Annotated in this window: 102 protein-coding genes and 1 riboswitch; of the genes, 53 read left to right on the top strand and 49 right to left on the bottom strand. The window is 55.9% G+C overall.

The annotated features are described in order from the left end of the window. Positions 1 to 331 precede the first annotated feature (331 nt). Both murI and btuB read right to left on the bottom strand, forming a co-directional pair. Positions 332 to 1,183, bottom strand: a complete 852-nt coding sequence (murI, locus tag F3J31_RS22345) for a glutamate racemase (RefSeq protein WP_048028420.1) — start codon at positions 1,181 to 1,183, stop codon at positions 332 to 334. Further along, a complete protein-coding gene (btuB, locus tag F3J31_RS22340; protein WP_167215603.1) occupies positions 1,128 to 2,975 on the bottom strand; it encodes a TonB-dependent vitamin B12 receptor BtuB in 1,848 nt (615 codons plus the stop codon). The genes murI and btuB overlap by 56 nt, the downstream gene beginning before the upstream one ends. 65 nt (positions 2,976 to 3,040) lie before the next feature. Then, a riboswitch (cobalamin riboswitch) is annotated at positions 3,041 to 3,217 on the bottom strand. Positions 3,218 to 3,321: 104 nt separating this feature from the next. Here btuB and trmA point away from each other — a divergent pair. Beyond that, on the top strand, positions 3,322 to 4,422 hold the full coding sequence (trmA, locus tag F3J31_RS22335; RefSeq protein ID WP_167215600.1) for a tRNA (uridine(54)-C5)-methyltransferase TrmA: 1,101 nt from the start codon (positions 3,322 to 3,324) through the stop codon (positions 4,420 to 4,422). An 88-nt stretch (positions 4,423 to 4,510) separates the two neighbouring features. Here trmA and F3J31_RS22330 read toward each other — a convergent pair whose 3' ends face one another. Further along, positions 4,511 to 4,870, bottom strand: a complete 360-nt coding sequence (locus F3J31_RS22330; RefSeq protein ID WP_008501783.1) for a YijD family membrane protein — start codon at positions 4,868 to 4,870, stop codon at positions 4,511 to 4,513. A gap of 9 nt (positions 4,871 to 4,879) precedes the next feature. Then, positions 4,880 to 5,518 (bottom strand): HTH-type transcriptional repressor FabR, encoded by a 639-nt coding sequence (gene fabR, locus F3J31_RS22325; RefSeq protein ID WP_008501784.1) that lies wholly within the window; start codon positions 5,516 to 5,518, stop codon positions 4,880 to 4,882. Positions 5,519 to 5,714: 196 nt separating this feature from the next. On the opposite strand from fabR, the gene sthA reads away from it, so the two are divergent. Then, on the top strand, positions 5,715 to 7,115 hold the full coding sequence (gene sthA / locus F3J31_RS22320; RefSeq protein WP_008501785.1) for a Si-specific NAD(P)(+) transhydrogenase: 1,401 nt from the start codon (positions 5,715 to 5,717) through the stop codon (positions 7,113 to 7,115). Here the strand turns inward: sthA and oxyR are convergent. From oxyR to argC, 4 genes are all read right to left on the bottom strand, one after another. Beyond that, positions 7,089 to 8,015 carry a DNA-binding transcriptional regulator OxyR gene (gene oxyR / locus F3J31_RS22315; protein WP_044597477.1) on the bottom strand — a complete coding sequence of 309 codons (927 nt, stop codon included), beginning with the start codon at positions 8,013 to 8,015 and terminating at the stop codon, positions 7,089 to 7,091. The two genes, sthA and oxyR, sit on opposite strands and share 27 nt — an antisense overlap. A gap of 294 nt (positions 8,016 to 8,309) precedes the next feature. Beyond that, positions 8,310 to 9,683 carry an argininosuccinate lyase gene (argH, locus tag F3J31_RS22310; RefSeq protein WP_167215597.1) on the bottom strand — a complete coding sequence of 458 codons (1,374 nt, stop codon included), beginning with the start codon at positions 9,681 to 9,683 and terminating at the stop codon, positions 8,310 to 8,312. Positions 9,684 to 9,760: 77 nt separating this feature from the next. Next, positions 9,761 to 10,537 carry an acetylglutamate kinase gene (gene argB, locus F3J31_RS22305; protein ID WP_086374972.1) on the bottom strand — a complete coding sequence of 259 codons (777 nt, stop codon included), beginning with the start codon at positions 10,535 to 10,537 and terminating at the stop codon, positions 9,761 to 9,763. Positions 10,538 to 10,543: 6 nt separating this feature from the next. Then, positions 10,544 to 11,548 (bottom strand): N-acetyl-gamma-glutamyl-phosphate reductase, encoded by a 1,005-nt coding sequence (gene argC / locus F3J31_RS22300; protein ID WP_048028410.1) that lies wholly within the window; start codon positions 11,546 to 11,548, stop codon positions 10,544 to 10,546. Between the two features lie 88 nt (positions 11,549 to 11,636). Between argC and argE the strand changes: the two genes are divergently transcribed. The 5 genes from argE (at position 11,637) to F3J31_RS22275 (ending at position 18,513) form a co-directional block, all read left to right on the top strand. Then, positions 11,637 to 12,788: an acetylornithine deacetylase gene (gene argE / locus F3J31_RS22295; RefSeq protein WP_167215594.1), complete on the top strand. Its 1,152-nt coding sequence runs from the start codon at positions 11,637 to 11,639 to the stop codon at positions 12,786 to 12,788. A 307-nt stretch (positions 12,789 to 13,095) separates the two neighbouring features. Further along, positions 13,096 to 15,747: a phosphoenolpyruvate carboxylase gene (gene ppc, locus F3J31_RS22290; protein ID WP_008501791.1), complete on the top strand. Its 2,652-nt coding sequence runs from the start codon at positions 13,096 to 13,098 to the stop codon at positions 15,745 to 15,747. Positions 15,748 to 15,841: 94 nt separating this feature from the next. Then, a complete protein-coding gene (locus F3J31_RS22285; protein WP_167215591.1) occupies positions 15,842 to 16,606 on the top strand; it encodes an AraC family transcriptional regulator in 765 nt (254 codons plus the stop codon). Positions 16,607 to 16,734: 128 nt separating this feature from the next. After that, positions 16,735 to 17,397: a fructose-6-phosphate aldolase gene (gene fsa / locus F3J31_RS22280; RefSeq protein WP_167215588.1), complete on the top strand. Its 663-nt coding sequence runs from the start codon at positions 16,735 to 16,737 to the stop codon at positions 17,395 to 17,397. A gap of 12 nt (positions 17,398 to 17,409) precedes the next feature. Next, positions 17,410 to 18,513, top strand: a complete 1,104-nt coding sequence (locus F3J31_RS22275; RefSeq protein ID WP_045909123.1) for a glycerol dehydrogenase — start codon at positions 17,410 to 17,412, stop codon at positions 18,511 to 18,513. 91 nt (positions 18,514 to 18,604) lie between these two features. Here F3J31_RS22275 and katG read toward each other — a convergent pair whose 3' ends face one another. The 4 genes from katG to metB form a co-directional block, all read right to left on the bottom strand. Continuing rightward, the gene (gene katG / locus F3J31_RS22270) at positions 18,605 to 20,785 is read right to left on the bottom strand and encodes a catalase/peroxidase HPI (protein WP_167215585.1); all 2,181 of its coding nucleotides are present in this window, start codon (positions 20,783 to 20,785) and stop codon (positions 18,605 to 18,607) included. A gap of 209 nt (positions 20,786 to 20,994) precedes the next feature. Further along, on the bottom strand, positions 20,995 to 21,885 hold the full coding sequence (gene metF, locus F3J31_RS22265) for a methylenetetrahydrofolate reductase (RefSeq protein ID WP_024909186.1): 891 nt from the start codon (positions 21,883 to 21,885) through the stop codon (positions 20,995 to 20,997). 226 nt (positions 21,886 to 22,111) lie between these two features. Continuing rightward, positions 22,112 to 24,544, bottom strand: coding sequence for a bifunctional aspartate kinase/homoserine dehydrogenase II (locus F3J31_RS22260; RefSeq protein WP_047073650.1), 2,433 nt, complete (start codon positions 24,542 to 24,544; stop codon positions 22,112 to 22,114). A gap of 2 nt (positions 24,545 to 24,546) precedes the next feature. Then, positions 24,547 to 25,707, bottom strand: a complete 1,161-nt coding sequence (gene metB, locus F3J31_RS22255) for a cystathionine gamma-synthase (RefSeq protein WP_045909121.1) — start codon at positions 25,705 to 25,707, stop codon at positions 24,547 to 24,549. 276 nt (positions 25,708 to 25,983) lie between these two features. Between metB and metJ the strand changes: the two genes are divergently transcribed. Further along, positions 25,984 to 26,301 carry a met regulon transcriptional regulator MetJ gene (metJ, locus tag F3J31_RS22250; protein ID WP_003862042.1) on the top strand — a complete coding sequence of 106 codons (318 nt, stop codon included), beginning with the start codon at positions 25,984 to 25,986 and terminating at the stop codon, positions 26,299 to 26,301. 41 nt (positions 26,302 to 26,342) lie between these two features. Here the strand turns inward: metJ and F3J31_RS22245 are convergent, their stop codons facing one another. Together F3J31_RS22245 and rpmE are read right to left on the bottom strand one after the other, a co-directional pair. Then, entirely contained in the window at positions 26,343 to 27,023 is a 681-nt protein-coding gene (locus F3J31_RS22245) for an oligogalacturonate-specific porin KdgM family protein (protein ID WP_028015662.1), read from the bottom strand. 312 nt (positions 27,024 to 27,335) lie between these two features. Continuing rightward, positions 27,336 to 27,548: a 50S ribosomal protein L31 gene (gene rpmE, locus F3J31_RS22240; RefSeq protein WP_003862040.1), complete on the bottom strand. Its 213-nt coding sequence runs from the start codon at positions 27,546 to 27,548 to the stop codon at positions 27,336 to 27,338. Positions 27,549 to 27,748: 200 nt separating this feature from the next. Here rpmE and priA point away from each other — a divergent pair, with 200 nt between their 5' ends. From priA to rraA, 7 genes are all read left to right on the top strand, one after another. Beyond that, positions 27,749 to 29,944, top strand: coding sequence for a primosomal protein N' (priA, locus tag F3J31_RS22235; RefSeq protein ID WP_167215582.1), 2,196 nt, complete (start codon positions 27,749 to 27,751; stop codon positions 29,942 to 29,944). 119 nt (positions 29,945 to 30,063) lie between these two features. Then, entirely contained in the window at positions 30,064 to 31,089 is a 1,026-nt protein-coding gene (cytR, locus tag F3J31_RS22230; protein WP_021242811.1) for a DNA-binding transcriptional regulator CytR, read from the top strand. A gap of 93 nt (positions 31,090 to 31,182) precedes the next feature. After that, a complete protein-coding gene (gene ftsN / locus F3J31_RS22225; protein ID WP_167215579.1) occupies positions 31,183 to 32,172 on the top strand; it encodes a cell division protein FtsN in 990 nt (329 codons plus the stop codon). A 94-nt stretch (positions 32,173 to 32,266) separates the two neighbouring features. After that, on the top strand, positions 32,267 to 32,797 hold the full coding sequence (hslV, locus tag F3J31_RS22220) for an ATP-dependent protease subunit HslV (protein WP_008501802.1): 531 nt from the start codon (positions 32,267 to 32,269) through the stop codon (positions 32,795 to 32,797). A gap of 9 nt (positions 32,798 to 32,806) precedes the next feature. Then, entirely contained in the window at positions 32,807 to 34,141 is a 1,335-nt protein-coding gene (gene hslU, locus F3J31_RS22215; RefSeq protein WP_023309685.1) for an HslU--HslV peptidase ATPase subunit, read from the top strand. 68 nt (positions 34,142 to 34,209) lie between these two features. Continuing rightward, a complete protein-coding gene (menA, locus tag F3J31_RS22210) occupies positions 34,210 to 35,130 on the top strand; it encodes a 1,4-dihydroxy-2-naphthoate polyprenyltransferase (RefSeq protein ID WP_008501804.1) in 921 nt (306 codons plus the stop codon). Positions 35,131 to 35,222: 92 nt separating this feature from the next. Continuing rightward, a complete protein-coding gene (gene rraA, locus F3J31_RS22205) occupies positions 35,223 to 35,708 on the top strand; it encodes a ribonuclease E activity regulator RraA (protein ID WP_023309687.1) in 486 nt (161 codons plus the stop codon). Between the two features lie 247 nt (positions 35,709 to 35,955). Here rraA and zapB read toward each other — a convergent pair whose 3' ends face one another. Next, a complete protein-coding gene (gene zapB / locus F3J31_RS22200) occupies positions 35,956 to 36,195 on the bottom strand; it encodes a septal ring assembly protein ZapB (protein ID WP_008501806.1) in 240 nt (79 codons plus the stop codon). A 410-nt stretch (positions 36,196 to 36,605) separates the two neighbouring features. Here zapB and F3J31_RS22195 point away from each other — a divergent pair, with 410 nt between their 5' ends. The 4 genes from F3J31_RS22195 to fpr all read left to right on the top strand — a co-directional run bounded on the left by F3J31_RS22195 (position 36,606) and on the right by fpr (position 40,937). Next, positions 36,606 to 37,451: an MIP/aquaporin family protein gene (locus tag F3J31_RS22195; RefSeq protein WP_014885705.1), complete on the top strand. Its 846-nt coding sequence runs from the start codon at positions 36,606 to 36,608 to the stop codon at positions 37,449 to 37,451. Between the two features lie 21 nt (positions 37,452 to 37,472). Beyond that, on the top strand, positions 37,473 to 38,981 hold the full coding sequence (gene glpK, locus F3J31_RS22190) for a glycerol kinase GlpK (RefSeq protein WP_014885706.1): 1,509 nt from the start codon (positions 37,473 to 37,475) through the stop codon (positions 38,979 to 38,981). Positions 38,982 to 39,083: 102 nt separating this feature from the next. Next, the gene (gene glpX / locus F3J31_RS22185) at positions 39,084 to 40,094 is read left to right on the top strand and encodes a class II fructose-bisphosphatase (protein WP_167215576.1); all 1,011 of its coding nucleotides are present in this window, start codon (positions 39,084 to 39,086) and stop codon (positions 40,092 to 40,094) included. Between the two features lie 96 nt (positions 40,095 to 40,190). Beyond that, positions 40,191 to 40,937, top strand: a complete 747-nt coding sequence (fpr, locus tag F3J31_RS22180; RefSeq protein WP_167215573.1) for a ferredoxin--NADP(+) reductase — start codon at positions 40,191 to 40,193, stop codon at positions 40,935 to 40,937. Here fpr and F3J31_RS22175 read toward each other — a convergent pair whose 3' ends face one another. Further along, the gene (locus tag F3J31_RS22175) at positions 40,938 to 41,357 is read right to left on the bottom strand and encodes a DUF805 domain-containing protein (RefSeq protein WP_023293600.1); all 420 of its coding nucleotides are present in this window, start codon (positions 41,355 to 41,357) and stop codon (positions 40,938 to 40,940) included. Between the two features lie 112 nt (positions 41,358 to 41,469). Between F3J31_RS22175 and F3J31_RS22170 the strand changes: the two genes are divergently transcribed. Then, positions 41,470 to 42,066: a DUF1454 family protein gene (locus tag F3J31_RS22170; RefSeq protein ID WP_045909117.1), complete on the top strand. Its 597-nt coding sequence runs from the start codon at positions 41,470 to 41,472 to the stop codon at positions 42,064 to 42,066. A 111-nt stretch (positions 42,067 to 42,177) separates the two neighbouring features. Then, a complete protein-coding gene (tpiA, locus tag F3J31_RS22165) occupies positions 42,178 to 42,945 on the top strand; it encodes a triose-phosphate isomerase (RefSeq protein ID WP_003862019.1) in 768 nt (255 codons plus the stop codon). Positions 42,946 to 43,027: 82 nt separating this feature from the next. Here the strand turns inward: tpiA and F3J31_RS22160 are convergent, their stop codons facing one another. From F3J31_RS22160 to cpxP, 6 genes are all read right to left on the bottom strand, one after another. Further along, positions 43,028 to 44,332 carry an SLC13 family permease gene (locus tag F3J31_RS22160; RefSeq protein ID WP_167215570.1) on the bottom strand — a complete coding sequence of 435 codons (1,305 nt, stop codon included), beginning with the start codon at positions 44,330 to 44,332 and terminating at the stop codon, positions 43,028 to 43,030. Positions 44,333 to 44,405: 73 nt separating this feature from the next. After that, entirely contained in the window at positions 44,406 to 45,149 is a 744-nt protein-coding gene (locus F3J31_RS22155; RefSeq protein ID WP_048226875.1) for a CDP-diacylglycerol diphosphatase, read from the bottom strand. Between the two features lie 107 nt (positions 45,150 to 45,256). Continuing rightward, positions 45,257 to 46,246, bottom strand: a complete 990-nt coding sequence (locus tag F3J31_RS22150) for a sulfate ABC transporter substrate-binding protein (RefSeq protein WP_024909198.1) — start codon at positions 46,244 to 46,246, stop codon at positions 45,257 to 45,259. 209 nt (positions 46,247 to 46,455) lie between these two features. Beyond that, on the bottom strand, positions 46,456 to 47,418 hold the full coding sequence (gene pfkA / locus F3J31_RS22145; RefSeq protein WP_008501816.1) for a 6-phosphofructokinase: 963 nt from the start codon (positions 47,416 to 47,418) through the stop codon (positions 46,456 to 46,458). A 174-nt stretch (positions 47,419 to 47,592) separates the two neighbouring features. Continuing rightward, positions 47,593 to 48,486 (bottom strand): CDF family cation-efflux transporter FieF, encoded by an 894-nt coding sequence (gene fieF / locus F3J31_RS22140; RefSeq protein WP_045909114.1) that lies wholly within the window; start codon positions 48,484 to 48,486, stop codon positions 47,593 to 47,595. 153 nt (positions 48,487 to 48,639) lie between these two features. After that, positions 48,640 to 49,146, bottom strand: a complete 507-nt coding sequence (cpxP, locus tag F3J31_RS22135) for a cell-envelope stress modulator CpxP (RefSeq protein ID WP_045909112.1) — start codon at positions 49,144 to 49,146, stop codon at positions 48,640 to 48,642. A 150-nt stretch (positions 49,147 to 49,296) separates the two neighbouring features. On the opposite strand from cpxP, the gene cpxR reads away from it, so the two are divergent. Beyond that, complete coding sequence (gene cpxR, locus F3J31_RS22130) at positions 49,297 to 49,995, top strand: envelope stress response regulator transcription factor CpxR (RefSeq protein WP_006179159.1); 699 nt, start codon at positions 49,297 to 49,299, stop codon at positions 49,993 to 49,995. Then, positions 49,992 to 51,365 carry an envelope stress sensor histidine kinase CpxA gene (gene cpxA / locus F3J31_RS22125; protein ID WP_014885717.1) on the top strand — a complete coding sequence of 458 codons (1,374 nt, stop codon included), beginning with the start codon at positions 49,992 to 49,994 and terminating at the stop codon, positions 51,363 to 51,365. The genes cpxR and cpxA overlap by 4 nt, the downstream gene beginning before the upstream one ends. A 53-nt stretch (positions 51,366 to 51,418) precedes the next feature. On the opposite strand, the gene yiiM is transcribed toward cpxA, so the two are convergent. Then, the gene (gene yiiM / locus F3J31_RS22120) at positions 51,419 to 52,093 is read right to left on the bottom strand and encodes a 6-hydroxyaminopurine reductase (protein WP_045909111.1); all 675 of its coding nucleotides are present in this window, start codon (positions 52,091 to 52,093) and stop codon (positions 51,419 to 51,421) included. A gap of 71 nt (positions 52,094 to 52,164) precedes the next feature. After that, positions 52,165 to 52,785, bottom strand: coding sequence for a superoxide dismutase [Mn] (gene sodA, locus F3J31_RS22115; protein ID WP_003861999.1), 621 nt, complete (start codon positions 52,783 to 52,785; stop codon positions 52,165 to 52,167). Between the two features lie 288 nt (positions 52,786 to 53,073). On the opposite strand from sodA, the gene rhaT reads away from it, so the two are divergent. Further along, a complete protein-coding gene (rhaT, locus tag F3J31_RS22110; RefSeq protein WP_167215567.1) occupies positions 53,074 to 54,108 on the top strand; it encodes an L-rhamnose/proton symporter RhaT in 1,035 nt (344 codons plus the stop codon). Here rhaT and rhaR read toward each other — a convergent pair whose 3' ends face one another. Both rhaR and rhaS read right to left on the bottom strand, forming a co-directional pair. After that, the gene (gene rhaR, locus F3J31_RS22105) at positions 54,109 to 54,957 is read right to left on the bottom strand and encodes an HTH-type transcriptional activator RhaR (RefSeq protein WP_045909109.1); all 849 of its coding nucleotides are present in this window, start codon (positions 54,955 to 54,957) and stop codon (positions 54,109 to 54,111) included. A 73-nt stretch (positions 54,958 to 55,030) separates the two neighbouring features. Continuing rightward, the gene (gene rhaS / locus F3J31_RS22100) at positions 55,031 to 55,867 is read right to left on the bottom strand and encodes an HTH-type transcriptional activator RhaS (protein ID WP_048028386.1); all 837 of its coding nucleotides are present in this window, start codon (positions 55,865 to 55,867) and stop codon (positions 55,031 to 55,033) included. Between the two features lie 301 nt (positions 55,868 to 56,168). Between rhaS and rhaB the strand changes: the two genes are divergently transcribed. The 5 genes from rhaB (at position 56,169) to rhaM (ending at position 61,321) form a co-directional block, all read left to right on the top strand. Beyond that, complete coding sequence (gene rhaB / locus F3J31_RS22095; RefSeq protein WP_167215564.1) at positions 56,169 to 57,638, top strand: rhamnulokinase; 1,470 nt, start codon at positions 56,169 to 56,171, stop codon at positions 57,636 to 57,638. After that, positions 57,635 to 58,894 carry an L-rhamnose isomerase gene (gene rhaA / locus F3J31_RS22090; protein ID WP_045909105.1) on the top strand — a complete coding sequence of 420 codons (1,260 nt, stop codon included), beginning with the start codon at positions 57,635 to 57,637 and terminating at the stop codon, positions 58,892 to 58,894. The genes rhaB and rhaA overlap by 4 nt, the downstream gene beginning before the upstream one ends. A gap of 95 nt (positions 58,895 to 58,989) precedes the next feature. After that, on the top strand, positions 58,990 to 59,820 hold the full coding sequence (rhaD, locus tag F3J31_RS22085; RefSeq protein WP_048028382.1) for a rhamnulose-1-phosphate aldolase: 831 nt from the start codon (positions 58,990 to 58,992) through the stop codon (positions 59,818 to 59,820). Positions 59,821 to 59,861: 41 nt separating this feature from the next. Next, positions 59,862 to 61,010, top strand: coding sequence for a lactaldehyde reductase (fucO, locus tag F3J31_RS22080; protein WP_167215561.1), 1,149 nt, complete (start codon positions 59,862 to 59,864; stop codon positions 61,008 to 61,010). Then, the gene (gene rhaM, locus F3J31_RS22075; protein WP_167215558.1) at positions 61,007 to 61,321 is read left to right on the top strand and encodes an L-rhamnose mutarotase; all 315 of its coding nucleotides are present in this window, start codon (positions 61,007 to 61,009) and stop codon (positions 61,319 to 61,321) included. Before fucO ends, rhaM begins: the two co-directional genes overlap by 4 nt. Here the strand turns inward: rhaM and F3J31_RS22070 are convergent. The 4 genes from F3J31_RS22070 to F3J31_RS22055 all read right to left on the bottom strand — a co-directional run bounded on the left by F3J31_RS22070 (position 61,309) and on the right by F3J31_RS22055 (position 66,420). Then, complete coding sequence (locus F3J31_RS22070) at positions 61,309 to 62,586, bottom strand: MFS transporter (RefSeq protein WP_048226833.1); 1,278 nt, start codon at positions 62,584 to 62,586, stop codon at positions 61,309 to 61,311. The two genes, rhaM and F3J31_RS22070, sit on opposite strands and share 13 nt — an antisense overlap. 44 nt (positions 62,587 to 62,630) lie before the next feature. Beyond that, entirely contained in the window at positions 62,631 to 64,754 is a 2,124-nt protein-coding gene (locus F3J31_RS22065) for an alpha-galactosidase (protein ID WP_167215554.1), read from the bottom strand. 104 nt (positions 64,755 to 64,858) lie between these two features. After that, entirely contained in the window at positions 64,859 to 65,854 is a 996-nt protein-coding gene (locus tag F3J31_RS22060) for a LacI family DNA-binding transcriptional regulator (protein ID WP_048226829.1), read from the bottom strand. Between the two features lie 17 nt (positions 65,855 to 65,871). Beyond that, the gene (locus F3J31_RS22055) at positions 65,872 to 66,420 is read right to left on the bottom strand and encodes an XRE family transcriptional regulator (protein ID WP_023309744.1); all 549 of its coding nucleotides are present in this window, start codon (positions 66,418 to 66,420) and stop codon (positions 65,872 to 65,874) included. Between the two features lie 102 nt (positions 66,421 to 66,522). Here F3J31_RS22055 and F3J31_RS22050 point away from each other — a divergent pair, with 102 nt between their 5' ends. After that, positions 66,523 to 67,182, top strand: a complete 660-nt coding sequence (locus tag F3J31_RS22050; RefSeq protein WP_045909098.1) for an AzlC family ABC transporter permease — start codon at positions 66,523 to 66,525, stop codon at positions 67,180 to 67,182. Continuing rightward, positions 67,182 to 67,505, top strand: coding sequence for an AzlD domain-containing protein (locus F3J31_RS22045; protein WP_008501826.1), 324 nt, complete (start codon positions 67,182 to 67,184; stop codon positions 67,503 to 67,505). Before F3J31_RS22050 ends, F3J31_RS22045 begins: the two co-directional genes overlap by 1 nt. A gap of 40 nt (positions 67,506 to 67,545) precedes the next feature. On the opposite strand, the gene F3J31_RS22040 is transcribed toward F3J31_RS22045, so the two are convergent. Continuing rightward, complete coding sequence (locus tag F3J31_RS22040) at positions 67,546 to 67,758, bottom strand: DUF1471 domain-containing protein (RefSeq protein ID WP_021242795.1); 213 nt, start codon at positions 67,756 to 67,758, stop codon at positions 67,546 to 67,548. A 114-nt stretch (positions 67,759 to 67,872) separates the two neighbouring features. After that, positions 67,873 to 68,709: a formate dehydrogenase accessory sulfurtransferase FdhD gene (gene fdhD / locus F3J31_RS22035; protein ID WP_045909097.1), complete on the bottom strand. Its 837-nt coding sequence runs from the start codon at positions 68,707 to 68,709 to the stop codon at positions 67,873 to 67,875. Between the two features lie 372 nt (positions 68,710 to 69,081). Between fdhD and fdnG the strand changes: the two genes are divergently transcribed. From fdnG to fdhE, 4 genes are read left to right on the top strand one after another with little or no spacing between them, the layout of a single operon-like run. Further along, positions 69,082 to 72,132 (top strand): formate dehydrogenase-N subunit alpha, encoded by a 3,051-nt coding sequence (gene fdnG / locus F3J31_RS22030; protein WP_086374971.1) that lies wholly within the window; start codon positions 69,082 to 69,084, stop codon positions 72,130 to 72,132. Positions 72,133 to 72,144: 12 nt separating this feature from the next. Beyond that, positions 72,145 to 73,047, top strand: coding sequence for a formate dehydrogenase subunit beta (fdxH, locus tag F3J31_RS22025; RefSeq protein WP_008501831.1), 903 nt, complete (start codon positions 72,145 to 72,147; stop codon positions 73,045 to 73,047). After that, positions 73,044 to 73,679 (top strand): formate dehydrogenase cytochrome b556 subunit, encoded by a 636-nt coding sequence (fdoI, locus tag F3J31_RS22020; protein ID WP_008501832.1) that lies wholly within the window; start codon positions 73,044 to 73,046, stop codon positions 73,677 to 73,679. The genes fdxH and fdoI overlap by 4 nt, the downstream gene beginning before the upstream one ends. After that, positions 73,676 to 74,605 carry a formate dehydrogenase accessory protein FdhE gene (gene fdhE / locus F3J31_RS22015; protein WP_008501833.1) on the top strand — a complete coding sequence of 310 codons (930 nt, stop codon included), beginning with the start codon at positions 73,676 to 73,678 and terminating at the stop codon, positions 74,603 to 74,605. The genes fdoI and fdhE overlap by 4 nt, the downstream gene beginning before the upstream one ends. A gap of 39 nt (positions 74,606 to 74,644) precedes the next feature. Here the strand turns inward: fdhE and F3J31_RS22010 are convergent, their stop codons facing one another. Together F3J31_RS22010 and F3J31_RS22005 are read right to left on the bottom strand one after the other, a co-directional pair. Beyond that, the gene (locus tag F3J31_RS22010) at positions 74,645 to 75,016 is read right to left on the bottom strand and encodes a type II toxin-antitoxin system VapC family toxin (RefSeq protein WP_080347348.1); all 372 of its coding nucleotides are present in this window, start codon (positions 75,014 to 75,016) and stop codon (positions 74,645 to 74,647) included. Between the two features lie 2 nt (positions 75,017 to 75,018). After that, entirely contained in the window at positions 75,019 to 75,261 is a 243-nt protein-coding gene (locus tag F3J31_RS22005) for a ribbon-helix-helix protein, CopG family (protein WP_048226827.1), read from the bottom strand. A 198-nt stretch (positions 75,262 to 75,459) separates the two neighbouring features. Between F3J31_RS22005 and F3J31_RS22000 the strand changes: the two genes are divergently transcribed. Beyond that, entirely contained in the window at positions 75,460 to 76,380 is a 921-nt protein-coding gene (locus tag F3J31_RS22000) for an alpha/beta hydrolase (protein ID WP_167215551.1), read from the top strand. A gap of 8 nt (positions 76,381 to 76,388) precedes the next feature. On the opposite strand, the gene fabY is transcribed toward F3J31_RS22000, so the two are convergent. The 6 genes from fabY to F3J31_RS21970 form a co-directional block, all read right to left on the bottom strand. Next, a complete protein-coding gene (fabY, locus tag F3J31_RS21995) occupies positions 76,389 to 77,330 on the bottom strand; it encodes a fatty acid biosynthesis protein FabY (RefSeq protein ID WP_023309755.1) in 942 nt (313 codons plus the stop codon). 44 nt (positions 77,331 to 77,374) lie between these two features. Continuing rightward, positions 77,375 to 77,812, bottom strand: a complete 438-nt coding sequence (gene dtd / locus F3J31_RS21990) for a D-aminoacyl-tRNA deacylase (RefSeq protein WP_167215548.1) — start codon at positions 77,810 to 77,812, stop codon at positions 77,375 to 77,377. Further along, entirely contained in the window at positions 77,809 to 78,690 is an 882-nt protein-coding gene (locus F3J31_RS21985; protein WP_045909090.1) for a virulence factor BrkB family protein, read from the bottom strand. The genes dtd and F3J31_RS21985 overlap by 4 nt, the downstream gene beginning before the upstream one ends. Beyond that, positions 78,684 to 79,283, bottom strand: coding sequence for a glucose-1-phosphatase (gene yihX / locus F3J31_RS21980; RefSeq protein ID WP_045909089.1), 600 nt, complete (start codon positions 79,281 to 79,283; stop codon positions 78,684 to 78,686). The genes F3J31_RS21985 and yihX overlap by 7 nt, the downstream gene beginning before the upstream one ends. 88 nt (positions 79,284 to 79,371) lie before the next feature. Further along, positions 79,372 to 79,842 carry a hypothetical protein gene (locus F3J31_RS21975; RefSeq protein WP_045909088.1) on the bottom strand — a complete coding sequence of 157 codons (471 nt, stop codon included), beginning with the start codon at positions 79,840 to 79,842 and terminating at the stop codon, positions 79,372 to 79,374. Next, positions 79,839 to 80,576, bottom strand: coding sequence for a winged helix-turn-helix domain-containing protein (locus F3J31_RS21970; protein ID WP_126535047.1), 738 nt, complete (start codon positions 80,574 to 80,576; stop codon positions 79,839 to 79,841). Before F3J31_RS21970 ends, F3J31_RS21975 begins: the two co-directional genes overlap by 4 nt. 547 nt (positions 80,577 to 81,123) lie before the next feature. On the opposite strand from F3J31_RS21970, the gene F3J31_RS21965 reads away from it, so the two are divergent. Next, the gene (locus tag F3J31_RS21965; RefSeq protein WP_063622908.1) at positions 81,124 to 81,741 is read left to right on the top strand and encodes a hypothetical protein; all 618 of its coding nucleotides are present in this window, start codon (positions 81,124 to 81,126) and stop codon (positions 81,739 to 81,741) included. A gap of 71 nt (positions 81,742 to 81,812) precedes the next feature. Further along, on the top strand, positions 81,813 to 84,689 hold the full coding sequence (locus F3J31_RS21960; RefSeq protein WP_167215544.1) for an autotransporter outer membrane beta-barrel domain-containing protein: 2,877 nt from the start codon (positions 81,813 to 81,815) through the stop codon (positions 84,687 to 84,689). A 40-nt stretch (positions 84,690 to 84,729) separates the two neighbouring features. On the opposite strand, the gene F3J31_RS21955 is transcribed toward F3J31_RS21960, so the two are convergent. Both F3J31_RS21955 and F3J31_RS21950 read right to left on the bottom strand, forming a co-directional pair. Further along, positions 84,730 to 85,524, bottom strand: coding sequence for a DeoR/GlpR family DNA-binding transcription regulator (locus F3J31_RS21955; RefSeq protein WP_069719770.1), 795 nt, complete (start codon positions 85,522 to 85,524; stop codon positions 84,730 to 84,732). A 34-nt stretch (positions 85,525 to 85,558) separates the two neighbouring features. Then, positions 85,559 to 86,455 (bottom strand): sugar kinase, encoded by an 897-nt coding sequence (locus F3J31_RS21950; RefSeq protein ID WP_167215541.1) that lies wholly within the window; start codon positions 86,453 to 86,455, stop codon positions 85,559 to 85,561. 155 nt (positions 86,456 to 86,610) lie between these two features. Here F3J31_RS21950 and yihU point away from each other — a divergent pair, with 155 nt between their 5' ends. From yihU to ompL, 7 genes are all read left to right on the top strand, one after another. Continuing rightward, positions 86,611 to 87,501: a sulfolactaldehyde 3-reductase gene (gene yihU / locus F3J31_RS21945; RefSeq protein WP_069719769.1), complete on the top strand. Its 891-nt coding sequence runs from the start codon at positions 86,611 to 86,613 to the stop codon at positions 87,499 to 87,501. Positions 87,502 to 87,518: 17 nt separating this feature from the next. After that, complete coding sequence (yihT, locus tag F3J31_RS21940) at positions 87,519 to 88,394, top strand: sulfofructosephosphate aldolase (protein ID WP_167215538.1); 876 nt, start codon at positions 87,519 to 87,521, stop codon at positions 88,392 to 88,394. Positions 88,395 to 88,408: 14 nt separating this feature from the next. Further along, a complete protein-coding gene (gene yihS / locus F3J31_RS21935; protein WP_167215535.1) occupies positions 88,409 to 89,650 on the top strand; it encodes a sulfoquinovose isomerase in 1,242 nt (413 codons plus the stop codon). A gap of 16 nt (positions 89,651 to 89,666) precedes the next feature. Continuing rightward, positions 89,667 to 91,691 carry an alpha-glucosidase gene (locus F3J31_RS21930; protein WP_167215532.1) on the top strand — a complete coding sequence of 675 codons (2,025 nt, stop codon included), beginning with the start codon at positions 89,667 to 89,669 and terminating at the stop codon, positions 91,689 to 91,691. A 45-nt stretch (positions 91,692 to 91,736) separates the two neighbouring features. Further along, positions 91,737 to 93,119 carry an MFS transporter gene (locus tag F3J31_RS21925; RefSeq protein ID WP_111967911.1) on the top strand — a complete coding sequence of 461 codons (1,383 nt, stop codon included), beginning with the start codon at positions 91,737 to 91,739 and terminating at the stop codon, positions 93,117 to 93,119. A gap of 42 nt (positions 93,120 to 93,161) precedes the next feature. Further along, positions 93,162 to 94,586, top strand: coding sequence for an MFS transporter (locus F3J31_RS21920; RefSeq protein ID WP_063622900.1), 1,425 nt, complete (start codon positions 93,162 to 93,164; stop codon positions 94,584 to 94,586). Positions 94,587 to 94,660: 74 nt separating this feature from the next. Next, positions 94,661 to 95,347 carry a porin OmpL gene (ompL, locus tag F3J31_RS21915; protein ID WP_003861929.1) on the top strand — a complete coding sequence of 229 codons (687 nt, stop codon included), beginning with the start codon at positions 94,661 to 94,663 and terminating at the stop codon, positions 95,345 to 95,347. A gap of 79 nt (positions 95,348 to 95,426) precedes the next feature. Here ompL and typA read toward each other — a convergent pair whose 3' ends face one another. After that, a complete protein-coding gene (gene typA / locus F3J31_RS21910; protein ID WP_023331638.1) occupies positions 95,427 to 97,250 on the bottom strand; it encodes a ribosome-dependent GTPase TypA in 1,824 nt (607 codons plus the stop codon). A 378-nt stretch (positions 97,251 to 97,628) separates the two neighbouring features. On the opposite strand from typA, the gene glnA reads away from it, so the two are divergent. From glnA to F3J31_RS21890, 4 genes are all read left to right on the top strand, one after another. Further along, entirely contained in the window at positions 97,629 to 99,038 is a 1,410-nt protein-coding gene (glnA, locus tag F3J31_RS21905) for a glutamate--ammonia ligase (protein ID WP_008501856.1), read from the top strand. Positions 99,039 to 99,208: 170 nt separating this feature from the next. After that, on the top strand, positions 99,209 to 100,258 hold the full coding sequence (glnL, locus tag F3J31_RS21900; protein WP_032644301.1) for a nitrogen regulation protein NR(II): 1,050 nt from the start codon (positions 99,209 to 99,211) through the stop codon (positions 100,256 to 100,258). Positions 100,259 to 100,269: 11 nt separating this feature from the next. Next, complete coding sequence (gene glnG / locus F3J31_RS21895) at positions 100,270 to 101,682, top strand: nitrogen regulation protein NR(I) (RefSeq protein ID WP_023309765.1); 1,413 nt, start codon at positions 100,270 to 100,272, stop codon at positions 101,680 to 101,682. Positions 101,683 to 101,792: 110 nt separating this feature from the next. Then, positions 101,793 to 101,903 (top strand): YshB family small membrane protein, encoded by a 111-nt coding sequence (locus F3J31_RS21890; protein WP_032622955.1) that lies wholly within the window; start codon positions 101,793 to 101,795, stop codon positions 101,901 to 101,903. Between the two features lie 99 nt (positions 101,904 to 102,002). On the opposite strand, the gene hemN is transcribed toward F3J31_RS21890, so the two are convergent. Beyond that, positions 102,003 to 103,376, bottom strand: coding sequence for an oxygen-independent coproporphyrinogen III oxidase (gene hemN, locus F3J31_RS21885; protein ID WP_167215529.1), 1,374 nt, complete (start codon positions 103,374 to 103,376; stop codon positions 102,003 to 102,005). A gap of 188 nt (positions 103,377 to 103,564) precedes the next feature. Further along, positions 103,565 to 104,080, bottom strand: a complete 516-nt coding sequence (yihI, locus tag F3J31_RS21880) for a Der GTPase-activating protein YihI (protein WP_008501860.1) — start codon at positions 104,078 to 104,080, stop codon at positions 103,565 to 103,567. Between the two features lie 577 nt (positions 104,081 to 104,657). On the opposite strand from yihI, the gene yihA reads away from it, so the two are divergent. Continuing rightward, positions 104,658 to 105,287, top strand: coding sequence for a ribosome biogenesis GTP-binding protein YihA/YsxC (gene yihA / locus F3J31_RS21875; protein ID WP_048226811.1), 630 nt, complete (start codon positions 104,658 to 104,660; stop codon positions 105,285 to 105,287). Positions 105,288 to 105,599: 312 nt separating this feature from the next. On the opposite strand, the gene polA is transcribed toward yihA, so the two are convergent. Further along, positions 105,600 to 108,392, bottom strand: coding sequence for a DNA polymerase I (gene polA, locus F3J31_RS21870; protein WP_063622897.1), 2,793 nt, complete (start codon positions 108,390 to 108,392; stop codon positions 105,600 to 105,602). A 440-nt stretch (positions 108,393 to 108,832) separates the two neighbouring features. Between polA and F3J31_RS21865 the strand changes: the two genes are divergently transcribed. Further along, a complete protein-coding gene (locus F3J31_RS21865; RefSeq protein ID WP_167215526.1) occupies positions 108,833 to 109,741 on the top strand; it encodes an acyltransferase in 909 nt (302 codons plus the stop codon). Positions 109,742 to 109,764: 23 nt separating this feature from the next. Here the strand turns inward: F3J31_RS21865 and dsbA are convergent, their stop codons facing one another. The 3 genes from dsbA to F3J31_RS21850 all read right to left on the bottom strand — a co-directional run bounded on the left by dsbA (position 109,765) and on the right by F3J31_RS21850 (position 111,747). Further along, positions 109,765 to 110,388 (bottom strand): thiol:disulfide interchange protein DsbA, encoded by a 624-nt coding sequence (gene dsbA / locus F3J31_RS21860; RefSeq protein WP_167215523.1) that lies wholly within the window; start codon positions 110,386 to 110,388, stop codon positions 109,765 to 109,767. A 27-nt stretch (positions 110,389 to 110,415) separates the two neighbouring features. Further along, a complete protein-coding gene (locus F3J31_RS21855) occupies positions 110,416 to 111,402 on the bottom strand; it encodes a serine/threonine protein kinase (RefSeq protein WP_045909080.1) in 987 nt (328 codons plus the stop codon). A gap of 75 nt (positions 111,403 to 111,477) precedes the next feature. Beyond that, positions 111,478 to 111,747: a YihD family protein gene (locus F3J31_RS21850; protein ID WP_167215520.1), complete on the bottom strand. Its 270-nt coding sequence runs from the start codon at positions 111,745 to 111,747 to the stop codon at positions 111,478 to 111,480. Positions 111,748 to 111,815: 68 nt separating this feature from the next. On the opposite strand from F3J31_RS21850, the gene mobA reads away from it, so the two are divergent. After that, positions 111,816 to 112,400, top strand: coding sequence for a molybdenum cofactor guanylyltransferase MobA (mobA, locus tag F3J31_RS21845; protein WP_167215517.1), 585 nt, complete (start codon positions 111,816 to 111,818; stop codon positions 112,398 to 112,400). Continuing rightward, positions 112,397 to 112,900 carry a molybdopterin-guanine dinucleotide biosynthesis protein MobB gene (gene mobB / locus F3J31_RS21840; protein ID WP_167215514.1) on the top strand — a complete coding sequence of 168 codons (504 nt, stop codon included), beginning with the start codon at positions 112,397 to 112,399 and terminating at the stop codon, positions 112,898 to 112,900. Before mobA ends, mobB begins: the two co-directional genes overlap by 4 nt. Positions 112,901 to 113,072 lie beyond the last annotated feature (172 nt).

Raw genomic sequence — 113,072 nt, 5'->3', positions numbered from 1 at the left:
CAGAGACTTGGTATTCATTTTTCGTCCGAGGACGTTAAGAATCCATGTCACTTTGAGTGCCCACACAGATTGTCTGATAAATTGTTAAAGAGCAGTGCAACGCGGCTTTCGCTCACCGTTGCGAGGTCCCGTATATTACGTTTTCCTCATTCAGAGTCAAGTGATTATTTTCGCTTTTCTCTGTTGGCGTTCATCTCTGAACCCCGCTAACCCGGCGGCCTGTAAGCCGTTGTTCCGTGTCAGTGGAGGCGCATTATAGGGAGTTCTCAGACGTTGACAACCCCTCTTTTAAAAAAAACTTTCAACCGTCTCTTTTTTGCTCAAAACCGTGCTATAGCGCCAGTTTTTCGAGCGTTTCAAAGCCATAACGGCGTAAAACGGGTAAAAGTTGTTCAGTTTCTTTTGTTAACGCCATACAAAACGCGATATTCGCATCGGTAGATTTCGCATCCGGGGCTTCATGCTCCAGCAACCATGCCGTACGACGGGCAATAGCCGCTCCGGAATCCACCAGACGCGTCCCCTCCGGCAGTACCTCTAATAGCTCTTCCTGGAGTAGCGGGAAGTGGGTACAGCCCAGCACAACGGTATCCGGGGGTTCGGGCATCCTCAGCCACGGACGAAGAATACGACGCAGCTCGTCGAGTGATACCGACTTGCCATGCAGCTTCGCTTCCGCCATCTCCACCAGCTCAGCCGAACCGAGCATCGCAATCTGGCATTCATTAGCGAAACGGTCGATCAGCTCGCGGGTATAAGGACGCTTTACCGTGCCTCGCGTGGCCAGCAAGCCCACAATGCCGTTCGCTGTCAGACGCGCGGCAGGCTTTATTGCAGGGACGACGCCCACAACCGGGAACTGGAATTTTTCACGCAGGGCGGGAAGAGAAACGGTGCTCGCCGTGTTACACGCGATGACAGCCAGCGCAAGGGGATAGCGCTTTTGTACCGCAGTGACGATTTCCACCACGCGCTCGACAATAAAATCTTCGCTCTTTTCCCCGTACGGGAAAGCGACGTTATCGAAGGCGTAGATGTAATGGAGATCCGGCAGGAGATGCCGAATCTCATCATAGACCGAAAGCCCACCGACGCCGGAATCAAACACCAGCACGGTGGGACGCGGATTAGAAGGTGTAGCTGCCAGACAAGGTGTATTCCCGTCCTGCAGTTTGGTAGCCATAAACTGTCTCGTAATCTTTATCGAACAGGTTGGCTATTTTACCACGAACTGTAAGGTGTGAGGTGACAGGATACGAAACTGCGACATCCCACAGGCTTACACCGCCCATTTTTACTTTCTCAGACGGGTAAGTACCAAAGTCAGTGTCGTAACGCGTACCGAGATAGTGATAAGTCAGGCTCCAGTCGAAATCATAGATCTGCGTGTCGAGCTGATATTTCACCTGCTGCTTAGCACGACGGTCCAGAAGTTCGTTGGTTGCGGCATTGCGGGCATCCACGTAGTCGTAGCCAACGGTGTGCGTCAACGGCCCCGTGTCAAACGATGCTGTTGCTTCCACACCTTTAATGCGCGCTTTACCGACGTTGTAATATTGCTGGAGGTTATTATCGAAGTCGATGAGATTATCAACGTCATTACGGTAGCCGGATACGCGCCAGCTCACGCCTGCCGTCAGGCCTTCAAACGCACCTTCCCACTGTTTGCTCTCTTCTGGATCAAGATGGTCATTGCCATAGAAACCATAGAGTTGACCCAGATTCGGTGCTTTATAGGCCGTACCATAAGAAGCAACGAAACGGTAACCCTCCACGAACTCCCAGGCCGCACTGCTTTGCCAGGTGCCATGACGACCGAACTGAGAGTTGTCATCGCTGCGAACCGCTCCTTCCAGGGTGAAGTCACCAAACTGCTGCAGCCCGGTCAGGTAGACGCCGGTGTTACGCAGGTCGTAGCCGTTGGTCACGTAGTTTGTACCCGGCTCGGTGCTCTGCTTCTGCCAGTCAACGCCCGCGCCAATGTTCCCTTGGCCAACATCAACGGAGTTGAGCCACTGGACATTGTACTGCTTGATTTCATCCAGCGTGGCTGTCGAATCGTAGCGGCCTAAATTCGGGTCGTAGTTATAGTCCTTGCTGTGGCTATAGCTGGTGAGCAGCTGTGAATGGAAGATGTCATCATTGAAGCGCAATCCTGCATCCCAGGTCTGACTATAAAGCTGGCGGGTATCGACCAGTACGTCAGGGGTAAATGAGCTGTAGTAACCGTCGTAGGCAGTACGGTTGCTGTAGCCAAAGCCGCGAACAAAACCGCTCCACTGCTCCGAGAATGCGTGATCCAGTGCGCCGTAGAGCGTTTTATTCATAAAGCCGTCGCGATCGGTCTGGGCAAGGCCACCATTGTTGCCGTCCGCAACCACATCAAACCCTTTGGTATAGGTGTAATCACCCGCAAGCGTGACGCGCGTGCTGTCGCCCAGTGTTTGCTGAGTACTGCCACCATAATTCTGGTAGCCGTGCGAGCCGACGCCAGCATTCAGCGTGGTACCGTCCTTCGCACGAGTAGTAATAATGTTTACGACGCCACCGATCGCGTCTGAGCCGTATACCGCCGAACGCGGTCCACGAACATATTCGATTCGCTGTACCAGGGAGATTGGGAACTGGCTGAGATCGGACGACCCCGTGACGCCCGCCTGGTTAAGGCGGATCCCATCAACAAGGATCAGGACGTGGCTGGAGTTGGTGCCACGGATAAAGAGAGAAGAGAGTTGCCCCATCCCACCACTTTGCGCCGTATCCACGCCGGGCAGGCGACGCATAACATCCAGGAGCGAGGTTGACTGCCAACGGTCAATATCGGCACGCGTAACAACCGTGTTTGCAGCCAGAATAGTTTTTTCAGGTTGTTCAAAACGATTTGCCGTCACCACCAACGAGTCTGCGCTATCCTGCGCCCAGCCCGAAAATGCCGTGACGGACAACGCCGTCAACAGCGATACTTTTTTAATCATTGTTAAAGCATCCACAATATAAGAAGGATGCCGCAGGCCTCATCGATAGCACGCGATGATGAAACCAAATGCGACGTGATCCCGGCAGGTCTTCGGGCTAGGTGGCTATATAAGGATGAAGACTTCCCATTTTCACAGTGTCTACAACGCTCATCCCGCCAGTCTTTACCGCTGCGCGTCAGCTCCAGATTTACACTGGATTCCCTTTTCACTCTCAGGAGACCGGAAACAGAATGCTACAATTAGACACGTATGGATGTCCAGACAGCTATTGGCCATTAAATCTGGACATCCCCTGAACAATCCCTACAATCGCCGCGTAATTCTTTATCACTCAGGACGCATCATGACCCCAGAACACCTCCCGACAGAACAGTACGACGCGCAGCTGGCAGAGAAAGTTGTCCGCCTGCAAAGTATGATGACGCCTTTCAACGCGCCCGTTCCCGAGGTGTTCCGCTCTCCTGTCAGCCACTACCGCATGCGTGCCGAGTTTCGCATCTGGCACGACGGTGACGACCTGTACCACATCATTTTCGATCAGCAGACGAAGTCCCGTATCCGCGTGGACAGCTTCCCGGCGGCGAGTGAGCTTATCAACCAGTTGATGACGCTGATAATGGACGCCGTGCGTAACAACCCGGTACTGCGTAACAAGCTTTTCCAGATTGACTACCTGACCACGCAAAGCAATCAGGCGATTGTCTCCCTGCTGTACCACAAAGCCCTGAACGACGAGTGGCGCGAGCAGGCAGAAGCGCTGCGCGATGCGCTGCGTGCGCAGAACATCAACGTTCACCTGATTGGCCGCGCGACAAAAACCAAAATCATGCTGGATCAGGACTACATCGACGAGCGCCTGCCGGTGGCGGGTAAAGAGATGGTGTATCGTCAGGTCGAGAACAGCTTCACCCAGCCGAACGCTGCAATGAACGTGCAAATGCTGGAGTGGGCGCTAAAGGCGACGGAAGGATCAACGGGCGATCTGCTTGAGCTTTACTGCGGTAACGGCAACTTCTCGCTGGCGCTGGCGCGTAACTTCGATCGCGTCCTGGCAACGGAAATCGCCAAACCGTCGGTTGCCGCCGCGCAGTACAACATTGCCGCCAACCATATCGACAACGTGCAGATCATTCGTATGGCCGCAGAAGAGTTCACGCAGGCGATGAACGGCGTTCGCCAGTTTAACCGTCTGGAAGGCATCGATCTGAAGAGCTACCAGTGTGAGACGATTTTTGTCGACCCGCCGCGCAGTGGCCTGGACAGCGAAACCGAGAAGATGGTGCAGGCGTACCCGCGTATTTTGTACATCTCCTGCAATCCGGAGACGCTGTGCAAGAACCTGGAAACGTTAGGCCAGACGCACAAGGTTGAACGTCTGGCGCTGTTCGATCAGTTCCCGTATACACACCATATGGAGTGCGGTGTACTGCTCACGGCGAAGTAATGTGGCCTTGTAGGGCAGGTAAGCGAAGCGCCACCTGCCAAAAAAGCCGGATGGCGCTTCGCTTATCCGGCCTACAATGACAAAACCTTTACTCCGGTAACTGGCTTTTACGGCTACGCATGCGCGAGCCAATCCAGAACACCAGCGCCACAGACAGTACCGCAGGGAAGAAGTTAGAGCCGATATCCGGATACTCCGCGCGCACCACCGTGCTGTACAGCAATACGCCCAGAATAAAGCAGGCGGCGGCCAGCCCCGGTAACCCCACCGGCATGGTGCGGTTCAGGTAGCGTTGATGCAGGCAGTACACCGTCAGCACCAGCGCAATCAGCGGGAAAATCGAAAACGGCACGATGGAGCTAAAAATAGCGGCGAACGTACCATTAATGGATAAGCCAGCGATCAATGCCAGCAACAGCGTCCCTTTATCCTGACCTGACTGTTTCATTACTCACCTTCACTCTTCGGTTTGATGTGCCAGTTTCTCTTGTTCACGGCGATACCAGTAGTACGCGCCTTTGGAGATCATCCTGAGCTGCAATACCAGTCGCTCTTCAAGCTGCTTGCGTTGTTCAATGCTGACATCCAGCGCTTCGGCACCTGCGCTGAAAACAATCGTCACCATCGCCTCGGCCTGTGCTTCGGTAAACGCACGCGGCATATGATTTTCGAGTTCAAGATAGTCGGCAAGTTCCGCGATGAAGTGCTGAATTTCGCGTGCGACGGCGGCACGAAATGCCGCCGACGTGCCCGAACGCTCACGCAGAAGCAGACGAAACGCGTTGGGGTTATTGCCGATAAATTCCATAAAGGTCGACACGGAGGTACGGATCACGCTGCCCCCTTTGGCGATACGCTGACGCGCCTGGCGCATCAGCTGACGCAGCATCAAACCGCTCTCGTCGACCATGGTCAGGCCCAGTTCATCCACATCACGGAAGTGACGATAGAAGGACGTTGGCGCAATCCCGGCCTCGCGTGCGACTTCGCGCAGGCTCAAACTGGCAAAACTTCGCTCAGCACTCAGTTGACTGAATGCGGCTTCCACCAGCGAACGCCGGGTTTTCTCTTTTTGTTGTGCTCTTACGCCCATCACGATAGTTGAATCCTTCCAAAGGCCTGATGGCACTATACCAGAGAATAAAATTAATCTGTTTGCCTGGCTTTGTGAATGATTGTTTACGTGCGGTTTGTGCTCCACTGCCGGAAAAAAGCACAACGATAATTGGGTTACTCTGGCAATGATGTTATGATTCTGTTGCTTTTATGTATAAGAACAGGTAAGCCTTGCCATGCCACATTCCTACGATTACGACGCAATAGTTATTGGTTCCGGCCCCGGCGGCGAAGGCGCTGCTATGGGTCTGGTGAAACAGGGAGCCAGAGTAGCGGTCATTGAGCGCTACCATAATGTCGGCGGCGGTTGCACCCACTGGGGCACCATCCCTTCGAAAGCCCTCCGCCACGCCGTTAGCCGCATTATCGAATTCAACCAGAACCCTCTTTACAGCGACCACTCCCGACTTCTTCGTTCCTCCTTTGCCGACATCCTGAACCACGCGGATACCGTCATTAACCAGCAGACGCGCATGCGTCAGGGGTTTTATGAGCGTAACCACTGTGAAATTTTGCAGGGCAACGCGCATTTTGTGGATGAACACACCCTGGCACTCGAATGCCACGACGGGTCGGTTGAAACCATCACCGCTGAAAAATTTGTGATTGCCTGCGGTTCACGCCCATACCATCCGGCCGACGTGGACTTCTCGCACCCGCGCGTCTACGACAGCGACTCGATTCTGAGCCTGCACCATGAACCCCGCCACGTCATTATCTATGGCGCAGGGGTCATTGGTTGCGAATATGCGTCGATCTTCCGCGGAATGGACGTCAAAGTTGACCTGATCAACACTCGCGATCGCCTGCTGGCTTTCCTCGATCAGGAGATGTCGGACTCCCTCTCCTACCACTTCTGGAACAGCGGCGTGGTCATTCGTCACAACGAAGAGTACGAGAAGATCGAAGGCTGCGACGACGGGGTGATCATGCACCTCAAGTCCGGCAAGAAGCTGAAAGCGGACTGCCTCCTGTACGCCAACGGCCGTACCGGCAACACCGATTCCCTGCAGCTGGAAAATATCGGGCTTGAAACCGACAGCCGCGGTCAGCTGAAGGTCAACAGCATGTATCAGACCGCCCTGCCGCACGTTTACGCGGTCGGCGACGTCATTGGCTATCCAAGCCTGGCCTCAGCCGCTTACGACCAGGGACGCATTGCGGCTCAGGCGCTGGTGAAAGGCGAAGCGACGGCGCATCTGATTGAAGATATCCCGACGGGCATCTACACCATCCCGGAAATCAGTTCCGTAGGGAAAACCGAGCAGCAGCTGACGTCAATGAAGGTGCCTTACGAGGTGGGTCGTGCGCAGTTTAAACATCTGGCGCGGGCGCAAATCGTGGGGATGAGCGTGGGTACGCTGAAGATTCTGTTCCATCGCGAGACGAAAGAGATCCTCGGGATTCACTGCTTTGGTGAACGCGCCGCGGAAATCATTCATATCGGCCAGGCCATCATGGAGCAGAAAGGTGGTGGTAACACCATTGAGTACTTCGTCAACACCACCTTTAACTACCCGACCATGGCGGAAGCCTATCGGGTCGCGGCACTAAACGGCCTGAACCGCCTGTTTTAACGCGCTGTCAAAATGGCCATCCATCGCACCACGGATGGCCTCTGCCAGCTGCTCATAGCGGCTGCGCAGCGGTGACCCAGGGCGATAGACCAGGCCAATCGTACGACGCGGCTCTGGTTTAATGCACGGCAAGTAGACCACGCCATCACGTTTACGCTCGTGCGGTACCGCCAGCGCAGGCAGCAGCGTAATACCGCTTCCCGCCGCGACCATATTACGCAGCGTTTCCAGGCTGGTTGCGCGGAAATGGGTATCCTCATCCGCACCCGCTTCGAAGCAGAAGCCCATCGCCTGATCGCGCAGGCAGTGGCCATCTTCGAGCATCAGCAGCTTTTCACCCGCCAGATCGGCCATCGGCACGCGATCGCGGTTCGCCCACGGGTGATCTTCATAGATCGCCAGCATCATTGGCTCATCGAACAGCGGCACTTCAATAAAGGCTTCACTCTCTTTTACCAGTGCCAGAATGGCGCAGTCGAGCTTGCCGCTGTCCAGCTGTGCCAGCAACTGATGGGTTTGCGCTTCGTGCAGGTACATTTCGAGTTTCGGGAACGTCTGGTGCAGCATCGGAATGATGTGCGGTAACAGGTAGGGGCCAACGGTTGGGATCAGGCCAATATGCAGCGGGCCGGACATGGCCTCCCCCTGCTGGCTTGCCATTTCCTTGAGCACTTTGACCTCGCGCAGCACGGTGCGCGCCTGATCCACCAGCAGAAGACCTGCCTGTGTGAACAGAACCTTACGACTGGTGCGCTCCAGCAGCATCACGCCCAGCTCGTCTTCCAGCTTGCGGATCTGGCCGCTCAGCGTGGGCTGGCTGACGTGGCAGGAATCTGCCGCGCGGCGAAAGTGACGATGCTCGGCTAACGCTACCAGGTATTCAAGATCACGAATATTCATTATTCATCCTCCGTCGCCACGATAGTTCATGGCGATAGATAGCATAGCAACGAACGATTATCCCTATCAAGCATTCTGTTGAATAATACACCACATAGACGAGGCGGCACGTGTTTGACCCTTGACGTCCCCGCACCGTCAGCGAGTTTCTCTCAAAACTCGAACAACTAAAGCCAACGTGAACTTTTGCGGACCCCGTGGTCCGCTTTTTTTTGCGTAAAAAAGCCCAACTCAGGGTTGGGCTGGGGTTTTGTAGGTCGGGTAAGGCGAAGCCGCCACCCGACGTTTCAGGCATCAAATCAGGCGGTTTTTCGCATCCGCAATCGCCTGCGCCACCTGCTTAGGCGACACGCCGCCTTTCGCCGCACGCTTATCCAGGCAGGACTGCAGCGCCAGTATTGGATACACATCATCCCCGATAACCGCGCTGAATTTCTGCAGATCGGCCAGCGCCAGATCTTCCAGCGGTTTACCCTGACGAATGGCTTCCACCACCGCTTCACCGACAATATGGTGCGCTTCACGGAACGGTACGCCCTTCGCCACCAGGTAATCTGCCAGCTCGGTCGCGTTCGCATAGCCCTGCTGCGCCGCTTCCTGACAGCGCGGACGCTTCACCTGAATGCCATCCAGCACCAGCGCGCCCATATGCAGACAGTCCAGCCAGGTGTCGAGCGCGTCGAACAGCCCTTCTTTGTCTTCCTGCATATCTTTGTTGTACGCCAGCGGCAGCCCTTTCAGGGTCATCATCATGCCGGTCAGCGCGCCTTGCACGCGGCCACATTTCCCGCGGATCAGCTCCAGCGCGTCCGGGTTTTTCTTCTGCGGCATCAGGGATGAACCTGAGGTCACGCGGTCGGACAGCTCAACAAAGCCCGCTTCGCCAGAGTTAAAGAAGATCAAGTCTTCGGCAAAGCGCGACAGGTGCACCATACCGATAGACGCGTTAGAGAGCAGTTCCAACACGTGGTCACGATCGGAGACGCTATCCAGGCTGTTGCGGGTAGCAGAGGCAAAGCCCAGCCAGCCTGCCAGCTGTTCACGGTCGATTTCGTATGCGGTACCCGCCAGCGCGCCGCTGCCCAGCGGGCTGACGTCCAGACGCTTCAGGGTATCCTGCAGACGGCTTTCGTCACGCGCCAGCATCTCTACATAGGCCAGACACCAGTGCGCAAAGGTCACCGGCTGCGCGCGCTGCAGGTGGGTATAGCCCGGCATCACCGCGTCCTGATTATTCTGTGCGGTCTCCACCAGCGCGGTCTGCAGCTGACGGTTAGCCGCCAGCAGTTCGCCAACGGTATCCTTACACCACAGCTTCAGATCGGTGGCGACCTGGTCGTTACGGCTCCGGCCGGTATGCAGCTTTTTACCCAGCTGGCCGACCTTGTCGATCAGTTTACCTTCCACCCAGCTGTGAATATCTTCGGCATCGCTCTGCAGAATTTGCTGCGGATCCAGACGCACTTCTTCCAGCAGATTGTTCAGCGCCTCTTCCAGCTGCAGCTGTTCCTCTGGGGTCAGCACGCCCACCGTCACCAGCGCTTTGGACCAGGCCACAGAGCCGACAATATCCTGTTCGGCCAGGCGGTAGTCGAAGCGCAAAGAGTCGTTGAACTGTTTGAACCGCTGATCCGCTGCCTGTGTAAAACGCCCACCCCAAAGTGCCATAACATGCTTCCTTAATATCTTTGAATTTCATTGCCCGGTGGCGCTGCGCTTACCGGGCCTACAAAACATTAAATCGATTACGCTAAAATACGCGTGCCAATCGGCGTGCCATTAAACAGCGCCGGGAGCTGCTCCGCGTGACGCCAGGAGGCGATATCTACCGGGCGACCCAGCGTGCGCGCCGCATCCAGCGCAGCGTTCACTTTGACAATCATGCCGTCGGTGATGATGCCCTGCGCAATCAGCTGCTCGGCTTTCTCTGCCGTCATTTCTGCGATGCGCTGGCCTTTTCCGTCCAGAATGCCGCTCACGTCGGAGAGCAGGATCAGGTCCGCACCCAGCGTTGCCGCCAGTGCGGTTGCCGCCTGGTCAGCGTTAACGTTCATCAGCTCACCCTCTTCGGTCACGCCGATAGAGCTCACCACCGGCAGGAAACCGCCTTCCAGCAGCGTGTTAATCAGCTTAGGCGAACCCGGCTGCGCCAGTCCAACATGACCGAGCGCTTCGTCGAGCTGGGTCACTTTTACGCTGTCGCCATCGCCCAGATAGAGGCCAACGGAGGCAATGTGGTGTTTCTTCGCCCAGGACAGCAGGGTTTTGTTCGCCGTACCCGCCAGCGCACCGGTGATAATGTCAATCTGATCCGCAGGCGTCACGCGCAGGCCGTTTTTCTTGATCACCGGCAGGTTGAGCCCTTTCATCAGCTCATCCACCACGCAGCCGCCGCCGTGCACAATCACCAGTGGACGTTGGTGTGATTCGCGATAGTTCACCAGCGCGGTAAACAGACGCTCCAGCGCTTCTTCGCTGTCCAGCAGTACACCACCGAGTTTGATAATTAATGGGTTCATCATCACACCTTAAATAAGAGCCTGCGTTTCAGGGAAACCGAAACGAATATTTGCACACTGCATTGCCTGTGCGGCAGCGCCTTTCAGTAAGTTATCTTCTGCGGCCACCACGATGAGATGCTCACCCTGAACGGCAAAGCCGATATCGCAGAACGGCAGACCGACCACGTTTTTCAGCGCCGGCACGCCTTTGTCGTACAGACGTACCAGCGGTTTGTCCGCATACGCCTGCGTGAAGACCTCGCTCACCTGCTCTTTGGTCACGCCAGGCTTCAGGCGGCAGGTAATGGTTTCGAGGATCCCACGCGGGAAGCTGCCCAGGTGCGGGGTGAAAATGACGTCCGCGCCCAGATGCGTTGTGATCTCAGGGTGATGACGGTGATTAAACACGCCATACGGCTGAAGGCTCACTTCGCAGAAGCTGTTAGAGATCGCCGCCTTGCGCCCTGCACCGCTCACGCCGCTGGTGGCGTTGATCACCGGCCACTGGTTCAGATCCAGCAGACCCGCGTCGATCAGCGGCTTCAGGGCAAGCTGCGCCGCCGTCGGGTAGCAGCCCGGAACGGCAATCAGATCCGCTTCTTTCAGTTTATCTGCGCTCCACTCCGCCAGGCCGTACACCGCTTTTTCAAGCAGATCAGGGTGCTGATGAGTGAAACCGTAATATTTTTCGTAGAACGCGCCGTCGTTAACGCGGAACGCGCCGGAGAGGTCGAAGACCACGCAGCCAGCCGCCAGGAACTGCGGCGCCAGGTCGTGGCTGACCTCGTGCGCGGTGGCTAAAAACACCACGTCGACGCCGTCAGTAAACTCGCTGATGTCAGACATGGGCTGCAGCGGCAGATCGACCAGGCCCTTAAGCTGCGGATGCAAATCGGAAATTAACTTTCCTGCATCATTGCTTTGCGCTGACACGGTCAAAGCGGTTATGGTCATATGTGGATGGCGATTCACGTAGCTTACAAGCTCTGCGCCCGCATAACCGCTAGCGCCTACAATCAGCGTATTCAACATCGGGTTCCTTTATGCTCAACGTTAATGTATTTTTATTCACATTTATTGCATGAATATTGATACTATCACGACCTAAGGTGTGTCAACAATGAAAATGAACTTACCGCCATTTATCGAGATCTACCGCGCCCTGATTGCCACACCGTCCATCAGCGCAACGGAAGAAGCGCTGGATCAGAGCAATGAGTCTTTAATCAATCTGCTGGCGGGTTGGTTTAGCGATCTTGGGTTTAACGTTGAGGTTCAGCCCGTCCCCGGCACTCGCCACAAATTTAACCTGCTCGCCAGTACCGGAATCGGTGCGGGCGGCCTGCTGCTGGCCGGTCATACCGACACCGTGCCGTTCGACGATGGCCGCTGGACGCGCGATCCGTTCACCCTGACCGAGCACGACAACAAGCTCTACGGTCTGGGCACCGCCGACATGAAAGGCTTCTTCGCCTTTATCCTCGACGCGCTGCGTGACGTGGACGTGACGAAGCTGAAAAAACCGCTCTACATTCTGGCGACCGCTGATGAAGAGACCAGCATGGCGGGCGCGCGCTACTTCTCTGAAAACACGGCGATTCGCCCGGATTGCGCGATCATCGGCGAGCCGACGTCTCTGCAGCCGATTCGCGCGCATAAAGGCCATATCTCTACCGCCGTGCGCGTGCTCGGCCAGTCCGGCCACTCCAGCGATCCGGCGCGCGGCGTGAACGCCATTGAGCTGATGCATGACGCCATCGGCCGCATCATGGCCCTGCGCGACGATCTGAAGGCTCGCTATCACTACGACGCGTTCACCGTGCCGTACCCGACGCTGAACCTCGGCAGCCTGCACGGCGGCGATGCCTCCAATCGCATCTGCGCCTGCTGCGAACTGCACATGGATATTCGCCCGCTGCCGGGCATGACCCTGAGCGATCTCGACGGCCTGCTGAATGAGGCGCTGGCCCCGGTGAGCGAACGCTGGCCGGGTCGCCTGACGGTCTCCGAACTGCATCCGCCCATCCCGGGTTACGAATGCCCGCCGGACCATCAACTGGTCGATGTGGTAGAAAAGCTGCTCGGCCAGAAAACCGACGTGGTGAACTACTGCACCGAAGCGCCGTTTATTCAGACGCTTTGCCCGACGCTGGTTCTTGGCCCAGGCTCCATCAACCAGGCGCACCAGCCGGATGAATATCTGGAAACCCGCTTTATCAAACCCACCCGCGAACTGATTACCCAGGTTGTGCATCACTTCTGCTGGCATTAAAAACTGCCCCTCACCCTAACCCTCTCCCCAAAGGGGAGAGGGTATTTGAACACCCTCTCCCCTTTGGGGAGAGGGCAGGGTGAGGGGAGTAAATCCCGCGATCTTCGTCACATTTCCATAAGCATCTCTTATCTGACGCAATGCGAATTAAATTTCGTAAATTGCCCACATTTATTCGTTTGCTGAACCGTTTTCGCAGCAATTGACGACGGGGGTTTTACGTGGCTTTATAAAGGGAGATGACAAAATAATGTCCAAAAGATTTTCACATGGGCATAAACAAAAATGATGGGGTGACTGGGTTTTTATGAACGAACAATATTCCGCGTTGCGTAGTAATGTCAGTATGCTCGGCAAAGTGCTTGGAGATACCATCAAAGATGCGTTGGGGGAAAACATCCTCGACCGCGTTGAAACCATCCGCAAGCTGTCTAAATCTTCCCGTGCCGGTAACGAGGCCAGTCGTCAGGAGCTGCTCACCACCTTGCAGAACCTCTCTAACGATGAGCTGCTGCCCGTTGCGCGCGCCTTCAGCCAGTTCCTGAACCTGGCCAACACCGCTGAGCAATACCACAGCATTTCGCCAAACGGCGAAGCGGCCAGCAACCCGGAAGTCATTGCCCGCACCCTTCGTAAACTGAAAGACCAGCCCGACCTCAACGAAGCCACCATCAAAAAAGCGGTGGAGTCGCTTTCGCTGGAGCTGGTACTGACCGCTCACCCAACCGAGATCACCCGTCGCACCCTGATCCACAAAATGGTGGAAGTGAACAACTGCCTGAAGCAGCTGGATAACAAAGACATAGCCGACTATGAACGCAACCAGCTGATGCGCCGTCTGCGCCAGCTGATTGCCCAGTCCTGGCACACCGATGAAATTCGTAAGCATCGCCCAAGCCCGGTCGACGAAGCCAAATGGGGCTTTGCGGTGGTGGAAAACAGCCTGTGGGAAGGGGTACCAAACTACCTGCGCGAGCTGAACGAACAGCTGGAAGCGAACCTGGGCTACCGTCTGCCGGTTGATTTCGTGCCGGTTCGCTTCACCTCCTGGATGGGCGGCGACCGCGACGGTAACCCGAACGTTACCGCGGAAATCACCCGCCACGTCCTGCTGCTGAGCCGCTGGAAAGCGACCGACCTGTTCCTGAAAGACATTCAGGTGCTGATCTCCGAGCTATCGATGGTTGAAGCGACGCCGGAACTGCGCGCGCTGGCCGGTGAAGAAGGCGCCAGCGAGCCGTACCGTTTCCTGATGAAAAAGCTGCGTGGTCAGCTGATGGCCACTCAGGCCTGGCTGGAAGCGCGCCTGAAAGGCCAGCGCCTGCCAAAACCAGAAGGCCTGCTCAGCCAGAACGAACAGCTCTGGGAGCCGCTGTACGCCTGTTATAAATCGCTACAGGCCTGCGGGATGGGCATCATCGCCAACGGTGAACTGCTCGACACCCTGCGTCGCGTGAAGTGTTTCGGCGTGCCGCTGGTGCGTATCGACGTGCGTCAGGAAAGTACCCGTCATACCGAAGCGCTGGGCGAGCTGACCCGCTATCTCGGCATCGGTGACTATGAAAGCTGGTCCGAAGCCGACAAGCAGGCGTTCCTGATCCGCGAGCTGAACTCCAAGCGCCCTCTGCTGCCGCGCAACTGGGAGCCAAGCAACGATACCCGCGAAGTGCTCAACACCTGTAAAGCGATCGTGGACGCACCGAAAGGATCGGTCGCCGCCTATGTGATCTCCATGGCGAAAACCCCATCCGACGTGCTGGGCGTTCACCTCCTGCTGAAAGAAGCGGGAATCGACTACGCCCTGCCGGTCGCCCCGCTGTTTGAAACTCTCGACGACCTGAACAACGCCAACGACGTGATGAGCCAGCTGCTGAACATCGACTGGTATCGCGGCTTTATTCAGGGCAAGCAGATGGTCATGATCGGCTATTCCGACTCCGCGAAAGATGCGGGCGTGATGGCGGCATCCTGGGCGCAGTATCAGGCGCAGGATGCACTGATCAAAACCTGCGAAAAAGCCGGTATCGAGCTGACCCTGTTCCACGGACGCGGTGGCTCAATTGGCCGTGGCGGCGCGCCAGCACACGCGGCACTGCTGTCGCAGCCGCCGGGAAGCCTGAAAGGCGGCCTGCGCGTGACCGAGCAGGGTGAGATGATCCGCTTCAAGTACGGCCTGCCGGAAGTGACCATCAGCAGCCTGTCGCTTTATACCAGCGCGATCCTGGAAGCCAACCTGCTGCCACCACCGGAGCCGAAAGCCTCCTGGTGCCACATCATGGACGAGCTGTCGGCTATCTCCTGCGATCTGTACCGCGGCTACGTACGTGAAAACAAAGATTTCGTGCCTTACTTCCGTTCAGCCACGCCTGAACAGGAACTGGGTAAACTGCCGCTGGGCTCACGTCCTGCAAAACGTCGCCCGACCGGCGGCGTAGAGTCTCTGCGTGCAATCCCGTGGATCTTTGCCTGGACGCAGAACCGTCTGATGCTGCCCGCCTGGCTGGGTGCCGGTGCCGCACTGCAAAAAGTGGTGGAAGACGGTAAACAGAGCGAGCTGGAGACCATGTGTCGCGACTGGCCGTTCTTCTCTACCCGTCTGGGAATGCTGGAGATGGTCTTCTCGAAAGCTGACCTCTGGCTGGCGGAATACTACGATCAGCGCCTGGTGAAGCCAGAGCTGTGGGCGCTGGGTAAAGAGCTGCGCGAACTGCTGGAAGGCGACATCAAAGTGGTGCTGGATATCGCCAACGACTCACACCTGATGGCGGACCTGCCGTGGATTGCCGAGTCTATCCAGCTGCGTAACATCTACACCGACCCGCTGAACGTCCTGCAGGCAGAGCTGCTGCACCGTTCGCGTCTGGCGGAAGAAGAAGGGAAAGAGCCAGATCCACGCGTTGAACAGGCGCTGATGGTGACGATTGCGGGCGTTGCGGCAGGTATGCGTAACACCGGCTAATGCTTTACGCCCGGCGGCGCTGCGCTTGCACAGGCCTACGATAAGTAGGCCGGGTAAGCGTTAGCGCCACCTGGCAAATTTCGGTAGTCACCTTATGCATTCCGATATCACCCAGATTTTGACTGACCTGGTGAACCGCACGTTACCGCTGGGTCAGATTCGTTTCTCAGCGCTGGCTGAACAGCATCCCCGAACCTCTCCCTGCCTCGGAATTACCCTTGGCACTCCCTGTGAGGCGTTTTTTTCTTTTTTTGGACAAATCACGCATCCTGCGCCTCACGTCCTGAGCATACATTTCGGTAAGCAGCAGCTTACAATCGAGCTACAGCGTGACAATGTGCTCTTACAACAACTCCAGGTTGCCCGACGTGGCCCGCGAACGGGGGCTTTTCTTCTGCAAACGCTCACCGAATTACAGATGCAGCCTGAGGAACAAGACACAGCAAAGCTGGTAGTTTTAAGCCTGCTCAGCCACTGCCGGGATCTGCTTGGAAGCGAAATTCACACCGACAGCCGCAGCCGGGCGCTGTTCGAAGCCGTTCGGAGCTATATCGAAGAAAATTATGCCTCTTTGTTAACTCGCGAATCCGTGGCACAGGCGTTCTACATCTCACCAAACTACCTTTCCCATCTATTCCAGAAAGTCGGCAGCGTCGGATTCAATGAATATTTAACAAAAACGCGCCTGGAACATGCGCGTCAGCTGCTGAAAGGCTACGATCTCAAAATTAAAGATATCGCCACACGCTGCGGATTTACGGACAGCAACTACTTTTGCCGTCTCTTTCGCAAGCACACCGAACGTTCCCCTTCCGAATATCGACGCCAGTACCACAGCCAGCTGATCGCCAAAAAGTAGCATTGTGATCGCTCTCTCACTTCGCTAAGGACATTACATTTGTCCAGTATTTGGCAAAATTGACCTGTATTCGCCGCGCCTGGGTGCGCCGTATCCTTTATTCAACCTTTCTGACTTAAGGAAAAATAATGGAACTGTACCTGGATACCGCCAACGTGGCGGAAGTAGAACGCCTGGCGCGCATCTTTCCCATCGTGGGCGTCACCACCAACCCGAGCATCATTGCCGCCAGCCGTGAATCCATCTGGGACGTGCTGCCGCGCCTGCAACAAGCCATCGGGCCGGAAGGCACGCTGTTTGCTCAAACCATGAGCCGCGATGCCGAAGGCATGGTGGCAGAAGCCAAACGTCTGAGTAACGCCATTCCGGGCATTGTGGTGAAAATCCCGGTGACGGCTCAGGGGCTTATCGCAATTAAAGCGTTGAAAAAAGAGGGGATAACCACACTGGGCACCGCCGTTTACAGCGCGGCGCAGGGCCTGCTCGCCGCACTCGCAGGGGCGAAATATGTCGCGCCGTATGTAAACCGCGTCGACGCGCAGGGCGGTGACGGCATTCGCATGGTTCAGGAACTGCAGTCCCTGCTGGAACTGCACGCGCCGGAAAGCAAGGTGCTGGTCGCCAGCTTCAAAACGCCGCGTCAGGCGCTGGACTGCCTGTTGGCAGGATGTGAAGCAATCACGCTTCCCTTAGACGTAGCGCAACACATGCTCGGCACACCGGCGGTAGAGTCAGCCATAGAGAAGTTCGAGCAGGACTGGAAAAACGCGTTTGGTAACCTCAACCTCTAAGGGAGAACTGTTATGGACCGTATCATTCAATCGCCGGGGAAATATATCCAGGGCGCTGACGTACTGACCCGTCTCGGCGACTATCTGAAACCGCTGGCCAACCGCTGGCTGGTCGTCGGCGATAAATTTGTGCTGGGTTTTGCCGAAGAAACCCTACGACAAAGTTTTAAAAAAGCTGAACTGCATGCCGAAATCGCGCCGTTTGGCGGCGAGTGTTCACAAAATGAAATCGATCGGCTGAAAAGACTGGCCGATAGCGCCGACTGCCTGGCGGTGCTGGGTATTGGGGGCGGGAAAACGCTGGATACCGCCAAAGCGCTGGCCCACTTTATGAACGTGCCGGTCGCCATTGCGCCGACTATTGCCTCCACCGACGCGCCGTGCAGCGCCCTTTCCGTTATTTACACCGACAGCGGCGAGTTCGATCGCTACCTGATGCTGCCGCACAACCCGAACATGGTCATTGTGGATACGAAAGTGGTAGCAGGTGCGCCTGCACGTCTGCTGGCCGCCGGGATTGGCGACGCGCTGGCGACCTGGTTTGAAGCACGCGCCTGCTCGCGCAGCGGTGCGACCACCATGGCCGGGGGTAAATGCACCCAGGCGGCACTGGCGCTCGCGGAGCTGTGCTACAACACGCTGGTTGAAGAGGGTGAAAAAGCGATGCTGGCGGCGGAGCAGCATGTGGTGACGCCTGCGCTGGAACGCATTATCGAAGCCAACACCTATCTCAGCGGCGTCGGCTTTGAAAGCGGCGGGCTGGCGGCGGCACACGCTATTCATAACGGTATGACGGCAGTGCCGGACGCGCATCACTTCTATCATGGGGAGAAAGTGGCGTTTGGTACCCTGACGCAGCTGGTGCTGGAAAATGCGCCGGTAGAAGAAATTGAAACCGTCGCGGCGCTTTGCCACAGCGTTGGGCTGCCAATCACGCTGGCACAGCTGAACATCAAAGAGGATATTCCGGCCAAAATGCGTCTGATTGCCGAAGCGTCCTGTGCGGAAGGAGAAACCATCCACAACATGCCCGGCGGCGTCACGCCGGATCAGGTCTATGCGGCACTGCTGGTGGCCGACCAGTATGGACAGCGATTCCTGCAGGAGTGGGAGTAATAAAAAAGCCGGGTGGCGCTGCGCTTACCCGGCCTACATGGCACTTTAATTTCCAGGCCGGGTAAGGCGTAGCCGCCACCCGGCACAAAGGTTACTTCACGTCAAACCGATCCAGATCCATGACCTTCGCCCATGCGGCAACGAAGTCGCGAACGAACTTCTCATGCGCATCATCGCTGGCGTAAACCTCTGCCAGCGCACGCAGGACGGCGTTAGAACCGAAGACCAGATCGGCGCGGGTGGCGGTATATTTCACCTCACCGCTGGCGCGATCGCTTCCGGCAAACAGCTCATTGGATTCGTCGGTCGCCTTCCACTGGGTGTTCATATCCAGCAGATTCACGAAGAAATCAGTGCTCAGCACGCCCTCACGGTTGGTGAACACGCCGTTCTTGCTGCCATCAAAGTTGGCACCCAGCACGCGCAGACCACCAATCAGCACCGTCAGCTCCGGCGCGGTCAGCGTCAGCTGTTGGGCTTTATCAATCAGCAGTGACTCCGTGGTGGACACATCCACCTGCGCACGGTAGTTGCGGAAGCCATCGGCAATCGGTTCGAGCAGGTTAAACATCTCGATATCCGTCTGATCCTGACGCGCATCCACACGGCCCGGCGTGAACGGCACGGTGACGTACACGCCCGCCGCTTTTGCGGCCTGCTCAACGCCTACCACGCCCGCCAGCACGATGATATCGGCCAGAGAGGCTTTGTTGGTGGTACGCTGGATAGCTTCGAGCGCCGGTAACGCGCGAACCGCCGCGGCGTTCACATCCCAGTCACGCTGAGGCGCCAGCGCCAGACGCGCGCCGTTGGCACCGCCACGTTTATCGCCGCCGCGGAAGGTCGATGCCGACGCCCAGGCCACAGAAACCAGCTCGCTGACGGACAGACCGGACGCCGCAATTTCCGCCTTCAGGCTTTCAATGTCTTCTTTGGTCGGATTGAATACCGCCTGCGGCAGCGGGTCCTGCCAAATCAGATCTTCTTTCGGCACTTCCGGGCCAAGGTAACGCGATTTTGGCCCCATATCACGGTGGGTCAGTTTGAACCACGCGCGCGCGAAGGCTTCGTTGAAGGCCTGCGGGTCGTTCAGGAAACGGCGGGAAATCTTTTCGAATTCCGGGTCAAAACGCAGCGTCAGGTCGGTGACCAGCATGGTCGGCTTGCGTTTTTTCGACGGGTCGAACGGATCGGGCATGATTTCCGGCGCATCAACGGCTTCAAACTGAATCGCCCCTGCCGGGCTGCGGGTCTGCACCCATTCGTATTTGAACAGGTTCTCGAAGAAGTAGTTGCTCCACTGCGTCGGGGTTTGTGACCAGATGACTTCCAGACCGGAGGTAATAGCATCAGCGCCCACGCCCGTGCCGTGCGTGCTGGCCCAGCCCAAGCCCTGCGCTTCAATTGGTGAGGCTTCCGGGTCAGTACCCACGTGGGTGGCTTCACCCGCGCCGTGAGTCTTGCCGAGGGTGTGACCGCCAGCAATCAGCGCCACGGTCTCTTCATCGTTCATGCCCATGTTGCCGAAGGTCGCGCGAATCGCTGCCGCCGCTGACAGTGGTTCACCGCTGGCGTTTGGCCCTTCCGGGTTCACGTAGATCAGGCCCATTTCGGTGGCGGCCAGAGGACGCTTCGCCAGCGCTTCCGGATCGCGGTGGGTCAGCCAGGCTTTTTCATCACCCCAGTTCACGTCCAGATCCGGTTCCCAGACGTCTTCACGCCCGGCACCGAAACCAAAGGTGCGGAAGCCCGAATTCTCCAGCGCCACGTTACCCGCGAGGATAAACAGGTCAGCCCAGGAGATTTTTTGTCCGTATTTTTTCTTGATGGGCCACAGCAGACGGCGCGCTTTATCCAGGCTCACGTTATCCGGCCAGGAGTTCAGCGGCGCAAAGCGCTGTTGACCGCGTCCAGCCCCGCCGCGCCCGTCAACGGAGCGATAGGTACCCGCGCCGTGCCACGCCATGCGGATAAACAGGCCCGCGTAGCTGCCCCAGTCGGCTGGCCACCACGGCTGAGAGTCGGTTAAGAGTGCTTTAAGGTCGCCTTTAAGGGCAGAGTAATCAAGTTTGCTGAATTCTTTGCGGTAGTCGAAGTCTTCACCCAGCGGGTTCGAACGATTGGAATGTTGGTTAAGAAGATCGATGCGGAGTTGTTTTGGCCACCAGTCGCGGCTGCCTGTACCTGCGCCCGCGCTGTGATCGACGCCGCCCTGATGGAACGGGCATTTGCCGACTGATGCCGCTTTATTGGTCTCGTCTGACGTGCTCATCGCTATGCTCCCTTTTACAGTGTTACCGTTACGATATACGCCCTTGTTGATAAGGTATAGTTGAGATAACCCACAGATTCGATAGTTAAATCCGTTTAATTTCCCATGGAAAATACATGAGTTTTGTACGTCAAAGGCAGCATTGCTGATATGGCAGGAAAATAAAACCCTTATAAATCAAAAAACCCTCCGAAGAGGGCTCTTTTTTGTTACACGCCTGGTCTAACGCCGAGCGTGTGGCATATGGCGTAACTCATCTCAGCACGGTTCAGCGTGTAGAAGTGGAAATCCTTCACCCCTTCACGACTTAAGATCTTCACCATGTCCATCGCGATGTTTGCGCCCACCAGCTTGCGTGTTTCCGGGTCATCGTCCAGCCCCTCGTACATTTTAGACATCCAGAGCGGAATACGCACATTGGTCATATCAGCAAATTTCTTCGCCTGCTTGAAGTTAGAGACCGGCAGAATACCCGGGATAATTTCAACGTCGATGCCCGCGGAAACGCAGCGGTCACGGAAGCGCAGATAGCTTTCGACATCAAAGAAGAACTGGGTAATGGCGCGGTTCGCGCCGGCATCCACCTTACGCTTGAGGTTAAGCAGATCCGCCTGGGCGCTTTTCGCTTCCGGATGAACCTCAGGATAGGCGGCAACGGAGATATCAAAGTCAGCCACGCCCTTCAACAGCCCGACCAGATCGGCGGCATACATGTCCGGCTTACCGCTGCCCGGCGGCAGATCGCCGCGCAGCGCAACAATATGCCGAATGCCGTTATTCCAGTAATCCTGGGCGATGGCACGCAGCTCGTCGCGGGTGGCGTCGATACAGGTGAGATGCGGCGCCGCTTCCAGACCGGTACGATCTTTGATGCCTTTAATGATGCTGTGGGTACGGTCACGCTCGCCGGAGTTCGCACCGTAGGTCACGGAGACAAACTTCGGTTTCAGGCTGCTGAGACGATCGATAGAACTCCACAGGGTTTGCTCCATTTCACTGGTGCGCGGCGGGAAAAATTCAAAAGAGACGTTAATCTGGCCGTTTACTTCGGCCAGGCTCTGGTTCAGTGCTTCCCGCTGGTTGGCGTGAAAAAAGCTCATACCCTACCCCTATCAATCGCGTGTCATTGTCTGTTGTGTTGTGAACTTCTATACGTTTAGACGTCCAGATGTAAAAATGACGGAAAAGCGGAGGGACGTCAATAGAAATAATCAACAATAACGGTGAGGTTTGCTCAGGGAAGATGAGGGAAATTCATGATAGGGGTGAGTGCATCAGACCGCACTCACCCTAACCCTCTCCCACAGGGAGAGGGAAATTGAGTTTTTACAGCAGCTTAGCCAGACGGTTGATGTCGGACTGGATGGCCCCGGCAGTAACGTCGCGCCCGGCGCCCGGGCCGCGGATCACCAGCGGGTTATCGCGGTACCAGCGGCTTTCGATGGCGAAGACGTTATCGCACGGCAGCAGCGCCGCCAGCGGATGTTCAGGGCGCACCGCCTCGACACCGACTCGCGCTTTTCCGTTGGCCTCAAAACGTGCCACGTAGCGCAGCACCAGCCCCATCTCGTTTGCGGCTTCCAGACGCTGCACCATCTGCTCGTTAAGCTCTTCCCCATTTTCAAAGAAATGGTCCACAGAACCTTCTTCACAGCCGGCAGGCACCAGCGACTCGACGCGGACGGAATCCGGTTCGATGTCATAACCCGCTTCACGCGCCAGGATCACCAGCTTGCGCATCACGTCTTTACCGGAGAGGTCAACGCGCGGATCGGGTTCCGTTAAGCCCTGCTGCCACGCCTGATCCACCAGGTCGGTGAACGGTACGGTGCCGTCAAACTGCAGGAACAGCCAGGAGAGCGTACCGGAGAAGATACCGCTCAGCGCCAGAATGCTGTCACCGCTTTCAATCAGGTCGCGCACGGTGTGGTTTACCGGCAGGCCCGCACCCACGGTGGCGTTATACAGCCAGTGACGGCCGGTTTTTTCAAACGCGTCGTGGATCTGGCGGTATTTGTCGGTGCTGCTCGCCCCCGCCAGCTTGTTGGCGCTGATGACGTGGAAACCGTGGCTGGCGAAATCAAGATACTGATCGGCAAGCTGTTCGCTGGCGGTAACGTCCAGCACCACCAGATCGTCATACGGGTGTGCACGCATCCACAGGAACAGCGACTCTTCATCCTGCTCGACGGCTTCATCATTAAAGAAGGCAAGCGCGCGGCTGGCATCCAGCCCTTCGTAGTTCAGCAGGCTGCGGCGGCTGTCCACCACGCCTGCGAGAATGAATTCGAACCCGGTACGCGCCGAAAGCGTGACCTGTTCGCGGGCAAACAGCTCCAGCCAGCGGGAACCGATGTTGCCTTTACCAAACAGCACCAGGCCGATGCGTTTTTCCGCGCGGAACAGGGAGGTATGCAGACCCTGAATCAGGCTTTCGGTTGGCCCTTTGCGCAGAACGGCAACCAGGCTAATACCCTCTTCCGACTGCCAGGTGAACTCCACCGGCTGGCCTTTCAGCTGCTGCCAGAAGCGGTGGCAGTGCAGCGGGTTACGGGTGACGCCCGCGCCCACCATCGCCACCAGCGCCAGCCCCTGACGCAGGCGAAGCTCGCCCGGCAGACCGGCTTCATCCAGAATTTTCAGGGCGCTGTCCGCCACTTCTGCGGTATAGCAGAACTGCAGCAGCTGGCGGTCATTGTGAACACCCACGGCCAGCGGACGCACCTGGGCGCGTTTCAGGATCGTGTCGATCTCTTTATGCGCCAGTTTGAAGTCCTGGCCCGCAGGCACCTGGAACTCAATCAGGCAGATGTCGTCGTGGCTGGTGACAATACGCGCCCCGGTGCCGGACGCCAATACGCGTTCAATACGGGTAGAGCCTTGATCCGGGGTATAGCTGCAGCGCAGCTGGAGGTCGATATCGCTGCCGGAAACCGGCTGCAGCGTGCGCGCGTGCAGCACCGGCGCGGCCAGACGCGCCAGCTCGCTGGCTTCATCCAGGCGCAGCAGCGGCAGCAGGCAGGCATCTTTTACTTTGCGCGGGTCCGCGCTGTAAACACCGGCCACGTCGCTCCAGATGGTGACGCGGGACACGCCCGCCAGCGCACCGATTTGCGTTGCCGAGTAGTCGGAGCCGTTACGGCCCAGCAGCACGGTTTCACCCGCGTTGCTGCGGCTGATAAAGCCGGTAACCACAATGCGTTTGCCCGGATGCTGCACCAGCAGCTGTTGCAGCAGCGGGTAGGACAGGCCTTCATCCACCTGTGGCTGCGCGGCGCGTTCGGCGCGCAGGAAATCACGCGCGTCGAGCCAGGCGGCATCCACGCCAAGGTGTTGCAGAACCGCAGCCATCAGGCGTGCGGACCACACTTCACCGTGCCCCACCACTTCGGCATACACCGCATCGGTAATGCCGCTATCCAGCAGGGCGGCCAGACGCTCAAGGTCATGCGTGAAGGCGCTGATCAGCCCGTCCGCTACGTCCGCAGGCAGCAAGCCAGCAATCAGCTCGCTCTGGTAACGACGTAAGGACTGTTGCACCTGATGCGCAGAAAGGCGATCGGTCTGGCTCAGTTTCAGCCAGCTAATCAACTGGTTGGTGGTGCTGCCCGCCGCCGAGACAACCATCATGTCACCCGGCTGTGAATATTCCGTCATGATCCCTGCGACACGCAGGTAACATTTCACATCAGCAAGACTACTACCACCAAACTTGTGCAGTTGACGACCCTTCGCCCCTGCCTGCGCTATCACACTCATGATTACCCCTTGGCTGCGATCCGGAAGCCATTTTCCAGATCGGCAATTAAATCTTCAGAATCTTCAATACCGGTTGAGATCCGCAGCAGCGTCTCAGAAATACCGGCGGCGGCACGTGCTTCGGGTGCCATTCCTGCGTGCGTCATGGTCGCGGCGTGGGAGATCAAGCTTTCAACCCCACCTAAGGATTCCGCCAGCGTAAACAATGACAGCCCGCTCAGGAAGCGACGCAGCGTTTGCTCGTCACCGTCCAGTTCAAAACTTAACATCGCGCCAAACCCTTTCTGCTGGCGCGCGGCAATCTCGTGCCCCTGATTTTCCGGCAGCGACGGGTGATACAGCTTCTTCACCAGCGGCTGGGTTTTCAGGAAGTCGACAATCGCCTGAGCATTGCGCTGCGCCACGTCCATGCGCGGCGACAGCGTGCGGATACCGCGCAACAGCAGGTAGCTGTCGAAGGCGCCTGCGGTGACGCCAATATTATTGGCCCACCATGCCAGTTCGGTGACAACATCCGGATCTTTGGCAATCACCACGCCTGCTACCACGTCAGAATGGCCGTTCAGATATTTAGTGCATGAATGCAATACCAGATCGGCACCCAGTGCGAGTGGGTTCTGAAGGGCCGGACTGAGGAACGTATTATCCACTACACTTATCGCTCCCGCATCCCTTGCAAGCTGACAAATTTTCGCAATATCGACAACGCGCAACAATGGATTGCTTGGACTTTCTACCAGAACCAGCTTCGGTTTCTCTGCCAGCGCCTGTTTCAACGCCTGTTCGTCGTTTTGATCGACAAACAATACGCGATAGCAGCCGCGTTTCGCCAGGCTATCAAACAGGCGATAGCTGCCGCCGTAGCAATCGTGCGGCGCAACCAGCAGGTCGCCTGGTTTCAGGAACACGGTGGTCACCAGGTGAATGGCGGACATCCCCGTGTTGGTTAACACAGCACCTGCGCCACCTTCCAGTTCGGCCAGCGCACGCTGGGTCACGTCACGCGTAGGGTTGCCACGACGCGAGTAATCATGCGCGCGGGGTTCATTAAATCCGGTGAAGTTGTAAGTACTGGAAAGATGAATGGGCGGGACAACGCAGCCGTACTGCTCGTCATCATTTAATCCGCTACGCACTGCGATAGTGGCCTGTTTACGCGTCATGGTGAGGGCTTCCTGGCGAATGAGGTGAAAAGTCAGGCACCAGAGTAAACACTGAAAGTATGGACGTCAATACATCTGGACATCTAAACTTCTTTGCGTATAGATTGAGCAATGCGCAAATAGCCGTTAAAATTATATGCTTTAGTGCACGCTGCAGCGGCAATATCCGTGCCACGGTATCGTCTCTACGGTAAACTAGGCAAGATTGCGGTTCAAAACGGGTGGTTACCGGTTTTGCACCTTTAAATAAATGACTGAGAGGATTAAAGGTATCTCATGGCTGAATGGAGCGGCGAATATATCAGCCCATACGCTGAGCACGGTAAGAAGAGTGAGCAAGTAAAGAAAATTACGGTTTCCATTCCTCTGAAGGTGTTGAAGATCCTCACCGATGAACGTACGCGTCGTCAGGTGAATAACCTGCGCCACGCAACCAACAGCGAACTGCTGTGCGAAGCGTTTCTGCATGCGTTTACCGGTCAACCGTTGCCGAACGATGACGATCTGCGCAAAGAGCGTAGTGACGAAATCCCGGAAGAGGCGAAAGTAATCATGCGTGAACTGGGTATTGACCCGGAGACGTGGGAATACTAACTGCGGTGTGATCCCGCTGAGGTGACTCAGCGGGATAGTTTTTAGAAGTTGTAGCCTAAACCCACGCGCAGACGCGTCTGGCGATCGTCGCTGGTGGCGGTGTTATAGCCGGAAGAGACATTGCCCACCTCGATAAACGGGATCCACGAGTCGATGTTATACGCCACGCGGAAGTTATATTCGTAATCTTCTTTTTTATTGTTATACAGGTCTTCGTTATCGGCGAATTTATAAATGCCGTTTAACTCGAACATCCAGCTATCAATATTATAACCCAGCCACACTTCCGGACGATAAACCATACGGTCATCTTTACCGTCAGCATTACGGCGAGTGTACTCCGTACGATAACGAAACGCCGTCCACCAGCTGTCATTAATATTATACTGTACGCGCAGATAAGGCTTATAGATGGCCATGTCATCACCCATTTCAACGGCGACGCCCGGCTGCCATATAAAACCTTGCCAGGTAAATTGATAGCTTGCGGTATATTCGTTGCTGTTACTTTCCATATTATTAAGCGCGTCGTTAGACTGCTTGTTATCGGAGCGCGATACCGCCTCAACCGCTACGCCAAAGCCGGTGCCAAAGCGGTGTGACATGTATACACGGTCATAGTTACGCCCATCGTCGTAATACTCGTGTCGGTAATCCACATATCCCGCCTGCGCCGCGCACGATATTAACGGAAGCACAAATAAGACTTGCTTCAATTTCATAACAGTTCCCTCGAAGTAAATGCGCCCTGAAAGCCACCTTGTCGTAATGGCTAATAAGAATGTATGACGGGCGAAGTGTAATTTTACGAAACGAGAGAAACCTTTTAATTTTTGACACACTCATTAAAAGGTGGCAAAGAATTAAAGAAATGAGAGATGCAGTTCACTATCCGTTAAAGAATACATCAGACAAATATTTTAATACAATGATGCGTAATTAATTATTTTAGATAAAAATATCCAGGTGTGATTTATTCAGAAGGGATATAACAGGCACAAAAAAACCGCCCGTAGGCGGTTTTTTCTGGATGCTTATTTAGCGCCCGGGATGCTGAAACGCTTGTTGAAGCGGTCAACACGGCCACCGGTTGCAACATCACGCTGCTTACCAGTGTAGAACGGGTGGCATTTGCCGCACACGTCCAGGTTCAGATCGTGACCCACGGTAGAGCGGATCTGGATAGAGTTACCGCAAGAACAGTTTGCAGTAATCATTTCGTATTTCGGGTGAATATCTTTTTTCATGGGAGAACCTCAGTTAAGGCCGCGTCGCTCTTCCAGCCCTAACGCCAGACACCACGCGATGTTGATTGTAAGTTCTTTGGCGTAAAGTACACCAAAGGCGGCGAATCATACAGAATTTGACCAACGTATGCAAACTGATCCGCACGCCGCTTTTACTAATGTGTATACTAACGCGCCACTTTTCAAGTCAGGAAGATTCGATGCCCGTCGCTCACGTTGCCCTGCCCGTTCCGCTTCCCCGCACCTTTGACTATCTGCTGCCCGACAGTATGAACGCCAAAGCTGGCTGCCGCGTGACCGTGCCGTTTGGCAAACAGCAGCGCGTGGGGATCGTTGTCTCCGTCAGCGATAAAAGCGAACTGCCGCTTAACGAACTGAAATCGGTCGTTGAGGCGCTGGACAGCGAGCCTGTTTACTCCACCAGCACCTGGCGACTGCTGCTGTGGGCGGCAGATTATTATCATCACCCGATTGGCGACGTCCTGTTCCACGCCCTGCCAATGATGCTGCGTCAGGGCAAAAGCGCCAGCCACGCGCCGATGTGGTACTGGTTTGCCACGGAGGAAGGCCAGGCCGTCGACATCAACAGCCTGAAGCGTTCGCAGAAACAGCAGCAGGCGCTGGCGGCGCTGCGTCAGGGGAAAATCTGGCGGCATCAGGTCGACGAGCTTGAGGTCAGCGAAACGGCGCTACAGGCATTGAGAAAGAAAGGGCTGAGCGACCTGGCAAGCGAAGCGCCTGCCCTTTACGACTGGCGGGAAAATTTCTCCGTTTCAGGGGATCGCCTGCGTTTGAATACCGAGCAGGCCACCGCGGTAGGCGCGATTCATAGCGCCTCCGATCATTTCTCTGCCTGGCTGCTGGCGGGGGTCACCGGTTCCGGCAAGACCGAAGTTTACCTGAGCGTGCTGGAAAACGTGCTCGCGCAGGGCAAGCAGGCGCTGGTGATGGTGCCGGAAATTGGACTGACGCCGCAAACCATCGCCCGATTCCGCGAGCGCTTTAACGCGCCGGTTGAGGTTCTGCACTCCGGCCTGAACGACAGCGAGCGCCTCAGCGCCTGGTTGAAAGCGAAAAACGGCGAAGCGGCGATTGTGATTGGCACCCGTTCGTCGCTGTTCACGCCGTTTAAAAATCTTGGCGTAATCGTGATCGACGAAGAGCACGACAGCTCCTATAAACAGCAGGAAGGCTGGCGCTATCACGCCCGCGATCTGGCCGTCTACCGCGCGCACAGCGAGCAAATTCCTATTGTATTGGGATCCGCCACGCCTGCGCTCGAAACGCTGCACAACGTGCGCCAGCGTAAATACCACATGCTGCGCCTGACGCGCCGGGCAGGGAATGCCCGCCCGGCCATTCAGCACGTGCTGGATCTGAAAGGTCAGCAGGTTCAGGCGGGGCTAGCGCCTGCGCTGATTACCCGCATGCGCCAGCATTTGCAGGCGGGTAATCAGGTCATTCTGTTCCTCAACCGTCGCGGGTTTGCCCCCGCCCTGCTGTGCCACGACTGCGGCTGGATTGCCGAGTGCCCGCGCTGTGATCACTACTACACCTTCCATCAGGCCCAGCGGCATTTGCGCTGCCACCACTGCGACAGCCAGCGTCCGGTGCCGCGCCAGTGCCCGTCATGTGGTTCAACGCATATTGTGCCGGTCGGTCTGGGGACGGAACAGCTGGAACAGGCGCTTGGGCCCTTCTTCCCGGACGTGCCGATTTCGCGTATCGACCGGGACACCACCAGCCGCAAAGGCGCGCTGGAACAACAGCTGGCGGAAGTGCATCGCGGCGGCGCGCGCATCCTGATTGGCACCCAGATGCTGGCCAAGGGCCACCACTTCCCGGACGTGACGCTGGTCGCCCTGCTGGACGTGGACGGCGCGCTGTTCTCGGCAGATTTCCGCTCCGCCGAGCGCTTCGCCCAGCTTTACACCCAGGTAGCCGGACGCGCAGGACGCGCCGGTAAACAGGGCGAAGTAGTGCTGCAAACACACCACCCGGAGCACCCGCTGCTGCAAACCCTTCTGCACAAAGGCTATGACGCCTTTGCCGAGCAGGCGCTGGCCGAACGCCAGACCATGCAGTTGCCGCCGTGGACCAGCCACGTCATCATCCGCGCGGAAGATCATAACAACCAGCAGGCGCCACTTTTCCTGCAGCAGTTGAGAAACCTCCTGCAGGCCAGCCCGCTGGTGGATAACCAGCTGTGGATTTTGGGCCCGGTGCCTGCCCTCGCGCCAAAACGCGGCGGCCGTTTCCGCTGGCAGATCTTGCTCCAGCACCCCTCGCGTATTCGTCTTCAGCATATCGTCAGCGGCGCGCTGGTGCTGATTAACACCCTGCCAGAAGCGCGAAAAGTGAAGTGGGTCCTGGACGTCGACCCTATCGAAGGCTGAAGCTGGATCGAAAAATTTAACGCTCCTCACACTTTTTATGAAAATTCTGTAACCGATTCCATTAACTATCTGTAAAAATGGTGATGTCAGAAGTTCGGTGTTCAGGCGAGGAGAAGACGTTGAAGTCCAGGAAAGAGGTTGCGACTGCGACCATGAAAGACGTTGCCCAGAAAGCACAGGTCTCTACGGCAACAGTATCCCGCGCATTAATGAACCCGGATAAAGTCTCCCAGGCGACCCGTAACCGGGTGGAGCAGGCTGCGCTTGAAGTGGGCTATTTTCCGCAGGCGATGGGGCGTAACGTCAAACGCAACGAGTCGCGCACCATCCTGGTGATTGTGCCGGACATCTGTGACCCTTTCTTTAGCGAGATTATCCGCGGTATTGAAGTCACCGCGGCGGAACAGGGGTATCTGGTGCTGATTGGCGACTGCGCCCACCAGAACCAGCAGGAAAAAACCTTCATCGACCTCATTATCACCAAGCAGATCGACGGCATGCTGCTGCTTGGCTCTCGCCTGCCGTTTGATGCCAGCATCGAAGAGCAGCGTAATTTACCGCCGATGGTCATGGCCAACGAGTTTGCTCCAGAGCTGGAACTGCCGACGGTCCATATCGATAACCTTACCGCCGCGTTCAACGCCGTAAACTATCTCCAGGAGCTGGGGCATAAGCGTATTGGCTGCATCGCCGGGCCGGAAGAGATGCCGCTGTGTCATTACCGTTTGCAGGGCTACGTTCAGGCGCTGCGCCGGACCGGCGTCACCGTCGATCCGCACTACATTGCACGCGGTGATTTTACCTTCGCTGCGGGTGGACAGGCGCTGGAGAAACTTCTGGACCTGCCTGAGCCGCCAACCGCCGTATTTTGTCACAGCGACGTGATGGCGCTGGGCGCATTATCGTATGCCAAACGCCGCGGTCTTCGCATACCGAAAGATTTATCCATCATCGGATTCGATAATATTTCGCTTTCGGAATTTTGCGATCCGCCGCTCTCAACGGTCGCTCAGCCGCGCTACCAGATCGGCCGCGAAGCGATGCTGCTTCTGCTGGATCAGCTTCACGGTCAAACAGTTAGCAGCGGATCACGGTTGCTGGACTGCGAACTGATCGTCCGCGGCACGACCCAGGCATTGACTTAAAGTAAACGTCTTTCGGATACCCTTATCTGGTCAAAGCCCCGCCGCTTAAGTAACATGGCGGACTGACGAACGAATAAATACAGCGAAACGATAGTGGCACAACGAGATTATGTACGTCGCGGCCAGCCGGCACCTTCGCGACGCAAAAAGAGTAGCTCAAGAAAAAAGCAACGTAACCTGCCTGCTGTCTCGCCAGCAATGGTCGCTATTGCTGCGGCTGTAGTCGTCGCCTTTATTGGTGGCCTGTACTTTATCACGCACCATAAAAAAGAAGAGTCCGAGGCGCTTCAGGCCAGTAAAGTCGCCGGAAATGGCCTCCCTCCGAAGCCTGAAGAGCGCTGGCGCTATATCAAAGAGCTGGAGAGCCGTCAGCCTGGGGTGCGTGCGCCAACCGAACCTTCTGCGGGTGGTGAAGTGCAGAATGCGAATCAGCTGACGGATGAACAGCGTCAGCTGCTAGCACAAATGCAGGCCGATATGCGCCAGCAGCCTACGCAGCTGAACGAAGTGCCGTGGAATGAGCAGACGCCGGAACAGCGTCAGCAAACGCTGCAGCGTCGCCAGGCACAACAGCAGATTCAGCAGCAACAGCAGTGGGCGCAAACTCAGCCGGTACAGCAGCCTAAGGCACAGCCGCGGGTCACGGAACAGCCGTATCAGCAGCCGACGCGTACGGTGCAGTCTCAGCCTGCCCAGCAGCAGCCTAAAACGCAGCCGCAGAAGCAGGCGGCTCAGCCGTATCAGGATCTGCTCCAGACGCCAGCGCATACCACCGCCCAGCAGCCGAAAACGCAGCAGGCCGCGCCGGTAACGAAAGAGACCGAAGCGCCGAAGCAGACGGCGGAGAAAAAAGACGAACGTCGCTGGATGGTACAGTGCGGTTCGTTCAAAGGTGCGGAGCAGGCGGAAACGGTGCGCGCGCAGCTGGCCTTTGAAGGGTTTGATTCGCGTATTACCACCAATAACGGCTGGAATCGCGTGGTGATTGGTCCGGTCAAAGGCAAAGAAAATGCCGATGGCACCCTTTCTCGTTTGAAAATCGCCGGTCACACAAACTGCATTCGACTCGCCTCCGGGGGTTGAAACCCCCAAATTCCCCCCCATCTATCATTTAATTCAGCCCTGAGCACAGGCTCAGGGCTTCTGTTTCCCGATTCTGTAACCAGGGGGTCTGCTCGTGACAACAATAGTAAGTGTACGCCGTAACGGCCATGTGGTAATCGCCGGTGATGGCCAGGCCACGCTGGGTAATACCGTCATGAAAGGCAACGTGAAGAAAGTGCGTCGTCTCTACAACGACAAAGTGATCGCCGGCTTTGCAGGCGGCACGGCGGATGCTTTCACGCTGTTTGAACTGTTTGAACGTAAACTGGAAATGCACCAGGGTCATCTGGTGAAAGCCGCCGTTGAGCTGGCGAAAGACTGGCGTACCGACCGCATGCTGCGCAAGCTCGAAGCGCTGCTGGCGGTCGCCGATGAGACCGCATCGCTTATCATCACCGGTAACGGTGACGTGATTCAGCCGGAAAATGACCTGATTGCCATCGGCTCTGGCGGCCCTTATGCCCAGGCTGCTGCCCGCGCGCTGTTGGAAAATACCGACATGAACGCGCGTGATATCGCGGTGAAGGCGTTGGATATTGCAGGTGATATCTGCATCTATACCAACCACAACCACACCATCGAAGAATTGACCTCCAAAGCGTAAGGATCTCCCATGTCTGAAATGACCCCACGCGAAATTGTCAGCGAACTGAACAAACACATTATCGGCCAGGATAACGCCAAGCGCTCCGTGGCTATCGCCCTGCGTAACCGCTGGCGTCGTATGCAGCTTGACGAAGAACTGCGCCACGAAGTTACGCCGAAAAACATTCTGATGATCGGCCCGACCGGCGTCGGTAAAACCGAAATCGCCCGTCGTCTGGCGAAGCTGGCTAACGCGCCGTTCATCAAAGTTGAAGCCACCAAGTTCACCGAAGTGGGCTATGTGGGTAAAGAAGTGGACTCCATCATCCGCGATCTGACCGACTCGGCGATCAAAATGGTGCGCGTCCAGGCGATTGAGAAAAACCGCTATCGCGCGGAAGAGATGGCCGAAGAGCGCATTCTCGACGTGCTGATCCCGCCAGCAAAAAACAACTGGGGTCAGGCTGAACAGCAGGCGGAACCGTCTGCTGCACGTCAGGCGTTCCGCAAAAAACTGCGTGAAGGCCAGCTGGATGACAAAGAGATTGAGATCGATCTCGCTGCCGCGCCAATGGGTGTGGAAATCATGGCGCCTCCGGGCATGGAAGAGATGACCAGCCAGCTGCAGTCCATGTTCCAGAACCTGGGCGGTCAGAAGCAAAAAGCGCGTAAGCTGAAAATCAAAGACGCGATGAAGCTGCTGATTGAAGAAGAAGCGGCGAAGCTGGTGAACCCGGAAGAGCTGAAGCAGGACGCTATCGACGCGGTTGAGCAGCACGGTATCGTGTTTATCGACGAAATCGACAAAATTTGTAAGCGCGGCGGCAACAGCTCCGGCCCGGACGTGTCCCGCGAAGGCGTTCAGCGCGACCTGCTGCCGCTGGTTGAAGGCTGCACCGTCTCCACCAAGCACGGCATGGTGAAAACGGACCACATCCTGTTTATCGCATCAGGTGCCTTCCAGGTTGCCAGCCCGTCGGATCTGATCCCGGAACTGCAGGGCCGTCTGCCTATCCGCGTTGAGCTGCAGGCGCTGACCACCGAAGATTTCGAACGTATCCTGACCGAGCCAAACGCCTCTGCCACCGTACAGTACAAAGCGCTGATGGCGACCGAAGGCGTGAACCTCGAGTTCACCGAAGACGGCATCAAACGTATTGCCCAGGCTGCATGGCAGGTGAACGAAACCACCGAAAACATCGGTGCGCGTCGTCTGCATACCGTGCTGGAACGCCTGGTGGAAGATATCTCTTACGACGCGAGCGACCTGAACGGTCAAACCGTTACCATTGACGCAGAATATGTGAGTAAACATCTGGATGCGTTAGTGGCAGATGAAGATCTGAGCCGTTTTATCCTATAATCGCGGTTACTGGATTCTCATCACGTTTAATGGGGGCTAATGCCCCCATTTTTATTGGCTAAATACTTATGACTGACATCAGCCGTACGCAGGCGTGGCTCGAAAGTCTGCGCCCTAAAACACTCCCTCTGGCCTTCGCCGCGATTATCGTCGGCACGGCGCTTGCCTGGTGGCAGGGTTATTTCGATCCGCTGGTCGCCGCGCTGGCATTGATTACCGCCGGCCTGCTGCAAATTCTCTCCAACCTCGCCAACGACTACGGCGACGCGGTGAAAGGCAGCGACAAACCTGACCGTATCGGGCCGCTGCGGGGAATGCAAAAAGGGGTGATTACCCAGGCGCAGATGAAGCGCGCGTTGATTATCACCGTGGTGCTGATCTGTTTATCGGGTCTGGCGCTGGTGACGGTGGCGTCTAAGACTCCCAGCGATTTCATTGGTTTTCTGGTGCTGGGCTTATTGGCCATTATCGCGGCCATCACCTATACCGTCGGCACGCGACCTTACGGTTATATTGGGCTCGGTGATATCTCGGTACTGGTGTTCTTCGGCTGGCTGAGCGTCATGGGAAGCTGGTACTTACAGGCGCATACGGTGATTCCTGCCCTGTTCCTGCCTGCGACCGCCTGCGGCCTGCTGGCGACAGCGGTGCTCAACATCAACAACCTGCGCGACATCGACAGCGATCGCGAGAACGGTAAAAACACCCTGGCGGTCCGTCTGGGGCCAGTGAATGCGCGTCGCTACCATGCCTGCCTGCTGATGGGGGCCCTGGTCTGCCTGGCGTTGTTTAACCTGATTTCCCTGCACAGTCTGTGGGGCTGGCTGTTTGTGCTTGCCGCGCCGCTGCTGATTAAGCAGGCCCGTTTTGTGATGCGTGAACGTAGCCCGGCCGCCATGCCACCGATGCTGGAGCGAACCGTAAAAGGCGCGCTGCTGACTAACCTGTTGTTCGTCATCGGGATTGTCTTAAGCCAGACGCTCAGTTAGCTGACAAATATCAATTAACAATTGATGATTTTGCCAACAACGCATTTCGCACGATATACTGAACACATTCGCAGCAACTGAGCGTTAAACCTATGAAATACGATACCTCCGAGCTTTGTGACATCTACCAGGAAGATGTCAACGTCGTTGAACCGCTGTTCTCCAACTTTGGTGGGCGGTCGTCGTTTGGCGGACAGATCGTCACGGTGAAATGTTTCGAGGATAACGGGTTGTTGTACGATCTGCTCGAACAGAACGGCCGCGGCCGCGTACTGGTGGTCGATGGCGGCGGTTCCGTGCGGCGCGCATTGATTGATGCTGAGCTGGCCGGTATTGCCGTGCAGAACGAGTGGGAAGGCCTTGTGGTGTACGGTTCCGTGCGTCAGGTGGACGATCTGGAAGACCTCGATATCGGGATTCAGGCCATCGCGGCCATACCGGTAGGGGCGGCGGGTGACGGTATCGGCGAAAGCGACGTGCGCGTTAACTTCGGCGGCGTGACCTTCTTCTCCGGCGACCATCTCTACGCCGATAATACCGGCATTATCCTTTCCGAAGATCCGCTGGATATCGAGTAATAAAACCGTAAGCGTGTACCATAAAAAAACCGCCAACAGCAATGTGGCGGTTTTTTTGTCCCTCGGGATTCGCGGTCCGTTGGGAAGTCTTACAGACTAACACCAAGGAACTTCATCATACTCTCGTCTAAACCTTGGGCAACTCTTCAGAACCTTTATAAAAGCCTAATTGTGTTAGCGATAAATATAAAAAAAGCCGGGTAGCGGCATCGCCTTACCCGGCCTGTTCAGTTCATCCCAATGGGAATCAGACTTCTTCCATACGTCCCAGCAGCGCCTGCAGGCGATCCTGCCAGCCGTTCTGCTGTTCGCGCAGCTGGTTGTTTTCGCGCTCCAGTTCTTCGCGGCTGTGCTGCGCGTTCTGTACTTCCTGCGCCAGGCTGTTGTTCTTCTCTTTCAGCTCTTCAATTTCCATCTGCAGCAGGGTGATGGTGTCAATCGCCTGCTGTACTTTCGATTCCAGTTTCTCAAACACTTCTAAAGACATGATGCTACCTCTCCTGAATTGCAAGGCGACGCTTTAACATAAACGCGCACGACATATACCGTCGATTGTATGGAGCGCGGCGCTCTGTGTCCAGCGACACACCGCGCAGATCGCGGTTTGCAACACTTTTAGGTCTGGTCCTGGTGCGTTCGCGTCATATCCCCCTAAATTGTTAACTCATTCGTTAATGAAATGATTCAGCTCTCATTCCTGTACCGATCCTGTACTGCTGTAAAAATGTGCTTTATGGCGCGAAAACGCTCATTTTATTGACACAGACCACACATTTTGATTTCGATATTTCTCGTTTTTGCTCGTTAACGATAAATTAACACTATGTCTACAGGGCATCGTGGCTGTCACGGGCGGCCATGCTAACAATAAACATCAATTTCTTCAGGATTCCGATTATGAGTCAGACATCAACCTTAAAAGGCCAGTGCATTGCCGAGTTCCTTGGTACCGGGTTGTTGATATTCTTCGGAGTGGGCTGTGTCGCTGCACTGAAAGTGGCGGGTGCCAGTTTTGGTCAGTGGGAAATCAGTATCATCTGGGGTCTGGGCGTGGCGATGGCCATCTACCTGACTGCAGGGGTTTCTGGTGCACATCTTAACCCGGCGGTGACTATCGCACTGTGGCTGTTCGCGTGCTTCGACGGACGCAAAGTTGTTCCTTTCATTCTTTCTCAGTTTGCCGGCGCGTTTTGCGCAGCGGCGTTAGTTTACGGGCTTTATTACAATCTTTTCATCGACTTCGAACAGACGCATCATATGGTGCGCGGCAGTGTCGAAAGTCTGGATCTGGCAGGCATCTTCTCAACCTATCCAAACCCGCATATCAATTTTGTGCAGGCGTTCGCAGTTGAAATGGTGATTACCGCTATTCTGATGGGCGTTATCCTGGCGCTGACCGACGACGGAAACGGCATTCCGCGCGGCCCGCTGGCCCCTCTGCTGATTGGCCTTCTGATTGCGGTGATTGGCGCTTCCATGGGCCCGCTGACCGGCTTCGCGATGAACCCGGCACGTGATATCGGACCTAAAGCGTTCGCCTTTATCGCAGGCTGGGGCGACGTCGCCTTCACCGGCGGCAAAGACATTCCTTACTTCCTGGTACCGCTGTTTGCGCCAGTTGTCGGGGCTGCGCTGGGTGCGTTCAGCTACCGCAAATTAATTGGTCGCCATTTACCGTGCGACACCTGTGTGGAAGAGGAGAAGGAAACGACTTCTACCGCACAACAAAAAGCTTCGCTGTAATCTGACTACGGGACACATACCATGACCGAAAAAAAATATATCGTTGCGCTCGACCAGGGCACTACCAGCTCCCGCGCTGTCGTAATGGATCATGACGCGAACATCGTCAGCGTGTCACAGCGCGAATTTGAGCAAATTTACCCTCGTCCAGGCTGGGTAGAACACGACCCAATGGAGATCTGGGCGTCACAAAGCTCCACGCTGGTCGAAGTGCTGGCGAAAGCCGATATCAGTTCCGACGAGATTGCCGCGATTGGTATCACTAACCAGCGTGAAACAACGATTGTCTGGGAACGTGAAACCGGTAAGCCTATTTACAACGCCATCGTCTGGCAGTGCCGCCGTACCTCTGAGATTTGCGAACAGCTGAAGCGCGACGGCATGGAAGAGTACGTGCGCAGCGCCACCGGCCTGGTGGTTGACCCGTATTTCTCCGGCACCAAAGTGAAATGGATCCTCGACCATGTGGAAGGTTCACGTGAGCGTGCAAAGCGCGGCGAGCTGCTGTTCGGTACCGTTGATACCTGGCTTATCTGGAAGATGACCCAGGGACGCGTTCACGTCACCGACTACACCAACGCCTCGCGTACCATGCTGTTCAACATCAACACCCTGGAGTGGGATGACAAGATGCTGGACGCGCTGGATATCCCACGCGCGATGCTGCCTGAAGTGCGTAAGTCTTCTGAGGTATATGGCCAGACCAACATCGGCGGTAAAGGCGGCACCCGTATTCCTATCGCCGGTATCGCCGGTGACCAGCAGGCGGCGCTGTTCGGCCAGCTGTGCGTCAAGGAAGGGATGGCGAAGAACACCTACGGCACCGGCTGCTTTATGCTGATGAACACCGGCGAGAAAGCGGTGAAATCAGAAAACGGTCTGCTGACCACCATCGCCTGCGGCCCGCGCGGTGAAGTGAACTATGCCCTGGAAGGTGCGGTGTTCATGGCCGGCGCGTCTATCCAGTGGCTGCGTGACGAGATGAAGCTGATCAGCGATGCGTTCGACTCCGAGTACTTCGCGACCAAAGTGAAAGACACCAACGGCGTGTACGTGGTGCCTGCGTTCACCGGTCTGGGCGCACCTTACTGGGACCCGTATGCACGCGGCGCGATTTTCGGTCTGACGCGTGGCGTGAATTCTAACCACATTATTCGCGCCACCCTGGAATCCATCGCCTACCAGACGCGCGACGTGCTGGAAGCGATGCAGGCGGACTCTGGCATTCGTCTGCACGCCCTGCGCGTGGACGGCGGTGCGGTCGCGAATAACTTCCTGATGCAGTTCCAGTCCGACATTCTGGGCACCCGCGTTGAGCGTCCTGAAGTGCGTGAAGTAACGGCGCTGGGCGCGGCGTACCTTGCCGGTCTGGCGGTAGGCTTCTGGCAGAACCTGGACGAGCTGCAGGAAAAAGCGGTGATCGAACGCGAATTCCGCCCGGGCATCGAAACCACCGAGCGTAACTTCCGCTACAGCGGCTGGAAGAAAGCGGTCAAACGCGCCCTGGCGTGGGAAGAGCACGACGAGTAAGACAAACTTATCCCTCTCCCCTTTGGGGAGAGGGGACTTAAAACCCCCCTCCCCACTCTGTGATAAACTTCGTGCAATTCCTTTTGATTGCACGAGTACCTCATGAAACGTGAACTTGCTATCGAGTTTTCCCGCGTCACCGAAGCGGCCGCCCTTGCAGGCTATAAATGGCTGGGTCGTGGTGACAAAAATACCGCCGACGGCGCAGCCGTCCATGCCATGCGCATTGTGCTTAACCAGGTCAACATCGACGGCACTATCGTGATCGGCGAAGGCGAGATCGACGAAGCGCCAATGCTCTATATCGGTGAAAAAGTCGGTACCGGCAAAGGTGATGCTGTGGATATCGCCGTCGACCCGATCGAAGGTACGCGCATGACGGCAATGGGTCAGGCCAACGCCCTGGCGGTGCTGGCCGTAGGCGATAAGGGCTGCTTCCTTAACGCGCCGGATATGTACATGGAAAAGCTGATTGTCGGTCCTGGCGCAAAAGGCGCAATCGACCTCAGCCTGCCGCTGGAAGAGAACCTGCGTAACGTCGCCAGCGCGCTGAACAAACCGCTGAGCGAACTCACCGTCACCATTCTGGCCAAACCGCGCCACGACGCCGCCATCGCGCAGATGCAAAAGCTCGGCGTGCGCGTGTTTGCCATTCCGGATGGTGACGTTGCCGCCTCGATCCTGACCTGCATGCCGGACAGCGAAGTGGACGTGCTGTACGGCATCGGCGGCGCACCGGAAGGCGTAGTCTCTGCGGCAGTGATCCGCGCGCTGGACGGCGATATGCAGGCTCGTCTGCTGCCCCGCCACGAGGTGAAAGGCGACAGCGAAGAGAACCGCCGTATCGGGGAAAACGAGCTGGCACGCTGCGAAGCGATGGGTATCGAGGCCAACAAAGTGCTGGCGCTACATGATATGGCCCGAAGCGATAACGTGGTCTTCTCGGCGACCGGTATCACCAAAGGCGATCTACTGGACGGCATCACCCGCAAGGGCAATATGGCGACCACCGAAACGCTGCTGATCCGCGGCAAATCGCGCACCATTCGCCGCATCCAGTCTATCCACTATCTCGACCGCAAAGACCCGGACGTACAGACGCACATTCTGTAAAACCGTTTGATCGATAGAGCTTTCCGGCCCAAATGGGCTGGAAATCTCCCCGTTAAGTACGGAAGATAGAATAGAGAAACAGCACAGGAGAAGATCATGGCGGACTGGGTAACAGGTAAAGTCACAAAGGTACAGTTCTGGACCGATGCGCTATTTAGTCTCACCGTGCAGGCTCCCGTACACCCGTTTAAAGCCGGGCAATTTGCGAAGCTGGGGCTGGATGTCGACGGCGAGCGCGTGCAGCGCGCCTACTCTTACGTTAACGCGCCTGATAACCCGGATCTCGAGTTCTATCTGGTCACCGTTCCTGACGGTAAACTCAGCCCGCGCCTTGCCGCCCTTAAGCCCGGCGACGAGGTGCAGATCGTGAGTGAAGCAGCAGGCTTCTTTGTGCTCGAAGAGATCCCGGATTGTGACACGCTCTGGATGCTGGCAACCGGCACGGCCATCGGTCCTTATCTCTCTATTTTGCAGTACGGCAAAGACCTCGAGCGCTTTAAAAACATCGTGCTGGTGCACGCCGCGCGCTATGCCGCAGACCTGAGCTACCTGCCGCAGATGCAGGCGCTGGAACAACAGTACGGCGGAAAGTTAAAGATTCAGACGGTGGTCAGCCGCGAAACCGTAGCAGGAACGCTGACCGGCCGCGTGCCGGCGCTTATTGAGAGTGGTGCCCTGGAAGAGGCGGTGGGTTTGCCGCTGAACGCTGAAACCAGCCACGTCATGCTATGTGGCAACCCGCAGATGGTACGGGACACGCAGCAGCTTCTGAAGGATACCCGGCAGATGACGAAACATCTTCGCCGCCGGCCAGGCCATATGACCGCCGAACACTACTGGTGATCAGCGGTATTTCACCTCAACGGTGTCTTTACCGTATTTGTTTTCGCTCTGGGTGCCGATAAACGCACCCAGATCGACAATCATCATCACGAAGATGACCGACGGCAGCAGCCTGCCCACAACCCACGGCAGGATGGACGGCAGCATCGCCCAGTTTCCCGCCACCAGCATCCACGCCAGAATAATCAGAAATGCCCACGCGCCGGAACGACCGCGATCGTGCAGGCGTTTCACGACGACAGCCGCCGTTGGCCAGAGCAGGCAGACCAGCGCGAAGGCCGCCGTTTGCGTGCTTAGCCATGCGTTATAGGCAACGAAAAACAGAAGCAGCATGGCGACAACCCACGTCACCATCCAGATCCAGAAATCACGGCGTCCAATACGCCCTTTGAATGAAAACAGCCACTGCTGTATGGTCATGTAAGGTTCCTTATTATCATATCGCGCGCATTTTACCCTGGAGTTGTGACCTTTTGACAAGCCGACCAGATATCGTTTTAATCATGAGCACTTACGGCCAGGGGCAATGTTGATGAAAAGTTCGACACATTCTCTTTTCCTGTGTTTAGCGCTGCTCAGCGCGGGCTTTACCCTGCACGCCGCCGAAACCACAGCCCCGACTACCGCACCGTATCTGCTGGCGGGCGCACCGTCGTTCGATCAGTCCATCAGCCAGTTTCGTGAAGCCTTCAATCAGGCCAATCCCACGCTGCCGCTGGATGAGTTTCGTGCCATTGATGGCCCCCGCGACACGCCTACCCTGACCCGTGCGGCAAGCAAGATTAACGAGAATTTGTATGCCTCCACGGCGCTGGAGCGCGGGACGTTAAAAATCAAAAGCATGCAGATCACCTGGCTGCCAATACAGGGGCCAGAGCAGAAAGCCGCGAAGGCAAAAGCCCTGGAGTATATGAGCGCGGTCTTGCAGGCGTTTACCCCTGCGCTAACGAAAAAGCAAAGCCAGCAAAAGCTGCAAAAACTCCTCACCGCCGGTAAAAACAAGCGTTACTACGCCGATACCGAAGGCGCGATCCGCTATGTTGTGGCGGACAACGGCGAAAAAGGACTGACCTTCGCTGTTGAACCGATTAAGCTGGCACTATCAGACACCCTTGGCGGGGCGAATTAATGACAAAAAGCAAAGCCTTTCGAGGGAAAATCTCTATACTGATTCACAGACCATGCTGCCCGACAGGGTGGCCATATTCCTTAATTCGCTTATTGAGCGTGGAGAATTGAAATGCGACATCCTTTAGTGATGGGTAACTGGAAACTGAACGGCAGCCGCCACATGGTAAACGAACTGGTTGCGAACCTGCGTAAAGAGCTGGCTGGCGTGACGGGCTGCGCGGTTGCTATCGCTCCGCCGGATATGTATCTGGATCTGGCTAAACGTGCCGCTGACGGCAGCCACATCATTCTGGGCGCGCAGAACGTTGACGTTAACCTGTCTGGCGCGTTCACCGGTGAAACCTCCGCTGAAATGCTGAAAGATATCGGCGCGAAATACATCATCATCGGCCACTCCGAGCGTCGCACCTATCACAAAGAATCCGACGAGTTCATCGCGAAGAAATTCGCCGTGCTGAAAGAGCAGGGTCTGATCCCGGTTCTGTGCATCGGTGAAACTGAAGCAGAAAACGAAGCGGGCAAAACTGAAGAAGTGTGCGCACGTCAGATCGACGCAGTGCTGAAAACCCAGGGCGCAGCAGCGTTCGAAGGCGCGGTTATCGCTTACGAGCCAGTCTGGGCGATCGGTACCGGCAAATCAGCAACCCCTGCGCAGGCTCAGGCGGTTCACAAATTCATCCGTGACCACATTGCGAAAGCTGACGCCAAAGTGGCTGAGCAAGTGATCATCCAGTACGGCGGTTCCGTTAACGCGTCTAACGCTGCTGAGCTGTTCACCCAGCCAGACATCGATGGCGCGCTGGTTGGCGGTGCATCCCTGAAAGCGGACGCTTTCGCGGTAATCGTTAAAGCGGCAGAAGCGGCTAAACAGGCGTAATTGCCTTTGTGGCGGGTGGCGCTTGCGCTAACCCGTCCTACAGTTCTGTAGGCCCGGTAAGCGTCAGCGCCACCGGGCTTTTTTACAGCCGTCCCAGCAGGCTAAACCACAGATAATCCAGCGGCAGCAGCACCAGATAGGTCGCTATCGCCAGCGCCAGACAGAGCACCATCCCCGCCCTGGCAGGCACCTTTCCTAGCCCCATCGCCACCACGATCGGCGACGCCTGATACGGCAGCAGCGGCGTGGAATAGCCGAGCACCTGAATCATGATCACCGACAGCAGCGGGAAGCCGGTCGCATCCGAGAAGCTTTGCGCCAGGGTGGTATACAGCGCCGGAACGCCGTTGGCGGTCATAATGAAGTTGAGTGCGGTGGTAATACCGGTCAGCGCCAGGAAACTGGTGAACGGTCTATCTGCATCCAGCGGCATAATGCGGAGCAACGCCTCGCCCACCGCCGTTCCGATACCGGTTTGCGTCACGACGATCGCTAGCCCCAAAATACCAGCAACGTAGATACAGGTACGCATATTCACCCCCGCAGAAAACTCCTCTCCGGTGATAAAACCGATACGCGGTAGCATAACGATGATCGACGCCGCCAGCCCCGTCCAGGCGGGCCCAACGCCGTGCCAGCTCTCCGTCACCCACATCCCCAGCACCACCGCCAGCAGCCAGGCAAGACGCTTTTCGTCCCGCCCCATAGGCTCAGACGGCGCCTGTTCCTTCGGCGGTTTTGGGCTGCCGGGAAAAAGCCAGCAGATCAGGCCAATCAGAATCAGGCCTTTGAGAACGCCCAGCACCGGCGTGTGCAGCAGCAGATACGGGACATAGTTCAGATGGATGCCGTACGAGCCTTCCGCCGCACCGCTCATCACAAGGTTAGGCACGTTAGCGGGCAGAATCGTCGCCGAAAGCTGGAACGTCCCAAACCCTACCGCCAGCGCCAGACCAAACCAGGCGCGGGAGCCGTCGGCGATACCGGCGCGTTTTGCCATTGCGGCGACAATCGGCATCAGCAGCGCAATACGTCCCATATTCGACGGCATCACAAACGCCAGCGCATAGCTCAGCAGCACCACGCTTGCCACCATCAAAACCCAGGAGTCGGTGAGCTTTGCCGACAGCGCCCGGGCGGCCCGGTCTGCCAGACCGGTTTTACGGATCGCCACGCCGAGCACGAATCCGCTGAAGACCAGCCAGAAGGCCGACGAAGCAAAACCACCGAAAATCACCTCCGGCGGGGCAATCTTCGCGGTCATTGCCGCCGTAAAGAACAGCAGTGCGGTGATGAATTCCGGCAACAGCGACGTCGCCCATAGCACGATAGTGACGCCAACGATCAGTGAAGGCAGCAGCAGAGGATACGTTGACCAGAGCGACATACCTGTCTCCTGTAGAATTTTTCAGCAAGTCTACGGCGACAGGCAGGGCGAGTAAACGCTATTTATGGTGGGGTCAATTTAGAATAGCGCATTGATGATCCTGCAGTTCCTCAGCTGACGCGCGGTTAAGCATCAGCAAGTTACGTTCGGTTGCCAGCAACACAAACGAACCATCCGACTGCTGCGCCATCGCCAGGGCAAAGCGCCCCATATGGTCGCGCGCTTCCGGAAGCTCTTCAGCCAGCATTATGAACGGACTGCGCTGCACCAGCTCATTCTCCGTCACCCGACGAGCAAGATACTCATGCCCTTCCAGCCCGCCGGGAAGCGGCAGCCACTGGGTGCTGATTTCTCCCTGTGCCGCATTGAGCTTCTCGCGCACGTCCGGGCGCAGGCAGGAGATATGAATATGAAAATGGTTCTGCGTGCGACCAGTCGGCGAGTTAATCGTCAGCGAAATGGCGCTGTCGGGCACCTCGGATCCGCGCTTCAGGGTCATAAAGCTGCGCGACTGCCAGGCCAGCCAGAAAAAGTTCGGCGTGTGCGCTTCGGTCAACAACGGGCTCTCGGTGCCGTTGATGCGATATGTCGGCATCAGCAGATATTGCAGCGGCCCGTTGCGGTCTTTAAAGACCACATAGCCTGCATCCGTTTTCACCTGCGCACACGGTGCCGGGTTACGATTCTGGATCTGATTCGGCACGCACTGGTCGAGAACGATATGTCGCAACGCATTTGGATTACCCGCTTTCATCCAGTACACGCCGCCAGCGGCAAGGGCGATGACAATGAGGATCAATAAGATAATTTTTTTCACAACGCGTTCCCTGTTTTCAATAGAGGCAAAAGAGTAACGCAAAATGATGACCAAATAAAAAACCCGGCGGATTTCTCACGCCGGGTTACCGTGTCATTGGCTAATGGTTAGCGCTGGCTGATCTGGTCGAACGTGCCGCCGTTAGAGAAGTGCTCTTTCTGCGCTTTCGTCCAGCCGCCGAACTCGTCATCAATGGTGAAGAGTTTCAGTTTAGGGAAGACGCTTTCGTATTTCTTCGCCACCGCCGGATCGCGTGGACGATAGAAGTTTTTCGCCGCAATTTCCTGGCCTTCTGGCGAGTAGAGATACTTCAGGTAGGCTTCTGCCACCGCTTTGGTATCTTTCTTCTCAACCACTTTATCGACAACAGAGACGGTCGGCTCAGCCAGAATCGATTCGCTTGGGGTCACGATCTCGAACTTGTCTTTACCCAGCTCGTTAGTGGCCAGCAGGGCTTCGTTTTCCCATGCGATCAGCACGTCGCCAATCCCGCGCTCGACGAAGGTGTTGGTGGCGCCACGCGCGCCGGAGTCCAGCACCTCAACGTTTTTATACAGCGCTTTCACGAATTCCTGCGCTTTGGCCTGGTCGCCGTTGTTGTGGTGCAGCGCGTAGCCCCACGCGCCCAGGTAGTTCCAGCGAGCGCCGCCAGAGCTTTTCGGGTTAGGGGTGATGACGGACACGCCTGGCTTAATCAGGTCATTCCAGTCATGGATCTGTTTCGGGTTGCCTTTACGGACCAGGAAAACGATGGTCGAGGTGTATGGCGCGGAGTTATCCGGCAGGCGTTTGATCCAGTTTTTGTCGATACGGCCACGCTCGGCGATCGCGTCAACATCGTAGGCCAGCGCCAGGGTCACCACGTCGGCTTCAATACCGTTGATGACGGAGGTCGCCTGCTTGCCAGAACCGCCGTGAGACTGGCGAACCACGACATTGTCGCCGGTTTCCTGTTTCCAGTGTGCCGCAAACGCTTTGTTGTATTGCTCGTACAGTTCACGCGTCGGGTCGTATGACACGTTCAGTAACTGGATGTCCTTAGCCAGAACGCTGGTCGATGCCAGCAATAATGTTAAACCCACGCCCCATTTATTCATCGCCCAGCTCTCTTGTGTAGTGTTTTGATGAATGCAGCGTGCCAGAAAGCGAATCGAGGATTAAAGAATAAAAAAAGATTGGCTATAACGTAGTGGAATAAAAAAGCGTGCACGCATAAAAAAGCCGGGTGGCGGCTACGCCTTACCCGGCCTACGAGTCGTGCTTTTGTAGGCCCGGTAAGCGCAGCGCCACCGGGCAACAGAGCCAATCAGTACAGTTTTTTCGCGCAGTCCAGCCAGTCACCTTTGAACGGACGCTTCATGTTTTCAATCGCGTCGATGATGTCATGGTGAACCAGTTTTTCGTTCTGAATACCGACGCAGCGTCCGCCGTGGCCCTGCAGCAGCAGTTCGATTGCGTACGCGCCCATACGGGACGCCAGAATACGGTCATACGGGCCAGGGGAACCGCCACGCTGGATGTGCCCCAGTACGGTGGCACGGGTTTCACGCTTGGTTTCGGTTTCGATGTACTTGGCCAGCTCGTCAACGTCACAGATGTGCTCGGTGATAGCTACGATCGCGTGTTTCTTGCCTTTCGCGATGCCCGCTTTGATTTCAGCCACCAGATCTTCACGGCTGAATTCCACTTCCGGAACCACGACAAACTCACAGCCACCCGCAATCGCCGCAGCCAGGGTCAGGTCACCGCAGTAACGCCCCATCACTTCAACGATAGAGATACGCTGGTGAGAAGAAGAGGTGTCACGCAGGCGGTCAATCGCTTCAACAACGGTTCCCAGCGCGGTGAAGTAACCGATGGTGTAGTCGGTACCTTTGATATCGTTGTCGATAGTGCCTGGCAGACCGATGCACGGGAAGCCCATTTCAGTGAGACGTTTTGCACCCATGTACGAGCCGTCACCACCGATAACCACCAGGGCGTCCAGGCCACGTTTTTTCATGTTCTCGATAGCCACTTCACGAACGTGTTCATCACGGAATTCCGGGAAGCGTGCAGACCCAAGGAAGGTACCGCCACGGTTGATCATGTCAGACACGCTGTAACGGTCGAGCTGAACCATACGGTCTTCATACAGACCCAGGTAACCATCATAGATACCAAAAACTTCCAGACCTTCCGTCAGCGCCGCGCGAACAACCCCACGAATTGCCGCGTTCATGCCCGGCGCATCACCGCCGCTTGTCAACACACCGATTTTCTTAATCATGACTACCTCTGAACTTAGGAATGCAAAATTGAAATCTGTTGCCGGAAGAAACTTATCGACCAACGAATACTGCAAATAGTATATCAATCCCTTCCAGCTGAATTGATTCAGGTCAGACCAAATGGCGGTAATTTATACACAAAATGCTGGCCTGGCTCACTTTTTTACAACGAATTACGAAAGCCCAACATGTCCGGGTACAACCGAGCAGGGATCCTGGTGAATGATGACGTCTGAACCAGGAAAACGCTGCAAAATCGCCTGCTCAACCTGCTCAGCAATCACGTGAGCCTGAACCAGTGGCAGGTTGTCTTCCATTTCAATATGAATCTGAATAAAGCGGGTCGGCCCTGACTGCCGCGTTCGAAGATCGTGCGCACCGCTGACGCCGGGCCAGGCGGTCACGATAGAAAAAATTTCATTGCGTTCTGAGTCCGGGAGGGCGCGGTCAAGCAGTGATTGCACCGCTTCATACCCCATCCGCAGGGCGCTATATAAAATATAGATACCAATCCCTAACGCAAACAACGCATCGGCCCGATGCCAGCCATACCAGGCCAGACCGAGCGCAATAAGAATAGCCCCATTCATCATAACATCAGATTGATAATGAAGCATATCCGCCCGTACGGCCTGACTTTGCGTTTTGCGAACGACCCAGCGCTGGAACGTTACCAGAACAAGTGTGCATATAAGCGCGACAATCGTCACAACGACGCCGACGCCGGGATCGTTCATCGGTGTCGGCGAGACGAGATGCTGAATGCCGGTGAGAAACAGGAACAGCGCAGAACCGGATATAAACATGCTCTGCGCCAGCGCGGCCAGCGACTCCGCTTTGCCGTGCCCAAACGTGTGCTCTTCATCCGCTGGCTGCAGCGAGTAACGCACCACCAGCAGGTTGGTCAGCGAGGCGGCAATATCGACCAGCGAGTCCACCAGCGCCGCCAGAATACTGACCGATCCGGTATACCACCACGCAAAAACCTTAATGACCAGCAAACACGACGCCATGATGGTCGCGGCCATGGCGGCCCGGTTTACCAGTCTTCCATAGGATTGATTCATAAACGCTCCTGTCATGTCATGCCGCTAGTATAACGGAAGCATGTGGAGTCGAAGGATGAATAAACGGTTAACAAATCAGAATGCAGGGCAAAAAAAACCCCCACATCATGTGGGGGAAGACAGGGATGGTGTCTATGGCAAGGAAAACAGGGTTTACTGGTTACTACGGGTACTGCTATTGCTACTGAAAAACGTCGTTTCTGAGCTTCGCTGCATCCGTGCAACCTCACGCAGCTGATCCATACGCTGCTGATGTCTGGTGTTCAAAACCGCTTGCTGCTCGGGCGTTAGCAGGTGGAACATCTGGTTGCGGACCTTCGCCATTTCAACCTGGCGAGCAACCTGTTCCTGTGCCATTTTTTCGGCCTGAGCGCGCACAGCGCTTTCGTCAAAATTTTCTGCGGTGACAAGGCGATGCATTGTCTCCATTTCGCTAACATTAACAGGGGGCTGGTCGTGTCTCGCCCTCTGCATCAGATCTCGCATCTGTTGACGCTGATGTTCGGTTAAACTTATGCCGTCAAACATATGGCTTTGGCTACTGTGCTGCGTTGTGTCCTCTTGTGAGGAACCGTTATCGCTGATGATAGCTACAGCAGCCTGGCTAAACGCACTGAACGCCAGCGTTGAGGCCATGACGGCAGCGGTAACTTTGCGCATCACTTGCTCCCAAAATCTTTCGTGTCGCGATTCAACGAGAGACAGTCTACGATTCAGGCTGCAAACATGCGTCAGGGGGTGTAAAACAACGTAAAGTCATGGATTAGACAGCCTTGATGTCGTAATTTCTGCCTCGGAGGTATTTAAACAATGAATAAAATCCTGTTAGTTGATGATGACCGAGAGCTCACATCCCTTTTAAAGGAGTTGCTCGACATGGAAGGTTTCAACGTCCTGGTTGCCCATGATGGCGAGCAGGCGCTGAGTCTCCTTGACGACAGCATCGATTTACTTTTGCTCGACGTGATGATGCCGAAGAAAAACGGTATTGATACGTTGAAAGAACTTCGCCAGACACACCAGACTCCCGTTATCATGCTGACCGCTCGCGGCAGCGAACTCGATCGCGTACTCGGCCTTGAGCTGGGCGCGGATGACTATTTACCGAAGCCGTTTAATGACCGCGAACTGGTCGCCCGTATTCGCGCGATCCTGCGTCGTTCCCACTGGAGCGAGCAGCAGCAGAATACCGACAACAGCTCACCTACCCTTGAAGTCGACTCCCTGAGCCTGAACCCGGGCCGTCAGGAAGCGAGCTTTGATGGCCAGACGCTGGAACTGACCGGCACGGAGTTCACCCTGCTGTATCTGCTGGCGCAGCACCTCGGCCAGGTGGTTTCGCGTGAACATTTAAGCCAGGAAGTGCTGGGCAAACGTCTGACCCCGTTTGACCGCGCCATCGACATGCACATCTCTAACCTGCGCCGTAAGCTGCCGGAGCGTAAAGACGGTCACCCATGGTTTAAAACCCTGCGTGGTCGCGGTTATCTGATGGTTTCCGCTTCATGATAGGAAGCTTAACCGCCCGCATCTTCGCCATCTTCTGGCTGACGCTGGCACTGGTTTTAATGCTCGTACTGATGTTGCCAAAACTCGACTCACGCCAGATGACGGAGCTTCTCGACAGCGAGCAACGTCAGGGCGTGATGATCGAGCAGCACGTGGAAGCCGAGCTGGCAAACGATCCGCCAAACGATTTAATGTGGTGGCGCAGGCTATTTCGCGCTATCGACAAGTGGGCGCCGCCCGGACAACGCCTGCTGCTGGTGACCAGCGAAGGCCGCGTCATTGGCGCCGATCGCAATGAAATGCAGATTATCCGCAACTTCATTGGCCAGGCAGATAACGCCGATCACCCCCAGAAGAAAAAATATGGCCGCGTAGAAATGGTGGGGCCGTTCTCCGTCAGAGATGGCGAGGATAACTATCAGCTCTACCTGATTCGCCCCGCGAGCAGCTCCCAGTCCGACTTTATCAACCTGCTGTTTGACCGCCCTCTCCTGCTGCTGATTGTTACTATGCTGGTCAGCTCGCCGCTGCTGTTATGGCTGGCGTGGAGCCTGGCAAAACCGGCCCGTAAGCTGAAAAATGCGGCTGACGAAGTGGCGCAGGGTAACCTGCGACAACACCCTGAACTGGAAGCCGGACCGCAGGAGTTCCTTGCCGCCGGGACCAGTTTTAACCAGATGGTGAGCGCTCTCGATCGCATGATGACGGCACAACAGCGTCTGCTGTCGGATATCTCGCACGAACTGCGCACCCCGCTTACGCGCTTACAGCTTGGCACCGCGCTGCTGCGCCGCCGCAGCGGGGAGAGCAAAGAGCTGGAGCGTATCGAAACCGAAGCGCATCGTCTGGACAGCATGATCAACGATCTGCTGGTCATGTCGCGCAATCAGCAGAAAAACGCGCTGGTGAGCGAAACGGTGAAAGCCAATCATCTGTGGCATGAAGTGCTGGATAACGCGGCGTTCGAAGCGGAGCAGATGGGCAAATCCTTCACCGTCAACTTCCCGCCGGGTCCATGGCCGCTGTACGGTAACCCCAACACGCTGGAAAGCGCGCTGGAGAATATCGTGCGTAACGCCCTGCGCTACTCGCACACGAAGATTGAGGTGGCGTTCTCGGTGGATAAAGACGGGATCACCGTCATTGTCGACGACGACGGTCCTGGCGTCAGCCCGGAAGACCGCGAGCAGATTTTCCGTCCGTTCTACCGTACCGACGAAGCGCGTGACCGGGAATCGGGCGGTACGGGACTGGGTCTGGCGATTGTGGAAACCGCCATGCAGCAGCACCGCGGCTGGGTGAAAGCCGACGACAGCCCGCTGGGTGGGCTGCGGTTAACGCTGTGGCTACCGTTGTATAAGCGTTCGTAGCTGTTAGTGCCGGGTGGCGGCTTCGCCTTACCCGGCCTACTCTTTACGAAGGTCTATTTACCCCACAACCTCCGCGAATTATCCTCGATCTTGCTGCTTAAACGCCGCTTCTGCATCGTTCTTGTCCAGCTGGTCGATAACCCCGCCGCCGACAGCAGGCGATGATACTGCTCGTCATCAAACGGCATATGCCAGGCAATGGCGCAGGCGTCGTAAACAGACACTTCACTCAGGCGTGATGCCAGCTCAAGCGGCGCATCCGCTGACACCTGCCCAGCCAGCACCACACGGTACAGCCAGCCGGTTTTACCCGCGCTTTGCATCTGAGCCGACATGTCATGAATACCGAAATGGAAGTTGAGCTTGAAGCACGGCGAGCGCGGCTGCGTCACCTGAATCAGGGCATCGCCCCAGCGGTAGATATCACCAATAAACACGTTCTTTTCGGTGAGCCCTTCGGTGGAGAGATTCTCGCCAAACGCGGGGGCGACGAAGAGGTCCGCCTGCTCGGGGAACTCGGTTTTCCAGTGCTGATAGTGCTCGCGCGGGTAGTGGCACAGTGCGCGCTCGGGCCCACCGTGGATCTTCTTTTCGGCCTGCTCGTCGCCCGCAAGCCCAAGGTCGGTTAACGTCAGCTCACCGTCGACCTGAATTTTGGCGATGGCGCTCGGGCGGCTGCCGTCGTACTCCCTTACCTTGCCTGTAAATACATTCACCGGGTAATGCATCGCTGCCTCCATTACGCAGATACAAAAAAAGCGAGCCATCAGACTCGCTTCTCACAGGCGTCAATGCAACCTTATTTTTTAGCGGCGAAACGCGCTGCTGCTTCGTCCCAGTTCACCACGTCCCAGAAGGCTTTGATGTAGTCCGGGCGACGGTTCTGGAATTTCAGGTAGTAAGCGTGTTCCCACACGTCCAGACCCAGGATTGGGAAGCCGGATGCGCCAGAGATCGCTTCACCCATCAGCGGGGAGTCCTGGTTCGCGGTAGAAACCACCGCCAGTTTGTCACCTTTCAGAACCAGCCACGCCCAGCCGGAGCCGAAGCGGGTTGCAGCGGCTTTTTCGAATTCTGCTTTGAAGTTGTCAACAGAACCGAAGTCGCGCTCGATAGCCGCTTTCAGGTCGCCCTGCAGGGTAGTACCGGTCTTCAGGCCTTTCCAGAACAGGCTGTGGTTTGCGTGGCCGCCCGCGTTGTTACGCAGCACGGTTTTCTTGTCCGCTGGCAGCTGGTCCAGCTTGGTGATCAGCTCTTCAACAGGCAGGTTAGCGAACTCTGGCAGGCTTTCCAGCGCGGCGTTCGCGTTGTTCACATAGGTCTGGTGGTGTTTAGTGTGATGGATTTCCATCGTCTGCTTGTCGAAATGCGGTTCCAGTGCGTCGTAGGCATACGGCAGGGATGGCAGTGTATAACTCATAATCCTCTCCATTATTGTCGGGCGGCACAGCTGTTAATGCCGCGTAAGCAGTTGGTTCATTATAGTTAATTAAATGATATTGAAAATGATTATCAATGCCGTAGTTTTTATAAGGTTATTCACTTTTCGATTAATAGCGGAAATGTGAGTCTGCTCACGCGGTTAACGTGCTGATTGCCATCCAGAACACCTGTGCGGCAACCTTCTGAAGGTTCCCGGACTGCCTAATTTTTACACTCCTCAAGTCGAAGAGAAGCCACTGACGATAAAAACGATGAGGGTGTAAAAATGAATCATGCGATTACGATGGGTATCTTCTGGCATTTGATAGGCGCTGCCAGTGCAGCCTGTTTCTATGCTCCGTTTAAAAAGGTGAGAGGCTGGTCATGGGAAACCATGTGGTCCGTTGGCGGGGTCGTGTCCTGGCTGATTTTACCCTGGACCATTAGCGCCATGCTGCTGCCCGATTTCTGGGGCTACTTCTCCTCCTTCAGCGCCTCCACTCTGCTGCCGGTGTTCCTGTTCGGCGCGATGTGGGGCGTCGGTAACATCAACTATGGCCTCACCATGCGCTATCTCGGCATGTCGATGGGCATTGGTATCGCGATTGGCATTACGCTGATCGTCGGAACCCTGATGACGCCAGTTCTCAACGGCAACGTCGAGGTGCTTATTAATACTCAGGGTGGGCGGATGACGCTCCTGGGCGTGCTGGTGGCGGTCGTTGGCGTAGGAATCGTGACTCGCGCGGGGCAGCTGAAAGAGCGCAAGATGGGCATTAAAGCCGAAGATTTTAACCTGAAGAAAGGTCTGCTGCTGGCGGTGATGTGCGGCATCTTCTCGGCCGGTATGTCGTTCGCGATGAATGCTGCCAGGCCTATGCATGAAGCCGCCGCCGCGCTGGGCGTCGACCCGCTGTACGTTGCGCTGCCAAGCTATGTCGTGATTATGGGTGGCGGCGCGATGGTTAACCTGGGCTTCTGCTTCATTCGTCTCGCAAAAGTGAAAAACCTGTCGGTAAAAACCGACTTCTCGCTGGCAACATCGCTTATCATCACCAACGTGTTACTCTCCGCGCTCGGCGGCCTGATGTGGTATTTACAGTTTTTCTTCTACGCCTGGGGCCATGCCAGCATTCCGGTGCAATACGACTACGTAAGCTGGATGCTGCACATGAGTTTCTACGTACTGTGTGGCGGGCTGGTCGGTCTGGCGCTGAAAGAGTGGAAAAACGCCGGACATCGTCCGGTTGGCGTACTGAGCCTCGGCTGCGTGGTGATCATTATCGCTGCCAATATCGTTGGGCTCGGCATGGCAAACTGATCACGACCCCTTTCGACTGCGATGACGCCACTGTACCGGCGTCATCCCCACCTCACGATTAAACACCACTGAAAAGTAGTTACTGTCTTCAAAGCCGCAGCACATCGCCACATCACTGACCATCCACTCCGTATGCTGAAGGAGATATTGTGCATGGCAGATGCGTAGCTGGCGCAGATAGTGGTTGACCGTCATCCCGGTCAGGGTGCGGAACTGCTGGCGCAACGCACGCTCGCTGCACTGCTCCTGCTCGCAGAATTTCTCCAGTATAAAGTTTTTATTCAGGCTGCCCGCAAGCGTGGTGATGAGCTTATCCAGCAGCGCTTCCTGCGTCGTGGCGGAGGGGTTATCAGTGGCGTAACGATGGCGCTTTAACGTCACCACCAGCTGGGCGAAAAGCAACTCCGCTAGCTGGTTAGAAACGGGGTCGTTCTTCTGGCTCTCCTGCTCCAGTTGAGAAATAACCTGCCGTACCTGAGCCATGCCGTTACTGCTTAAGCGCCAGTGCGGAGAACCCTTAGCATCAAGAAAACCCGGAATGCTTGCGGCCCAGTCTACGTTAAGCCTGAGCCTGTCCGGACAGTAAATAACGTTCTGCAGCACCAGGTCATTAACCGAGGCGTAGGAGTGTTTATCCTCCGCGCGAATGTAGAACAGATCTCCGCGCGTGATGCGGTAGGGACGGTCGTTGAGGATGTGCAGGCCGTTACCGCGCCATACCAGCACCAGTTCGCAAAACTCGTGGGTATGTTCGGCAAAGACGTCTTGCGGGTAGCGGTCGGCCACCGTCACGGCCTGGCTCGCGGAGGCATAAAAATCATCTTTGCGAAGGATTAACTGAGCAGCCACACCACGACCTCTACGCCGAATAACCTGACACTATTAGCTTTTTTGCGGAAATAAAACGGTGACTGCCCTCGCGTTACTGAAGCATCGCGTCTTTCCCCTGACGAATATCACGCGGCGACCAGTTAAATTCCCGGCGAAACAGCGTTGAAAAGTGATTGCTGTCACCAAAACCGCAGCAATAGGCGATATCCGTGACGCTTTCGTCGGTATGACGTAAAAGATGACGCGCTTTGATCAGGCGCAGACGGTTGAGATATCGCTGCGGCGTCATACCGGTATGCTGCTTAAGCTGGCGATGCAGGGTGCGCAGCGACAGTGAAAAATCATCCGCAAGCGTTTCCCAGCAGACATCCTCAGCGAAATGATCTTCCAGCCAGGCCATCAGATGGTTCAGGCGCGCGTTGTTATCTTCCAGCCCTTCCACCAGGCTGCTGCGGCGCAGCAGCACCAGAAGCTGCATAAACAGCAGTTCGCGCGTGGCAATGGCGTGCGTCTCCCGCCCGTCCTCGCTCTTCTCCATTTGCTCCACCAGCTGACGCACCTGCTGCAGGGTGGACTGATTCACGCGCCAGTGCGACGGATAGTGTCCGTCTTGCTCCTGGGGCAACAGCTGATTCAGCCGCGAAAGAAACTGGAACGCATCCGGGGAACGGTAGAGCACATTCGTCAGATACAGGTTGTCGGTATGCTCATACAGGTGCCGATCGTGGTCGCGCACGAAGCACACCGTACCGCCGCTGATGGTATATGGCTGACCATTGAAGACATGAATACCTGTCCCGCGCTCAACAATCACAATTTCATGAAAATCATGGTGATGCTCCGGGAACGCGGCCTGAGGAAGCCGTGGCTCAATCGCGACAGGCGCCCCTCCAGAAGGAAAAAAATCCACGCTGTGCAGTACGGTCATAACGGCCTCCACCAATGAAAAATGTTCTCAAAATAGTAATTAAGGCCTTCCGCACTCACCTTCAATTTTTGGCAGTAAACCTCGCAAAAGCTGTCCATTTTTCAAGAAACAGGGGGAAAGATCGGGAAATGCGGTCAGCGTCACACTGCCTGAACATCCCGCCACCATTGGAAACTGTGAACTCCCTCACATTCACCTTTGCTTTCTTGCCAGCGCGAGATTTGGCCTGTCAGTGGTGAGAAGGTGACTTTTTCTTCCCTTTTTTACACTCACCGCTAATGACTTAAGAAAGGACCCGACTATGACTTTTCGCCATTGTGTGGCTGTCGATTTAGGCGCATCCAGCGGGCGCGTAATGCTCGCGAGCTGTGACCGTGAGCGGCACACGCTTGCGCTTCGCGAAATGCACCGTTTCGCCAACTGCCTGCAAAAGCAGGACGGTTTTTTTGCCTGGGATATCGATGCCCTGGAGGCGGAGATCCGTATCGGACTGAACAACGTCTGCAACGATGGTATTCGCATCGACAGCATCGGCATTGATACCTGGGGCGTGGACTACGTTCTGCTTGATAGCCATGGCGAACGCGTCGGCTTGCCGGTTTCTTATCGCGACAACCGCACCGACGGCCTGATGGCGCACGCTATCGCCCAGCTTGGCAAGGACAACATCTACAGACGCAGCGGCATTCAGTTTCTGCCGTTTAACACGCTTTATCAGCTGCGCGCTTTGGTCGAGCAACAGCCAGAGCTGGTGGCGGACGTGGCCCATGCGCTGCTGATCCCGGACTACCTGAGCTATCGCCTGACCGGCAACATGAACTGGGAATATACCAACGCCACCACCACGCAGTTGGTCAACATCAACTCGGATAACTGGGATGAACATCTGCTGGCCTGGACGGGAGCGTCGCCTTCCTGGTTCGGTACACCAACCCACCCGGGTAATGTGATCGGTCACTGGATTTGCCCACAGGGGAACGCAATTCCTGTCGTTGCCGTCGCCAGCCACGATACCGCCAGCGCGGTGATTGCTTCCCCACTTGCGAGCAAAGACGCGGCTTACCTCTCTTCCGGTACCTGGTCGCTGATGGGCTTTGAGAGCAAAACCCCGTACGCCAGCGATGCTGCCATGGCCGCAAACATTACCAACGAAGGGGGTGCCGAAGGCCGCTACCGCGTACTGAAAAACATCATGGGGCTTTGGCTGCTCCAGCGGATGCTGAAAGAGCAGAACATTACCGACCTGCCTGCGCTTATCGCCGAAACCGAGAAGCTGAAGGCCTGCACGTTCCTGATCAACCCGAACGATGAGCGCTTTATCAATCCGGCGCACATGAGCGCCGAAATTCAGGCCGCCTGCGTCGAGGTCGGGCACCCGGTGCCGTCCAGCCCTCCCGAACTGGCGCGCTGCATTTTTGACAGCCTCGCCCTGCTGTATGCCGACATCCTCAGCGAGCTGGCGAGCCTTCGCGGAAAACCCTTCAGCCAGCTGCATATCGTGGGCGGCGGCTGCCAGAACCAGCTGCTGAACCAGCTCTGCGCCGATGCCTGCGGCATCACCGTGGTGGCAGGTCCCGTGGAGGCCTCCACGCTCGGCAATATCGGCATTCAGCTGATGACTCTGGACGAACTTTCCAACGTTGACGACTTCCGTTCGGTGGTGACGGCGAACGCCAGTCTGACCACCTTCACACCCAATCCCTGCCATGAAATTGCTCGCTTTCGCGCGCAGTTTCAGCAAAACCGACTGACTAAGGAGCTTTGTGCATGACAACTCAATTAGAACAAGCCTGGGATCTGGCTAAACAGCGTTTCGCCGCCGTCGGCGTGGATGTCGAAGAGGCGCTGCGCCAGCTCGACCGTCTGCCCGTCTCCATGCACTGCTGGCAGGGCGATGACGTCGCTGGCTTCGAGAACCCAGGCGGTTCCCTGACGGGGGGTATTCAGGCCACGGGTAACTATCCAGGCAAAGCGCGCAACGCGACCGAACTGCGCGCCGACCTTGAACTGGCGCTGAGCCTGATCCCGGGGCCAAAGCGCCTGAATCTGCATGCAATCTATCTCGAATCCGATGAGCCGGTGGCGCGCAACGAAATCAAACCGGAACACTTTAAGAACTGGGTAGAGTGGGCCAAAACAAACAGACTGGGCCTGGACTTTAACCCGTCCTGCTTCTCACATCCGCTGAGTGCGGACGGTTTTACTCTCGCCCACGCGGACAACGACATCCGCCAGTTCTGGATCGATCACGTGAAGGCCAGCCGCCGCGTTTCGGCGTATTTCGGCGAGCAGCTCGGCACGCCATCGGTGATGAACATCTGGATCCCGGACGGCATGAAGGATATCACCGTCGATCGTCTGGCTCCGCGCCAGCGCCTGCTGGCCGCGTTGGATGAGGCTCTCAGCGAGAAGCTGGACCCGGCGCACCACATCGACGCCGTCGAGAGCAAGCTGTTCGGTATAGGCGCCGAGAGCTATACCGTGGGCTCAAACGAGTTCTATATGGGTTACGCCACCAGCCGCCAGACCGCGCTGTGTCTGGATGCTGGCCACTTCCACCCGACCGAGGTGATCTCCGACAAAATCTCCGCCGCCATGCTCTACGTGCCGCGTCTGCTGCTGCACGTCAGCCGTCCGGTGCGCTGGGACAGCGACCACGTGGTGCTGCTGGATGACGAAACCCAGGCGATTGCCAGCGAAATCATCCGCCACGATCTCTTTGACCGCGTACACATCGGCCTCGACTTCTTCGATGCCTCCATCAACCGCATCGCGGCGTGGGTTATCGGCACCCGCAATATGAAGAAAGCCCTGCTGCGCGCGTTGCTGGAGCCTGTCGCCACGCTGAAACAGCTGGAGGCTAACGGTGACTACACCGCACGTCTGGCGCTGCTGGAAGAGCAGAAATCCCTGCCGTGGCAGGCAGTGTGGGAGATGTACTGCCAGCGTAACGATGCCCCGGCGGGCAGCCAGTGGCTGAACAACGTGCGGGCGTATGAGAAAGACGTTCTCGCCGCACGTCAGTAAAAACATCGCTCGGCAGCACGTTGCCTGCCGGGTCTACGGGTAAGAGTAGGCCGGGTAAGCGTAGCGCTACCCGGTATTTTCAAAGGAACCACAGTATGCAGACTATCACCCACTCCTGGTTCGTCCAGGGCATGATCAAAGCCACCTCCGACGCCTGGCTGAAAGGCTGGGACGAGCGCAACGGCGGCAACCTGACGCTGCGCCTGGACGACGCGGATATCGAACCTTTCGCGGCCGATTTCCACGCGAAGCCGCGCTATATCGCGCTGAGCCAGCCGATGCCGCTGCTCGCCAACACGCCGTTTATCGTTACCGGTTCCGGCAAGTTTTTCCGTAACGTCCAGCTCGACCCGGAGGCCAACCTCGGCGTGGTGAAAGTGGACAGCGACGGCGCGGGTTACCACATTCTGTGGGGGCTGACGGATGAAGCGGTGCCCACCTCCGAACTGCCGGCGCACTTCCTCTCCCACTGCGAGCGCATCAAAGCGACCAATGGCAAGGACCGCGTGATCATGCACTGCCACGCCACGAACCTGATCGCCCTGACCTACGTGCTGGAAAACAGCGCCGATGTCATCACCCGCAAGCTCTGGGAAGGCAGTACCGAGTGTCTGGTGGTATTCCCGGATGGCGTGGGCATTCTGCCGTGGATGGTACCGGGTACCGACGAAATCGGCCAGGCAACCGCCGTTGATATGCAAAAACATTCTCTGGTGCTATGGCCGTTCCACGGCGTGTTCGGCAGCGGTCCAACGCTGGATGAAACCTTTGGCCTGATCGACACCGCCGAGAAATCAGCGGAAGTGCTGGTGAAGGTGTACGCCATGGGCGGCATGAAGCAGACCATTCCCCGGGAAGCGCTCATCGCCCTCGGCAAGCGCTTTGGCGTGAGCCCGCTGCAATCCGCGCTGGATTTATACGCATAACGCCTTTGCAGGACAAACGTTGATCGTTAAGGAGAATTATCATGAGCTTTATGTTGGCGCTTCCAAAAATCAGCCTTCACGGCGCGGGCGCAATCGGCGATATGGTCAATCTGGTAGCGAACAAGCAGTGGGGAAAAGCGCTGATTGTCACCGACGGCCAGCTGGTGAAGTTGGGCCTGCTCGACAGCCTGTTTACCGCGCTGGACGCCCATCAGATGTCGTATCACCTGTTCGATGAGGTGTTCCCGAACCCAACAGAAGCGCTGGTGCAAAAAGGATTTTCGGCTTACCGGGACGCGGAGTGTCATTACGTCATTGCCTTTGGCGGCGGCAGCCCGATTGATACCGCCAAGGCGATTAAAATCCTCACCGCTAACCCCGGCCCGTCAACCGATTATTCCGGCGTCGGCAAGGTGAAAAATGCGGGGGTGCCGCTGGTAGCGATCAACACCACCGCAGGAACGGCGGCGGAGATGACCAGTAATGCGGTGATCATCGACTCCGCGCGTCAGGTGAAAGAGGTGATCATCGACCCGAACATCATCCCGGATATCGCCGTGGACGATGCCAGCGTCATGCTGGATATTCCGGCCTCCGTGACCGCCGCAACCGGTATGGACGCATTAACCCACGCCATTGAAGCCTATGTGTCCGTTGGCGCGCACCCGCTGACCGATGCCAACGCGCTGGAGGCGATTCGCCTGATCAACCTGTGGCTGCCGGAAGCGGTTGATAACGGTCATAACCTTGAGGCGCGCGAGCAGATGGCGTTTGGCCAGTATCTGGCGGGCATGGCGTTTAACAGTGCGGGTCTGGGTCTGGTACACGCCCTGGCGCACCAGCCGGGCGCGACGCATAACCTGCCGCACGGCGTGTGCAACGCCATTCTGCTGCCGATCGTCGAAAGCTTTAACCGCCCGAACGCAATCACCCGCTTCGCCCGCGTGGCGCAGGCGATGGGCGTCGATACCCGCGGCATGAGTGATGAAGCCGCCAGCATGTCCGCCATTCAGGCGATTCGCGACCTGAGCGCTCGCGTCGGCATTCCTGCGGGCTTCAGCCAGCTCGGCGTCACTCAAGCCGATATCGAAGGCTGGCTGGATAAAGCCCTCGCGGATCCGTGTGCGCCATGCAATCCGCGCACCGCCAGCCGCGATGAAGTCCGCGAGCTCTATCTGGAGGCATTATGATCCGCAAAGCGTTTGTGATGCAGGTGAACCCGGACGCGCACGAGGAGTACGCGCGTCGCCACAATCCAATTTGGCCCGAGCTTGAAGCGGTGCTGAAAGGCCACGGGGCTCACCACTACGCCATTTATCTCGACAAAGCACGTAACCTGCTGTTTGCGACCGTGGAGATTGAATCGGAGGAGCGCTGGAACGCGGTAGCGAATACCGACGTCTGCCAGCGCTGGTGGAAACATATGGGCGACGTCATGCCGTCGAACCCGGATAACAGCCCGGTGAGTGCGGAACTTAAAGAGGTCTTTTACCTGGACTGATGTGTTAGCGCTGCCGCCCCCGCGGCGGCGGCAATCTCCTGCCTGCTGCTCAGCGTAAACGCCGACACCACCGTAATCGCCAGCACGAAACAGCCCAGCATCAGATACGTCTCCTGGAAGCCGATCCGGTCATACATATTCCCGGCAAAAGCGGAGAGAATAATCGCCGCCGACTGTTTGGCAAACTGGAAGCCGATCAGATAGATAGTCGCCGACAGTCGGGTATCAAACACCCCGGTGATGTACTTGAAGGCGCCCACCAGCAGGAACGGGACTTCCAGTGCGTGCAGCATCTTGAGGGCAATCACCTCCACGGCAGTGGTGGCGAACGACGAGCCGATAATGCGCGTCGCCATAATCACCCCGGCGATCAGCAGCGTGTTCTTCGCGCCGATGCGGTTAATGATCCACGGCGAACAGAACATAATGATGGCATTACAAATCTCCCCGGCAGTCGTTGCGAAACCAAAGGCGCGGGTCCCCTCCTGCGGCGTGGCGAAGAAGGTTTTAAAGAAGGTGGCAAACTGCTGATCGAAAACGTCATACACGCAGGCCACGCCAATCACGTAGAGGATAAACATCCACATTCTGCGCTGGCGGAACAGGTTGAACACGGTTTTTGCGGTGATTTGCGGCTGGTTCGCGCCCAGGGCATTCATGACCTGCGCCGTCTGGTTGGGCTTCGGCTTCGCGACCACCAGCAGCAGCATCAGCAGCAATGCCGCTCCCGATCCCATCCAGAAAACATACGACGGATCGATGCCGAACAGGATGCCGCCCGTGGAGGCGCACAAGCCCCAGCCGAGACAGCCAAACATGCGCGCCTTGCCGTATTCAAAGAAGCTGTTGCGGCTCACGCGTTCGATGTAGGCCTCAATCGCCCCCGATCCGGCCGAAAATACAAAACCGATATACAGCCCGCCGCTCAGCGCGCCCAGCCAGATATTGGCTTTCAGCAACGGCGCGAAGACATACAGGAAGAACGGTGCGAACAGAACCAGCAGCACCGCGATGATCCACAGAAGGTGTTTTTTCAGCCCCAGCTTGTCCGAAATAACGCCCAGTAGCGGCTGGAACGCGATGGCCGACAGCGAGATGCAGGAGAAGACAATCCCGGTATGGGTTTTATTCAGGCCGATGATGTCCGACAGCCAAATAGGCAGGAACGGAAAGCAGGTGGCCATGATGAAGAAGTAGAGAAAGAAGAACAGCCCGAAGATCCAGAAGTTAGGGTTGTCTTTGTGGGTACAGGTTGTTGTGTTCATTATTTTTATCCTCAACGGAGGGCCGGTTGCCCGGCCCGTCACCTTTACACGCGTTCAACGCCAATCAGAACGGCGGTTTCCGGATCCAGAATCGGCAGCGCAATGCCCGCCTGCATCAGCCACTCGCCGCTCACCGTTTGCGGCGTTTCCATCCACGCTGGCAGCTTGCGCATGGTGTGCCCTCCCTCGCCCGTAATCTGAATATTCGGGTGATCGAGCAGCATGACGCGGTACCGCGCGCTAGCCTCCAGCCCCGCCATGCGCAGCGGCATCATCAGGCTGTAATCCGGCATCGCGAGCTGGCTGACCATAAACAGCCCCTGCGCCTTATCTTCGCTCACCATCCCTTGCGCCAGCGTGGTGGCATCCGGCATATCAATACGCCACTGGGTACCATGGTGGATCACCTCTCGCCACTGCTTGTGCAGCGCGGCGTAATGGCGATAGCCTTCGCGCTCCTGCGCGTCCACGGTGAGCGGATCCAGCTCCAGCCCCATATGGCCAAACAGGGCCGTCAAGCCGCGAAACTGGATGCTATGCTGGCGGAAGGTGGCGTGACATTTATGATGACCGATATGCGCGCCCATCACCTCCGGCGGGAAGAAGTAGCTCATGCCGCGCTGGATGGTGCTGCGTTCCAGCGCGTCGTTGTTGTCAGACGCCCAGAAGCGGTGGCTGCGGGTCAGTACCTCATAATCAATGCGCCCACCGCCGGAGGAGCACGATTCAAACTCAATATGCGGGAAGCGCTCGCCCAGCACGTCCAGCAGGCGGTAAAACTGGCGGGTCTGCGCGTCGGCAGCGGCTTTACCGTTGTGTCCCGGCTGCACCAGCTCGCGGTTCATGTCCCACTTCACGTAGTCGACCGCATGCTCGCCCAGCAGCCAGCTCATGCGCTCCACCAGGTAATCAAAGGCCTCCGGGATGTTGAGATTGAGCACCAGCTGGTGTCGTCCGGTCGCCTGGGGATAGCCCGGCAGCGCCAGTACCCAGTCAGGATGCGCGCGGTACAAATCGGAATCCGGATTGATCATCTCCGGCTCTACCCAGATGCCAAACTCCATGCCGAGCCGCTTGACGTGGTCGATCACCGGCGTCAGGCCGTTCGGGTATTTCTTCTCATCCAGATACCAGTCGCCCAGCGCGGCATGATCGTCATTACGGCCTTTGAACCAGCCGTCATCAATGATGAAGCGCTCCACGCCCAGCGCGGCAGCCTCGTCGGCCATGCGCATGATGTAGTCCGGATCGTGGTTGAAGTAGATCCCTTCCCAGGTATTGAGGTGCACCGGGCGCGGTTTGTTTTCCGGGAAGCGGATGACGTTGTTGCGCAGGTAGCGATGGAACGGCTGACTCATGCCGTTCAGGCCCTGCGTGGAGTAGCTGGCATACAGGCGCGGCGTCCAGAGCGTATCGCCCTCCTCAACCGCCATTTCACCCGGCAGGTAGAGCGCTTCGGCCTGCAGGTAGCGACGACCATCGGTTTTCGCTTCCGCGCGCAGGCGGTGATTACCGCTCCAGCCCAGATGCACGCCCCAGACGTCACCCTGCATTTCGCTGAACGACGACGTACCGGCAATCAACGCCGGGAAGTGCTCGTGGGAGGTTTTACCCCGGCGGTTTTCAATCACGAAGCTGTCGTGTTCAAGCTTTACGCGGTGCGGCTGGAATTCACGGATCCAGCGTCCGTGGAAGGCCATCACCTCCTGCGCGCGCTCGGCCACCGGCAGCGTGACGGCGAAACGGTCCACCTGCCAGGGGATCGCTTTCAGATTCGTTAAACCGTGACGAACCACCAGCACGCCGCTGGCATCCAGCGCCAGCTCGCTGGTCAGGCGCAGTCCCGCATGCTCATCTTCGGCGGTTATCGTCAGGGTATTTACGCCCTGCTGCACCTGGGTGGTTTTGAACACCGGGGAACCGTCCAGCCCCTGGCGGTGCCCCTCAATGCCCGGCGAGCCAAACAGGCCGTGCCCCAGCTCGGCCATCAGCGTGACCGGGGAGTCGACGTCAAGCCTGCCGTTGGCAACAGGACGCGCGAGCAGAGCAACATCCTGCGGCGAAAAGTGCCGAAGGTGAGGCCCCCAGTAGAGAATTTCGGCGAACGGATGGGTTTTAATCACCACGTCTACCGTCGTGGTTTCGAGACGTAAAACGGAATCTTGCATCAGACATCTCCTGTCATCGGGATGATCTGAGTGTTGATCCGAAACGTTTCGGATACAAACCAAAACGTTTCGGTTCTGTGATCTGCTTTAAAATTTTGCGGTATTTAAGCCGTCTGGCCCGGAGAGAATTCTGGCTGCCAGAGTACCTGAAGCTGTTCAATATCGTCGCCGTTAATCAGCTGGCGCACCATATCGGCAATCTGTTTCCCGACGCCCTGGCGGGTGGACTGGATCACCGACGCCACGTCAATATCGACGATGCTGTCCTGGGGTAGTCCGTCATAGACCACCAGTGAGACGGCGTTGTCGCCGGATAAACGCCCCATCTGCGCCAGCGCCATCGCCGCGCCGTCGCCGTGGGTGTTGCAGTCGGTGATGATGGCCGTGGGCGGCTGCGGCAGGGCAAGCAGTTCTTTCGTGGTGGCATACCCAACGCGGCGCGAAGGCGGCATAGCGCGCAGCCATTCGCTGGAAAGCCCGGCTTCCCGCAACGCGTCCAGATAGCCCTGACGGCGCTGGGTGATAAACGCCTGATTGTTGCTTTCGCCAAGTAGCGCGATACGCTGATGGCCTTTCTCGATCAGCCAGCGGGTAGCCTGATGCGTACCGGCGTAGTTGTCGAAATCAAACCACGCGTACGGCTGCGGGAGATGGCTGCGCCCGAGCGCCAGGAAAGGAAAACCGGCCGCCTGCAGCTGCTCAAGACGGGGATCGTGATCCAGCGTGTGTGCCACGATCAGCGCATCCACGCGGCGGCTTTGCACCATGCGCATATAGCTGTGTTTATCGGCCAGATCGTCATCGGCAATCAGCAACAAATCGATTTCATGTCGCGCCAGTTCGTGGCTAATTTCGCCGACCATGTCCATAAATACGCTGTTATTGAGCGGAACAGGATGGACCGGGAACACCAGCCCAACGGCGTCAATTTTGCCCATCTTCAGGCGCCGGGCGAAGGTGTTCGGTCGGTAACCACGGCGCTGGGCCTCTGCTTCCACGCGTGCGCGCGTCTCGGCGGAGACGTCGTCATATCCGTTGAGGGCGCGGCTGACGGTGGTGACTGACAGCCCCAGTTCTTTGGCAATGGCTTTAAGCGACATGAGTTTCCGTATCTCTGTTAGTTTTGTTCCGCCACCAGCAGCGCGTAAGTGTCTGGCTCCAGGGCCTTGAAGATATGCGGCTGGTCGGCGGGATAACAAATGTAATCCCCTGCGCCGAGCTCTTCCGCCGCGTCGAGCAGACCGACCAGCGCCCGCCCCTGCGTCACAATAATATGTTCAACCGAGCCAGGTGGATGCGGCTGTGAAATACGGTCTGCTCCCGGTTGGGTCATCAGAAGATAGACATCGCGGCGCGCGCCGGGGGGGCATGCCGCCAGTAAAATGGCTTCATAGTTAGCCTGTCCAGCCACCACTTTTGTCCCTTCACCACGGCGGATCACCTGCGTGGTCGGCAACTGTGGCTCAAGCAAACGGGCGAAAGGAATATCCAGCGCCACGCAGAGCGACCACAGCGTTTCCAGGCTAGGGTTACCGTTGCCGGACTCCAGCTGGGAAAGCGTGGATTTTGCGATCCCGGCACGGCGGGCAATTTCCGCCAGTGAAAGCCCGGTTCGCAGGCGTTCTCGCACCAGACTTTTGGCGATCAGGCTGATCGGCTGCGTCATATAACGGCCTCGCGTTCTATAAAACGAACAAATCGTTCGTCTTGAAAATCAATTTCGTTGCGTTCATTATAATGGATACACGTTCGATATGGCTAAAATTGTATGAAGCATCATCTCTCTTGTCTGAAAGGCGACACCATAAAAGCAATCATTCTGGTCTGCCTCGCGGTGGGCGTGGTCGGGATGTCCTACGGATCGCTGGCAATGGCCTACGGTTTCCCGGTCTGGGTGCCGTTTGTGCTCTCCATTACCGTGCTGGCGGGCGCGTCTGAATTTATGTTTATCGGCATCGTGGCGAGCGGCGGCAATCCGCTGGCGGCTGCGGCGGCAGGTTTGCTGGTCAACGCGCGGCATGTGCCGTTTGGCGTGACGGTGCGTGAGCTGGTGGGCAAGCGCGGTCTGAGCCTGCTGGGCTGCCACATCATGAACGATGAAAGCGTGGTGTTTGGCCTGTCGCAAAAAACCGCCGAACAGCGTAAAGCCGCCTACTGGCTGTGCGGCTTAGGCGTTGCCATCATCTGGCCGCTGGGCGCGCTGTTGGGTGCCATGGTGGGCAAACTGTTGCCCGACCCGGAAACCATCGGGCTGGACGCGGTATTTCCGGCCATTCTGCTGGCATTAGTGGTTCCCGCATTTAAAAACCGTACCACGCTGATCCGCGCCTGCAGCGGCGCTGTGTTATCGCTGGCCGCCGTGCCGTTTGCCCCAGTAGGCCTGCCGGTACTGCTCTCTTTACTGGGTCTTGCCGCGAGGAAAAAATAATGGAAAACATGACGGTCTTTATCCTCGGCATCGCCATTCTTTCTGCCGGAACCTATTTAATGCGCCTTGGCGGCGCCAAACTCGGCAACCGGCTGGCGCTGTCGGAGCGTTCTCAGGCGCTGCTGTCAGATGCGGCAACGGTATTGCTGTTCTCCGTCGCGCTGGCGACCACCTTTTATGAGGGAGAACACTTCGCGGGCATGGCGCGCGTGCTGGGCGTGGCGTTTGCGGTGTTTTTGGCCTGGCGGAAAATGCCGTTAATCGTGGTCATTGTGGCCGCGGCGGTGGTGACGGCATTGCTTCGCGTGGCGGGCATAAACTAAAAAAGCGCCCCGGGGGCGCTCTTTCGACGGTGTGACTCGCTTATTTGTTCAGTTCAGCAGTCATGTGTACGCGGTTACCGGAGAATGCCTGGGTAATTTTGTACGATGACGCGCCCGCTTCCTGAGCCTGAGCCGCGATTTTCGCTTCTGCACCATCAATGGTAGAGGCGGTTGCGGTCACAGTCTGCGCAGCGAAAGAACCGAAAGAAGCAGCCAGAGCGATTACAGCGACAAAAGTTTTGATGCTTTTCATGATTTAAACCCTTTCATTAAGTTGTTTAGGTAAGGCACCGTGCCTTGATGAGATAAATACTAGACCTCATCGCGAACAACTAAAAGCGGAAGGATTTGCTAATATCATTCAAAATTACTGATCAACTATTAATCGCTGAGGATGGGTATAAATCGTCGCCCTTCCCGGCTTGCAGAAGCCCACCAGCGTCAGGTTACAGCGCTCCGCTACCTCTACCGCCAGCGTGGTCGCCGCCGACACCGCGAACAAAATTTCCACACCGCACATGGCGGACTTTTGCACCATCTCGTAGCTGGCCCGGCTGGAAACGAGCGCAGCGCCCTGCTGCCAGACCTGACTTTCACGCGCACGACGACCGAGCAGCTTATCCAGCGCCACGTGGCGACCCACGTCTTCATGCCCACCGGCAATCTCTCCCGACGGCAATACCCATGCCGCCGCGTGCGTACAGCCGCTCAGTTGGCCGATGGGCTGTACGTCGTTGAGATGCTCAAGGGCGGGGTCGAGGTGCGCCAGATTAAAGGTCTGAGTAAACGGCAGTGGCGCAACGGGCTTGCCAATATCGTTAAGCTGCTCAACGCCGCACACGCCGCAGCCGGTACGCCCGGCCAGCGCGCGACGACGCTCCTTAAGCCCCATAAAGCGGCGGCTGGAGAGTTCGATTTGCACTTCAAGACCGTTGCAGGCCTGGACCACGTCCATGCCGTAGATCTCTTGCGGATGCTCGATGATGCCTTCCGAGAGGGAAAAACCGATGGCGAACAGCTCAAGATCTTTCGGAGATGCCATCATCACCACATGCGAGATGCCGTTGTAAACGAGCGCAACGGGCACTTCTTCCGCCAGAAAATCGGGCGTGGCATCGGTTATGCGGGGCGGTCGGTGTACCGACAGTTCCACAATGCCGGCAGGCAGGGGTGACGAGTGGGGATCACGGTTTTGTTTAGACACAGCGGTATTCCTGAACAACCACGGAAGCGAGCGTGCTATTGCAGCATAAACCACAGGCTGTACGCATAGTATGGATCAACTTTTCGACAACCATTCTCCTACTCATTTAGCAGGGGTGCAACCTGACACCGGCTACATCGCTTTAACATGCAGAGCTTTTAATGTGATCGATATCACACTTTATAATCAACATGGTGATAATACGTTCACTTTGTATTAACGCCATTAGAACAGCGGTACCGACAATGTGGTATTCTGATGATATCCCTCGTGGAATTGAGGGATTAACGCAAATTTTTCTCCTTTGCGGTCATTCTTCAACCGCGAAGTCAAAACTACATATGTAAGCAATGTCGAAACAAGGAGTGACCCATGCAGGTCAGCAGAAGGCAGTTCTTTAAGATCTGCGCTGGCGGTATGGCAGGCACCACGGCAGCGGCACTGGGCTTTGCGCCCGGCGTAGCGCTGGCGGAAACGCGGCAGTATAAACTGCTGCGCACCCGTGAAACCCGTAATACCTGTACGTACTGCTCTGTCGGTTGCGGGCTGTTAATGTATAGCCTCGGCGACGGTGCTAAAAACGCCAAAGCGTCTATTTTCCACATCGAAGGCGACCCGGATCACCCGGTTAACCGCGGCGCATTGTGCCCGAAAGGGGCCGGTCTGGTAGACTTTATCCACTCCGAAAGCCGCCTGAAATTCCCTGAATATCGCGCGCCGGGTTCCGACAAATGGCAGCAAATCAGCTGGGAAGAGGCGTTTGACCGCATCGCTAAACTGATTAAAGAAGACCGCGATGCCAACTTTGTTGAGAAGAACGCCGACGGCGTCACGGTCAACCGCTGGCTCTCCACCGGGATGCTGTGTGCCTCTGCTTCCAGCAACGAAACCGGTTATTTAACCCAGAAATTTACGCGCGCACTCGGTATGCTCGCGGTCGACAACCAGGCGCGTGTCTGACACGGACCAACGGTAGCAAGTCTTGCTCCAACATTTGGTCGCGGTGCGATGACCAACCACTGGGTCGACATCAAGAACGCCAACCTCATTGTGGTGATGGGCGGTAACGCCGCTGAAGCGCACCCGGTCGGGTTCCGCTGGGCGATGGAAGCCAAAATCCACAACGGTGCGAAACTGATTGTGATCGATCCCCGCTTTACGCGTACTGCGTCAGTGGCGGATTTCTACACCCCTATTCGTTCAGGTACTGACATCACTTTCCTGTCAGGCGTACTGCTGTACCTGATGACCAACGAAAAATACAACCGCGAATACACCGAAGCCTATACCAACGCCAGCCTGATCGTGCGTGAGGATTACCACTTCGAAGATGGCCTGTTTAGCGGTTACGACGCTGAAAAACGCAAGTACGACAAAACCAGCTGGAACTACGAGCTGGATGAAAAAGGTTTTGCGAAGCGCGACACCACTCTGCAACACCCGCGCTGCGTGTGGAACCTGCTGAAAGAGCACGTCTCCCGCTACACGCCGGAGGTTGTCGAAAACATCTGTGGTACACCGAAGGCGGACTTCCTGAAGGTGTGCGAGCTTATCGCCGAAACCAGCGCGAAAGACAAAACCGCGTCGTTCCTGTACGCCCTCGGCTGGACGCAACACTCCATCGGCGCGCAGAACATCCGCACCATGGCGATGGTTCAGCTTCTGCTCGGCAACATGGGGATGGCAGGCGGCGGCGTGAACGCCCTGCGCGGTCACTCCAACATTCAGGGTCTGACCGACCTCGGCCTGCTGTCTCAGAGCCTGCCGGGCTATATGAACCTGCCAAGCGAGAAACAGACCGACCTGCAAACCTACCTGACGGCCAGCACGCCTAAACCGCTGCTTGAAGGCCAGGTGAACTACTGGGGCAACTATCCGAAGTTCTTCGTCTCGATGATGAAAGCGTTCTTCGGGGATAAAGCAACGGCGGAAAACAGCTGGGGCTTTGACTGGCTGCCGAAGTGGGATAAAGGCTACGACGTTCTGCAGTATTTCGAGATGATGCACCAGGGCAAAGTGAACGGCTATCTGTGCCAGGGCTTTAACCCGGTGGCCTCGTTCCCGAACAAGAACAAGGTTGTTGAGTCGCTGTCGAAACTGAAGTTCCTGGTGACGATTGACCCGCTCAATACCGAGACCTCGACCTTCTGGCAGAACCACGGTGAATCGAACGACGTCGATCCGTCGAAGATTCAGACCGAAGTGTTCCGTCTGCCATCGACCTGCTTTGCGGAAGAGAACGGGTCTATCGTCAACTCCGGACGCTGGCTGCAGTGGCACTGGAAAGGCGCTGACGCCCCGGGCATCGCCATGAACGACGGCGAGATCCTGGCCGGTATCTTCTTGCGCCTGCGTAAGATGTACGCGGCAGAAGGCGGCGCGAACCCGGAACCGGTCCTGAACATGACCTGGAACTACTCGACGCCGGAAAACCCTGCGCCAGAAGAAGTGGCGATGGAGAGCAACGGTAAGGCGCTGGCGGACGTTATCGACCCGGCCACCGGCACCGTGCTGGCGAAGAAAGGCGATCAGCTTAGTACCTTCGCGCACCTGCGTGATGACGGTACCACCTCCAGCGGCTGCTGGATCTTTGCCGGTAGCTGGACGCCGAAAGGCAACCAGATGGCCAACCGCGATAATGCCGACCCGTCAGGCCTTGGCAATACGCTGGGCTGGGCATGGGCGTGGCCGCTCAACCGCCGCATCCTCTATAACCGTGCGTCCGCTGACCCGCAGGGCAACCCGTGGGATCCGAAGCGTCAACTGCTGAAGTGGGACGGCGCGAAATGGGGCGGCGTGGATATTCCGGACTACAGCACTGCCGCACCGGGCAGCGACGTTGGGCCGTTTATCATGCAGCCTGAAGGAATGGGGCGTCTGTTCGCTATCGATAAGATGGCGGAAGGTCCGTTCCCGGAACACTACGAGCCGTTTGAGACGCCGCTGGGCACCAACCCACTGCACCCGAACGTGGTCTCTAACCCGGCTGCCCGTATCTTCAAGGGCGACTTTGAAGCGCTGGGTAAAAAAGACAAGTTCCCGTACGTGGGTACCACCTACCGTCTGACCGAGCACTTCCACTACTGGACCAAGCACGCGCTGCTTAACGCCATCGCGCAGCCGGAACAGTTTGTGGAGATCGGCGAGAAGCTGGCGAACAAGCTCGGCATTGCCCATGGCGATACCGTGAAGGTATCCTCTAACCGCGGCTACATTAAGGCCAAGGCGGTGGTGACCAAGCGTATTCGCACGCTGAACGTTCACGGTCAGCAGGTGGATACCATCGGTATTCCGATTCACTGGGGTTATGAGGGCGTGGCGAAGAAAGGGTTCATTGCGAACACCCTGACGCCGTTCGTCGGTGATGCGAACACGCAGACGCCGGAGTTTAAGGCCTTCCTCGTGAACGTGGAAAAGGTGTAACGGAGACGACTTATGGCTTATCAATCTCAAGACATTATCCGTCGTTCCGCGACTAACGGTTTCACGCCCGCGCCTCAGGCGCGGGACCACCAGCAGGAAGTGGCGAAGCTTATCGACGTGACGACCTGTATCGGCTGTAAAGCTTGTCAGGTGGCCTGCTCTGAGTGGAACGACCTGCGTGACGAAGTGGGTCACAACGTCGGGGTGTACGACAACCCGGCAGACCTGACCGCCAAGTCCTGGACGGTGATGCGTTTCTCGGAAGTGGAGCAGAACGACAAACTGGAATGGCTTATCCGCAAAGACGGCTGTATGCACTGTGCGGATCCGGGCTGCCTGAAGGCATGTCCGTCAGAAGGGGCTATCATTCAGTATGCCAACGGCATCGTCGACTTCCAGTCCGAACAGTGCATCGGCTGCGGCTACTGCATCGCGGGCTGTCCGTTCGACGTACCGCGCCTGAACCCGGAAGACAACCGCGTCTACAAATGCACCCTGTGCGTGGACCGCGTTACCGTCGGCCAGGAGCCTGCGTGCGTGAAGACCTGCCCAACCGGCGCGATCCACTTTGGCTCCAAAGAGGATATGAAAACGCTGGCGGCAGAACGCGTGGGCGAGCTGAAAACCCGTGGTTACGACAACGCGGGCCTGTACGATCCGGCCGGGGTTGGCGGTACGCACGTGATGTACGTGCTGCACCACGCCGACAAGCCGAATCTGTATCACGGCCTGCCGGAGAACCCGGAAATCAGCGCCACCGTGAAGTTCTGGAAAGGCATCTGGAAACCGCTGGCAGCGGTGGGCTTTGCTGCCACCTTCGCAGCGAGCATCTTCCACTACGTCGGCGTCGGTCCGAACCGCGCGGAAGAGGAAGACGACAACCTGCATGAAGAGAAAGACGAGGTGCGCAAATGAGAAAACGTGACACCATCGTGCGCTACACCGCGCCGGAACGCATCAACCACTGGGTCACCGCCTTCTGCTTCATGCTGGCGGCGATAAGCGGGCTGGGGTTCTTCTTCCCGTCCTTCAACTGGCTGATGCAGATCATGGGGACACCACAGCTGGCGCGCATCCTGCACCCGTTTGTGGGCGTCATCATGTTCGCGTCGTTCATCATTATGTTTTTCCGCTACTGGCACCATAACCTAATCAATCGGGATGATATCTTTTGGGCGAAGAATATTCGTAAGATCGTCGTCAACGAGGAAGTGGGTGACACCGGGCGTTATAACTTCGGCCAGAAATGCGTATTCTGGGCGGCGATTATCTTCCTGGTCCTGTTGCTGGTGAGCGGCGTGATCATCTGGCGTCCGTACTTTGCGCCTGCTTTCTCAATCCCGGTGATCCGATTCGCGCTGATGCTGCATTCATTTGCCGCAGTGGCGTTAATTGTGGTTATCATGGTGCATATCTACGCCGCCCTTTGGGTGAAAGGCACCATTACCGCGATGGTGGAAGGATGGGTAACCAGTACGTGGGCGAAGAAGCATCACCCGCGCTGGTACCGTGAAGTCCGCCAGAAACAGGAAAAGTCATCTGAATGAGTATTCGCATAATCCCGCAAGATGAGCTGGGGTCGAGCGAGAAACGCACGGCGGATTATATTCCGCCGTTGTTATTCCCCAGACTCAAGAACCTCTATAACCGCCGCGCAGAGCGTCTGCGCGAGCTGGCAGAGAACAACCCGCTGGGCGATTTTCTGCGTTTTGCCGCGCTGGTCGCCCACGCGCAGGAAGTGGTGCTGTACGATCACCCTCTGCAAATGGATCTGACCGCGCGCATCAAAGAAGCCAACGCGCAGGGCAAGCCGCCGCTGGACATTCACGTCCTGCCGCGCGACAAGCACTGGCAAAAGCTGCTGCATTCGCTGATTGCCGAGCTGAAGCCGGAAATGAGCGGCACCGCGCTGGCGGTCATTGAGAATCTGGAAAAAGCGTCCGAACAAGAGCTGGAAGAGATGGCGAGCGCGCTGTTTGCCTCTGACTTCTCTCTGGTCAGCAGCGATAAAGCGCCGTTTATCTGGGCTGCGCTGTCGCTTTACTGGGCGCAAATGGCGAGCCTGATTCCGGGTAAAGCGCGCGCCGAATACGGCGAGGCGCGCCAGTTCTGCCCGGTCTGCGGCTCTATGCCGGTCTCCAGCATGGTGCAAATCGGCACCACGCAGGGGTTGCGCTACCTGCACTGCAACCTGTGTGAAACCGAGTGGCACGTGGTGCGCATCAAGTGCAGCAACTGCGAACAGACCCGCGATCTGAACTACTGGTCGCTGGAAAATGAAGACGCGGCGGTGAAAGCCGAAAGCTGCGGCGACTGCGGCACTTACCTGAAGATTCTGTATCAGGAAAAGGACCCGAAAGTCGAAGCGGTGGCCGACGATCTCGCCTCGCTGATTCTGGACGCGAAGATGGAGCAGGAGGGCTTTGCCCGCAGCTCGATCAACCCGTTCCTGTTCCCGGGTGAAGGGGAGTAATTCCCTGTGACAGTGCCGGGCGGCGCGTGCTTGCCCGGCCTACAATTGATAAGGTAAAACCACCCCGGCAATCCCCTGAAAGTCTTTGGTATTCCGGGTGATTAACGGGCAATTTCTGCTTTGGGCAGTCGCTAAAATAATGGCATCCGGCAGTTTCATGCCATGCTTCTCACGGAGCACGACGCTTCTTTCTGCGATCTCTCGGGTTACATCGATAACCTCAAATGCGCCCATTACCGCCGCGGTTTTCGCTTCGTGGCCATGTTTGCGCGCCCCTACCATGACTTCCATCCATGTGATTAGACTGATTGACCGGTGCGATGCTGTGTTTTCGATCGTATTTGCTGCCTCGACGCGATTGTTGAAAAGGTCGATCAGGATATTGGTATCAAAAACCGCCATGTGTTCCATCACTACCACTCCTCACGCAGCTTGCGCTCATACTCTAAACCATCTTCTTGCTGGTTCCCCCAAAGACCAAGCGCATCACGGATAACGGACGAGCTTTGCTGATCGAGATACTGCTCAATTGCTTCACGCAGTAATTCGGCACGAGGTTGGTTACGCAGCTGTTTGAGGTTATCGAGACGTTGAATAACGTCATCCGACAAATCGATCAGAATTCTGCCCATGCTAAGCTCCGCCAGTAAACTCATATATCACCTCAGTATATCACCATTGTCTATTTTCAAGGCAACATACGCTTTCTCTCAGTAGGGTTAAAGTCCCTGGCAATAGTTAGCCTTCCATTTGCGAGGCGCTTTCCAGATTGTTGCCCTCAACACTATTCTTGTTTTCTTTTGAATCAAACCAGGCTATAAAACTGTTCATTCATACAGTAAAAGGGAATTTTCATGGCGCTGGAACAGGGTATTGCACAGCTGGTTCAGGGGTTTATCGCTGCAGGTCGGCCCTCGTCACGTCGCCAGAGCATTGAGGTGCGACGAGCAGGCTATATTGCCAGCACGAGGCTTGCCGGGGAGACCGAAACGCGCGTTCAGGTGGAGACGCTTGTTCTTGAGGGTCTTACCATTCGGGTATTTTCACCTCTCAATGCACCTGAACTATTGCCTGCTGCCATCTACTACCACGGCGGATGCTTTATCAGCGGCGGCTTTGATACCCATGACAACCAACTCCGTCAGTTAGCCTGCTACGGCAACTGCCGGGTGATTGCGATTCAGTACAGGCTGGCGCCGGAGCATACTTTCCCCGCCGCACATGACGATGCGGAAAGAGGTGCAGATCTGGTCTGGCACTATGCGGACAAACTGGGCGTGGATAAAAACCGAATCACCCTTTGCGGAGACAGTGCAGGGGGACATCTTGCGCTGGTAACGTCATTGCGGCTCAATGCGAAAGGGCGATGGAAACCCGCACTGCTCATACTCATCTACCCCATGCTCGACGCCACGGCCAGTTTTGAAAGCTATGCCCTCAATGGCACGGATTACATCATCACCCGCGATACCCTGCTCAGTGGGTATGAAATGTACCTCGCCGACACCGACCGCCAGCACCCCGAAGCAAGTCCGCTGTGGCGCGATGATTTTTACGGTCTTCCGCCTGTGCACATTATTACCGCAGAGTACGATCCGCTCTGCGATGAGGGCGAAATGTTGTTCCAGCATCTGACGGAGCAGGGTGTGAAGTGTACCGCTCAACGCTGGCTGGGCGTCATCCATGGCTTCTTTCAGCTTGGCGGCGTGAGCCAGTCAGCGCGAGACGTTATGCGGGATGTCGCCGGGCGGATTCAGCACGCCCGGGGAGCGTGAACAGGAGATTACTCCTCCTCGTTCCCACCCTCTTCATACGCGCCAAAAGGCTTCGCCGGAAGAACGATATAGGTGCCTTCAAACACCGCGCCCGGTGTTTTATCGCCAAACAGTTCAACCTGCATTTGTACGCGAGCCTTGCGGCCACGAGCCAGACGGTCCAGATCGCCGCCCAGTGACCCCAGATCGGCCACCGCACTCGGCTTGCCGCTGATCGGTGCGCTATAGCGGATATGAGCATCAGCAAGAATGATGGTGCCACCAAGATGGCGCTCGCGCAGCATCAGCCAGATCAGTCCCCAGCCGGTGAGCGTGGCCAGTGAGAACAGGCTGCCGGCAAACAGCGTGTGGTGCGGGTTCTGATTGCCGGTTTCCGGCATGGTGGTAATAAATTTTTGTCCGGTGTACTGCTGAATGCGCACGCCCATTTTTTCACTGAGCGGGATGTGCTGATACCAGGCCTGCTGGAGCTGTCCGCACCAGTCGGCGCGATGCAGAATATCGTCCAGGGTGGCGATGGGTTTGATCATCAAAAAATGACGAATCGGCGTGGTTTGCGGGGTCGTGATTTCCCCCTGATTCACAAAACCGAGTTTAGCGAAGAACTCAACGGCATCTTCGCGGGCGCTACAGGTGACACGCTTAACGCCTTCCTGACGGGCGACGGATTCCAGGGTCATCGCCATTAGCGTTCCCAGACCTTTGTCCTGCACGGAGGGATGAACCGCCATAAAGCGAATAGACGCTTCGTTATCGGCGTTGATATACAAACGCCCGACGGCCACGAGGTTGCCCTCTTCGTCCATCACCATCTGATGGTGGGCCATCGCGTCCCAGGCGTCGCGTTCAGAGCCTTTTGGCTGATGCAGTGGCTTGCGCAGCATTTCCCAGCGGAACTGGTAATAAGCGTCTAACTCTTCTTCCGTTTGCGGTACTCGAAGGTGATACATAGCTGTACTCTCTCTTGTTACCCGCGGCCATGCCGTAAGTATGCTCATACCTGGAGCCAGAATGTGACGGGGCCATCGTTCACCAGCGATACCTGCATATCTGCAGCGAATCGTCCGGTTTGCGTATTTATTTCCTGCTGGCGACAACGCTCAACAAAGTACTCATAAAGTGCTTCTGCACGATCCGGCGCGGCCCCTTTGGAGAAACTCGGGCGCATACCGCGCTCGGTATCCGCTGCCAGCGTAAACTGGGAAACCACCAGCACGCTGCCGCCTGCCTGCTGGACGTTCAGGTTCATTTTGCCTTCCGCATCGCTGAAAATACGGTAGCCCAGCACGCGCTCACATAAGCGGTTGGCTTTTTGTTCGTCATCATCCTTTTCGACACCTAACAACACCAAAAGTCCTGGGCCAATTTCACCCGTCACCTCTCCCTCCACGGTGACGCTGGCACGGGTTACGCGCTGTATCAATGCAATCATGGTTGGTCTGCTTCTTGTTGTTTTTCAGCTGCTGCTGCTTTTTTAAGTTCGCGGTATACACCGAGAGTGACAGTTATTTCAGCACCAAGCAAGACGATACACCAGGTCCAGTAGACCCAGACAAACAAAATGGGGATCACCGCCAGCACGCCGTAAATCAGCTGATAGGACGGAAACATAGTGATGTAGAGGGCAAACCCTTTCTTACCGAGCTCAAAGAGCAATGCCGCCACCAGCGCCCCCACGACCGCATCGCGGTTAGGCACGCGCGTGGTCGGCACGACGCTATAGAGCAGCCAGAACGAGAGCCACGACAGGATCAACGGAAAGATGCGAAGCACATTATCAATAGCGCCGTTTAAATCACTCGCCCAGCGCAGGGAGAGCAGATAAGAACTGATTGCCAGGCTCGCCCCGGCCAGCAGCGGTCCCAGCGTGAGGATCATCCAGTACACGGCAAAGGAATAGACCTTTGGCCGCGCTTTTTTACTCCGCCAGATCGTGTTTAGCGCGTTATCGATGGCATACATCAACAGCAGCGCGGTGACGATAAGACCGCACGCCCCCACTGCCGTCATCTTGCTGGAATTGGCAACAAACTGCTCAATGTAGTTCTGGATAACATCCCCGGTTGCCGGAATGAAATTCGCGAAGACAAAATGACGAAGCTGCACGCTGACGTCCGCAAACATCGGAAAGGCGGAGAACAGGGCAAAGATGACCGCCACCAGCGGCACTAACGAGAGCAATGACACGTAGGCGAGGTTACCCGCCAGCGTGGTCATATTGTCCTCATCAATCCGGTGCCAGAGCAGTTTCAGCCAGGCCCGCAGCGGGCGAGTATGGTGCGTGGCTTTTTGATGAACGGTTTTTAGCATAGCTGCTTCGCAAAGTAGTCAGGTATCGTCTCTTTTCCGGTCACCAGAATTGACGTAATACCCAACTGGTTAGCTCCCTCTATATTATCGGCGTTGTCATCGAAAAAGACCGCATCGGCCGCGGTGAATCCCTCTGCCTGCAGAACAGCCTGATAAATTCGCGCTTCAGGCTTACGCATCCCCATCTCCTGCGAGAGATAGATCTTATCCGCCGCCGCCTTAACTTCAGGGTACTCCTCAGGCCAGAACGTGGTGTGCAGACGGTTGGTGTTTGACAGCACAACGACCCGATGTCCCTGCTCGCGAAGCTTATGCATGATGTCGATCACCTCAGGCCGGATGGCGACAAATACGGCCTGCCAGCCGTGTGAAAACTGCTCGTAGCTTAACGGTAGATCCATCTCCTGACAGAAACGTTCAGCGAATTCTTCATCGCTGATCTCGCCGCGTTCATGCTGATGGAAGGTCTCACCCATCGCGAAATTTTGCTTTAACGTTGCCAGCGGCACGCGGCTAAAGTCGCTCCATGCACCCAACACGCGATTAAAATCGATATCGACGATGACGTTTCCTAAATCAAAGATATAAAGCATGTTTATCTCCTGCTCGCCGTGGAGAAGTAACTGTAGCGGGAATAAAGAGATTTGACTATGCGTGCGCTCTAAGGTGTGCGATCGATTTTTACGGCGCGTTTTTACGACAGTAAAGTGAAGGGACGTTTGACGCGGCAAAAAGCCAGGCCCCCCGGTACTCATCAATCATCAGGCTCAGGTCCCGACCCGGCGTACGGTAAAAGCCCGGTAATGTTGCGTTGATATCAGCCTCATCCGCATTATCGGCGAAGGTTTTAACAATACGATCGTTATTTAACACGCGCGCATTCTGATGGTAACTGTAGTGAAAATAGATGGTCCGGTTAACTTCAGACACCGTCTGACCAAATAATTTACCGTTAATGATGGTCGCGCCCTCCCGATGCTGCATTCGCCAGGAAACCGTACCCACAAATCGGTTTTTACCAATCGTCCATTCCACATTTCCCGTGCAGCGTATCGGCGTACTCGACAAATTCGAGTAAGCTAACCAGCCGCTGGTAATAACCGCCACCAGAATCGCCCCCAGCAAAATAATTCGGTTTCGAAGAGTCATCATTGCTCGTGTGCCCAAAAATAATGGGTGGTACAAAACGCGGCCGCGTCGCGTCGCGGATCCTTATTACAGGCAAACGCCGCGATTCGCTCCGTTTTACTGTAGCCAATGAGAAAAACGTATCGTTTTTCGGCACACAGGCCAGGGTTATTGTTTAACAAGCGCAAGTAATGGTCCTGCATAGGTTCGTTAGGCGCAAAAAAAAGCTGGCAGGCACTGCTGCCCGTAGAAAGTGGAATGTAGTGACTAAACGGCATGTTCTGGTGCTGTTTGTATAACATCCCCCCGTTGATAAGCGCGATCAGCAAAAGCGTTGCGGTCGTTATTATCAGCCAGGCCGGACTCTTCACCGCGGTGCTATCGGCAACGACTGCGTCTTTATTGGCTATTACCGGCTCAGCGCCTGGAATAAATCGTTCAACCTGGGTGGCTTCGGAAAGCATAAGCCCACGACGCGAAATCGTTTTTACCGTATCGCGCGGTAACCCCACCTCAGCCAGGGCGTTGCGTAATGTCAAAATAGCCTGATAAAAGGTATTCGGTGTGGTGACGTCATTGCGCTCACCCCATCCCACTATCATTAACTGATTTTGCGAAATTATTTCTCCGGGATGGGTGACGAGATAGAGAAAACAGAGGTTGGCAGGAAGCTGCAATTGTATCGAGCGCCCGGAAATATGATTTACCAGGGTTTTGTTTTCTGGATCATACTCGACCAATTTGTTAATGAGATACAATTTTCCTTTCCTCAGCAATAACAATACTTAACCATATACACCAAAAACACATACGTATATTTAACAAGAGTATAGGTCAGAAGGATCAGGACGCGATACCATTCCAACTAAGATTAAAAATAACACATTTATTTTCAATAGGTTAAGAGGTGTTTTTCTTAGGTTTTTCTCATCTAAAACGACATAATGAGATTTCATTACACTTCGCCAGACCAAATAATTATATTGAGCCACAACAAGAGAAAAGACGGTCGTTGCGGCAGATTAAAGAAACGAATCTTTAGCTTTTAGTGCTATTTCGTGAATCTTCCCCTGGGATTTTTTTTGTCGAATAATCTTAAGGGACTGATGAATATTCCTGGAATACGTCGACCAACGTATGTCCTTTCGCGATGGCTATGGCTTGACAGAATAGACATCACCAGGAATTTATATTCTTTATCACTATTTTTCATAAACAAGAGAGGGCCACTGGATATGTTTCAAGATTGACACATTTGCATGGCAGTGAAATATTGACGGTGAAAATAAGACAGGAGTGGACTGGATGATACCATCGTCGCATAAGGTTGTCCGCTGTATAAGCTGTGAATTGTCCTGTCAGTTATATCCAGATAACGCAGTACGTTCACAATATTGTGGAAACGCCTCGTTCGCAGTTTGGCCAGGTGATAACCATTTCCTGCAGATTGCAGTAGAAAATAAAATAGTGCGAGGAAACAAGAATCACTTATTACGCGGATTTATATTTGTAGACTTTTCGATGTACAACCTGCGCGCACTTGCCGATCCGCAATGGATTGAACGTCTGGCGAGAACTAACATGAACATTGTGATTATCTCAGACCGCAAGCTGGAAGCATTGGCCAATTATTTTCTCACTCACCGCAGTGAAATAAAGGGAGTTATTTATTCGGATGACAGTGACATTATATTAAAAGAAAAAATTAGCCATCTATTCACCGGGAGACGAGTGAATAGCAGACGCGGCAGTATCTTAAATGCTGTTGAATTCACGTTACTTAACAGATTTTTGTCAGGAGCGTGCCTTCAGGAGATTATAAAAACAGACGGCATTGATGTTAAAAAAATTTACGTCCATAAAATACGACTTGAGAGGAAGTTAGGTACCAGCATTCATAAAATTCTCGTTTCTATTTTGTAATTTCAACCTGTTTACCTACCCACATTTAATGGTGTGGAGGATGTTCTACGCCTGAAAGAAAGGGGGCAGTCATGCCATATTTAATGAAACACTCACCAGTCGCCGCTGCGATTTCGCTGGCGTTGTCGTCAGCGCTATTTACCGCACATGCAGCGGTAATAGATTTTTCTAATTTACCCGCTTCCGGAGCGGTAACGGATTTGCCTGCAGAAATACAGGCGATGATACCTGCAACGGCAAACACGAACTTTAGCAAAAATACCGGCGATCCTAACTATGTCTACCAGTACAGCGCCGGTAATATCCCGATCTACGGAGATGGGATCACCCTCGAAGGGCCTGGGGCGGAAGCCTTTGAGCATTCCGTTACCGTTATTCAGAACTCCACGTCCGGCAGTCCGGGGGTGATATTTGGTGACGATCTGACTATTCGCACCCAGTCAAAAGTGGCTGCCAATAATGGTAAAGACGTCGACGGTATTCGTACCCACGGTATGAACACGCCGGACAACCCGGTATTTATCATTACCGGCGATCGCACCCACATTTACGTTAATGGCCAAAGCGGTGACGGCATCAATGCCGGCTACAGCTCCTTCAGCCAGGGATCGCTTGGCTCCGCCAATATTTATGTGGGGGACGATCTCTATATCGAAACCACGGGCAGCACAGGGCGCGGGATTAGCGCCTATGCACTGAATGATGCGTCGAAGGCAAAAAATAACGTTATCGTCGGCGATCGTGCCCATATTGTGACGCGCGGTACCTACGCCGAAGGGATCCGCACCAACCAGAGCGGCTCTTACGTTCGTCTGGGAGATGAGGCGACCATCGAAACGTACGGCACATCGGCCTATGGCCTGTATGCGGGCTCTGCGTCAAAAATTGAGCTAGGCAAAAGCGCGACGATTACCACCGACGCGGCCAGTGCTTCCGGGGTTTATTCTACCGGCTCGTCAACTATCACCCTTGATGAAGGCGCCACTATCACGACCAACGGTGCCAGCGCGCATGGCGTCTATGCTTACACCGGTGCGGTGAATCTGGGAGATAACGTCACCATTGCGGTAAACAGCAGTGAGAAAACCAGCAGCTCTGCGCAAGCGCCGCACGGGATGTATGCCTGGTCACGCGGCGTGATAGCCCTCGCGGGTGGTGCAACCATTAGCACCGCAGGCCATCGCGACAACGGTAGCTATGCCCTGAACGCCAGTAACGGCGGGGTAATTGACGCGTCCGCTGGAGGCAAATTCATCCTCAACGGCGATGTCCTTTCCGCGGGCGGCGTTGCGGCCACCAGCACACTTCCGGCACAAAACAGTACCATTACGCTGACAATGGATGACAACTCCCTGTGGAATGGGGCGTCCTTCATTGAAAGCAACGCCGCGGGTACCGGTACTATCGCACTGACGATGAATGATGCCGTCTGGAATCTGCGCGACAGTTCCACGCTGACCAGCCTGACGCTGAATGCGGGCGGCACGATTAATTTTCAGCATGCAGAGGACGCGGCGTGGCAAACGCTGACCATCAAGGATGATTTTATCGGCAACGGCGGCAAGCTGGTTTTCAATACCGTCCTGTTTGACGACACTTCGGAAACGGACAAGCTGATTGTTGAAGGCAACACGTCCGGTCATACCGGGGTGGAAGTGAACAACATTGGCGGTACTGGCGCGCAAACCGTAGAAGGGATTGAAATTGTCAGCGTTGGCGGCAACTCTGACGGGACGTTTGAGAAGGCCAGCCGTATCGTGGCGGGCGGTTATGACTATAACGTGGTGCAAAAAGGTAAAAACTGGTTTCTGACCAGCCTCGCCGAGCCCGTTGATCCAGTTGACCCACCGGTCGACCCCGTAGACCCGCCTGTTGACCCCGTGGACCCACCAGTCGACCCGGTAGATCCGCCCGTTGACCCGGTGATTCCGCCGCAAGAGCCGGTCCCACCGCCTGCACCACCGAAAAGCGAGCATCAGTATCGCCCGGAATTTGGTAGCTATCTGGCAAACAGCTATGCGGCAAATACGCTGTTTATGACCCGCCTGCACGATCGTCTGGGTGAAACGCAGTACACCGACATGCTCACTGGCGAGCAGAAAGTGACGAGCCTGTGGATGCGTAACGTCGGCGGTCATACGCGTTTCAGAGATGGCAGCGGCCAGTTAAAAACCACCGCCAATCGCTACGTGCTGCAGTTGGGTGGCGATGTCGCCCAGTGGAGCACCGACGGTCTGGACCGTTGGCATCTTGGCCTGATGGCGGGCTACGGCAACAGTCAGAGCCGGAGCGCTTCCAGCCTGACCGGCTACCACTCACGCGGTGAAGTGAATGGCTATAGCGTCGGTCTGTACGGTACCTGGTACGCAAACGACGCGGATAAAAGTGGCACTTATGTTGATAGCTGGGTGCTGTATAACTGGTTCGACAATAAGGTGATGGGACAGGATCAGGCCACAGAGAACTATCGCTCCAGCGGCGTGACCGCCTCTGTAGAAGCAGGCTATAGCGTTAAGGTGGGCGAAAGCGGCCGCAACAGCTACTGGCTCCAGCCGAAAGCGCAGGCCGTTTGGATGGACGTGCAGGCTGACGACCATCGTGAGCGCAACGGCACGCGGGTGAAAGACGAGACTCAGGGCAACCTGATGACACGTCTCGGCGTGAAGGCCTACATCAGCGGACATAACGCAATTGACGACGGTAAATCACGGACCTTCCAGCCATTTATCGAAGCGAACTGGATCCACAACACCCAGACCACGCGTATCCGCATGGATGACGTTAGCAATGAGATGCGTGGTACGCGCAATATCGGTGAACTCAAGACAGGCGTAGAGGGGCAGATTACGCCGCAGCTTAGCGTATGGGGCAACGTGGCTCAGCAGATAGGCGACAAAGGCTACAGCGATACGCAGGGGATGCTGGGGGTGAAATACAGCTTTAAATAACAATGTTCAAGCCGCTGTTTACTCAGCGGCTTTTTTTGCTTCAGGCGATATCATCGCCGGTGCTGGCCAGGACGATTTCAACTTTACTGGATTTCAGATGATTTTGCAGAGCCGAGCCAGGCATCTCGTCAGTGAAGAGTGCAGTGGCCTGCGCCACGTTGCCAATTTCCACCGCAGCGGAGGCGGTAAATTTCGTATGATCGGCCGCTAAAAGAATGTGCCGGGAGTGGGCAATCATGGTTTTCACCACGCTGGCTTCATTGACGTCAAACTCCATCATCGCCCCGTCGTGCTCAATGGCTCCCACGCTCGTCACGAGATAATCCGCCCGAAAACCAGACACAAACGCCGTCGCCGCAGGCCCGATAATCCCGCCATTGTGCGGGCGCAGCGTGCCGCCCGGCACCATCACTTCAAAACGCGGGTTCTTATACAGAATGTGCGCCACCCGCAGGCTGTTGGTGATAATGCGCAGATGATTATGGTTCAGCAGCGCCCGGGCAACGTGCTCTACGGTCGTGCCGATGGTGATGAAGATGGTGGAGCCATCGGGAATATAGTCCGCAATGGCTTCGGCAATCGCTCGCTTCTCTTCGGTAAGCGAGACTTCGCGCTGTTCGAACGCCATGTTCACCACGCTGGATGCCCTGCCCGCCCCGCCATGATGACGCGTGATCAGTCCCTGCTCGCTCAGCTTGCGAATATCCCGGCGCACCGTTTGCGTGGAGACATCCAGCAGTTGCGCCAGTTCATCAATGTTCATATAGCCGCGATCGGCAATCAGCGTCAGCAGCTGATCGTGACGCGGGTTGCCGGTCAGTTCGGTAAGACTCATGGGCTGTCCTCTGAAAACCATCTCGCCCCGCATTTTATACAAAAAGTGACAAAAAAGAGCGGGTTTGATCACAGTCGGGTATACCTGCACGCCCACCGGGCTTCGTGCATTTCAGCGCTGCGACGGCACTGGCAAAGCGGACGGCGTCTGTAGTGGACGATTGTTGCCCCAGACTGAACGCCAGCGCGCCGTGGAAAACGTCGCCCGCCCCGGTGGTATCCACCACGTCCACCTCAAAGCCGGGCTGATGACGCAATGCGCCGTTTTCCAGCCAGAAGCAGCCGTCTCGCCCCTGAGTGACATACACATGTCCATTTGTGAGCGTTTGTGCTTTTTTCAGTGCATCTTCGGTTTTATCCAGCTGCGTTAAACGCCGCAGCCCCGGCGCGGAGAAGGCCGCGTGGTCGCTTAAGGTAATCAGCTCCGCAATATCCTGTGGGGTAACATCCGCATCCAGCAACGTCGGCACACCTTGCTTACGGGACAGGGTAAACGCCTGTTTCGCCCCGTCATGCCAGCGCACGTCTGCTAAAACAATATCCCACTGCGAGAAGTCGATTTCATGCAGCCAGTCTGCCGCCGCAGGGAGATCGGGGCTGGGGTAGTTGGCAATCACGCGTTCTCCGCCCGCGTCCACCAGCACCGCCGATTGTGACGATCGGGCACCCTTAAATACGCGGGTGTAACGGGTCTTCACCCCCAGGGATTCCAGCTCCGCGAGCAGCCGTCTGCCGGTATCGTCGTCCCCCACCCGGCCAATAAAATCCACTTCCGCGCCCAGTTTCGCCGCCGCCACAGCCGCAGTTGCCGCCGGGCCGCCCCCCACTTCCGTATAGTCCTTTGCGACATATTTCCCACCTTCCTTTGGTAAGTCATCGAGATACCAGATGCGATCCAGCACGGTAATACCGACACAAACGATGCGAGCCATGGTGATTCCTTCTGCGATTTCTGATGCTTTCATTTTAATTTCATCAAATGTTTAAAAAGTGACTCGTGTCAATTTTTTGACTATAAATTACAAATACGATCAAAAACAGACAACATAAACGCGCAAAAATTGACACGATGTGACAGGAGAGAGGCATGTCAGCAATCGCATTTATCGGTTTAGGACAGATGGGCGCGCCAATGGCGAAGAATCTGTTGAAACAAGGTCATCAGCTTCACGTCTTCGATGTGAACCCGCAGGCGGTTCAGGCGCTGGTAGAGAGTGGCGCACGGGCGGTGACAACACCCGCGCAGGCCGCCACGGACGCCGAATTCGTCATCACCATGCTGCCAAACGGCGACCTGGTACGCAGCGTGCTGTTTGGCGAAAACGGCGTGTGCGAAGGATTATCCCGCGACGCGCTAGTCATTGATATGTCCACCATACACCCACTGCAAACCGACGCGCTGATCCGCGACATGGCTGAACGCGGCTTCAGCCTGATGGATGTGCCTGTCGGACGCACCTCAGATCATGCCATCGCCGGCACGCTGCTCCTGCTGGCAGGCGGCACGGCGCAGCAAATTGAGCGCGCCACTCCGGTCTTAATGGCGATGGGCAATGAGCTGATTAATGCCGGCGGGCCGGGCATGGGCATCCGCGTGAAGCTTATCAATAACTACATGAGCATTGCCCTGAACGCTCTCTCGGCGGAGGCGGCCGTGCTGTGTGAAGCACTGGGGCTCTCATTTGATGTGGCGCTGAAGGTCATGAGCGGTACGCCTGCGGGTAAAGGCCACTTCACGACCTCATGGCCGAACAAGGTGTTGAAAGGGGATCTTTCACCCGCCTTCATGATCGACCTTGCGCATAAAGATCTGGGGATCGCCCTCGACGTGGCTAACCAACTCCATGTTCCGATGCCGCTGGGCGCGGCCTCCCGCGAGGTTTACAACCAGGCACGCGCCGCCGGGCGCGGGCGCGAGGACTGGACAGCCATTCTTGAACAGGTTCGCGCATCTGCCGGGCTGAAAAAAACACTCTGATACGAAAGGACTGAGGAATGACGATGTACACCCTGAAAGATATCACCCGACCTTCCGGCGGTTTTGCGATGCTGGCCGTGGATCAGCGCGAAGCGATGCGCCTGATGTTTGCTGCAGCAGGCGCGCCGGTTCCGGTAACCGACCAGCACCTGACGGATTTTAAGGTCAACGCGGCAAAAATTCTGTCACCGTACGCCTCTGCCATTCTCGTCGACCAGCAGTTCTGCTATCGCCAGATTGTCGAGCAGCAGGCCGTAGCTAAAAGCTGCGCAATGATTGTGGCCGCCGACGAGTTTATCCCGGGGAATGGTCTTCCGGTCGACAGCGTAGTGATCGACAAGAACGTCGACGCGCAGGCGGTCAAACGCGATGGCGGCAAAGCACTGAAGCTGCTGGTGCTGTGGCGCAGCGATGAAGATCCGCAGCAGCGCCTTGAGATGGTGAAGGCGTTCAACACGCTGTGCCACGATAACGGTCTGCTGAGCATTATCGAGCCGGTGGTGCGTCCGCCGCGTCGCGGTGCCGCGTTTAACCGCGAACAGGCGATTATCGACGCGGCCAAAGAGCTGGGCGACAGCGGTGCCGACCTCTACAAAGTGGAGATGCCGCTGTTTGGCAAGGGCACGCAGCAGGCGCTGCTGGCAGCCTCGCAGAAGCTGAATGAGAACATCGCCATGCCGTGGGTGATCCTCTCGTCCGGCGTGGACGATAAGTTATTCCCGCGCGCCGTAAGCGTCGCCATGCAGGCGGGGGCCTCAGGCTTTTTAGCCGGTCGTGCCGTCTGGTCCTCTGTGATTGGCCTGCCGGACACCGAGCTGATGCTGCGTGATATCTCCGTCCCCAAACTTCAGCGTCTGGGTGAGATCGTCGACGAAATGATGGCTCGCCGTTAAGAAAGGACCCGAACATGAAATGGTTTAACACCCTGAGCCATAATCGCTGGCTCGAACAAGAGACCGACCGCATTCTCGATTTCGGTAAAAATGCCGCCGTACCGACCGGCTTTGGCTGGCTGGGCAATAACGGCCAGGTGCGTAGAGATATGGGCACGCATCTGTGGATCACCGCGCGTATGCTGCACGTTTACGCGGTGGCGGCGAACATGGGGCGTCCCGGTGCGTATGCCCTGGTTGAGCACGGTATTAATGCCCTGAATGGCCCGCTGCGCGACAAGCAGCACGGCGGCTGGTACGCCTGCGTTAACGATGAAGGCGTGATTGATGCGTCCAAGCAGGGCTATCAGCACTTCTTCGTCCTGCTGGGCGCGGCGAGCGCCGTGACCACGGGTCACCCGCAGGCACGTAAGTTGCTGGACGATGCCATCGAGGTGATTGAGCGCTACTTCTGGAGCGAACAGGAGCAAATGTGCCTGGAGTCATGGGATGAAGCATTCAGCAAAACGGAAGACTATCGCGGCGGTAACGCCAACATGCACGCCGTAGAAGCCTTCCTGATCGTTTATGACGTGACCCACGACCGTAAATGGCTCGACCGCGCCCTGCGCATCGCGTCGGTGATTATTCACGACGTAGCGCGCAAAGGGGAGTACCGCGTTAACGAACATTTCGACACCAGCTGGAACCCGATCCGCGACTACAACATTGATAACCCCGCCCACCGCTTCCGCGCCTACGGCGGCACGCCGGGGCACTGGATTGAGTGGGGCCGCCTGATGCTGCACCTGCGCGCCGCCTTAGAAGCGCGCTTTGAAACCCCGCCAGATTGGCTTCTGGAAGATGCGAAAGGACTGTTCCACGCCACCATCCGCGACGCCTGGGCACCCGACGGGGCCGATGGATTTGTCTACTCCGTGGGCTGGGACGGCAAGCCTATTGTGCGTGAACGCGTGCGCTGGCCAATCGTCGAGGCGATGGGCACGGCCTATGCCCTCTATACCGTGACCGGCGAAGCGCAGTACGAGGCCTGGTATCAGAAGTGGTGGGATTACTGCATCAAGTACCTGATGGATTACGAAAACGGTTCCTGGTGGCAGGAGCTGGACACCAATAACGAAGTGACGACCAAAGTCTGGGACGGCAAGCAGGATATTTACCACCTGCTGCACTGCCTGGTGATCCCCCGCCTGCCGCTGGCGCCGGGCTTAGCGCCTGCCGTCGCCGCCGGATTACTGGACAGCCAGGCCAAATAATTAAGACGGAGTTTTTATGCGTACCCTACACAATATTGACCTGAAAAATAACGAAACTGGCTTCACCCTGCGCTGGCAGGACCGTCTGATTTTATCCCACTCTGCGGATGCCCCTTGCCTGTGGATTGGCGCAGGTGAGGCGGATATCGAGATGTTTCGCGGCAACTTCAGCATCAAAGACAAGCTCAACGAAAAGATTGCCCTGACGAACGCGACCGTCACGCAGCAAAGCGCGGGCTGGGCAATCCGCTTTACCCGCGGCGACGCGGTGAGCGCGACGCTGATGGTGGGCGTGGATGCGGAAGGCCGTCTGGAGTTGAAGCTGAAAAATGACGCCGCCAGCCATAACCGCATCTGGCTGCGGCTGGCAGCACAGCCTGACGATCATATCTACGGCTGCGGCGAGCAGTTCTCTTACTTCGATCTGCGCGGCAAGCCGTTCCCGCTGTGGACCAGCGAGCAGGGTGTGGGCCGTAACAAGCAGACCTACGTCACCTGGCAGGCCGACTGCAAAGAGAATGCGGGCGGCGACTACTACTGGACCTTCTTCCCACAGCCTACCTTCGTGAGCACCCAGAAGTACTACTGCCACGTGGATAACAGCTGCTATATGAACTTTGACTTCAGCGCGCCGGACTTCCACGAGCTGGCGTTCTGGGAAGATAACGCCACGCTGCGCTTCGAATGTGCGAAAACGTATGTCGATCTACTGGAAAAACTGACCGGACTGCTGGGGCGTCAGCCAGAGCTACCGGACTGGGTGTACGACGGCGTGACGCTGGGCATTCAGGGCGGCACCGAGGTGTGTCAGCAGAAGCTCGACACCATGCGTAACGGCGGCGTAAAGGTGAACGGCATCTGGGCGCAGGACTGGTCCGGTATCCGCATGACCTCCTTCGGCAAGCGCGTGATGTGGAACTGGAAGTGGAACAGCGCGCTCTATCCGCAGCTTGATGCGCGGATTGCGAAGTGGAAACAGGAAGGCGTGCAGTTCCTCTCCTATATCAACCCGTACGTCGCCAGCGATAAAGATCTCTGCGAAGAGGCGTCGAAGCGCGGCTATCTGACCAAAAACGCCGACGGCAAGGACTACCACGTTGAGTTCGGGGAATTCTACGCGGGCGTTATCGACCTGACCAACCCGGAAGCCTACGACTGGTACAAAGAGGTCATCAAAAAGAACCTGATCGAGCTGGGCTGCGGCGGCTGGATGGCAGATTTCGGGGAGTACCTGCCGACCGACACCTTCCTGCATAACGGCGTGAGCGCGGAGATCATGCATAACGCCTGGCCTGCCCTGTGGGCCAAATGTAACTACGAGGCGCTGGAAGAGACCGGCAAGCTCGGCGAGATCCTGTTCTTCATGCGCGCGGGCTACACCGGCAGCCAGAAGCACTCGGTGATGATGTGGGCGGGGGATCAGAATGTCGACTGGAGCCTGGACGACGGTCTGGCATCCGTCATCCCTGCGGCGTTGTCGCTGGCGATGACCGGGCACGGCCTGCATCACAGCGACATCGGCGGCTATACCACGCTGTTCGAGATGAAGCGCAGCAAAGAGCTGCTGCTGCGCTGGTGCGACTTCAGCGCCTTTACGCCGATGATGCGTACCCATGAGGGCAACCGTCCAGGCGATAACTGGCAGTTTGACGGCGACGCGGAAACCATCGCGCACTTCGCGCGCATGACCACCGTCTTCACCACCCTGAAGCCGTATATCAAAGCCGCCGTCGCGCAGAACGCAAAAAGCGGCCTGCCGGTGATGCGTCCGCTGTTCCTGCACTACGAGGACGATGCGCACGCCTACACGCTGAAATACCAGTACCTGTTTGGCCGCGACCTGCTGGTGGCGCCGGTTTATGAAGAGGGGCGCCGCGACTGGTCGCTCTATCTGCCGCAGGACAGCTGGGTGAATGCGTGGACCGGGGAAACCTGCCAGGGCGGTGACGTGACCGTTGATGCCCCGCTCGGCAAGCCGCCGGTCTTCTACCGCCAACACAGCGAATGGGCAGATCTGTTTAGCACCTTACGTGATATCTGATAAGGCTCGCCCGCAGGGAAACCTGCGGGCAGACGGAGAACAATAATGAGTCAACATACTTCCGATCCGGCAACCCTACGCCTGCCGTTTAAAGAAAAACTCGCCTACGGGATGGGCGATCTCGGCTCAAACATCCTGCTGGATATCGGCACGCTCTATTTGCTGAAGTTTTATACTGATGTTCTGGGGCTGCCAGGTACCTACGGCGGAATCATCTTCCTGATTGCGAAGTTCTTTACCGCCTTCACCGATATGGGCACCGGGATCATGCTCGACTCCCGGCGCAAGATCGGCCCGAAAGGAAAATTCCGCCCGTTTGTGCTCTATGCAGCGTTCCCGGTGACCTTACTGGCGATTGCCAACTTCGTCGGCACGCCGTTTGAAATCACCGGTAAAACGGTGATGGCGACGGTGCTGTTCATGCTGTACGGCCTGTTCTTCAGCATGATGAACTGCTCCTACGGCGCGATGGTGCCCGCCATTACCAAAAACCCGGACGAGCGCGCCTCGCTGGCCGCCTGGCGTCAGGGCGGCGCTACGCTGGGCCTGCTGCTCTGTACCGTGGGTTTTGTTCCGGTGATGAACCTGATTGAAGGCAATGACCAGCTTGGCTACATCTTTGCCGCCACCCTCTTCTCGCTGTTCGGGCTGTTTTTTATGTGGTGGTGCTACAAGGGGGTGACCGAGCGTTACGTCGAGGCGCAGCCCGCTAACCCGGCGCAAAAACCGGGGCTGCTGCAGTCGTTCCGCGCCATCGCCGGGAACCGTCCGCTGTTTATCCTGTGCATCGCGAACCTGTGCACGCTGGGCGCCTTTAACGTCAAACTTGCCATTCAGGTCTACTACACGCAGTACGTGCTGAACGACCCAATCCTGCTGTCGTACATGGGCTTCTTCAGCATGGGCTGCATTTTTATCGGCGTCTTTATGATGCCCGGCGCGGTGCGGCGCTTCGGCAAGAAAAAAGTCTACATCAGCGGGCTGACGATTTGGGTGGCGGGCGATCTGCTCAACTACTTCTTCGGCGGCGGCTCGGTGAGCTTTGTGGCGTTCTCCTGCCTGGCGTTCTTCGGCTCCGCGTTTGTGAACAGCCTGAACTGGGCGCTGGTGTCCGATACCGTGGAGTACGGCGAGTGGCGCACCGGCGTGCGCTCCGAAGGGACGGTCTACACCGGCTTTACCTTCTTCAGGAAGGTATCCCAGGCGCTGGCAGGCTTCTTCCCGGGGATCATGCTCACGCAGATCGGCTACGTGCCCAACGTGGTGCAAAGCGCCGGGACGGTTGAAGGGCTGCGGCAGCTGATATTTATCTACCCGAGCCTGCTGGCGGTCATTACCATCGTGGCGATGGGCTGCTTCTATAACCTCAACGAGAAGATGTATGTGCGCATCGTCGAAGAAATCGAACTGCGCAAACGTACGGCATAATGACGTGATAGAGCGCCCTGCGGGGCGCTCTGAGGATCGACCATGACACATAACACTGATCCGTTAACCCTGAAATTGAGCCTGCGAGAGAAGTGCGCCTACGGGATGGGCGATTTTGGCTCGAACCTGATGCTGTGTATTGGCACGCTGTATTTGCTGAAGTTTTATACAGACGAACTGGGCATGCCGGCGTTCTACGGTGGCATTATTTTCCTGGTGGCGAAGTTTTTTACCGCGTTTACCGACATGCTAACCGGCGTACTGCTCGATTCCCGGCGTCACATCGGTGCAAGAGGAAAATTCCGGCCCTTCATTCTTTACGCCTCCGTGCCGGTGGCGCTGGTCGCGACGGCGCAGTTTATGGCCAACGACTTTAGCCTGACGGTGAAAACGGCGCTCGCCACCGTGCTCTTCATGATGTTTGGCCTCTGCTACAGCCTGATGAACTGCGCCTACGGTGCGATGGTCCCGGCCATCACCAAAAACCCGAACGAGCGCGCGCAGCTGGCGGCCTGGCGTCAGGGCGGCGCAACGGTGGGGCTGTTACTCTGCACCGTCGGCTTTATGCCCATTCAGGCGCTGTTCGTCCACCAACCCTCCCTCGGCTATCTGGTGGCCGCGCTGGTGTTCGTCACTGGCGGTCTGTTCTGCATGTGGTGGTGCTACAGCGGAGTTAAAGAACGCTACGTGGAGCTCACACCCGATCATCATAAGCCCGGCATTCTGAAATCGTTCTGTGCGATTTTCCGCAATCCGCCGCTGCTGGTGCTGTGCATCGCCAACCTGTGTACCCTCGCCGCGTTTAACATCAAGCTAGCGATTCAGGTCTATTACACCCAGTACGTGCTGAACGATCTGCATCTGCTGTCGTGGATGGGCTTTTTCAGCATGGGCTGCATCCTGATTGGCGTGTTTCTGGTGCCCGGCGCAGTAAAGCGCTTTGGCAAGAAACCGGTCTATCTGGGTGGCCTGGCGCTGTGGGCAGTGGGCGACGTGCTGAATTTCTTCTGGGGGACCAGCTCCCTGCTGTTCGTGCTGTTTTCCTGCATGGCCTTCTTCGGCACCGCGTTTGTGAACAGCCTGAACTGGGCGCTGGTGCCGGATACCGTCGATTACGGCGAGTGGAAAACCGGCATTCGCGCCGAAGGGTCGGTGTATACCGGCTATACCTTCTCGCGCAAAATCTCCGCTGCGCTCGCCGGTTTCCTGCCCGGCATCATGCTGACCCAGATTGGCTACGTTCCCCATGCCGTGCAGAGCGCGGGCACGCTGCTTGGATTGCGTCAGCTTATTTTCCTCTGGCCGTGCGGCCTGGCGATTGTTGCTGCCGTGACCATGGGGCTGTTTTATAAACTCAACGAAGCGCGCTTCGCCTTTATTATCGAGGAGATTGGAAAACGGAAGAAACAAACCGCGAATACCCCTGAGATAACCACCAACAATAAAGCGTCAGCAGTCACTTTATAACAATAAATCCGGCCACTATGTCCTTCCTGTTTATCAGGAGGGAGGCCTTTCTGTACCTGATACATGGACAAATTATGAAAAGAATCATCACTGTACTGATCGTGTCGTCTGTGTCCTGCCCGGTATTTGCCGGGGCCTATGTCGAAACCCGCGAAGCCTACAATACGGCCTCAGAGCTGCACGAGGTGATCCTGCGTGCGGGCTATAACTTCGATATGGGCGCGGGACTGATGTTCACCAACGCCTATAACGTAGGTAAATGGGATGAACTTAAGCACAGCTATAACGAAATCGAGGGGTGGTATCCGCTCTTTAAGCCGACCGACAAACTCACCTTCCAGCCCGGTGGATTGATTAACGACAGCAGCGCAGGGTCCGGCGGTGCGGTTTATTTAGATACCAACTACAAATTTACAGACTGGTTTAATCTGACGTTCCGCTATCGCTATAACCATAACAACTACGATACGCCGGACTATAACGGGCAGATGGATAAGAATGACACGCACGAATTTGCCAACTACTGGAATTTCAAAGTGACGGATGCGTTTTTCTACACCTTTGAACCGCACTTTTTCCAGCGGGTGAATGATTACCACAGCAAAAATGGCAAAGATCATCACTGGGAAATTACCAACAAGTTCAGCTATAAAATCGACAGAAACTGGCTGCCGTACCTCGAACTGCAGTGGCTGGACAGGTGGAATGATTACAACCGGGAGCAGTACCGGATCCGTTTAGGGTTACGGTATTCGTTCTAATAAAAAAGCCGCTGATCGCTCAGCGGCTTTTTCGTTGCCGGGTGGCGCATGCGCTTACCCGGCCTACGGATTAACCGTATTAGTCTTCTTTCGCACCGCGCATAGCACGTTTACGATCGTTCTCGGTCAGGTGACGTTTACGGATACGAATTGACTGTGGAGTCACTTCGACCAGTTCGTCATCATCGATGAATTCCAGAGCCTGCTCCAGAGTCATCTTGATCGGTGGAACCAGAACCGTTGCTTCGTCAGTACCGGACGCACGCATGTTGGTCAGTTTCTTACCGGTCAGGCAGTTTACGGTCAGGTCGTTAGAACGACTGTGAATACCGATGATCTGGCCTTCATAAACCTCAGCACCGTGACCCAGGAACAGCTTACCGCGATCCTGCAGACCGAACAGCGCAAACGCAACCGCTTTACCCTGACCGTTGGAGATCAGCACGCCGTTGTTACGCTGGCCCACTTCACCCGGACGCACGTCGTCGTAGTGGCTGAAGGTGGAGTACAGCAGACCGGTACCTGAAGTCATGGTCATGAACTCAGAACGGAAGCCGATCAGGCCACGGCTTGGGATCACGTAGTCGAGACGTACGCGGCCTTTGCCATCTGGATTCATGTTTTTCAGGTCGCCTTTACGCTCACCCAGCGCCTGCATCACAGAACCCTGGTGCTGCTCTTCAACGTCCAGCGTCACGTTTTCGAACGGCTCTTGTTTACGGCCGTCGATTTCGCGGAAGATAACTTTCGGACGGGAAACCGCCATTTCGAAACCTTCACGACGCATGTTTTCGATCAGAACAGACAGGTGCAGCTCACCACGACCCGAAACGCGGAATGCATCAGCGTCTTCGGTTTCTTCAACGCGCAGTGCAACGTTGTGCACCAGCTCTTTGTTCAGGCGGTCAAGGATCTGACGAGAGGTAACGAACTTACCTTCTTTACCACAGAACGGAGAGGTGTTGACGTTGAAGAACATGGATACGGTTGGTTCATCAACGGACAGGGCTGGCAGCGCTTCGACGTTCTGCGGATCGCAGATGGTGTCGGAGATGTTCAGTTCACCCAGACCGGTGATAGCGATGATGTCGCCCGCTTCAGCGATGTCGCTCTCGATACGCTCAAGACCCAGGTGAGTCAGTACTTTACCCACTTTACCGTTACGGGTTTTGCCTTCGCTATCGATGATAGTGACCTGCTGGTTCGGCTTCACTTTACCGCGCTTGATACGACCAATGCCGATAACGCCAACGTAGTTGTTGTAATCGAGCTGAGAGATCTGCATCTGCAGGGTACCGTCGAGATCGACGTTTGGCGCAGGAACACGGTCAACAATCGCCTGATACAGCGGGGTCATGTCTTCAGCCATGTCTTCGTGGTCCAGACCTGCAATACCGTTCAGCGCAGAGGCGTAAACGATAGGGAAGTCCAGCTGCTCGTCGGTCGCGTCGAGGTTAACGAACAGGTCGAATACCTGGTCAACAACCCAGTCAGGACGCGCGCCAGGGCGGTCAACTTTGTTGATAACAACGATTGGCTTCAGACCATGGGCAAATGCTTTTTTGGTCACGAAGCGCGTCTGTGGCATTGGGCCATCCATTGCGTCAACGACCAGCAGAACGGAGTCTACCATGGACATTACACGTTCAACTTCACCACCGAAGTCGGCGTGCCCTGGGGTATCAACGATGTTGATACGGTAGTCATTCCATTTAATCGCGGTGTTTTTCGCGAGGATGGTAATCCCACGCTCTTTCTCCAAATCGTTGGAGTCCATCACGCGTTCTTGGGTTTCGGCACGCGCATCAAACGTACCGGATTGCTGCAGCAGCTTATCGACCAGGGTAGTTTTACCATGGTCAACGTGCGCGATGATGGCGATGTTACGCAAATTTTCGATCACAACTTTGCCTCAGGCATTTAGAAATAGCGCGTTATTGTACACGGATTAATCGCACTACAAAACAGGATCACAAACATCCCCCGCAAACAAGTATTGCAGAGATGCTTTGTGATCGCTTTCACGGAGCGGTAAAAGGGCACTTTAACGTAAATTGCACCAATATGGTGCTCAATGTTCACATTGAAGCACTATACTGGTGCAACAAATCCATCGTGGTGCAGCCCTTTTGCACTATGGTGCGCATGATAACGCCTTTTTGGGGTGTTTTAAAAGTTGGCACAGATTTCGCTTTATAAAAAATACATGGCACCAGCCAGTACAAACAGAAATTGAAGACCTCGTTACCACGACGACAATGACCAATCTGGAGAGTTAAGTATGTCCGCTGAACACGTTTTGACGATGCTGAACGAACATGAAGTGAAGTTTGTTGATCTGCGCTTCACCGATACCAAAGGTAAAGAACAGCACGTCACAATCCCTGCTCATCAGGTGAACGCCGAATTCTTTGAAGAAGGCAAAATGTTTGACGGCTCCTCCATTGGTGGCTGGAAAGGCATTAACGAATCCGACATGGTTCTGATGCCAGATGCGACCACTGCGGTCATTGATCCGTTCTTCGAAGAACCTACCCTGATCATCCGTTGCGACATCCTCGAGCCAGGCACCCTGCAGGGCTACGACCGCGACCCACGTTCCATCGCGAAACGCGCTGAAGAGTACCTGCGTTCTACCGGCATCGCAGACACCGTTCTGTTCGGGCCAGAGCCAGAGTTCTTCCTGTTCGATGACATCCGTTTCGGTGCGTCTATTTCTGGCTCACACGTGGCTATCGACGACATCGAAGGCGCATGGAACTCCTCCACCAAATACGAAGGTGGTAACAAAGGTCACCGTCCAGGCGTGAAAGGCGGTTACTTCCCGGTTCCTCCGGTCGACTCTGCACAGGACATTCGTTCCACCATGTGTCTGGTGATGGAAGAGATGGGCCTGGTTGTTGAAGCGCACCACCACGAAGTGGCGACGGCGGGTCAGAACGAAGTGGCTACCCGCTTCAACACCATGACCAAAAAAGCGGACGAAATTCAGATCTACAAATACGTTGTGCACAACGTTGCGCACCGTTTCGGTAAAACCGCGACCTTCATGCCAAAACCAATGTTTGGCGACAACGGTTCCGGTATGCACTGCCACATGTCTCTGTCCAAGAACGGTACCAACCTGTTCTCTGGTGACAAATATGCCGGTCTGTCCGAGCAGGCGCTGTATTACATTGGCGGCGTAATCAAACACGCTAAAGCGATCAACGCCCTTGCGAACCCAACCACCAACTCCTACAAGCGTCTGGTCCCGGGCTACGAAGCGCCAGTGATGCTGGCCTACTCTGCGCGTAACCGTTCTGCTTCTATCCGTATCCCGGTGGTGGCATCTCCTAAAGCGCGTCGTATCGAAGTGCGCTTCCCGGATCCAGCGGCTAACCCATACCTGTGCTTCGCAGCACTGCTGATGGCCGGTCTGGACGGTATCAAGAACAAGATCCACCCAGGCGAAGCGATGGACAAAAACCTGTACGACCTGCCGCCAGAAGAAGCGAAAGAGATCCCACAGGTTGCTGGCTCTCTGGAAGAAGCCCTGCAGGCGCTGGACGCAGACCGCGAGTTCCTGACTGCAGGTGGCGTATTCACTGACGACGCTATCGATGCTTACATCGCGCTGCGCACTGAAGAGAACGACCGCGTGCGTATGACTCCGCATCCGGTTGAGTTCGAACTGTACTACAGCGTTTAATTAAGTTGTTTTACCCGGCGTGACAAGCGCCGGGAGTAGTTGCCGTGGAAACTTTTAGCCCATCTCCGGATGGGCTTTTTTCTCCACCAACAATCTGATCTCACGCGCTTTTGACGCCGAAAACGCTATACTGCACTAAATTAGTGCAAACGACTCCAGGAGACTGCTGAATGGCAACTGGCACGCTGCCCGATGCTGGGCAGATCCTCAATTCTTTGATTAACAGCATTTTGCTGGTCGATGACGAGCTGGCCGTTCATTACGCCAACCCGGCGGCACAGCAGCTGCTCGCCCAAAGCGCACGTAAACTGTTCGGCACCCCACTTCCGGAACTCCTGAGCTATTTTTCGCTGAATATCGGCCTGATGCAGGAAAGTTTACAGGCAGGCCAGGGTTTCACAGATAACGAAGTGACGCTGGTGATCGACGGGCGTTCGCACATTCTGTCGCTGACCGCGCAACGTCTTCCCGAAGGCCTGATCCTGCTGGAAATGGCACCGATGGATAATCAGCGCCGACTGAGCCAGGAACAGCTTCAGCATGCACAGCAAATTGCCGCCCGAGACCTGGTGCGCGGTCTGGCGCATGAAATCAAAAACCCGCTGGGCGGATTACGCGGTGCGGCGCAGCTTCTGACCAAGGCGCTGCCCGACCCTGCGCTGGCGGAGTACACCAACGTCATCATTGAGCAGGCGGACCGTCTGCGGAATCTGGTTGACCGCCTTCTCGGGCCACAGCAGCCGGGAATGCACGTCACAGAAAGCATCCATAAAGTGGCTGAACGGGTGGTGAAGCTCGTCTCGATGGAGCTGCCAGAGAACGTCACGCTGGTACGTGATTACGACCCAAGCCTGCCGGAACTGGCCCATGACCCGGATCAGATTGAGCAGGTCCTGTTGAACATTGTGCGCAATGCCCTACAGGCGCTGGGGCCTGACGGGGGCGAGATTATTTTACGCACCCGTACCGCCTTCCAGCTCACGTTACACGGCGTGCGCTACCGGCTTGCGGCCCGAATCGACGTCGAGGATAACGGGCCCGGCATTCCATCGCATCTTCAGGACACCCTGTTCTACCCGATGGTCAGCGGTCGCGAAGGCGGAACCGGCCTGGGCTTATCCATTGCCCGCAGTTTGATCGATCAACACTCTGGAAAAATTGAATTTACCAGTTGGCCGGGACATACCGAGTTTTCGGTTTTCCTGCCGATTAAAAAATAAAGGTGACGTTTATGCAACGAGGGATAGTCTGGGTAGTCGATGACGATAGCTCCATCCGTTGGGTGCTTGAACGCGCGCTCACGGGGGCGGGATTAAGCTGCACGACGTTTGAGAGCGGCAGCGAAGTGCTCGACGCACTCACCACCAAAACGCCCGATGTTCTGCTGTCGGATATTCGCATGCCGGGCATGGACGGGCTGGCGCTGTTAAAGCAGATCAAACAACGCCACCCTATGCTTCCGGTCATCATAATGACGGCCCACTCCGATCTGGATGCCGCGGTGAGCGCCTATCAGCAAGGGGCATTCGATTATCTGCCCAAACCGTTTGATATCGACGAAGCGGTGGCGCTGGTTGAGCGCGCGATTAGCCATTATCAGGAGCAGCAACAGCCGCGCCACGCGCCCGATTTTGGGCCAACCACCGACATCATCGGCGAAGCGCCGGCGATGCAGGACGTGTTTCGCATTATTGGCCGTCTGTCCCGCTCCTCCATCAGCGTCTTGATTAACGGCGAATCGGGAACCGGTAAAGAGCTTGTGGCGCATGCGCTGCATCGCCACAGCCCGCGGGCAAAAGCACCGTTCATTGCCCTGAATATGGCGGCGATCCCGAAGGATTTGATTGAATCCGAACTGTTCGGGCACGAAAAAGGGGCGTTTACCGGCGCAAATACCATTCGCCAGGGGCGCTTCGAACAGGCAGACGGCGGCACGCTGTTCCTGGATGAGATCGGCGATATGCCGCTGGACGTTCAGACCCGCCTGCTGCGCGTGCTGGCGGACGGACAGTTTTACCGCGTGGGCGGCTATGCGCCGGTGAAGGTGGACGTGCGCATTATCGCCGCGACCCACCAGAACCTGGAGCAGCGCGTGCAGGAAGGCAAATTCCGTGAGGATTTATTCCATCGTCTGAACGTCATTCGCGTTCATCTGCCGCCGCTGCGTGAACGCCGGGAAGATATTCCCCGCCTGGCGCGCCATTTCCTGCAGGTAGCCGCCCGCGAGCTGGGTGTGGAGGCCAAGCAGCTTCACCCGGAAACCGATGCTGCCCTTACGCGCCTGGCGTGGCCGGGCAACGTGCGTCAGCTGGAAAACACCTGCCGCTGGTTAACCGTGATGGCCGCCGGGCAGGAAGTGCTGATTCAGGATTTACCGGCCGAGCTGTTTGAAGCGACCGCGCCTGAAAGCAGCACCGGGCATGCTTTGCCGGACAGCTGGGCAACGCTGCTGGCGCAGTGGGCCGACCGCGCGCTGCGTTCCGGTCATCAAAACCTGTTGTCTGAAGCGCAGCCTGAGATGGAGCGTACGCTGTTAACTACCGCGCTTCGTCATACGCAGGGCCACAAGCAGGAAGCCGCTCGCCTGTTGGGATGGGGACGCAATACCCTGACGCGCAAGCTGAAAGAGCTGGGAATGGAGTAATATCCGCGCTTGTGTAAAGGTTATTAATTGAGCGCAAATTGCCGTTATTTTGCGCTTTACTGTTCCGATGAGTTTTGTATGATCGTGCCCGGAAATTGGGGGTGAACATCATGCTGGAAACATTCGTGAATATGCTCTCTAGCGGAGCCGCTGAAAGCCACACGCCACAAACCGCCGTTGCGGCGGTGCTGTGCGCGGCGCTGGTTGGGCTGTTTAGCTAGCGAGTTGGCGATGAAATCCGGGTGGCGCTTCGCTTACCCGGCCTACATTTCGCACTTTTGTAGGCCGGGTAAGGCGAAGCCGCCACCCGGCATTGCAGTTTAAATTACCCGCGAGAACTGCTGCATACGCGCTTTCTGACGCAGATACGCGTCGAAGCACATGCAGATATTGCGGATCAACAGACGCCCTTTTGGCGTGACCTCAATCGCGCTCTCCGACACATCCACCAGCCCGTCTTTCGCCAGCGGCGCCAGCAGCTTCAGGTCTTCCGCGAAATAATCGCTGAAGTTCAGCGCCCACTGCGCTTCCACATCGCTGAAATCAAGACGGAAGTTGCAGATAAGCGCCTTAATCACATCGCGACGGATACAGTCATCGCGCGTTAATGCGATGCCGCGCCACAGCCCGTTGCCCGTCTCATCAACCTGCTGGTAATACTGCTTCAGTTCTTTCTGGTTTTGCGCGTAGCAGTCGCCGATCATGCTGATGGCGGAGACGCCCATTCCCAGTAAATCGGTATCGCCCTGGGTCGTGTAGCCCTGGAAGTTGCGGTGCAGGACCCCTTCGCGCTGAGCGACCGCCAGTTCGTCGTCCGGACGGGCAAAGTGATCCATGCCGATAAACTGGTAGCCGGTGTCGGTCAGCGAGGTGATGGTTTCCTGCAGGATATCCAGCTTCTGCTGGGCAGAAGGCAGATCGGCATCTTTGATTTTACGCTGGGCGGCAAACAGCGTCGGCAGATGCGCGTAGTTAAAGACGCTCAGACGGTCCGGGTTGAGTTCGGCCACGCGCTTCAGCGTGAAGGCGAAGCTTTCCGGCGTTTGCTTTGGCAGGCCGTAAATCAGGTCAATATTGGTCGAGGTGAAGCCAATTTCACGCGCATGGTTGAGTAAGGCAAAGATAAAGTCTTCGTCCTGCTCGCGGTTCACCAGACGCTGAACCTCTTTATTGAAATCCTGCACGCCCATGCTCAGACGATTGAAGCCTTCGGCGCGTAAGTGATCCAGTACATCCAGCTCAATTTCACGCGGATCGACTTCGATCGAGATTTCTGCGTCGTCGTTAAAACTGAAATTATCGCGCAGAAGCGTCATCAGGCGGCTGATTTGCGCTTTATTCAGATAGGTTGGCGTACCGCCGCCCCAGTGCAGCTGGCTGACGTGACGGCCTTTGAACAGCGGCGCGCGATGCACAATTTCCTGTTCGAGCGCGTCAAGGTACTGGTCGGCTTTATGCTGCTGGCGGGTCACGATTTTATTGCAGCCGCAGAAGTAGCAAAGCTTGTGGCAGAACGGAATATGGACGTAGAGCGACAGCGGACGCTCAGGATAGCGCGCAACAGCCTGCTGAAAATCCCCCTCGCCGAAGGCATCGGAGAACTCCAGCGCGGTGGGGTATGACGTATAACGCGGCCCGGAATAGTTATATTTCTGGATTAGGGCCAAATCCCAGTCGATAGTTGGTGCTAACATGCTCACTCCTTCCGTTGGTGTCGCGTTCGTATACGGCGGCCCGTTCTGACCCCATTGCGGGCCATCATTCGGGTGCGCAGCCACTTCTGTCGCCGCGACAACCGCCGTAGTTTAACGAATAACCACACCAGATAACATATAACCGGAAGGGTTATAAGCAGGACTATCGTGCCTGCCGGGTGCAAATGTTAGTTTCCACCCTTCAGAAGACGCATCATATCTTCCTGCTTTTCGTCTTCTTCTTCATCGTCTTCATCATCGTAAGACAGACCCAGCTTCTGCATCAGCTCGTCGATGCGATCCAGTTTGGCATCCACCCATGACTGCTCTTCAGCGGTCAGGGTTTCACCCTCTTCAAGACGTTCCAGCAGCGCGTCCAGGCGCTCATCGTTCTCCAGCAAATCCAGCTCAGCCTGCGGTGAAAGCATAGGTTTCTCGCTCTTTGGTTTGTGCTGCTTAGTGACCGGGGTGTCTGTCACGCCCAGTGGAATGGGAGTTTTACTGCCGATACGAGGATCTTTCTGCTGTTTGCTTTTTGCAGAAGCGCCCGCTGCACCACCACCGTTGGCACGGCTACCCGCAGCATGACCGCGATGTTTTTTGTCGCGTTTGCGGTCGCGCGCTTCCTGGTTCAGTTCTTCGCGCGTTTTGCGGCGTGCTTTTGCAGGGCGTTTCGCGCCCGCAGCGGAGGTTGGTTTTTTCATGATGTTTTATCTTTAAGTCGTTTTCTTCAGTATAGAATTGCGGCGAAATCTAGCAGAAAGCAAGCAAAGAAAAAAGGCGACAGAGCAATCTGTCGCCTTTTTTCCTGACTCACAACCCTTAGCGGGTCAGACATTCCATGTTTGCCAACAACAAACCCTGTTTATCCCTTGGCTAATACCGTCCGTGATACGGTTCCATTTCCTGTTAAAACGCCTCCAGGCGCTGGTCGTCCTGACAATCCTGCGTCTTCGCCTCCTGGCGCTCCTGACCCTAATCCTTAAGTCGATTTCCTGTTGGCTTCCTCGCCCTGACGCACACTTTACCTTGTTCCGTTAAACTAACAAGCAACGAAACGGTATAAAAAGAGATTTTCAGACAATTACCCGAAAATAAGCTTATGATTTAAAACAGTTTGCGTTTTTTAACGCCTGCGAATTCTCTGAAATCTCCCATAGCATCACTGGCCGATCTCTCACACCGGTGGGGGCATTCGCCTACAGGGCATAGCAATCAGAAAAGCCTTTTGCCTGCATTCAGGTATAATCCCCCTCAGATTACGATTTTGGAGACGACCACGTGACTACCTGGAACTACCAACAGACGCATTTTGTCACCAGTGCGCCCGATATTCGCCACCTCCCCTCTGATACCGGTATTGAAGTGGCCTTTGCTGGCCGCTCTAATGCGGGGAAATCCAGCGCCCTGAATACGCTGACCAATCAGAAGAACCTGGCGCGTACCTCAAAAACACCTGGCCGTACCCAGCTGATCAACCTGTTTGAAGTTGCAGAGGGCAAACGCTTAGTCGACTTACCGGGGTACGGTTACGCACAGGTACCCGAAGAGATGAAAATCAAGTGGCAGCGTGCGCTGGGTGAATACCTGGAAAAACGCCTGTGCCTGAAAGGTCTGGTGGTGCTGATGGATATTCGCCATCCCCTGAAAGATCTGGATCAGCAGATGATCGACTGGGCGGTAGCAAGCGATATCGCCGTGCTGGTGCTGCTGACGAAAGCCGATAAGCTGGCAAGCGGCGCGCGTAAAGCGCAGGTGAATATGGTTCGCGAAGCGGTGCTGGCGTTCAACGGCGATGTGCAGGTTGAACCGTTCTCCTCGCTGAAAAAGCAGGGCGTGGACAAGCTGCGTCAAAAGCTCGACACCTGGTTTAACGAGCTGGAACCCGCGACGGAAGCGGAAGAAGAGTAATACCGGGCGCGGCGATGGCCGCGCTTTTTTTTGCCCGAAAGTTTCTTTGCCGCAATAAAAAACGCCCCAGTCATTACTGACTGGGGCGGCTAAAATATTCAGCCAAATCCGATTACGTGAAGTAAAAGGTCTGAAAGATAGAACATCTTACCTCTGTACCCTACGCCGATAACTCTACCCCTTTTTGTGCTGCAGAAAAAGCACTTTTTGTAGTTTTTTTTCATTCTTTACATAGGGAATTCTAATGATCGTCACAAAACGCGCGTTCTTATGTTGCAAACTTACATAAACAGCGCGTTATGCGAAGAACCGTTAGTGAGCCTGATCCCAGTTTTCACCACTTCCCACTTCCACCAGCAACGGCACGTCCAGCGTCATGCTGCTTTCCATCAGTTCGTGGATCTTCTTCGACACGGCGTCGAGGTCGTCCTTGTGCACTTCAAATACCAGTTCATCGTGTACCTGCATGATCATTTTCACGCGCGGTTTCTCTTTCTCGAGCCAGGCATCAACGGCGATCATTGCACGCTTAATAATGTCCGCCGCGGTGCCCTGCATCGGGGCGTTGATCGCGGCACGCTCTGCACCCGCGCGGCGCGCGGCGTTGCTGGATTTGATGTCCGGTAAATAGAGACGGCGACCGTCCAGGGTTTCAACGTAGCCTTTCTCTTTCGCCTGCGCGCGGGTACGTTCCATATATTCCAGCACGCCCGGATAACGCTCGAAGTAGAGATCCATATACTTCTGCGACTCTTTACGCGGAATGTTGAGCTGTCGCGAAAGCCCGAATGCACTCATGCCGTAAATCAGCCCGAAGTTGATCGCCTTAGCGCTGCGGCGCTGTTCGTTGGTTACGCTGTCCAGCGGCAGACCGAAGACTTCGGCTGCAGTCGCCCGGTGGATATCCTTCCCTTCGGCAAAAGCGCTCAGCAGGCCTTTGTCGCGGGACAGGTGCGCCATAATGCGCAGTTCGATTTGGGAGTAGTCCGCCGAGACAATCAGATAATCCTCTGGCGCGATGAAAGCCTGGCGAATACGGCGGCCCTCTTCGTTACGTACCGGGATGTTCTGCAGGTTGGGATCGGTTGACGAAAGACGACCGGTCGCCGCGACAGCCTGATGGTATGAGGTATGCACGCGGCCCGTTTTCGGGTTAATCATCAGCGGGAGCTTATCAGTGTAGGTAGACTTCAGCTTCGCGAGACCACGGTACTCCAGAATCACTTTTGGCAGCGGATAATCCAGCGCCAGCTCTTCCAGCACCTCTTCAGAGGTTGAAGGCGCACCGCCAGGGGTTTTCTTCAGCGGCTTGATGCCCTGCTTTTCAAACAGAATGGTTTGCAGCTGCTTCGGCGAAGAGAGGTTAAACGGCTCGCCTGCAAGCTCATGCGCTTTTTGCTCCAGCTCGGTCAGACGCTGCGCCAGTTCCCCGGAGTGGTTATGCAGCACCGTTGGATCGATTTTCACGCCGTTGCGTTCAATGCGGGACAGCACGGGCACCAGCGGCATCTCAATATGCTGGAACACGTTCAGCGGACCTTCGTGCTTCTGCAGCTTTGGCCACATCTTCAAATGCAGCTGCAGCGTGACGTCAGCGTCTTCCGCCGCGTAGCGTCCTGCCTCTTCGAGAGCAATCTGGTTAAAGGTGAGCTGATTTTTCCCTTTACCGGCAATCTCTTCAAAGGTGATCGTTTTGTGCTTAAGCCAGCGGTCAGATAAGGAATCCATATCATGGCGGCCCGCGACGCTGTCCAGAATGTAGGATTCGAGCATGGTGTCGAAGGCGATCCCGCGTAGTTCAATGCCGTAGTTTTGCAGAATGCCACGGTCGTACTTGAGGTTTTGCCCAACCTTAAGCGCCTTTTCGTCTTCCAGGATCGGCTTCAGCAGCTCAAGCACGCGCTCACGGGAGATCTGTTCCGGCGCGTCCAGGTAATCGTGCGCCACGGGAACATAGGCCGCATGACCAGGCTCTGTCGCAAATGACAGGCCTACCATATTGGCAGAAATGTTATCGAGACTGTCCGTTTCGGTGTCAAAGGCGAAGACCGGCGCTTTTTTCAGTTTTTCGATCCAGGCAATGAGCTGCGACTCTTCAAGAAGGGTTTCGTAGTTGTCGAAGGAAAGCACCACAGCTTCTTCTTCCGCCTGCTCTTCTGCATCAACGACAATCGTCTCCTTCGGCTTTGCCGCAGGTTTCGCCCCTTTTGCCTGCAGCCACTTGCCGGCTTCCACGTCAGTGGTCCAGCGCTTAAATTCGTATTTCTTAAACAGACTCAGAAGCTCGTCCGCAGAAGGCTGCTGTACTTCCAGTTGCTCACAGCCCAGCTCCAGTTCGACATCGGTTTTGATGGTTGCCAGCTTATAGGAGAGGTAAGCCACCTCTTTGTTCTCTTCCAGCTTCCCGGCCATGGTTTTTGCACCACGGAAGGAGAGCCCGGCGATTTTGTCTGATTCCGCGTAGAGCGTATCCAGCCCGCCCAGCCCCTGAAGCAGCGCCTGCGCGGTTTTCTCTCCGACGCCAGGAACACCAGGGATGTTATCCGAGGAGTCGCCCATCAACGCGAGGAAGTCGATAATCAGCTCTGGCGGCACGCCATACTTAGTGACGACCTCTTCAGGCCCCAGAATGGTGTTGGTCATGGTGTTAATCAGGGTAATACCTGGCGTCACCAACTGTGCCATATCTTTATCACCGGTGCTGATCAGCACGGGACGACCCATCTTTTCGGCTTCACGCGCCAGCGTACCGATGACGTCATCGGCTTCAACGCCAGAAACGGCCAGCAGCGGTAGCCCCATGGCTTTTACCATGGCATGCAGCGGCTCTATCTGCGCACGCAGATCGTCAGGCATTGGCGGACGGTGGGATTTGTAATGTTCAAACAACTCGTCGCGGAACGTTTTGCCTTTTGCATCAAAAACGACGGCCGCATGGGTTGGCTGATACTGCAGGATCAGGCTGCGCAGCATATTCAGCACGCCGTACATTGCGCCGGTAGGTTCCCCTGCGCTATTGGTCAGAGGAGGAAACGCATGGTATGCCCGATACAGGTAAGAAGAGCCATCGACGAGAATAAGAGGGTTTTCTGGGATCTGAACCATAATGTCCGTGCCTTTAATCAATTTATGAGTAAAGGATGCCACAGAAGGATGAAAACATCAGTTATTAGCGCCAGATACAGGAAAAGATTTTGCGATCGTGAGGATCGCTCGCAAAAATAAAACTGTGGATAAGTTTGTGAATATTTTCACTTCATATGAATAACAGACGCGAAAAACACATATGAGGTAATATTTATATCTTAATTATCATACTGTTATGTTGTTAGATCTTATCTGTATGGTCAACTGATGGCAATTTAGTCTATGTGGATATAAGCCTTGATTCGCGCAGAACCCCAGAGAAATCTGCTGCGCCAGGGTAAAAGCCGCCAAATCATCATGTGAAAGCGCCATTCATTCGTCTGTTTTCTGGTAAAATCAGCGCCCAGCGTCGACTAGCCGGTCGCTCACTTACAGCTAACTATTTGAAAAAGCTCATCATGTCGAGATTGCTCGCTGCAATAACATTACTGCTAAGCATCATTTTAACTATCCTGGTGACGATCGCCTGTTCCGTGCCGATCATTCTCGCCGGGATCATTAAACTGCTGCTGCCCGTACCCGTGGTGTGGCGAGCCGTGTCCGCATTTTGTAACTTCATGATGTATTGCTGGTGCGAAGGGCTGGCGATCCTGTTGTGCCTTAACCCGCATCTGAAGTGGGATGTCAAAGGGCTCGAGAGTCTCAACAAAAAGAACTGGTACCTGCTGTTCTGCAATCACCACAGCTGGGCGGACATCGTGGTGTTATGCGTGCTTTTTCGCAAACACATCCCGATGAACAAATACTTCCTGAAACAGCAGCTCGCCTGGGTGCCTTTTATCGGGCTGGCCTGCTGGGCGCTCGATATGCCGTTTATGAAACGCTATTCGCGCAGCTATTTGATTCGTCATCCGGAACGTCGCGGTAAGGATGTGGAGACCACGCGCCGTTCCTGTGAAAAGTTTCGCGCACATCCTACGACCATCGTGAACTTTGTGGAAGGTTCCCGGTTTACGGAAGAGAAGCGCCAGCAAACTCGCTCTCCTTATCAGCACCTGTTGCCGCCAAAAGCGGCAGGGATTGCGATGGCGCTTAACGTGCTGGGAGCACAGTTCGATAAACTTCTTAACGTCACGCTCTGCTATCCGGAAAACGACAGGACGCCGTTCTTCGATATGCTCAGCGGCAAACTGACGCGCATTGTCGTGCACGTCGACCTGGTTCCGATTGACGCTGAACTGCACGGTGATTACGTAAACGATAAGAACTTCAAACGTCGTTTCCAGCAGTGGCTTAATACGCTCTGGAAAGAGAAAGACGAACAGATAGACAAGATAAAATCTTCATACAAAAACGCCGGTCAGTGACCGGCGTTTTTACATCAACGAAATTACTTCTTCTCGACCAGGTATTTCACGGTATCTGCATACTGCTGTACGAAAATATCCATGCTGCTGGTGTCCATGCCCTGCATGTTCAGCTGATATTTGCCGTTAACAAACATCGCCGGAACGCCCTGAAGCTGGAGATCAGCAGCCGCTTTTTCCTGCTGGGCAACCAGTGATTTCACCACGAAGCTGTTCCATGCGGCATCGTACTCTTCACCTTTCACGCCCGCATCAACGAACACTTTACGGATATCCGCAGTGGTCTGAACGGTCTGGGTTTTCTGTACGGCTTCAAACATTGGCGAAGTGATCTTATCTTCCACGCCCAGTGCCATCGCCACCGCCCATGCCTGAGTCAGGTCTTTACCCAATGGGCCCAGGAACTCAACGTGGTACTTGGTCATTTTGGTGCCTTCCGGCAGCTTTTTCTTCACGTTGTCAGAAACATGCAGCACCTGCTCGAACTGATAGCAGTGTGGGCAATAGAACGAGAAGAACTCCAGAACCTGTGGCTCGCCAGCGACCGGCTTGTCCAGCGTGATGAACTGTTTGCCATCGGTAAACTGCGCAGCAGAAGCGCTAAATGCCAGAATCATACCTGCCAGCGCCAGCCAAAATTTTTTCATGATTAACTCTCTCCTGGGTGTGTCCAATTAATACATCGGCGTTAATTGCAGAGGGGGCTCCTGAAGAACCTTAACCTGCTCAGTAAATGTAGATATCTGGCTACGCCAGTAATCCTCTCCGGTAAGCCACGGGAAATTGCGAGGAAATGCCGGATCGTCCCAACGCCTGATTAACCATGCGAGATAATAAACAAAACGCATCGCACGTAAAGGCTCAATCAGGGCAATTTCGTCTGAATTAAACGGGCTAAATTCTTCATAAGCTTCAATAATGGTTTCAAGCTGCATGCGTTGCTCGGCTTTGTCGCCATTGAGCAGCATCCACAGGTCCTGAACCGCTGGCCCCATACGCGCATCATCGAGATCGACAAACAGCGGGCCATCACGCCAGAGAATATTCCCGGCGTGACAATCGCCATGCAGGCGCAGGACGGAAATATCATCGCGCCAGCAGGTTTTCACTGCAGCAATAAGCTTATCGGTGGCGTTGAGGAAATCATCCTTTAGCGCAGCGGGGATCATTGCAGACGTTTCGAATAGTTCGCGCGGTTCAAGAAGGTATTCCTGAATCCCCATAGTCGGGCGGGCAATAAAGGCTTTTTTGCGTCCCGTCTGGTGTATACGCCCAAGATAGCGGGCAACCCACTCCATCTGATCGATATTATCCGCTTCAAACTGACGACCACCCAGGCTTGGGAATACTGCGTAGTAATACCCTTCGTGCGTGAGGAGCGTTTGGTTATTGAATTTCAGGGGCGCGGCAACGGGGACATCGTCATCCAGCAGATCGTGAGCAAACTGATGCTCTTCCTGAATTTGTTCAGCGGACCAGCGTTCAGGACGATAGAATTTTACGACGTAGCGCTGACGATCCTCGTCCTGAAATTGATAGACGCGGTTTTCGTAGCTGTTTAATGGTGTTAGCCCGGAATCCACCCGAATACCCTGTTCAAACAGGGCATCCATAATGGTGTCCGGGTGTAATGTCTGGAAAGTAAAAGCCTGGTCGTTCATCCGATCATCCGGAAATTATACGAATGATTCAGGATATCATCTTGTGGCAATTTCGGTGCCGCCGCTTACAAGCTTTTACTCTTTAATTACGCCTCGGGCGCGCAGCAATGCGGTCTTAAAATCTTCCTCATAATCTTTCTGAATACCAGGAATAACAGCATCTTTGGCGGAGTCGCGCATTTTAAGGTGGTAGATCAGGATGTCGTCAGAAAGGTCTGCCAGATCGCCGTCAAAACCTGACTCTTTCGCCAGTTTCTGTAAAAATTGCATCAGACTTAGCTCTGGCTCTTTTTGCCAGGCGGGCTGGAGGAGTTCAATAACTTCATTCAGACGTTTACATTTCATGGTGGTGCTCCTTTCATTTAGAGTGACACGTTAGCAGGGTCAATCCCACAATAAAAGAGGCGATATTCGTGAATGTTAGCCAGGAAATCATCGGGGTCGTTCTGGCAGGCGGCAGAGCAACGCGAATGGGCGGTAAAGATAAGGGGCTTCAGCTTCTTAATGGAAAACCCTTGTGGCAGCATGTCGCCGATACGCTCGCCGGCCAGGTGACGACAATGGCCATCAGCGCGAACAGGCATATCGACATTTACCGGCAAAGCGGGTACGCCGTTTATCAGGATAGCCTTGAGAATTACCCGGGCCCGCTTGCCGGTATGCTTTCGGTCATGCAACAGTCGCATGGAGAGTGGTTTATCTTCTGCCCCTGCGATAACCCTTTTATTCCCTCCGATCTCGTCGAGCGTCTGTTCCTGCTTCGTGGTACAGCACCTGTGGTTTGGGTACATGACGGCGAGCGTGACCATCCTGCTATCGCGTTGATGCATCGATCGCTAGTGCCTGCTCTGCAGAGCTATCTGGCTGCGGGAGAGCGCAGGGTGATGGTCTTCATGCGTGAGTCTGGCGGCCATTCCGTTGATTTTAGCGATGTGAAATCAGCGTTTGTGAACGTGAATACGCATGAAGATTTGCAGATGATGCAGGAGAAAAAATGATACATCTTTTAGCCATTTCCGCATGGAGTGGGACCGGGAAAACCACGCTGCTGAAAAAGCTGATACCCGCGCTGTGTGCCAGAGGCCTTCGTCCTGGATTGATTAAGCATAGTCATCACAACATGGATATCGATACGCCAGGAAAAGACAGCTATGAGCTGCGTAAGGCCGGAGCAGCACAAACGATGGTAGCAAGTCCTCAGCGCTGGGCGCTAATGACAGAAACGCCGCACGAGGCGCCGCTGGATCTCGCTTATCTGGTCAGTCGGATGGATCATTCCACCCTGGATCTGGTGCTGATTGAGGGATTTAAGCATGAGGCAGTGCCTAAGATCCTGCTGTTCAGAAGCGATGCCGGGCATGATTTCAGCGAGTTAACGCTGGATGAGCATGTCATTGCGGTGGCCAGTGATGTGGTATTGCCGCTTGAGGTTCCGGTGCTGGACTTAAATGATGTGGATGGGATTGCGGGTTTTATTGTGACGTGGAGTGCGCTCTGACGTGCCGGGTGGCGGCTTTGCCTTACCCGGCCTGCCATTTTTTTGGCGTATAAACGCAAAAAGGCCATCCTTTCGGATGGCCTCTTCACTTAATTGATGCCTGGCAGTTCCCTACTCTCACATGGGGAGACCCCACACTACCATCGGCGCTACGGCGTTTCACTTCTGAGTT

Origin of the sequence: Enterobacter sp. Acro-832 (genome assembly GCF_011752745.1) — a bacterium.
Lineage (GTDB): Bacteria > Pseudomonadota > Gammaproteobacteria > Enterobacterales > Enterobacteriaceae > Enterobacter > Enterobacter quasiroggenkampii.
Note: the sequence above shows the minus strand (reverse complement) of the source record. Positions and strands in the feature narration are given on the sequence as shown.

Excerpts from the sequence above, each read along its gene's own strand:
- murI (WP_048028420.1), bottom strand. The coding sequence starts at position 1,183 with ATGGCTACCAAACTGCAGGACGGGAATACACCTTGTCTGGCAGCTACA.
- btuB (WP_167215603.1), bottom strand. The coding sequence starts at position 2,975 with ATGATTAAAAAAGTATCGCTGTTGACGGCGTTGTCCGTCACGGCATTT.
- trmA (WP_167215600.1), top strand. The coding sequence starts at position 3,322 with ATGACCCCAGAACACCTCCCGACAGAACAGTACGACGCGCAGCTGGCA.
- F3J31_RS22330 (WP_008501783.1), bottom strand. The coding sequence starts at position 4,870 with ATGAAACAGTCAGGTCAGGATAAAGGGACGCTGTTGCTGGCATTGATC.
- sthA (WP_008501785.1), top strand. The coding sequence starts at position 5,715 with ATGCCACATTCCTACGATTACGACGCAATAGTTATTGGTTCCGGCCCC.
- oxyR (WP_044597477.1), bottom strand. The coding sequence starts at position 8,015 with ATGAATATTCGTGATCTTGAATACCTGGTAGCGTTAGCCGAGCATCGT.
- argH (WP_167215597.1), bottom strand. The coding sequence starts at position 9,683 with ATGGCACTTTGGGGTGGGCGTTTTACACAGGCAGCGGATCAGCGGTTC.
- argB (WP_086374972.1), bottom strand. The coding sequence starts at position 10,537 with ATGATGAACCCATTAATTATCAAACTCGGTGGTGTACTGCTGGACAGC.
- argC (WP_048028410.1), bottom strand. The coding sequence starts at position 11,548 with ATGTTGAATACGCTGATTGTAGGCGCTAGCGGTTATGCGGGCGCAGAG.
- argE (WP_167215594.1), top strand. The coding sequence starts at position 11,637 with ATGAAAATGAACTTACCGCCATTTATCGAGATCTACCGCGCCCTGATT.
- ppc (WP_008501791.1), top strand. The coding sequence starts at position 13,096 with ATGAACGAACAATATTCCGCGTTGCGTAGTAATGTCAGTATGCTCGGC.
- F3J31_RS22285 (WP_167215591.1), top strand. The coding sequence starts at position 15,842 with ATGCATTCCGATATCACCCAGATTTTGACTGACCTGGTGAACCGCACG.
- fsa (WP_167215588.1), top strand. The coding sequence starts at position 16,735 with ATGGAACTGTACCTGGATACCGCCAACGTGGCGGAAGTAGAACGCCTG.
- F3J31_RS22275 (WP_045909123.1), top strand. The coding sequence starts at position 17,410 with ATGGACCGTATCATTCAATCGCCGGGGAAATATATCCAGGGCGCTGAC.
- katG (WP_167215585.1), bottom strand. The coding sequence starts at position 20,785 with ATGAGCACGTCAGACGAGACCAATAAAGCGGCATCAGTCGGCAAATGC.
- metF (WP_024909186.1), bottom strand. The coding sequence starts at position 21,885 with ATGAGCTTTTTTCACGCCAACCAGCGGGAAGCACTGAACCAGAGCCTG.
- F3J31_RS22260 (WP_047073650.1), bottom strand. The coding sequence starts at position 24,544 with ATGAGTGTGATAGCGCAGGCAGGGGCGAAGGGTCGTCAACTGCACAAG.
- metB (WP_045909121.1), bottom strand. The coding sequence starts at position 25,707 with ATGACGCGTAAACAGGCCACTATCGCAGTGCGTAGCGGATTAAATGAT.
- metJ (WP_003862042.1), top strand. The coding sequence starts at position 25,984 with ATGGCTGAATGGAGCGGCGAATATATCAGCCCATACGCTGAGCACGGT.
- F3J31_RS22245 (WP_028015662.1), bottom strand. The coding sequence starts at position 27,023 with ATGAAATTGAAGCAAGTCTTATTTGTGCTTCCGTTAATATCGTGCGCG.
- rpmE (WP_003862040.1), bottom strand. The coding sequence starts at position 27,548 with ATGAAAAAAGATATTCACCCGAAATACGAAATGATTACTGCAAACTGT.
- priA (WP_167215582.1), top strand. The coding sequence starts at position 27,749 with ATGCCCGTCGCTCACGTTGCCCTGCCCGTTCCGCTTCCCCGCACCTTT.
- hslU (WP_023309685.1), top strand. The coding sequence starts at position 32,807 with ATGTCTGAAATGACCCCACGCGAAATTGTCAGCGAACTGAACAAACAC.
- menA (WP_008501804.1), top strand. The coding sequence starts at position 34,210 with ATGACTGACATCAGCCGTACGCAGGCGTGGCTCGAAAGTCTGCGCCCT.
- rraA (WP_023309687.1), top strand. The coding sequence starts at position 35,223 with ATGAAATACGATACCTCCGAGCTTTGTGACATCTACCAGGAAGATGTC.
- zapB (WP_008501806.1), bottom strand. The coding sequence starts at position 36,195 with ATGTCTTTAGAAGTGTTTGAGAAACTGGAATCGAAAGTACAGCAGGCG.
- F3J31_RS22195 (WP_014885705.1), top strand. The coding sequence starts at position 36,606 with ATGAGTCAGACATCAACCTTAAAAGGCCAGTGCATTGCCGAGTTCCTT.
- glpK (WP_014885706.1), top strand. The coding sequence starts at position 37,473 with ATGACCGAAAAAAAATATATCGTTGCGCTCGACCAGGGCACTACCAGC.
- glpX (WP_167215576.1), top strand. The coding sequence starts at position 39,084 with ATGAAACGTGAACTTGCTATCGAGTTTTCCCGCGTCACCGAAGCGGCC.
- fpr (WP_167215573.1), top strand. The coding sequence starts at position 40,191 with ATGGCGGACTGGGTAACAGGTAAAGTCACAAAGGTACAGTTCTGGACC.
- F3J31_RS22175 (WP_023293600.1), bottom strand. The coding sequence starts at position 41,357 with ATGACCATACAGCAGTGGCTGTTTTCATTCAAAGGGCGTATTGGACGC.
- F3J31_RS22170 (WP_045909117.1), top strand. The coding sequence starts at position 41,470 with ATGAAAAGTTCGACACATTCTCTTTTCCTGTGTTTAGCGCTGCTCAGC.
- tpiA (WP_003862019.1), top strand. The coding sequence starts at position 42,178 with ATGCGACATCCTTTAGTGATGGGTAACTGGAAACTGAACGGCAGCCGC.
- F3J31_RS22160 (WP_167215570.1), bottom strand. The coding sequence starts at position 44,332 with ATGTCGCTCTGGTCAACGTATCCTCTGCTGCTGCCTTCACTGATCGTT.
- F3J31_RS22150 (WP_024909198.1), bottom strand. The coding sequence starts at position 46,246 with ATGAATAAATGGGGCGTGGGTTTAACATTATTGCTGGCATCGACCAGC.
- pfkA (WP_008501816.1), bottom strand. The coding sequence starts at position 47,418 with ATGATTAAGAAAATCGGTGTGTTGACAAGCGGCGGTGATGCGCCGGGC.
- fieF (WP_045909114.1), bottom strand. The coding sequence starts at position 48,486 with ATGAATCAATCCTATGGAAGACTGGTAAACCGGGCCGCCATGGCCGCG.
- cpxP (WP_045909112.1), bottom strand. The coding sequence starts at position 49,146 with ATGCGCAAAGTTACCGCTGCCGTCATGGCCTCAACGCTGGCGTTCAGT.
- cpxR (WP_006179159.1), top strand. The coding sequence starts at position 49,297 with ATGAATAAAATCCTGTTAGTTGATGATGACCGAGAGCTCACATCCCTT.
- cpxA (WP_014885717.1), top strand. The coding sequence starts at position 49,992 with ATGATAGGAAGCTTAACCGCCCGCATCTTCGCCATCTTCTGGCTGACG.
- yiiM (WP_045909111.1), bottom strand. The coding sequence starts at position 52,093 with ATGCATTACCCGGTGAATGTATTTACAGGCAAGGTAAGGGAGTACGAC.
- sodA (WP_003861999.1), bottom strand. The coding sequence starts at position 52,785 with ATGAGTTATACACTGCCATCCCTGCCGTATGCCTACGACGCACTGGAA.
- rhaT (WP_167215567.1), top strand. The coding sequence starts at position 53,074 with ATGAATCATGCGATTACGATGGGTATCTTCTGGCATTTGATAGGCGCT.
- rhaS (WP_048028386.1), bottom strand. The coding sequence starts at position 55,867 with ATGACCGTACTGCACAGCGTGGATTTTTTTCCTTCTGGAGGGGCGCCT.
- rhaB (WP_167215564.1), top strand. The coding sequence starts at position 56,169 with ATGACTTTTCGCCATTGTGTGGCTGTCGATTTAGGCGCATCCAGCGGG.
- rhaA (WP_045909105.1), top strand. The coding sequence starts at position 57,635 with ATGACAACTCAATTAGAACAAGCCTGGGATCTGGCTAAACAGCGTTTC.
- rhaD (WP_048028382.1), top strand. The coding sequence starts at position 58,990 with ATGCAGACTATCACCCACTCCTGGTTCGTCCAGGGCATGATCAAAGCC.
- fucO (WP_167215561.1), top strand. The coding sequence starts at position 59,862 with ATGAGCTTTATGTTGGCGCTTCCAAAAATCAGCCTTCACGGCGCGGGC.
- rhaM (WP_167215558.1), top strand. The coding sequence starts at position 61,007 with ATGATCCGCAAAGCGTTTGTGATGCAGGTGAACCCGGACGCGCACGAG.
- F3J31_RS22070 (WP_048226833.1), bottom strand. The coding sequence starts at position 62,586 with ATGAACACAACAACCTGTACCCACAAAGACAACCCTAACTTCTGGATC.
- F3J31_RS22065 (WP_167215554.1), bottom strand. The coding sequence starts at position 64,754 with ATGCAAGATTCCGTTTTACGTCTCGAAACCACGACGGTAGACGTGGTG.
- F3J31_RS22060 (WP_048226829.1), bottom strand. The coding sequence starts at position 65,854 with ATGTCGCTTAAAGCCATTGCCAAAGAACTGGGGCTGTCAGTCACCACC.
- F3J31_RS22055 (WP_023309744.1), bottom strand. The coding sequence starts at position 66,420 with ATGACGCAGCCGATCAGCCTGATCGCCAAAAGTCTGGTGCGAGAACGC.
- F3J31_RS22050 (WP_045909098.1), top strand. The coding sequence starts at position 66,523 with ATGAAGCATCATCTCTCTTGTCTGAAAGGCGACACCATAAAAGCAATC.
- F3J31_RS22045 (WP_008501826.1), top strand. The coding sequence starts at position 67,182 with ATGGAAAACATGACGGTCTTTATCCTCGGCATCGCCATTCTTTCTGCC.
- F3J31_RS22040 (WP_021242795.1), bottom strand. The coding sequence starts at position 67,758 with ATGAAAAGCATCAAAACTTTTGTCGCTGTAATCGCTCTGGCTGCTTCT.
- fdxH (WP_008501831.1), top strand. The coding sequence starts at position 72,145 with ATGGCTTATCAATCTCAAGACATTATCCGTCGTTCCGCGACTAACGGT.
- fdoI (WP_008501832.1), top strand. The coding sequence starts at position 73,044 with ATGAGAAAACGTGACACCATCGTGCGCTACACCGCGCCGGAACGCATC.
- fdhE (WP_008501833.1), top strand. The coding sequence starts at position 73,676 with ATGAGTATTCGCATAATCCCGCAAGATGAGCTGGGGTCGAGCGAGAAA.
- F3J31_RS22010 (WP_080347348.1), bottom strand. The coding sequence starts at position 75,016 with ATGGAACACATGGCGGTTTTTGATACCAATATCCTGATCGACCTTTTC.
- F3J31_RS22005 (WP_048226827.1), bottom strand. The coding sequence starts at position 75,261 with ATGAGTTTACTGGCGGAGCTTAGCATGGGCAGAATTCTGATCGATTTG.
- F3J31_RS22000 (WP_167215551.1), top strand. The coding sequence starts at position 75,460 with ATGGCGCTGGAACAGGGTATTGCACAGCTGGTTCAGGGGTTTATCGCT.
- fabY (WP_023309755.1), bottom strand. The coding sequence starts at position 77,330 with ATGTATCACCTTCGAGTACCGCAAACGGAAGAAGAGTTAGACGCTTAT.
- dtd (WP_167215548.1), bottom strand. The coding sequence starts at position 77,812 with ATGATTGCATTGATACAGCGCGTAACCCGTGCCAGCGTCACCGTGGAG.
- F3J31_RS21985 (WP_045909090.1), bottom strand. The coding sequence starts at position 78,690 with ATGCTAAAAACCGTTCATCAAAAAGCCACGCACCATACTCGCCCGCTG.
- yihX (WP_045909089.1), bottom strand. The coding sequence starts at position 79,283 with ATGCTTTATATCTTTGATTTAGGAAACGTCATCGTCGATATCGATTTT.
- F3J31_RS21975 (WP_045909088.1), bottom strand. The coding sequence starts at position 79,842 with ATGATGACTCTTCGAAACCGAATTATTTTGCTGGGGGCGATTCTGGTG.
- F3J31_RS21965 (WP_063622908.1), top strand. The coding sequence starts at position 81,124 with ATGATACCATCGTCGCATAAGGTTGTCCGCTGTATAAGCTGTGAATTG.
- F3J31_RS21960 (WP_167215544.1), top strand. The coding sequence starts at position 81,813 with ATGCCATATTTAATGAAACACTCACCAGTCGCCGCTGCGATTTCGCTG.
- F3J31_RS21955 (WP_069719770.1), bottom strand. The coding sequence starts at position 85,524 with ATGAGTCTTACCGAACTGACCGGCAACCCGCGTCACGATCAGCTGCTG.
- F3J31_RS21950 (WP_167215541.1), bottom strand. The coding sequence starts at position 86,455 with ATGGCTCGCATCGTTTGTGTCGGTATTACCGTGCTGGATCGCATCTGG.
- yihU (WP_069719769.1), top strand. The coding sequence starts at position 86,611 with ATGTCAGCAATCGCATTTATCGGTTTAGGACAGATGGGCGCGCCAATG.
- yihT (WP_167215538.1), top strand. The coding sequence starts at position 87,519 with ATGACGATGTACACCCTGAAAGATATCACCCGACCTTCCGGCGGTTTT.
- yihS (WP_167215535.1), top strand. The coding sequence starts at position 88,409 with ATGAAATGGTTTAACACCCTGAGCCATAATCGCTGGCTCGAACAAGAG.
- F3J31_RS21930 (WP_167215532.1), top strand. The coding sequence starts at position 89,667 with ATGCGTACCCTACACAATATTGACCTGAAAAATAACGAAACTGGCTTC.
- F3J31_RS21925 (WP_111967911.1), top strand. The coding sequence starts at position 91,737 with ATGAGTCAACATACTTCCGATCCGGCAACCCTACGCCTGCCGTTTAAA.
- F3J31_RS21920 (WP_063622900.1), top strand. The coding sequence starts at position 93,162 with ATGACACATAACACTGATCCGTTAACCCTGAAATTGAGCCTGCGAGAG.
- ompL (WP_003861929.1), top strand. The coding sequence starts at position 94,661 with ATGAAAAGAATCATCACTGTACTGATCGTGTCGTCTGTGTCCTGCCCG.
- glnA (WP_008501856.1), top strand. The coding sequence starts at position 97,629 with ATGTCCGCTGAACACGTTTTGACGATGCTGAACGAACATGAAGTGAAG.
- glnL (WP_032644301.1), top strand. The coding sequence starts at position 99,209 with ATGGCAACTGGCACGCTGCCCGATGCTGGGCAGATCCTCAATTCTTTG.
- glnG (WP_023309765.1), top strand. The coding sequence starts at position 100,270 with ATGCAACGAGGGATAGTCTGGGTAGTCGATGACGATAGCTCCATCCGT.
- F3J31_RS21890 (WP_032622955.1), top strand. The coding sequence starts at position 101,793 with ATGCTGGAAACATTCGTGAATATGCTCTCTAGCGGAGCCGCTGAAAGC.
- hemN (WP_167215529.1), bottom strand. The coding sequence starts at position 103,376 with ATGTTAGCACCAACTATCGACTGGGATTTGGCCCTAATCCAGAAATAT.
- yihI (WP_008501860.1), bottom strand. The coding sequence starts at position 104,080 with ATGAAAAAACCAACCTCCGCTGCGGGCGCGAAACGCCCTGCAAAAGCA.
- polA (WP_063622897.1), bottom strand. The coding sequence starts at position 108,392 with ATGGTTCAGATCCCAGAAAACCCTCTTATTCTCGTCGATGGCTCTTCT.
- F3J31_RS21865 (WP_167215526.1), top strand. The coding sequence starts at position 108,833 with ATGTCGAGATTGCTCGCTGCAATAACATTACTGCTAAGCATCATTTTA.
- dsbA (WP_167215523.1), bottom strand. The coding sequence starts at position 110,388 with ATGAAAAAATTTTGGCTGGCGCTGGCAGGTATGATTCTGGCATTTAGC.
- F3J31_RS21855 (WP_045909080.1), bottom strand. The coding sequence starts at position 111,402 with ATGAACGACCAGGCTTTTACTTTCCAGACATTACACCCGGACACCATT.
- F3J31_RS21850 (WP_167215520.1), bottom strand. The coding sequence starts at position 111,747 with ATGAAATGTAAACGTCTGAATGAAGTTATTGAACTCCTCCAGCCCGCC.
- mobB (WP_167215514.1), top strand. The coding sequence starts at position 112,397 with ATGATACATCTTTTAGCCATTTCCGCATGGAGTGGGACCGGGAAAACC.